Raw genomic sequence first — 115,343 nt, 5'->3', positions numbered from 1 at the left:
AGCGCCAGGATCAGGGTCAGCAGCGCTGTCGACTTGCCTGCCTGCGGGCCGCCCACGATCGCGACATTTCCCTGGCTGCCCGACAGGTCCGCGAACAGCAGGTCGTAGCGGTGATACTGCGGCTTGTCGACAATGCCTATCGCCACCGGACTCAGGCCTGGCTTTCGACCCGGTGTCGGCGACATCAGCGCCCCCACCGTCGGCGCCACGCCGAGCGGGGGCAGCCAGACCTGGTGTGTTCGCCGAACATTGGCGGGTACGGAATCGACGATCACCTCCCACAGCGGGCGATCGGCGACGTCGGCGGCTCCGTTCGCTCGATCGGCCAGCACCGCTCGCGAGCTGTGCGCGGTCATGAATCGGATCAATTCCCCGCTGGGATGGGTGCGCAGAAATCCACCGCCCGGGGCACTGGGCAGTGTGTAAGCGTCCGGCACATCCAGCAGGACCCGGGATTCGCTGGCGGAGAACGTCTTCAGGCCGATCCGGTACGACAGATGGGACTCGAGGCCGCGCAGCAACGTCTCGTCCAGACGCTGCGAGGCGAGCAACAGGTAGACCCCCAAGGTCCGGCCCAGGCGCCCCACCGCGGTCAGCACAGTGGCGAAATCCGGGACCTCGGACAACAATTCCGTGAATCCCGTGACGACGACGACTAGATCGGGACTCGGCTCGAGCGGCGCACCCGCCGCTTGCCACATGCGGCAATCCGGCAAAACCGCCCAGTACGCCGGAGCCGTCGAAGTCGACCAGCAGTAGATTCAGTTGTTCGGGAGCGTGTTCGATCGCCAGCCCGAGAACAATCGTCCGAATCAGCATCGGCAGCCCAGACCCCGTCGAGCCGATGATCAATCCGTGTGGGCCCATACCATTTTCGGCACTCTGCTTCAGGTCCAGCAGGACCGGTCCGCCGCTGTCGTCCACTCCGAACGGAATCCGCAGACGGTCGGCGCCGTACTTCGGCTGCCAGCGGCGACCGAGATCCAGATCGGTGGGATCGATTATTCCGTAGAGCGTCGCGAAGTCGTTGTCGCCACCGCTCTCGACGCGACGGGGATGGCCCTGGTCGCGCTGACTCCCGAGGGAACGGGTGATCCGGGTGACCAGATCCGCCGCGCCGTCGGTCATTTCGGGCTGCTCGACGACATCGGCAGGGATGCCCCGGATATCGGGCATCGCGATGCGGAACGGCCGCTGCCCCACCAGCGCCCAGCCCGGGGCCTCCGGCAGCCGCATCGCGCGCTCGCGATCGACGCGCGACTCGTCGGGCCGGTGCAAGCGCAGTTCCACATGTGAGGCCACCAGATCCGCGAGCCAGTCGGGGACCTCACGCCAGTCCCGGAGGGTCGCGACGACATGGACCGCGTATTCCGGCCCCACGCCGACGATCTGCTCGAGTGTGACGGCGATGTCGGGCAGCAGGTCCGCGAAATCGCCCCACCGGTCCAGCAGCAGAAACAGATCCGGAACCGGGCCGTGCGCCAGCCCCGAGCGGACCGAGCGCAGGCTCCCGGGCGAATCGATCGCTTGGTCCCGGTACAGCAGCTTGCGAACGCGTATCTCCTCGACGATCTCCCGAAGCAGCGACCGCACCTCCTCGGGCTCGTCGTCGCCGACCACGCGCGCGATATGCGGCAGCCCACGCAGCGATCCCACGCGGTTGCTCGACTCGAGCGCGAAGATCCGCACCTCGTGCGGAGAGTGCGTCAGGGCGAGCGCCCCGACGAGCGTGCGCAGGAAGGTACTCTTCCCGCTGCCGGACCGGCCGACGACGATCAGGCTGCGATCCGGACCGGCGAAATCGAGCCAGACGGTCTCGCCGTCACGGCCGTCCGGTCGGCGCTGCTGGCCGATGGGAACCACCAATCGCCCCGCACCCCACCAGTTCTCGGCCCACAGACCGCGGTCCGGAGTGGATTCGAGCCGGCCCAGCAGTCCGCCGAGGGCCACCCGGCCGCTTCCGTCGATCACCGCCGGAAGCCGGCGGCGGGTGCGCGCGATATGGACCTCTTCCTTCAACATTCCGTAGTGGCTGGGCGTCTGCGCGCTGGTCCGCCCGCGCACCTCCGCGCTGACGTAGCGCCACAGGCTGTGCGTGTTGACCAGGCCGGTACCGTCGTCGGCCAGGCCCGAGGCGATCCCCTGGACGATCGCCGCGGTGAACACCGACAGCGGCGCGGACCGATCCGGGCCGCCGTCCTCGGCGACCTGCACGGCCGTGGTGGCGGTCAGCACGCAGATGCCGTCGCCGGAGAAGTAGAACAGCACCACATCGTCCGGGCCGGCGCCGCGAAACAGCCGCTCGATGCCGCGCTCGATCTCCCCCTTGGACTCGTTGACGAGCATCTCGGCCGGGGCGAATGCGCCGATCTCGGTGTCCCGCAACAGTTCTCGCAGCGCATGCGCGTCGGCGACCGGCGCGTACAGCCGCGGGATACCGGGCGAATGGAAGGTGTCGTTGGCGACGAACAGCGCGCGGCGGCGGGCGGGCGGATCAGTCATCGTGCAAGATGTCTCGCATCTGCTCCACCAGGCCGTCGACCTGGGCATCGGAGGGTCGCTCGATGACGACCTTCTTCTCGCCGTTGCTGATGGTGATCGATTCGGCGCGGGTGCGGTCCAGGAACCGCAGCGCGACATCGCGGATCACCAGGCTGACGGCCGTCAGCGCGGACCCGGACACCGCCAGCTGCCCGATCGTTAGCACGGTGCCCGATTTCGTTCCGGTGATGCCGACGTCGGCGACCTCCGTCACGGCCACACTGCGGATATCCCGCAGATCCTCGGCCAGCTCGCCGGTCAGCCGGTCCAGCATCCGCGAATCCCCGCGTCCGCCCGCAACGGTGAATATCACTGTCGGCACTACCCACCACCCCTTCAGCGCCGCGTGTGCGGCACCGCCTCACTGTAGCCAGTGGGCGGCGGGGACGTTCACGGTTACGTTGAGCGCGAAACGAATCCGGTATGGCGGACGCATGCCGACCGGACGTTCCTGCCGAACGCTTCGCCCAGCGCACGGACCGCCGGAGAATCGGCCCAGACGCCGGGATGGCGCGGCGACCGGATGCCGCCGCGCCCCGCCCGGCAGCGGATCAGGGCAGCACCGGCGGCTCGATGCCCAACTCTTGCAGCCGGTTTCGGTACAGCTCGACGTTGGCCAGCTTGATGTCCTCGTAGCCGCGGACCATATCGGGCAGCGCCGCCACCTCGACCGCGCGGTCGTAATCGGTGGACAGGGTAGCGGCCAGGGCGTGCACCGTCTCGATGTAGTGGGCGAGCAGCGCGCGTTCGACCCGCCGCACGCGGGCCCGGCCGAACGGATCGAATGCGGTGCCGCGCAGCCGCTTTCCCTTGGCCAGCAGGCGCAGGGCCAGGTGCGAGCGGGGACCGAAACCGATCTTCTCGGTGCGTCCCAGGGCGCGCAGGACCGGCGGATGCAGGCGGTAGGTGAGATTGGCGCCGTCCGGGATCGCGGCGGCGACCTCGTCCAGGAACGCGGGATCGGTCAGGCGGCGAGCCACCTCGTACTCGTCCTTGTACGCGGTGAACTTGTATAGCCCACGCGCGACCTGTTCGCTGAATTCGGTGCGGTCGGTGACCCGCTGCTGCGCCTCCCAGATGCGCTGCATCGCGCCGACGTACTCGCGCGCCACGCGCACACCACCGAAGCCGACCAGTTCGCCCGCCCGGAGCTCGACCAGCCGGCGGGTCTCCCCCGCCGCGAACAGGCCGTCGAGCAGGTCCGCCGGAATCCGATCGGCGGGGCGTGCGGCCGAGGCTCCCGCGGTGGCGGCGGCGAACTCGGCGGGCCGCGCCACCGCGGCCCGGCCCCAGCGGAACGCGGCGATATTGGCCGCGACGGCGACGCCGTTGATCTCGATGGCCTCCTCGATCGCGGCGGCGGGCAGCCGCAGCCCGCCGACCTGGTAGGCGGCGCCTACCAGCAGGAAGTTGGCGGCGGCCGTATTGCCGAAGAGCGTTTCGGCGGCGGCCAGCGCGTCGAAGGACGACACCGTCCGGGAGACCGCGGCGAGCCGGGACAGCAGCAGCTCGGTCTCCGGGTACTGGACCGACTTGTCGTACACCATGGCGCCGGTCGGCGTCTTGCTCGTCGAGGCCACCGCGACCGTCGATTCGGCCGATCCGTACGCGAGGTTCTTCGCATCGGCCGCGGCCAGCAGGTCGAAGGCGAGAATACAGTCCGCGGTCCCGGGCGTGAGCCGGTTCGAGGGCTCCACCGTATCGGCGGCGAACCGCAGATGGGACACCACGGGACCGGCCTTCTGGCTCATGCCGATCTGGTCCAGCCCCGCGACGTCGTATCCGGCCCGCAGCGCGGCGGTCTCCAGCACCTGATTGACCGTCACGATGCCGGTGCCGCCGATCCCCGCCAGGAACACGTTCTGTGTGGCGTGCGGCGCGCCGGCCTCGACATCGGGCAGCGATGGCGGTTCCGGGCGAGTCCGCTTGCGCGGCAGGGACTTCCCCGATCCGGTGCCCGGTTCGGGCAGCTCCACCGTGACGAAGGACGGGCAATCGCCCTGCAGGCAACTGTAGTCGGTGTTGCAGGAGGTCTGATCGATGCGGGTCTTGCGACCGAATTCGGTGTCCACCGGCTGCACCGACAGGCAGTTGCTCTTTACGCCGCAGTCGCCGCAGCCCTCGCACACCGCCTCGTTGATCACCACCCGGGTACGCCGCACCGGCAGCTCGCCGCGCTTGCGCTTGCGGCGCGCGTCGGCGGCGCAATGCTGGTCATAGATGAGGACCGTCACCCCGGGAATATCGCGCAGCATCCGCTGGGCCTCGTCGAGTCGATCCCGGTGCCACAGCAGCGTTCCCGCCGCGAGGTCGCGGGTGCGGTACTTCTTCGGCTCGTCGGCGCACACGATGATCTGCCGGACCCCCTCGGTGGCCAGCTTGTGCGTCAGGCGGGGCACCGCCAGCGCGCCCTCGGCGTCCTGGGCGCCGGTCATCGCGACCACGTCGTTGTAGAGCAGCTTGTAGGTGATGTTCACCCCGGCCGCGATGCAGGCCTGCACGGCCAGCTGGCCGGAGTGGAAAAACGTTCCGTCGCCGATGTTCTGGAACAGGTGCGGTACCTCGGTGAACGGCGCCAGCCCGATCCACTGCGCGCCCTCGCCGCCCATCTGGGTCAGTCCCATGACCGCGCTGTCGCTGCGCCCGGACATGGTGACCAGTGTGTGACAACCGATTCCGCCACCGGCCAGCGAGCCCTCGGGCACCGCGGTGGACCGGTTGTGCGGGCATCCGCTGCAGAAGTAGGCCGCGCGGGCGGCGGGCAGCACCGAGAGCGACAGCGGTTGCGGCAGGGGGCGCTTCAGCTCGAGGTGGTCCCGCAGCACCCGGCGCAGCGGCGCCAGGATCCGGCCGGTCGTCAGCTCCCCGTCGCTCGGGAACAGCGGGCGGGCGTCCGCGTCGCGTTTGCCGAGAATTGCCGGAGCGCCGTCCATTCCGTAGAGGATGTCCCGAATCTGGTTCTCCAGGAAGGCCGTCTTGTCCTCGACCACGATGAGCCGGGACAGTCCGGCGGCGAATTCCCGGATCCGGTCCGGCGCGATCGGGTACGGCATCCCGATGCGCAGCAGCCGCACGCCCGCGCGCTCGAGTGCCGCGTCGTCGGCGCCGAGATCGGTGAGCGCCTGCCGCACCGCATCGAATGTGGTTCCGGTGGCCGCGATTCCGATCTCGGCACGCTCGGGATTCACCTCGATGACATCCAGCGAGTTCAGGGTGCTGTACGCCTCCACAGTCGCCCAGCGCGGGCCGTACAGGTCGGCCTCGGCGAGCACGCTGTCCGCCGGTGCGGCCATCGGGCGCTGCCGGTAGACGAACGGCCGCCCCTCCCAGGTGATTTCGGGCAGCACGATATCGATATCGCCGACCGAGCCGTCGACGGTCCAGGCCCCGTCGGCCACATCGGCGACGATCTTCAGCGCCACCGGGCAGCCAGAGATCCGCGACAGGGCCACCCCGTGCAGGCCCATGGTGATGATCTCGCGGGCATTGCGCGGAAACAGGACCGGAATGTTCATCGCCGCCAGGGACCGCTCCGACACCGCGGGCACCGTCGAGGATTTCGCCGCGGGGTCGTCACCCACCAGCAGCAGCACCCCGCCGCGCGGATTCACCCCGTACATGGTGGCGTGGCGCAGCGCGTCGGTGGCGCGGTCCAGGCCCGGGCCCTTGCCGTACCAGACTCCGACGACGCCGTCGTGGGTCATGCGCGCGCCGGCCGGATCGCCCTGGCTGCCCCACACCGAGGTGGCCGCCAGCTCCTCGTTCACACCGGGCACGAAGTGGATGTCGTGCTCGGCGAGCGTCTCGGGCATCCCGGCGAGCATCCGATCCACCCCGCCCAGCGGCGAGCCCTGATACCCGGAGACGAAGGTGCCGATACGCCGTCCCGCGCGCAGGTCGCGCACGTGCTGTTCGACCAGCTGGCGGGCGATCGCCTGCACTCCGGTCAGGACAACGGTTCCCGCGCCGACGCGGTAGCGGTCGGCGAGGTCGTACGGTGCTGGGATCAGGTCGCGGTCGGCGAGCTCCGTCATCAGTTCCACCCGTCCGGGCGGCACCGATCGGCGCCGCCCTAGATTGAGCATTCGTCGCGGCCATCCTGTCTCTGCGACGCGAAATGAACAACCGATGTAGGAAAAATTAAGCACTCTGCGCAATTCCGCAGGCGCTGGATGGGCACCGATTATGCAGGGTGCGACCTCGAATGTGACGGCAGACACGCCGATACCACGGGCTCGGAGCGTCTCGTATCGGCGCGTGGACTCCAGCGCGGCATCACCCTCGCAGCCCTCGAACGGACAATCGGATGCATCCTTGGACTACGGGCGCCGAACTACACGCGCCGAATACCCAATACGCGCGGGCGGGCCTGTCCGAGACGTCCCGGGATTGCGGGCGCCGCCCCCGATGCACCGTCTCAGGTCCAGAGATGCGGGCGCGCGCCCCAAGTCGACCGCGTCGGATCGGCGAACGGATTCACAGCCGGCGCAAAGGTTCCCAGCTCGGGCGGGGGCGTCGAGATCGTTCGGAATTGTCAGCTGCCGACCGAATGCGCCTGCGCCGGTGTCGGTGTCGGACCGCGGCGCGTGACGGACGCTTGCGCTGCCCGGTCCGCGGCCCGCAGCTGGGTACGGTGCGGCCCCGTCAGGCAGCCGCACGACATCAACATGGCTCCCGGCTCAATCGTTCCGGACCGCAGCGCCGTTGCGACCTGCCGCGGCGCGACCCCGGGCAGCGATGCGCTTCGTCGTTCCGCTCAATCCTGCTCGGCGCGCCAGCGGGCGCACAGGGCGATGTACCCCGGCAACTGGTCGGCGGCGAATACCTCGGGCAGCCAGTCCGCCTCGGAGACCACGGCCGTCCACACGAAGGACGGCACCGGCTCCTCCCGCCCGACCAGCTGGATCGAGCGGACCCCGTACTCCTCGTCCTCGAAGGCGTCGATGATCGCCCATTCCGCGGGGGTCAGCCCGCGCAGCAGCAGTCCGCCGGCCATGCGGCCCGGCTCGGCGACCAGACCGGGGTAGACACGCTGCGGCAGCACCGCCACCCGGCGGTCGCGCGCGACGGCGAACTCGGTGTCGGGCAGCCGTCCAAGTAGCGCCTCGAGGACCGGGCCGAATTGCAGAGTGCCGTAGACGAACAGCTGGTCGGCCCGCTGCGGCAGCGAACTCAGCCGCCCGGTGAATACGGGCACGGCGGCATCCGGGCGCGCTCCGGAGGAGCGGCGCGCGGTGCCACCTGTCACGCGAGCCCTCGTTCGACCCGCCCGTCGGGCAGGACGCGGTAGACGGCCCGGAAGTGCGTGCCGGTCGTGGGTTCGCCGAAAGTTTGCGGTGTGGACTCTCCGAGCGTGGCCAAGGCCGCGACGATCCGTTCGATCTGGTCGGGGCGCGCGACCGGCACGGCGGAATCGAGCTGGGGCGCATTACGTGTCATGTAACCATGGTGCCCTATGACGGCCCGGATGGCCGGAAATTGGTGACCGTGAAGTGACTCACGCTCCGGATTCGCCGCCCCTCAACCGGCCGGACGCACCGTCGAACCCGCTAATTGCTTGAAAGCACGCGCATCGTGGGAGGCGAAAATCGTGATGTCCTTGCCGTGTTCACGATTCAACTCCAGCAGCCGCCGCCGGTTCTCGCGGTAGGGCATCCCGGCGATCGATCCCAGCTCGTACAGGCGCCAGATGAACGGGGTATGCGGTTGTACCGGGTCGATTTCGGTGCCGGTGTAGAACGCGTCCCCGGCGTGCAGCAGCCACCCCTTCCCGGTGTCCACCGCCACCCCGGCATGCCCGCGGGTGTGGCCGTGCAGCGGCACCACAAGGATTTCCGGCGGGAGGCCGGGCAGGTCGCGGACCGCGCGGAAGCCGAACCACTCCTCGCCGCCGTCGATTTCGTTCACCATCCAGCGCGGGCCGTGTGCCCACTGCTGGGCCCGGTAGCGCATCCGCTCCGACATGGTGCGCCCGGCCGTGGCCGCGCGGAATTCGGGGCCGTGCACGTGCACGGTCGCGTCCGGGAAATCCGAGAGTCCGCCCGCATGATCGAGATCGAGGTGCGTCAGCACGATGTGGCGCACATCCGCCGGGTCGAATCCCAGGCCCTGGATCTGGCGCAGGGCCGTTTCGTGCTCAGCGAGCTCTGCGCCCAGCATGAACCGGCTGGGCCCGACGAGCCTGCGGGGGTCGCGCACGCACCCCAGGCCGAACCCCGTGTCCACCAGGACCAATCCCGCACCGGTCTCGACGAGCAGGCAGTGAGCGACCGTCCCCCGTGCCATGCTGCCGCAATTGAGATGATGAATCCGCACGCCGTGAGCGTCCCAGACGCATTCGAACCGGTCAATTGCGCACGTCGGAGGCGCAACTGATCACAGGTGGCGGCGCGGCGCGCCCCTCATCCGTCAGACGGGCCGCTGCGCGCGAATGACATCGGCCAGGTGCTCGTAATCCTCGGTGCGGGCGGTCGACGCCCGGAAGGCCAGCCCCAGCGTCCGTCCCGGGGCCGGTGCGGCGAACCGGGCGATCTCCAGTGTGCCTCGCGAGGTTTCGGCCGCCACCGCCATCTGCGGTATCAGCGTCACACCCAGCCCGCCCGCGACGCACTGCACCACGGTCGCGAGAGAGGCCGCACGGGTGTCGCCGGCCGGGCCGGGCCGCACCTCCTGGGCACGGCATACGTCCAGGCTCTGGTCGCGCAGGCAGTGTCCCTCGTCGAGCAGCAGCAGGGGCAGCGCCTCCAGCGCGGCCGGAGAAAGGTCGGTCCGTCCGGCCAATTCGTGCCCGGGCGGCGTTACCAAAACGAATTCCTCACTGTAAAGGGGGATTTCGATCAGCCCCGTGGTCTCGGTGGGCAGCGCGAGCAGCGCGACGTCAACGAGGCCGTTGCGCAGCCCGTCCAGCAGGCGCGCGGTCTGGTCCTCGATCACATGCGGCACCATGGCCGGAAATCGCCGCCGCAGCTCGGGCAGCAGCGTCGGCAGCACATACGGAGCAACCGTCGGGATGATGCCCAGACGCAGCGAACCGCCGAGCCCGTCACCGACCGCGCTGGCCATGAAGCGGTCGGCCGCCTCGAGCGTCGCCATCGCCTGAGGGAGCAGCCGCTTGCCCGCCGCGGTAACGAGCACACGGCGCGTGCTGCGCTCGATCAGCTGCAGCCCGAGTCCATTTTCCAGCGATGCCAGCGCCTGCGATAACGTGGGTTGGCTCACGTTCAATCGCGCGGCCGCACTGCCGAAATGGCGGTACTCCGCGATCGCCGCGAACGCACGCAGCTGTGACAGGGTGGGCTGATAAGTCTGATCAGTCACGCCTATCAGTATAGGTGCACTGATCAGTTTTACCTTTCACCGATTTCCGGGCACCATCTCAGCGAACACTTCGAACGGCAATCCCGACAACGAAGCAAGAAGGAGACCCCATGGCTCTGCTGACCATCGGCGACCAGTTCCCGGCGTACAACCTCACCGCGGTGATCGGCGGTGACCTCTCCCAGGTCGACGCGAAGCAGCCCGACGACTACTTCACCCAGGTCAGCAGCGACGACTACGTGGGCAAGTGGCGGATCGTGTTCTTCTGGCCCAAGGACTTCACATTCGTGTGCCCGACCGAGATCGCCGCGTTCGGCAAGCTGAACGACGAATTCGCCGACCGCGACGCGCAGGTGCTCGGCGCCTCGGTCGACAACGAGTTCGTGCACTTCCAGTGGCGCGCCCAGCACGAGGACCTGAAAACCCTTCCCTTCCCGATGCTCTCGGACCTCAAACGCGAACTGGCCACGGCCACGGGTGTTCTCAACGCCGACGGCGTCGCGGACCGCGCCACCTTCATCGTGGATCCGAACAACGAGATCCAATTCGTCTCCGTCACCGCGGGTTCGGTGGGCCGCAACGTGGACGAGGTGCTGCGCGTGCTCGACGCGCTGCAGTCCGACGAGCTGTGCGCGTGCAACTGGAAGAAGGGCGACCCCACCATCAAGGCGGGCGAGCTCATGACCGCCGGCGTCTGACCCTGTAAGGAATTGTGAAGTGACCGAGCGAAGCGAGGGAAGTCGTGACCGTTGAGAATCTGAAGAACTCGCTCCCCGAATACGCCAAGGACCTCAAGCTCAACCTGTCGTCCGTGGCGCGTTCGACGGTGCTGACACCGCAGCAGCTGTGGGGCACCCTGCTGGCGTCCGCCGCGGCCACCCGATCCGCGACCACCCTGCGCGAGATCGCCGGCGAGGCCGCCGGCGTGCTGTCCGCGGAGGCATACGATGCGGCCCTGGGCGCCGCCTCGATCATGGGCATGAACAACGTGTTCTATCGGGGCAAGGCGTTTCTCGGCGGCCGCTACGACGATCTGCGCGCCGGGCTGCGGATGAACATCATCGGCAATCCGGGGGTGGACAAGGCCGATTTCGAGCTGTGGTCGTTCGCGGTGTCCTCGATCAACGGCTGCCAGCACTGCCTCGAAGCGCATGAGCACACGCTGCGCGAGGCGGGCGTCTCACGCGAGGTGATCTTCGAGGCGCTGCGCGCGGCGGCCATCGTCGCGGGCGTCGGCCAGGCGGTGCAGTCCACCGAGGCGCTCGCCGCTGTCGACGCCTGACAGGCATTCTCGCCGAGCCAAACGACATGCGGCCGTGCCCTCGAGCTATTCGGGGCACGGCCGCACTGCTGTTCAAGCGGCGGCGCCGCACCGCGGATCTCGGTGGCCGCCGGATCAGGAACCAGTAATGACGGCAGCACCTGAAGACGGTCGCCGCTAGCCCGTTGCCGCGGCGACGAGCATGTAGGCCGTCCCGAGATCCATCACGACGTGCGGGATCACCGTCGTCCGCCCGTACGCATGCCCGAGGGCGTGGCGCAGCAGCGATGTCGGTCCGGGCACGAACATCAGGGCCGCGTCGGCGACGAACAGGGCCGCCAGCAGCGCCATCGGGATCGAATGTCCACCGCGCGACATCTCCATGCCCGGCCCATGTGTCGCCCACAGCATCGCCCCGGCCGCCGCCAGGTGATACCCGAACGCGACCACCCGGCCCGACCGGACCGCCCGATCCCCGTGACGGAACTCGTGCAGCCGGGCCGCCAGCACCGCCGAGTACGCCACCAGCATCGCCACCAGCACGCCTCGCAGCGCCTGTGGGGCGGCGGCCATCGGGAAGATCAGCATCGCCAGCATGACCAGGCACATCAGTAGGTGCGCGGCGTCCGATTCGGGGTCGGCATCCGCCCGGCCGCGCGCGATCGCCACTCCCCGGGCCCCCTGGGTGACCGGAGCGAAGCGCGCGACCACGATCAGGGCGGTGAGCACGAACCCGGCGACGACACCCCAGCGCAGCACCGCGTATTCCTGCACGAATCCGCCCACACCCCACCACCTTCCGCCGCGTTCCTCGGCCCTTCCATGATCGCATCGCAGGAGGGGCAGGGCACCGATTCACCCGGTTCGAGGCAGTGAAAGGGCTACAGAACGGCCGTTCCGGACGACACCGGAGACAACCGCGGCGTTGGTCCGCCCGAGGTTCAGCGTCGGGCGACCGGACAACGAGGCAGGGTGCGGCGTTCAGCCCAGGGCGCGTCCGATGGCGGCGGCCAGCTCGGCCACCTGCTGTTCGGTGATGACGAACGTCGGGGAGATCTGTAGTGCGCCCTGACCGGCCGCGCGGCCCGAAACACCCTGCGCGCGCAGCGCCTTCACCATCGCCGGGCCCTCGGACGGATCGGCCAGCTGCACCGCCGCGACGGCGCCCAGCCCGCTGCGTACCTCGGACACCCGTGGATGCGAGGCCAACGGCGAGAGATGCTCGTGCAGTAGGGATTCCAGGTTCTTGCTGGCGTCGATCAGGTTCTCGCGCTCGATGATGTCGAGGTTGGCCATCGCCGCCGCGGCCGCGCCCGCATGACCGCCGTAGGTGTAACCATGCCGGAACCAGACGCCGCCGGAGAAGAACGGCTCGGCCACCCGGGGCGCCGCGAACACCGCGCCCATCGGCACGTATCCGGAGGTCAGGCCCTTCGCGGTGGTCATGAGATCGGGTTCGAGGCCGAATCGGGTGGAGGCGAACCAGGATCCCCCGATGCGCCCGAACCCGGTGACGACCTCGTCGGCGACGAAGAGAATGTCGTGCTCACGGCAGATGCGCCGCACCTCGGCCAGGTAGCCCTCCGGCGGCAGGTACACCCCGCCCGCACCGATGATCGGCTCGCAGAAGAACGCCGCGATCCGCTCCGCGCCGACCTCCTCGATCAGTGCCGTGAGCGTCTTGGCCTCGTCCCATTCGATCGTGCGGGCGTCGGGCACCAGTTCCCCGTAACCTTCCCGGTTCGGCGCTAGACCACCCAGTGCCGTTCCGGCGAAATGCATTCCGTGATACGCCAGCCGCCGCCCCACGATGAGGGTCTTACCGGGCTTGCCCATCTCGTGCCAGTACCGGCGGGCCAGCTTGGCGGCGGTGTCGACCGAATCCGAGCCGCCGGAGGTGAACAGGATCTTGCTGCCCGGCACCGGCGCGATATCGGCCAGCCGCTGCGCGAGATCCTGCGTCACGGGCGCGGCCAGATCGCCGAAGTTGGAATAGTGCGCCAGTGTGGACAGCTGCGTGGCCACCGCATCGGCAATCTCACGGCGACCATGACCGACATTGGTGAACCACAGCCCGGCCGTGGCATCGAGGTACCGGGTGCCCTCCCGATCCCAAATGTAGGCGCCCTCACCGCGTGCGACCGCGAACGCGCCATCGCGCTCCACGGCGCCCATATCGGCGAAACCATGCCACAGCGATCCCATAATCGGGGCTCCTCTCCACTACGCTCGGCGCGCCGCCAGCCTACCTGCGAGTAGAACGGCCGCCGCGAGCAGTGCGAAGACCACCGCGAGGATCACCAGGCTGTACACCCCGAACACCGCAACACCACCACACCGAGGATGTTCGACTCGATCGTGAAGTAGCTCAGATAGTTGGCGAGCGAGGAGGCCGCACCGTTGCTCCGGAACGGAATCCATACCAGCGCAACGAGTCCCAGCACCCCGAAGCCGAACCGCGCGATACGTGCCAGATGGGCGTCCCTGCCTCGCCGACCATGATCCGACCATGGCCCGGCGGTCCGTCGCCAACGGCCCACCACACGGAAGGCAACGCATGGCTACCTCGGACGGCACCCGCGATGCCCGGTCGGGGGCCCGGCTTCGCTAGGATTGTCGGCGCAATGACCAGGACCGCCACCACAGCTCGTGAGCTTCGCACACGCCTGGCCGAACTCTCGATCCGCGACGAATACCGGTTACGTCGGCGGCTGGACAAGGCCCGCGGCGGCGATCTGGGCAACCTCGAAACCGAGATCGCCGCGGCCGAACGCCGCATCGCCGCGCGCCGGGCCGCCGTGCCCGCGATCGTCTATCCCGAGCAGCTGCCGGTCTCCGCGCGCAGGGAGGATATCGCCGCGGCCATCGCTGCCAACCAGGTCGTCGTCATCGCCGGTGAGACCGGGTCGGGCAAGACCACGCAGATCCCGAAGATCTGCCTGGAGCTCGGTCGCGGCATCCGCGGCACGATCGGCCACACCCAGCCGCGGCGCCTCGCGGCCCGCACCGTCGCCGAGCGCATCGCCGAGGAGCTGGGGACCGAGCTGGGCGATGTGGTCGGGTACACCGTCCGCTTCACCGATCAGGCCTCGGACCGGACGCTGATCAAGCTGATGACCGACGGCATTCTGCTCGCCGAGATCCAGCGCGACCGGATGCTGCGCCGCTACGACACGATCATCATCGACGAGGCGCACGAGCGCAGCCTCAATATCGACTTCCTGCTGGGATACCTCAAGCAGCTGCTGCCCCGGCGGCCGGACCTCAAGGTGATCATCACCTCCGCGACCATCGATCCGGAGCTGTTCGCGCGGCACTTCGGGAGCACGCCGGACACCGCCCCGGCACCAAGCGGTTCCGGGCGCTCCGAAACCGGCGTCGGCGAGAACGCCTCCCCACGAAGCGAATCGGCTCTCCGGCCGGAGTCGGACGATAAGGGTGCCGAACCCGGAACCGCCGCGGGCGAGTCCGATGGGACGCAGACCGAGCCGAGGTCGGACGCGGGCAATGCGGCGCCCATCGTGGAGGTCTCGGGCCGGTCGTATCCGGTCGAGGTGCGGTATCGCCCACTGTCGCTGGAGATTCCGGTGACCTCCCAGGATCCGGACGACGAGGACACCGAGATCGTCGACCGCGATCCGACCGATGCGATCGGCGACGCGGTACGCGAGCTGCTCGCCGAGGGGGACGGCGACATCCTGGTCTTCCTGTCCGGCGAGCGCGAGATCCGCGACACCGCCGACTCCCTGCGCGATATGCGGTTGCCGCGCACCGAGATTCTGCCGCTCTACGCGAGACTGTCTGCGGCCGAACAGCATCGGGTATTCGAGCCACACACCGGCAGGCGCGTCGTACTGGCGACCAACGTCGCCGAGACCTCGCTCACGGTGCCCGGCATCCGCTATGTGATCGACCCCGGCACGGCTCGTATTTCGCGCTATTCCATGCGCACGAAGGTGCAGCGGCTGCCGATCGAGCCGATCTCCCAGGCCTCCGCGCGGCAGCGGTCCGGGCGCTGCGGGCGCGTCGCGGACGGCATCGCCATCCGGCTGTACAGCGAGGACGACTTCGACGCCCGGCCTCAGTTCACCGAGCCGGAGATCCTGCGCACCAACCTGGCCGCGGTCATCCTGCAGATGACAGCTCTCGGGCTGGGCGATATCGAGGGCTTCCCATTCGTGGAGCCGCCCGACGGCCGCGCCATCCGCGACGGCATCGCGCTGCTCGAGGAGCTGGGAGCGCTGGCCCGGCGCGACGATGCCCCGCGGCGCGGAGCGGAGCCCGGGGATCTGATGCTGACCCCGATCGGCCGGGAAATGGCGCAGATCCCGGTCGATCCCCGGATGGCCCGCATGCTGGTCGAGGCCCAGCGCGGCGGCTGCCTGCCCGAGGTGCTGGTCGTCGTCGCGGCCCTGTCGATTCAGGATGTACGCGAGCGCCCGGTCGAGCATCAGCAGGCCGCGGACACCAAGCACGCCCGGTTCACCGTCGAGGGCTCGGACTTCCTGGCCTACCTGCGCCTCTGGGACTACCTGCGCGAGCAGCGAAGGTCCCTGTCCTCCAACCAGTTCCGGCGCATGTGCCGCGACGAGTTCCTGCACTACCTGCGCATCCGCGAATGGCAGGACCTGCACGGCCAGCTCCGCACCATCACCCGGGGTCTGGGCTGGCATCCGGATGGGGACCGCGAGGAGTCCGGCGATGCGGCAGTGACTTCCGAGGCCCAGGCCGAGCGCGGTGGAAATCGCGGCGGCAGTGACGGGCGGGGAAGCCCTGCGGGATCCCGGCGCAACCGCGGATCGGCGCACGGCAACGGCGAATCCGATCGCGGTAGCGGAGAGCCGGTGCGCAGCGGCCGAGCCGGGCGCGACACCGGAAATTCTCGCGGCGGCGGCGAAACCGACCGTGCCGAGCGCGAATCCGGACGTACCGGTTCCCGAGCCGGGAACCACGTGAATTCCGGAAGCAACAGGAGAACTTCCGAGCGGAACATCGAATCCGACCGCCGGGCCGGCGAATCCGGGCGAAACAGCGCCGGACATGGCGACCAGGATTCGGGACGATACATCGACGCTGGACGCACCGGCGGAGGATCCGCCCGGGCGGGCGATCCGAAGCGGACCGGGCGTGCAGCCATTCTCGCGGTGGATTCCGAGTCCGATTCGCTCCCTTGGGATGTCACGTCCATTCATCAGGCACTGCTGGCCGGGATGCTGTCGCACATCGGCGTGCGGGAGGCCGAGACGCGGGAATTCCTGGGGGCGCGCAACGCCAAGTTCATGATCTTCCCCGGGTCCTCGCTGGCGAAGAAGCCGCCGCGCTGGGTCATGGCGGCGGAGTTGGTCGAGACCTCGCGGCTGTGGGGGCGCACCGCGGCGCGGATCGAGCCGGAATGGGCCGAGCGGCTGGCCGGGGATCTGGTCAAACGCACGTATTCCGAACCGCATTGGTCGATCAAGCGGGGCGCGGCCGCGGCCTACGAGCGGGTCACGCTGTACGGGATTCCGCTCGTCACCCAGCGGCGCGTCGACTTCGGGCGGATCGATCCCGAGCTCTCGCGAGAACTGTTCATCCGGCACGCGCTGGTGCAGGGCGAATGGCAGACGCGGCACGATTTCTTCGCGCGCAACCGCGAATTGCTGGAGGACGTGGCCGATCTGGAACACCGGGCCCGGCGTCGCGACATTCTGGTCGACGACGAGGTGCTGTTCGAGTTCTACGACCGGCGTATTCCCGCCGACATCGTCTCGGTCCGGCATTTCGACAGCTGGTGGCGCAAGGCGCAGCGCACCGATCCGAGTCTGCTGGACTTCACCGCCTCGACGGTGGTGAACGAGGATGCGGCCGTGCTGGATCCGGCCGCGTACCCGGACAGCTGGCGCCAGGGTGAGCTGAGTTTCCCGCTCACCTACCAATTCGAGCCCGGGCAGGCCGATGACGGTGTCACCGCGCATATTCCGGTCGCCCAGCTGGCCCACGTGCGGGCGGTCGGCTTCGACTGGCTGGTGCCGGGCATGCGGGAGGAACTGGCTGCCGCGCTGATCAAGACGCTGCCGAAACATCTTCGCCGCGTGGTGGTTCCGGCGCCGGACTACGCGCGCGCGGCGCTGGCGCGGCTGACCCCCCGCGCCGAACCCCTGCGCACCGGACTGGCCCGGGAGCTGTCCCAGCTCGGTTCGGTCGCCATCCGGCCCGCCGATCTGGATCCCGCGGCGCTGCCCGACCATCTCCGGATGACCTTCGCCGCGACGACACCCGACGGCACGATCGTCGATCGCGGCAAGGATCTTGCCGGGCTGAAATCCCGCCTGGCCGACCAGGTCTCGAAGTCGGTGTCCCGTGCGACCGCGGCCGCCGAGCGACCGCCCGCCGCGGTGTGGACCTCGGAATCGCTGGGCGCCCTGCCGGCCACGGTGCGCCGGGAGGTCGGCGGGCAGACCATCACCGGCTATCCGGCGCTGGTGCCCGAGGGCGAGGGCGTGGCCGTCCGGGTGCTGCCCTCCCCCGCCGCGCAGGCTGCCGCGATGCGCACCGGAACCCGTGTGCTGCTGCTGAATCAGCTGCCCTCCTCGGCGCGTACCGCCACCGCGGGCCTGCGGCCCGCCGATCGGCTTGCCCTGAGCCAGAATCCGTCCGGCTCGCTCGAGGCGTTGATCGAGGACTGCCGCGCCTGCGCGGCCGATGAGCTGATCGCCGAATTCGGTGGCCCGGTCCGCGATCCGGGTGAGTTCGCCGCCTTGCTGGAGCGGATTCGCCCCCGGTTCGGCGCCGCCGTGGCGGAGGTGGTGAAGCTGATCGTCCCCGTGCTGGCACAGGCACATCGGGTGCGCGCGGAGCTGACCGGCGTGGCCGACCGGGAGATTGCCGACGATGTCCGGCAACAACTCGACGAACTCGTATTCGCGGGATTCGCCACGGAATTCGGCACGGCCCGGCTGCGGGAGCTGCCCCGGTATCTGCAGGCCGCCGCGCTGCGCCTGGAGGCACTACCGGCCTCGGCGCCCCGCGATCACCAGGGCATGGCCGAGCTCGACCGCGTCCATGCCGCCTACCAGCGGCTGCTCGAGTCCCTGCCCGAGGCTCGTCGCACCGGCCGCGACATCACCGAAATCTGGTGGATGATCGAGGAACTCCGCGTCAGCCTCTTCGCCCAGCAGCTCGGCACACCGTACCCGGTGTCCGCCAAGCGAATCGAACGCACGATCACGGCGGTCCGCACGGCGCCCGCGCGCCCGTCCCGCTGAGCGCGCGATACGCGGACCTCGCCTGCGGCATCGTCGCCACGCTCGGGTCACCTCCGGTCTGAGATACCCCCGTGCGAAAATTACTGAGGCCGTGATGATTTCCCGCGTGCTGGGTCGATGCGAGCTTGGGGATCAGCCGTGGCGGGGCGGGTTGGCGAGGTGGGCGTTGACGCGGCCGAGCAGATCGAACAGCTGCGCGCGTTCGTCGCGGTCGAGCGGGGCCATGATGTGCTCGTTGACGCCGTCCAGGACACGATCGAGTTCGGCAAGGTGGCGTTCGCCCGCGGCGGTGATGGTGATGACGTTGCGTCGTTTGTCGGCCGGGTCGAGGGCCCGGCGAACCCAGCCACCGTCTTCGAGGTCGTTGAGAACCGACACGAGGTCGCTCTTGTAGATCCGGGTGCGTCCGGAAAGCACCGCCTGGCTCGCGGCGCCGAACTCGGCCAGCGCGGCGAGCGCCACAAAGTGGTCCTTGTGGGCCCCGACCGCGCGCAAGGCGTCGCCCGCCACGCGGTGCGTCTGGGCGGCAGTAAATCCGACGAGGCGAGAAAGCTGCCCCTTGAGCCGCGCGGGAGTCTGCTCACCCTCATCGAATCGCAGGTCGTCGTCGCTGGTCTCCATGACGACAGCCTACCCCGGTTGCGTTAGTGTCACTAACGATCTAGATTCGTTAGTGGCACAAACGTTAGCGCTCCGAACAGATGAAGGAAGCCCACGATGACCAGCACCGAAACCCTGATCCGCGATCTCGCCGACCGCGCCGAACTCACCGACCTGATCGCGCGTCACAGCGTGTGGATCGATGAGGGCCGGTTCGACGAGACCGACCGGATCTTCACCGAGGATGTCCTCGTCACCTCTCCCCGCGGACACGCCAGCGGCATCGAGGCCCTTCTCGGACTCGTGCGCACGGGCCGCGACACCTATGCGCGAACCCTGCACAACAAGGCCAACCTCGTCATCGACCTCGACGGTGATACCGCCACGGTGCGCGCTCACGACATCGCGGTGTTCGTCATCGACGACAAGACCGCGGCCGTCGCGGCCGGAGTCCACCACTACGGGGCGCGCCGCACCGAAAACGGCTGGCGCTTCGATCGTCTCGAGATCACCCCGGTGGCGCTGACCGAAGCCCTCGACCGAGCCTTGTAGCCGATTCCCGTTGCCGCACCGAAGAATCCGCGACACCAATCAGGAGTCGGGTTCACTGTCAACCGCTTGCGCACCACCACGCAGCCGGTCGGACAGGAGCGCCCGAAAATGCGGGCACGTCATGATGTCCTCGTGCGGGCAATCGCCCTCGAGCAGGTCGAGCGCGGCCTGGGCCCGCGCGATCCGGGCCAAGAGTCGCTCGCGATGCCGGGCCGCCACCTCGGCCCGGGCGGACGCGGACCGGGCGGTCAGCATGGTCCGGATGTCCGCTAGTGCGAAGCCGGCGTCCTTCGAGATCAGGATCGCCGCCACCCGGTGCAGGTCCGCATCGGTGTAGCGGCGGCGCTCACCCGCGCGGGCGGGTGTCAGCAGTCCTTGTGTCTCCCAATACCGCAGCACGTGTGCGGGCAGCCCGAACAGGGCCGCCGCCTCGCCGATTGACTTCATGTGCACATTAAGTCGCACACTGACGACCATGTCCACGTTGCTGTCTCTCCTCGACGCCCTCGACGACCGTCCGCAGGCCCGCGATCTGCGGCTGCGAACATACGAAGGCCTCGGCGACACCGTCGTCGACGTCGGCTGCGGCGGCGGGCGTGCCGTCGGCGAGCTCGCCGCCCGCGGGGTCCGGGCCATCGGTCTGGACCTGGATCCCGCGATGATCGAGATCGCCGCCCAACGCTGGCCCGCAGCGGAATTCCATGTCGCCGACGCCACCGCGCTGCCCCTGGACGACGGCTCGGTGACCGGGTACCGCGCCGACAAGGTTCTGCACGCCCTCAGCGAACCCGAGCGCGCGATCGCCGAGGCGCGCCGTGTGCTGGCCCGAAGCGGGCGCGCGGTGCTCACCGGGCAGGACTGGGACACCTTCGTCATCGACTCCGACGATCCCGAACTCGTCCGCGCGCTCGTTCACGCCCGTGCGGATCGCATGCCCAGCCCCAGAATCGCCCGCCGATATCGGAACCTGTTATTGGACAACGGCTTTACCGACGTCACAGTAGACGTTCATACCGTGGTGTGGACGGACGCCGCGGTCCTGCCGGTGCTCGCCAACATCGCGGAAGGCGACTGGCTCGACGAACAAGCCGCGCGGGCACGCAACGACCGGCTGTTCGTCGCGGTCCCGATCTTCCTGGCCTCCGGAACCCGCGCCGACTGAGCCGTCCGCCGTCCGTACGACGGTTCGAGCGTTCGCCAGGCCACCCGGAAATCCCTCGAACGGACCGTCGGCCGAGGAAGAGTCCGGCCGCGACCTCAGTCCTTGGCCGCGGCCACCGCGTGCTCGGAGTCCGCCCGCTCACTATCGGCGCGGCGGCGGCGCAGATCCGCGATCTCGTGTTCGAAATCGGCGGCGGAGCTGAAGGATCGGTAGACCGAGGCGAAGCGTAGGTAGGCGACCTCGTCGAGGTCGCGCAGCGGGCCCAGGATGGCCAGGCCCACCTCGTGACTGGGCACCTCGGGAGATCCGGTGGCGCGCACCGCATCCTCGACCTGTTGCGCCAGCAGCATCAAGGCATCGTCGTCGACCTCGCGGCCCTGGCAGGCGCGCCGGACGCCGCGAATCACCTTCTCCCGGCTGAACGGCTCGGTGACACCGCTGCGTTTGACCACCGACAGGATCGCGTTCTCGACGGTGGTGAATCGCCGCCCACATTGCGGGCAGGCACGACGACGCCTGATGGCCGTGCCTTCCTCGGCCTCACGCGAGTCGACCACCCTGGAGTCCGGGTGCCGACAGTACGGGCAATGCATCCGAGTTCCTTCGTCGATGCCTGCAGTCGTCCATAGCCATGCTGTATTTTCACAGCACTGTTGAGGATACCTGCCGGACTGTATGGACTCGGATGCGGCGTCGAAGCCGCCGCGGCGCACGGGGATTACCGTCCTGATACCGGCACGATCAGCGTGCTACCCGAAGCCACCTGCGCGCCCTGCAATGCGTTGAGCTGCATGATCTTGCGCACCGTATCCTGCACCGGCACCCCGGGCGCCACCCGCGCGGCCACCTCACTGAGCGGTTCCCCCTCCCGCACCTGCACCACCGTGGTCTGCGGGGCGGCGACGACGCCGGAGCGGAGCTGGCCCAGCTCGAGCAATCCACAGACGGCCGCCGCACTGAGCAGCGCGGCCAGCGCGAGGCTCGCCAATCCGAAGCGCGCCCGTTCCACCTGCACGGCCGGATGCGGCACGCGCGAGGCCCGGACCTGTGCGTGGCCGTACCGTACGCCGGCCGATGCGGGCCGCGCGGGACCCGGCCGGCGGGCGCCCACGCCGCGGGCCGCCCCGGCGGGCCGGGCCGCGGGACCCGACGGCCGGAACCCGCGCGGCGCGGCAACGCGGGCGGGATCGGTTGTGGTGACATCGAATTCGCTGATCGTGGTGCGCATCGGACAGACCTCCAGGGACGGTGAACAGGATGGATATCCGGGATTCGATCATGTGTTCGAAGAACTGGTGTTCGATTTCTACCACGCACCACTGACAAAGTCACCACCTTCGCAACATGCGTCGAACAGATGTTTGAAACCTGGCGGCGAGCGGACTACATTCGGATCACGAAACCGGACTGGCCCGGGCGAGGAGGATCAAGCACACCCATGAACGGGAGGACCACGACCGTGAGTGAGCGAAGCGGAGCGAGCGTCGGAGAGGTGCGAGCATGAGAGAGCGCACCGTAGACGGAAACGACGCCGGCGACGATCCCGTCCCCGCGGGCGACGATGTCGAATCGCCCGGCACCGGAGCCGATCTCAGCGCGCGCCAGCGCAAGGTGCTCGAAGTCATCCGCACCTCGGTGAGCGAGCGCGGCTATCCGCCGAGCATCCGCGAGATCGGCGACGCGGTCGGGCTCACCTCCACCTCCTCTGTCGCGCACCAGTTGCGCGCGCTCGAGCGCAAGGGCTACCTGCGCCGCGATCCGAATCGCCCACGCGCCGTGGATGTCCGGGGCCTGGACGAGACGGCGGTGCGGGCGGTCGCCGGGGTCACCGCCCTGCGGTCCGTGCCCGGCGAGCCGGCCGCGGCCGATCAGCCGATCCCCACCTATGTGCCGGTGCTGGGCCGGATCGCCGCCGGTGGCCCGATCCTGGCCGAGCAGGCGGTGGAGGACGTGTTCCCGCTGCCGCGCGAGCTCGTCGGCGAGGGTTCGCTGTTCCTGCTCAAGGTCGTCGGCGAGTCGATGGTCGACGCCGCGATCTGCGACGGCGACTGGGTCGTGGTGCGTCAGCAGAACGTCGCCGACAACGGCGATATCGTCGCGGCGATGATCGAGGGCGAGGCCACGGTCAAGACGTTCAAGCGCACCGGCAAGGAGGTGTGGCTGCTGCCGCACAACCCGCTGTTCGAGCCGATCCCGGGCAACGATGCGCAAATCCTGGGCAAAGTGGTCACGGTCATCCGCAAGATCTGAGCACGGCGAGAGCCCTGCGGGGCAACCCCGGTTGCCCCGCTGGGCTCACCTCCGGAAGCGTTGCCGGAATTGCGGATCGTTCTCCCACCACAGGCCGCTGGTCGCCGCGGCCTCGCCCGTCTCGGGCTCGGCCGCGCTCCGGCTGAACTTGCGCCGTGGTGCAGACGCGGGCGAGTCCGCCTCGGCCGCATCGAGTTCCGCGTCGAGCTCGGCGGCCTTGCGCCGCTCGTCCGAGGCCCATGCCCGCATCAGCGACAGCAGGTACGGCAGCCCGAGCACATCGCCCAGCACCCAGATGATGCCCGCCGAGATGGTCTGATCCATCCGCAGGTCCGGACCCCAGTGCCGCCCCACCGCGGTGTAGTAGCCGACCGCGATCAGTGGGCCCCACCACAGCACGATGCCCAGGATTCCGTCGGCCAGGGATTCGAAGATCGTGATGAGCAGCGAGAGCCCCTGCGAATACCGGTGCGGCACCGGATCGGCCTGCAGCCGGGAGTAGAAGTACACGAAACCGATGCACACCAGCACGATTCGCGTCAGCGCGTCGGCCGCGGAATTCCGCAGCACGATCTCGTACCAGGGCGACAGATACAACAGCCACGGCGCGGCCAGCATCGCCAGCGACGGGCCGAGCGGGAAGGTGACCGCGCGGGCGATCGTCGAGTCCAGCAGCCGGTCCAGGCGCGCCTGACCCACCGGGCCGAGAGCATCGCGCAGCACCGTGAGCGGCCGGCCGCTGGCCAAGCCGAACGGCACCACATACAGCAGCAGCAGCATCTGCAGCGCCCGCACCCACATCAGCGTGTCCGAGTAGACCCCGACCACGCTGATCCCGGTGAGCAGCCAGAGCGCCAGGCCCATCACTCCGAAGAGCGCCACCCGCCCGGCGGGCTGGGTCGCCGCACCGCGCCTCGCCGCCCGCGACCGAGCCACCACGTATCCCAGCGCGAGCGCCGCGGTCACCACGACCGTCGAAGTGTCCCAGCGCCAGGACTCGAACACGGACTGCATGGTCAGCGGCGTCTCGATCCATCCCACGGCTGCCAGTATCCACCCGCGGATTTTTCAGTGACCAACCACGTGGGGGTTGCGATGCGCGGGGCCGTGAGCGTCCTCACAGTGGGCGGCGATATCGGCTCCGAGCGCGATCACTTCCGGCTGCGCGTGGTCGACCTGCAGCGTGGCGTGTTCGATGTGATGGTCGTGCTCGAGCCAGTGCGCCAGATCCAGGCGCACCGCGTGGCAGTCGCGGCCGGGCTCCACCAGCACGTGCGCGGACAGCGCCGGCGAGCCGGAGGTGATCTCCCAAATGTGCAGGTCGTGCACCTCGACGACGCCGTCGCGCGCGGCCATGGCCTGGCCGATCGCGGTGGGATCCAGATCCGCGGGCGCGGCCTCGAGGAAGATCCGGCTCGATGCCCGGACCAGGCCCACCCCCGCCTTGACCATCAGCGCGACCACCACGAGGGTCGCGATCGCATCGGCGCGGACGAATCCGGTGGTCACGATCACCACACCGGCGACCGCGGTCGCGATGAAGGCGAACATGTCCGTGAGGATGTGCTGGTAGGCACCCTCGACGTTCAGGCTGGTCCGGTTGGCGCGCGAAATCATCCAGGTCGCAGCGAGATTCACCACGACCCCGACCAGCGCGGTGATCAACACCAGGGTGCCGGCGACCTCCGGCGGAAACAGCAGCCGGCGCACGGCCTCGTAGGCCAGCCACGCCGAGAGCAGCAGCAGAGTCAGGCCGTTCGCCTGCGCGGACAGGATCTCCACCCGCTTCCAGCCGAAGGTCATCCGCCCGGCGGCGGGCCGCGCGGCCAGGCGGATCGCCCACAGCGCCAGCACGATGGAGGCGGCGTCGGTCAGCATGTGAGCGGCATCGGACAGCAACGCCAGCGAACCGGCGGCAATACCGACGATCACCTCGCCGAGCATGAACGCCACGATCACCGCCAGCGCCCCGGCCAGCCAGCGACGGTCGCTGTCCGGTGTGGCATGTGCGTGCGCGTGGCCGCCGCCGTGCGCGTGGCCGTGGGCGTGTCCTGCCCCCATGGGCATGCTCCTTTCGTCACGTCTGGCTTCGTTTTCAGATAATATGCACACATCGCTATGTATGCAAGGAGACTGCTTCCGGCGAGTTCCCCTATCGAAGTGAACCTTCCGGTCGGTATGCGAAAGCGGTTGCGGGACAAAATCTTTCGCCATATGGTGCGGTCAACTTGACATCTCAGGCGAAATGGTTGACCATTTCGTGGTCAGCACCTCGCTAGGCGAGGCTCCTGTTCGAACACAGGCCACTGATCCGACGACGTCGAGAGACGCCCAGGGTTAGGACAGATCTTCCCGGATTAAGGGGTGATCCGAAGTGGCTTCCCATCCGGGATACGTCGTTCAGTGCCGAAGCTCTGACGAGAGGGGTGCCCACTCGGTCGTTCGAGGCCGGGTTTCATCTCCCCTCTCATTCGTGGTGGCGCTGACTCGAGTAACGACGTGCGCGTGCGTCCTGGCAGCAAGGAGGTGAGGGACGACCAATGTCCGGCGATAGTCCGTATCCGAGTCCGGATCGAAAACCCGTTTCGTTCCCAACTTGCTGCGACATCATCCCTGCCTGACCGCAAGCAGAAACCAGCCATCGGCACCCCCTGCGACATCCGTCGGCGGGTGGGTCGATGCCGGTTTCCGTGCGATCAGACGGGCGTGAAATCAGTTGCGGCAGTTGGCCTTCCGCAAGGAGCAAGGTCATGACCTTCAACACCTTCACCCGCCGCAACTCGATGATGGCCGCCCTCGGCGAGTCCGCTCGCCGCGTCCGGGCGCGCTACAACCTCACCCCCGAGGAGCGCCACAACCTGCGCGCCGCGCAGACCCCGCTCGCGGTGGTCACCGCATCCCTCGGCGGGCACTCCTACCACCGGTAGGAACCCCCTTCGCGAGGCAGGCCGGAAATGCCTGCGCCGCAACCCATCCCGGTACGCCGACAGTAAATTTCGCCGACGTATCCGGCGCGTCCGAAGCCCGGGCAACGATGCCCGGGCCCGACCAGCGATGAACACCTCAGCGCGGCCCCACCGGGAATTCCCGCGCCGTCAACGCGTCGGCCAGCGATTGTCACGGCGTACGAATTTTGCAGCACAGCAACATATTCGAGGAAGGAGGGAACGGCGATGGCCTTCTTCTCCAACGGCGCGACCCGCCGCGGCACCACCACCGTCACCTCACCCGCATCCGACGCGACGGCGGGCACCGCCGTGATGGACAGCGCCCACGTCGGCGACATCGTCGGCGCCCTGGGCAGCATCGGGCAGCACGACACCATCGAGGGCCGCACCCGCTGGCAGCGGTTCCGCATGCTGTTGGCCGTGATCGGCCCCGGCCTGATCGTCATGGTCGGCGACAACGACGCCGGGGGCGTCGCGACCTACGCGCAGGCCGGGCAGAACTACGGCATGGCGCTGGTGTGGACCCTCGCGCTGCTCGTCCCGGTGCTCTACGTCAACCAGGAGATGGTGGTCCGCCTCGGCGCGGTCGCCGGCGTCGGGCACGCCCGGCTGATCTTCTCCCGCTTCGGTAAGTTCTGGGGCGCGTTCAGCGTGGGCGACCTGTTCATCGTCAACGCACTGACCATCGTCACCGAATTCATCGGTGTCACCATGGCGCTCAACTACTTCGGCGTACCCCGGGCCGTCTCGATTCCGCTGGCCGCAGTGCTGCTGTTCGCGATGGTCGCGGGCGGCTCGTTCCGGCGCTGGGAGCGGTTCCTGTTCGGGCTGATCGCGATCAACATCGTGATGTTCCCGCTCGCGTTCATGGTGCACCCGAACATCGCCTCCACCGCCAAGGGCATCATCCCGTCGTTCCCCGGCGGCCTGAACTCCACGCTGCTGCTCCTGATCGTCTCCATCGTCGGTACCACCGTCGCGCCCTGGCAGCTGTTCTTCCAGCAGTCCAACATCGTCGACAAGCGGATCACCCCGCGCTGGATCAAGTTCGAGCGGATCGACCTGTGGGTCGGCATCGTCGTGGTGATGGTCGGCGCGATCGCGATCATGGCGGCGGCCGCCTTCGGCCTGGGGCCCAGCGCCATCGGCAACTTCACCGATGCCGGTGCGGTGGCGAAGGGCCTGCACGACCACCTCGGGCAGGGCGCCGGCGCGCTGTTCGCGATCCTGCTGCTGGACGCCTCGCTGATCGGCGCCAACGCGGTGGGGCTGGCGACCACCTACGCCCTCGGCGACACCATGGGCAAGCGGCACTCGCTGCACTGGAAGATCACCGAGGCGCCGCTGTTCTACATCGGCTACGCGGTTCTGCTGGGCATCGCCGCGGCGGTGGCGTTCAGCCCCGATCACGTGCTGGGGCTGCTGACCCAGGGCGTGCAGGCGCTGGCCGGGGTGCTGCTCCCCTCGGCGACGGTGTTCCTGGTGCTGCTGTGCAACGACAAGGCGGTACTCGGCCCGTGGGTGAACACCACGCGGCAGAACATCATGGCGGGCATCATCGTGTGGTCGCTCGTGCTGCTGTCGCTGGCGCTCACCACGACGACGTTCTTCCCGAACACCTCCACCCGCACGCTGGAGATCGGCTTCGGCATCGGTGTGCTGGTCGGTGTGCTCGGCGGCGTGACCGTCGCGCTCGGCAAGCGGCGCGCCGACCGCAAGGCTGCCGAGCGCACCGCGGCGGAGCTGGGCGGGCTCGACCCCGAGCAGATCGAGGAGCTCGACGACACCAAGCTCAGCCGCGCCGAGCGCAAGCAGGTGCTCGCGCAGGACCGCGACACCTGGCGCACCCCCGCGCTGGATGCCCTGGAGCGGCCGGCGTTCTCCTCGCTGCGGATGGCGGGCATGATCGCGCTGCGCGGTTACCTGCTCATCGCGGTCCTGCTGGTCGGAGTGAAGATCTTCCAGCAGATCACCGGATAACACAGGCGGGCCGATCCGCCCGGCGCACGGACTCGGGGATACCCGGATGGATCGGCCGACATACGGCCTGGTGATGTATCGCAATGGGCGGTGCATTACCAGGCTGTTTCCGTTTTCGGCCAGACTGTCCCACACATGACGCCCCTGAGCCCGGCCGTCCTGAATATGACAGCAAAACTTGCAAGTTTATCTGCTATATTTCATACTGGGCTCATGGCGGCGAACCCTGAGCACGATGCGCACCCCGGCGAGACCCGGTCCGCCGCCGAGCTCGCGGCCGCCGCCACCGAACTGCGGGTCACACTCGCCCGCATCCTGCGCCAGCTGCGCGCGGCCCACTCCACGATGGAGATCACCCCCTCCCAGAGCGTGGTGCTGGACCGCTTACTCACCGACGGCCCGGCCACCGTGGCCGCGCTCGCCCGCGCGGAAAACGTACGCCCGCAATCCATGCGGGTCACCCTGGCCGCACTCGAGGAGCGCGGCATGGTCGAGCGCAGCCCCCACCCGACCGATCAGCGGCAGGTGCTGCTGTCGGCCACCCCCGAGGTCGAGCAGCAGCTCGCCGCGGTCCGGACCGCCAAGGAGGACTGGCTGGCCCGCTCGATGGCGGAAAAGCTGAGCCGCGCCGAGCAGGATTCGCTGCTCGCGGCGATTCCGCTGCTGCGGCGACTGCTCGAACCCTGAGCCCCACCGAACAAGTAGCCCCGAGAGGACATCGGCGTCACCGGCATCGTGCTGAGCGGAATCGCGACCAGCATCGGCGTCGAATCCACCGCCCGCGCCGCACACGAGCACGGATATCACGTCACCGTCGCGACGGACGCCTGCGGCGACCGCGATGCGGATTCCCACGAGCACAGCGTCACCAAGATCTTCCCCCGGCTCGGCGAGACCGCCACCACCGCCGAGATTCTGTCCCTTGTCTCGGCGCCCCGCTGATATATCGCCCGGACGCGATGGGGACGCCCGGACCCACGGCGCCGAGCCGGTTGAACGCGCACGGCGGTGAAATGCACACTCCGGCACCGGCTCCCGCATCCCCGCGCCGAGCCCCGGCTCACGCGCCCGCCCGACGCGCACGGATCGGGCGCAACGGCCTCACCAGCACCGACAACACCGCATTCACATATCCGAATCCTCCCGCGCCGGACAATTCCAGCACCCGCCGGAATCATTAACACCCTTTCCCGAGAATCCCGGTCAGAAACGCCGAATAGCGTTGGATTCGCTGCATTCCATGACGTTGCTGTACGGTATATGCAATCCGAGTTGATCCGTGTCCGTGCGAAAGGGCTCAGTGATGGCCAAGAAGGTCACTGTCACACTCATCGACGATTACGACGGTAAGTCCAAAGCGGATGAGACCGTACAGTTCTCGATCGATGGTGTGGCCTACGAAATCGATCTGTCCACGTTGAATGCCGGCAAGCTGCGCGGCTCCCTCGAGCCGTGGACGGATAAAGCGCGCAAGGTGGGCCGGTTGAAGGCGGGAGCCTCCGCGCGCCCGAAGTCCGCCGCCGATCGCGAGCAAACCGTCGCCATCCGGGAATGGGCCAAGAAAAACGGCTACACCGTGTCGGCCCGCGGCCGAATTTCCTCCGAAGTCGTCGCCGCATATCACAAAGCCAACAAGTAGCCCCAGCAGCGTTTTCTCCCGAGCCCCGGCGGTCCCGAGACCTCCGGGGCTTCGTGGTTTCACCGGCTCCGGCGGCCGTGCGGCGGCCCGCCCCGACGCCCGAAACCCCGGTCGCCGCGAACAGTTTGGACCGACACGGTAACCTGGAATTCTGGTTCGGCAACACGTCGTTCCCGCAAGTCGCAACGTCGGATTGAGCGGGGGTGGGTTTGATACGAGATCACCGAATCGCGGAACTCGCCAGCCGGTGGCGTAGCGCGGTCGCGGATACCGGCTTCGTACCCATGTCCCAACGCGAACTCGAACAGCTGCTCTCCGATTTGATCGACAAGTTGGTCGCCACCCTGTCGGGCGAATCGTTCGACACCAACGCGGCCGCCGCGGTGGGCGCGCGGCTGGTCCACGCGAATCTCACCGATCCGCAGGTGCTCTCGCGCACGGCCCGCGCGCTGGCCCCGCTCGCGGATCTGATTGCACCGCACGGCAATCGTCTGATCCCCGCGCTGGGCGAGCTGGCCCGCGGCTATACCGAGGAACTGCTGGCCACCCGCGCCCGCCATCAGGAGATGCTGCATGCGGCGATGGCCGATGCCCGCAATGCGGCCGAGGCGCGGTTCCGGGTGGTGTTCGACAATGCCGCTATCGCCATCGGCATCGGCGACAGCCAAGGCCGAGTCGTGGACGCCAATCCGGCCCTGGCCGCAATGGTCGGGAAGCCGCTGGCGGGGCTGCGCGGACAGCCGGTCTCCGAGCTGGTGCATCCCGACGATCACGACGAGGTGCAGTCCCGCATCTTCCAGGAGCTGTTCGCCGCCGGATCCGGCACGGTGCGCCTCGAGCTGCGCTACACCCGCGCCGACGGCAGCAGTGGCTGGGCGGCCTGGGCCATCACCCTGGTCCCCGAGGCCGGCGGCCGCGCGGCCTACCTGCTGATCGTCGGCGAGGACACCACCCAGCGCCGCGCCCTGCAGGCCGAACTGCGGCGCCAGGCCCGCCACGATCCGCTGACAGGGCTGCCGAACCGCCGTCAGCTGGTCGACACGCTCGCGCAGATCATCGTCGACGCGGATCCGGACGACCGGATCGGCCTCGGCTTCATCGACCTGGACGGTTTCAAGGCCGTCAACGACACCTACGGCCACGGCGTCGGCGACCGGCTGCTGGCCGCGGTCGCGAGCCGGCTGGCCGCGGCGGCCGACGGAGCCACCCTGGCCCGGGTGGGCGGCGACGAGTTCGTGATCCTGCTCGCCCCGCCGTGCGATGCGGTGCGGGTCTCGGCGGTTGCGGAGGCGCTGCTGAGCGCGCTGGCCGATCCCATCCCGGTGGACGAGCACCGGTTGACGATCTCGGCCTGCATTGGTGCGGTGGTCACCCCGGTGTCCGGCGCCGATGCGGAGAAGCTGCTCGACGCTGCCGACGCCGGGCTGTACCGGGCCAAGGCGGCGGGCCCGAACCGCTGGGTGCTGCACAGCATCGACATCACGGCGGGGGGCAGCCTGACCGGCCTACGATGAACCCCGTGCAACCATTGCTACCGGACTGGGCCGCCGATGATATCGATCCCCATATTCCCAGCCCCGCACGGATTTACGATCACCTCCTGGGCGGTTTCGCCAACTTCGATGTGGATCGCCGAATCGCCGCGCGGATGAGCCGGATCATTCCCGAGATTCCGCGTACCGCACGGGCAAATCGGGCATTCCTGCAGCGGGCGGTGGGATTCCTTGCCGCACAGGGCATCGATCAGTATCTGGATCTGGGGTCCGGCATTCCCACGGTGGGGAATGTGCACGAGATCGCGCAGCGCGAAGTCCCCGGTGCGCGCGTGGTGTATGTCGATATTGATCCGGTGGCGGTGACGATGAGCCGGCGGCTGCTGGCCGATAACCCGAATGCCACGGCGACGCACGGGGATTTCACCCGCATCGATGCCGTACTGCAATTACCCCAGGTCACCGGGTTCCTGGACTTCGATCGCCCGATCGCGGTGCTGCTGGTGTCGGTGCTGCATTTCGTCACCGACGACACGGTGGCGCAGCACCTGTTCGACCGGCTGCGCGAGATCATGGCGCCCGGAAGCCATCTGGCGGTGTCCCATCTGACCAACGAGGGCCCGCCCGAACAGCTGGACCGGATGCTCGCGGTCACCGAGCAGGTCACCGGCCGCGGCGACCGGCTGCGCACCCACGACGAAATCACCGGTCTGCTGGGCGATCTCACGCTGGTCGACCCGGGCCTGGTGTATCTGGCGCAGTGGCGGCCGGACCCCGACGAGCCGATGCCGGAGATCCGGCCGCTGGACGGCTACGCGGGCATCGCCCGCAGAAACTGATACCGGGCCGTACTACGGAACCAGGAGCTGGCCGATAAAGGTCGAGAAGGCACTGCTGAGCTGATGGATGAAATGCGGAATCATCTATCGAAATCCTTTCGTCTCCACGGTGTTTCGCCGGTCCGGCGGGGCCGCCGACCGCACGTCACGGCGGGCCGGACATCCTGTTCAGGTATTCGGCGCGGCACGCTCGCCGGATGGGATCGGTTCGCCCACCGGATGCTCGGAGACGGTGGACGGCGTCAGATTCCCAGGGAGCGAGCGAATCCCGGCCACGCCGCGTGCAGCGACCGCTGCCAGTACGGCCAGGAGTGCTGTCCGCCGGGCACGTACTGGAAGGTTGCCGGAATGCCCAACCGGCTCATGGACGCCTGCAACCGACGGGTGCAGCCGGAAACGACCGATTCCAGCGCGCCGCCCGCGGCGGGTGTCACGCCCGTAGCGTCGCGGCCGCCGGTGCCCGCACTGATGTACAGGTTGGTCCCGCGCAACTTGGCCAGATTGGCGTCGGTCGAGGGATCGTTGGCCACCCAGCCGGGAGCGCCGTCCGGGCCCCAGATGTTCCAGGGGTTGCCACCGCCGGACAGGACGACGGCCTGCACGTACCGGCGACCGGGATCGGTGCTCGTCTGTGCGCAACCGCTGAACGAGCCGACGCTGCGGTAGAGACCGGGCGCGGCCTCGGCCAGCGCCAGGGCCGAGGTGGCCGACATCGAGACCCCCGCGATGGCGTTGCGCCCATTGGTGTCGTAGGCGGCGTCGACGACCGCGGGCAATTCCTCGGTCAGGAAAGTGGTCCACTTGTTGCGGCCCAGCACCGGATCCTCGGCCTGCCAGTCGGTGTAATAGGAGTACCGGCCGTCCAGGACGGTCACCACATTGACGTTCTTGTCGGCCGTGAAGGGGATCACGTCGGTCTCGGTCTCCCACGACGTCTCGCGACCGCCCGGCCCGATGCCGTCCTCGGCACCATCGAGCAGGTAGAGCGTCGGGCGCGGCACGCTGGTGTCGGCGGCGCGGATGACATCCAGGGCGATCACCCGGTGCATCGCGGCCGAATACACGTACACCGTGGACCGGCGGGCGTCGATCGGCACCGTGTGGTCGATGTGGGAGCCGTCGCCTGTCGTCGCGGCGGGCCGCACGTCCGCGCGCGCCAGCCCGGAAACCAGTGCCAGCCCCGCGGCCAGAATGACAGCACAACACCGCCCAATCGCCGCAATTCTGTGATCGTTCATACCGCCGCCTCACGGTTCTGCGTTCGACACTGTCCGCGGTCCGCCCGCCACGAGGGACGGGGGACCATGGTCGCAACGATCGGGCTACCGCTCGCGGTTCCGCCGCCACCCCAAACGCGACGGAGATCACTCGCGTCGGGTCCGTATCGCACCGGCCCACCACACAGGCGGCCGCGGCATCGTTGTGAACGATCACTATGGCTGTGAGGCACCACATTCCCAAACGTCACTACCGTCCGGGAAACTCGTCACGGCCGGTCTCGGAACGATTACGGTGATGGCACTGCAGTAACGGGGGAAGCGGTAACCGGGGGTTGAAGGAGTACGCAGGTGTCCATCTCCGCTCCCCTGACCATGGCCGGTCGCCCGATGTCGCTGCCGCTCAAGGATGTCTGGGCATTGTCCCGGCAGATGGTTGGCCACTTCGTCGAGAATGTCGCACCGTGCGGCACGCTGCCGGGCGATGCCATCGCCGGTGACGTAACCACTATCACGCGCACCTGCCTCGAGCTGGCCGTCAGCATGCTCGACGGCAAGGACATTCGCGCCAAGACCGAGCGGCTCGAGGATGCCGCCGGGCAGTGGGCCCGCGAGGGCGTGCCGATCAACACCATCCACCACGCCATCCACGAGGGCTTCAAGATCGGCCTGGACCTGGTCACCGGCCCGGCGCTCCGGCATGCGGTCGGCGCCGCCGAGGTGCCGGCCGGGACCGTGCTTACCCTCGGTGCCGACGATTACGAGAGCCTCGTGCACGGCGCCAAGCGCGTGGTCGAGATGCTCGACACCATGACCACCGCGGTGTCCGTCGCCTATGTGCGCGAGCTGCGGGCCGCGGTCAGCGAGCATCACACCGCGGTGCACACCCTGACCTCGGCGCTGCTGGGCGGGCACCCCACCTCCACCATGGCCCGCGAATGCGGAATCGAGATCGCCGAGCGGTACGACGTGCTGGCGGTGGCGATTCCGGCGCATCCCGAGCAGTCCAATCCGATGCTGGACGGCACCGTGGTGGCCCGCCGCAAGCTGCGGCGGGTGCAGGCCGAATTGGCGCTGCGCTGCGGCGAATCGCTGCTGTCGCTGCTCTCGGTGGACGGTGGCACCCTGCTGATCCCCTCGGGCCGGTTCGACGCGGACGCCCTGGCCGAACTCGTCGCGCGGCTCACGCGCGCCGCCCGGGTTCCGATCACCGCGGCGGTCGTCGCCAGCGCCGCCGCGGACATCCCGACCGCCGCGGACCAGGCCCATCAACTGCTGGACATGGTGCAGCGGCTGCGGTCCGAGCCCGGGCTGTACCGCTTCGACGAACTGGCCCTGGAATATCAGCTGACCCGCCCCGGGCCGGGCCGGGAATATCTCGGCGCGCTGCTCGAGCCGCTGGACGAGCACCCCGAACTGCTCGAGACGCTGCGGACCCACATCGCGCACAATCTCAATCGCCAGCGCACCGCACGGCTGCTGCATGTGCACACCAATACGGTCGACTACCGGCTCAAACGCATCGGCCAGCTCACCGGCTTCGATCCGACCCAGGCCAGCGGGCTGTGGTATCTGCGCTCGGCGCTGGTCGCCCGAACCTATGGCAGCTGAACGGAGTTCACGCCGGCCGGCCCGAATCCGGCCGGATCCGGCCCTCCTCCACCAGGGTTCGATAGGCCGCGGCCTTGCGCGGACACTCCTCGCGCAGGCAGCCGCGATGGCGCTGCATAGTCGAATGCGCCTCGGTGACGGTCAGCGGTTCCTCGGGCGCCTCGTGCGGCCAGCCCGTCGGCCACAGCGATATGTCCATATCAGTCGTCATCCAGCCCGGCCGACAGATACGCCACCGCGTCCAGCCATCTGGTACACCAGGGGGTGTGCTCGGCATGCAGTATGCGACGCGCAAGCGGATCGGACAGCTCACCGGCGAGATCTCGGCAGATTCTGCCGTCACCGAATTGGCAAGGCGCTGAGCGCAATTGCGTGGTCGCCGACATCCGACTCCCCCTCCGCCGAGGCGTATCGCGCCGATCGCCAGGGGACCGCCGTGATACCGAAAACGTGATAATCTCCAACGTGATAGATGTTAGCGTGATTATCACTTCAAGGCTACAGTTGCGCTGCAGTTGATGTGTCGTCGTCTTCAGTGAAAGTGGTTGCCGCGGAAGGAGTTTCAGGCGCGTCGACCTGCCGGCGCGTTGACGTCCATGGGTACACGATTGCGCACCGCACGAAAACTGCTGCTGGGGCGGGAAATCGAGCACATGCTCGGCTCCGCCGGTGTCAGCCAGAGCGAGGCCGCCAAGATCATCGAGACCAGCCAGAGCCGCATCGCCATGCTGGTGGTCGGCGCGGGCTCGATCACCGTGGGCGATCTCGAGCGACTGGCCACCGAACTCGGCTTCACCGAGGAGAACTACCTCGAGTCGTTGAAGGAACTGCGTCGCGACAACCACAAGCGCGGATTCTGGAACACCGGGTACCGCCGCGCCTACGTGGAGGACCTGCGCCTGCTCGTGGATCTCGAGGCGCACGCCGGAAAGCTGCGCGTGGCCGAGGCCGAGATCATGCCCGGACTCATCCAGTGCGAGTCCTATATTCGCGCACTACACGACCCCGGCCCCGCCGACGACGTCGATCCGGACGGAGTCACCGTGGAGGATTCGGTGCAGGCTCGGCTCGCACGCCAGCAGATCCTGGTGGCCGCCCATCCGCCGCAGTTCCACGCGATCCTGTCCGAGTCCTGCCTGCGCCGCGAATACGGCGGCCGCGCGGTGATGGTGGAGCAGCTCGAACATCTACTGGCGCTGTCGAAGCGGCCCAACATCCTCATCCAGGTGCTGCCGTTCACGGTCACCACCCGCGGTGCGGGCGCGGAGGACCGCTTCACCCTGATCCGCGTGCCCTCCCCCGGTGCGGCCGGGGATCTGGACATCGCGATCGTCGAAAGTCAGGGCGACATCCGCTATATCGACGACAAGCCGGCCGTCACCGCCCGCGAGGCGGTGTGGTCCCGGCTGTCCGCGGCCGCGCTCTCGGCCTCGGACACCCGCGCGTTCATCGAGCATGTCGCGCGATCGTTCCGCCGCAAATCCTTCACCGGCGCGTAGGCCGCCGGGACAACGCCGTCCGGAAGGAGTCCGCCAGTGATTGATGATGCCTTCGAATCCCGTGAGATCGATGCCACCAAGCCTTCAGCGGCCCGTCTGTACCACTACTATCTGTCCGGCGAGGCCATCTTCGATATCGACAGGGTGTTCGGGGAGCAGGTCTTCCAGGTGCTGCCCTACGCCGACGTGATCGCGCACCATATCCGGGCGTTTCTGCGGCGCAGCACGAAATTCATGGTCGCCCAGGGGATCCGGCAGTTCCTGGATATCGGCTCCGGCCTGCCGACCATCGGCAACACCCACGAGGTCGTCGGCGCGCTGGCCCCCGAGAGCCGGGTGGTCTACGTCGACAACGACCTGGAGGCCGTGACCCGGTCACACGAATTGCTGACCGATCAGGGCGAACTGCACCGCGCCGCGATCATCGAGGGTGATCTGCGGCTGCCGGATGTCGTTCTGGGCCATGCCGATACCCGCCGGCTGCTCGATTTCGACGAGCCGATCGGCCTGCTCATCGTCAGCGTGTGGCCGTTCGTCCCGGACAGCGACCGCCCGCTCGAGATCATGGCCCGCCTGCGCGATGCGCTGCCCGCCGGCAGTTACGTCGCAATGAGCCAGAGCTCGACGTCCGAGATGCCCGCCGAGGCCCAGCAGACGGCGGCGGAGGCGATCGACATCTACGATCAGACCTCGGATCCGGTGACCATGCGCAGCCGGGCGGAGTTCGCCGCCTTCTACGAGGGTTTCGAGCTCGTCGACCCCGGCATCGTCTATCTCCCCGATTGGCGACCGGAAGGCCCGGTCGACCTGGAGGATCCGGCCCGCCCGTGTAATTTCGCCGCGGTTGGCTACAAGGGATAGGTACACCCGGTAGTGCGCGGGAGACCTTCCCGCGTATCTGCATTTTTACCCCGTAGAAAGGGAACATCGATGACGCTGCTACCCACCTTCACCGTGCGCGAATTCCGCAAGGCCACGCGCAGTTCGCCCAACCAGAACTGCGTCCGCATCGCGCGCAAGCAGGGCTGGACGGCGGTCTGGGACGACAAGCGCAGCACCGCCGCGACGACTCCCGCGACGACGCTGCCGGACACCGAGCTGATCCTGCTCACCGATGCCGAATTCGACAGCTACCAAACGGCCGTGCGGGACGGGGACGCCGGCGACGCACCGCTGAGCCTGCAGCGCCGCGGGGACGGCCTGTACGTGTTCAGCCTCGCCGCGGCCCCCACGGCGACCGACACCCGCGTCGAGCTCGTCTTCGATCAGGACGAGATCGACGCCTTCTACGACGGCGTGCGCAACCACGAGTTCGATCACGCCTGATCTCACCCACCCGCCGGTTGCGTGACGTCCGGCGGTTCACCACCCGAATCGATCGCGGTCGTGCGGCATCCGCATGTCGACGACAGCCGTCGCGCGACCGCTCCGTTAAATCTCAGGCCGCCGGATCCAGGCGCACCTTCACCGTGACCCGTCCCTTGTCGTCACGGGTGGCCACGGCGTGGCCCGTTCGATCGCCACCGTGCAGGCGCAGGGTGATGGGGGCGCCCTCACCGAGGAAGTTCCGCCACCAGCTCTTCTTGTCCGGCATGGCGACACCGATGACGATGTCCTCACCGGAGCGGCGGTAGTTGACCGGTGTGCTGAACGTCTTGCCGGAGCGGCGGCCGACGTAGCTGATCTCGACGAAGGCACCGCCCATGCGGCCGCCCAGCGCCGAGGACTTCATCAGGGCCAGTATGCCGTTGTTCATCGTGCGGACCACCGATCCCGCGAATCCGTTTGCCACCGTATCCTCCTCGTCGCCAGATGATCTCGGCGCCAGCCTAATGGCCCCGACGGCCCCGCGCCGCCACCAGTGTTGTGATCACGCAGAGGCAAAGGGTGGTCGCCCGAGCACGGTTCGACGATCGTCGTACGCATGAGCCGCTTCGCATTGGGGATCGAACTCGACGGCGCCGGATACCATCCCGCCGCGTGGCGGCGGTCCGCGGACGAACCCGCGCGGCTGCTGTCCGCACAGACCCTGCAGGCCCGGGTGAGCGCCGCGGAGAACGCCGGATTCACCCTGGCCACCTTCGCCGATTCCATCCTGCCGCCCGCCGCGGGTCCCGCCGGACGGGTGGACGCGCCGACCCGCGCGTCGTTCGTCGCCGCGACGACCAGCACGCTCGGCCTGGTGCCCGCGGTGGCCACCACGTACGCCGAGCCGTTCCACACCGCCTCGGCCCTGGCAACACTGGACTATTCCTCGCGCGGGCGGGCCGGTTGGCTGGCCACCGTCGATCCGGCCGCGGCCGCGGCCTGGGGGCGCCCGCCCCGCACCACCGAACCCGAATTGCGCCGCGAGCACCGCGATTCCATCGAGGTGGCGCGGCGACTGTGGGACTCGTGGGAGGACGACGCGGTGATCCGCGACTGGACCACCGGCCGGTTCCTGGATCGAAACAAACTGCACTACATCGACTTCGAGGGTGAGAGCTTCTCGGTGAAGGGGCCGGCCATCGTGCCGCGGCCGCCGCAGGGCCAGGTCGTCGTATTCAGCGACGGTGTTTTCGGCACCGGGCAGGCCATCCCACCCGAACTCGAATCCGGCACCGGCGCACCATCATTCGGTGCGGCCGATGTAATCCTGGTCAGCGGGCCGGACCCCGAAACCGCCATCGCCGCGGCCGAACGCGCCTCCGGTGCCACACTGGTCTTCGTCGACCTCGAGGTCGCGCTGGATCTCCCCGGCCGGCCCGCGGCGGACAGGCTCGCCGAGCTGAACGCCCATCACCGCGCGGAATCCGGTGCCCGCCTGCACTTCTCGGGGGCACCCGGCGAGTTGATCGCACTGCTCACCAGGCTGTCCCGCCACGTCGACGGCGTGCGCCTGCATCCCGCGGTCATCGACGAGGATCTGCCGATCCTGGCCCGGGCCGTGCTCCCGGCGCTGTTCCGCACCGGCGTCGCCCATCGTCCCATCCCCGGCGGCACGCTGCGGGCGAATCTCGGACTGGACCGCCCGGCCAACCGCTACGCGAAGGACCACATCAGTGAGTGAGGACCGTTTCCCCGACGCGACAATCCATTTCGGCGTCTTCTTCCAGGGCGTCAACCACAGCACGATCTGGTCCGACTCGGCCAGCGGCTCGCAGATCGACTTCGAGACCTTCCGGCGCCTCATCGGTACCGCCGAGCGGGGCCTGTTCGATGCGTTCTTCCTCGGTGAGGGGCTGCGGCTGCGCGAACAGGACGGCAAGATCCTGGATCTCGACATCGCCGGGCGCCCCGACGCGATCACGCAGCTGGCGGCGCTGGCGGGGATCACCCGTCACATCGGCCTGGTCGCCACCCAGAACATCACCTACAACGAGCCCGCCGATCTAGCGCGCCGGCTGGCCGGGCTGGATCTGCTGTCCGGCGGGCGCGCGGGCTGGAACGCCGTCACCACCGACAACGCCTGGACCGGTGCGAATTTCCGCCGCGGCGGCTTCGCCGATCATGCCAAGCGCTACGAACGCGCGGGCGAATTCGTCGCCACCGCACGGGCGATCTGGGACTCCTGGTCCGACACCGCCATCGCCGGATCCCGGCACGGCCGCGACTGGCTCGAACCGAACGCGATCCGCCCCGTGGAGCGCGACACCGAACACTTCCGGGTATCGATCACCCCGACACTGCCGCGCAGCCCACAGGAGCATCCGGTGGTCTTCCAGGCAGGCGACTCCCCCGGCGGCCGCGATTTCGCCGCCGCGCACGCCGAGGTCATATTCTCCCGGCATGGCACGCATTTCGACGATGCGCTGGGATTCGCCGACGACATCCGCGCCCGGCTGCGCGCGGCCGATCGCCCCGAGGACGACATCAAGATCCTGCCCGGCACCCAGATCGTGCTGGCGGAGAAGGAATCCGAGGTGCCGGAGAAGGTGCGCTGGGTACTGGAGAATCAGGTGACCGGGCCCACCGCGCTCTCGCTGGTCGGGCAGATCTGGGGCATCGACCTGTCCGATCGCGACCCCGACGGGCCGCTGCCCACCGAAGACCCTGTGCCCCTGCCGGTTTCGGTGACCCGCGGCACCCCGCGCCACGGCGAGGACCCGGTCGCGATCGCCCGCGCGTGGCGCGAGCTGGCCGAGGCGAAGAACCTCACGCTGCGCCAGGTCGCGATCGAGACCTCACAGCGCACCGGGTTCGCCGGTACCCCCGGGCAGGTCGCCGACGAGCTGACCCGCTGGGTGCGCCGCGGCGCGAGCCACGGCTTCAACATCACGCCCTACCTGGTGCCCACCGGGCTCGACGAGATCGTCGACTGGCTGATTCCCGAACTGCAGGAACGCAATTCGTATCGGACCGAGTACACCGGCAGCACCCTGCGTGAGCATCTCGGGCTGCGGCCCCCACCGACCCGGCGCTGAGCCCCTGCCGCCCCATTCGTCGCAGGGCGCGACCGTATGAAGGCAACCGACCAGTCCTGCGAATTGGCCGATTCGGTTGGCCCCCGGCTGCTTCGCAGGGCACACTCTAGGTAGTCGATGTGCACGGCGAGCCGGATGTGGGGGCATGAGGGAGCGAGCGAATTCCGACACAGCTGGGCGCCCATCGGCGCCACCGAGCTCCCGCCGCGGCGGCAGGAGTGGATAGATGAGAATTCGACCGCGGCAACAGCTTCTGGATCTGTGGCGGGCGGTGCTCGAGTGTTGCCTGCGCGACGACACCTGGATCTGGGGCGGGCGCGACGGATCCAATTCCATCAGCGACGCCGAGCAGCTGCTGTGCCTGCTCTACCCGGCGACCTCGCTGGCCGCGTTCACCCTGGACCAGCCCGACGACATCGCCGAGGACGCGAAGAACGCGCTGTCCCCGTTCGGCAGCGAGACCCGCATCGGCAGCGTGCTGGTCAATCTGATCGAGGCGTACATCGAGCGCTACACCGACCAGGACGACGAGCCGGTCTTCGCGATGGGCAGCTATCTGCGCTCCGAGGAGCGCACGCCCACCGCGGAGGAGCAGTCGGTGGAGATCGTCGATTCGTATTCGATGTCGTTGAGCCTGTGCATCGCCGCGATGCGCTTCCTCAAGGGGTACGAGCGGTCGGTGTCCGGACTGTTGCGCGACGAGCCCAAGCGGCAGTTCACCGAGCGGATGAGCAAGCTGCAGGAGCAGGTCGGCAGCCGGCTCACGGCCGCGATGACGGGCCTGGTGCGCAGCTTCGTCATCCACACCACCGAGCCGGAATCCGAAGCGGGACTGGCGATCCTGCACATGCTCAACCAGGGCGCGGCGCCGACCCCCGAGGTCATCCGGACGCTCTCGGCACAGCTGGAACCGCTGCGGGTGCGGGCGGCCAACGAAATCCGCCTGGCCCAGGCCGAGGTGTTCGACATCGCCAACGACCGGCGGCTGTTCGAATGCGGCTGGGGCTGGGGCGTGGTGCGCACCGCCGCCCCGATCGACATCGTCGACAACCACGTCGGCTCCGCGACCGGGCACGCCGAGCCGCGCCCGTTCCTGTACTTCACGATGGTGGCCCTGGACGGCATCGTGGACCTGAACTCCCAGCGCATCCGCGAACTCGACCTGCTCGACACCACCCAGCGCCAGCTCGCCGACGCGCTGCAGCTGCGCCTGGAGCTGGCCCAAACCTACTGGTCGACCGTGGCCCGCTTCGTCACCGAGCGCTGGCCGCTCGAGGACATCCCGTGGCGCACCTCCGACGGAGAGGAATCGGACTACTTCAGCCTCGTGGTCAGCGCCATCCTGATCCAGGATCTGGTGGCCCGCAAGAGCACCGACGATCTCGAGCGCACCGTGGACGTGCTGGACCAGCTGGCCCGGCGCGGGCGCATCATCAGCCGCCCCACCGTGGACGATCAGGCCGCCCGCCTGCACTATCCGGGCGTGCGCATGCGGCTGGCGGGCAGCGAGGACATCGACGGCGGCCCGCAGTTGTCCTGGTACGTACCCGATTTCGCGACGATGATGCTCAAGCGCACGCTGCAGGCGGTGCGCGTGGTGGTCGACGTGGGCCTGCGCGACCGGCTGATGGCCCTGGCCGAGGCCACCATGGACCACATCGACGGCCGCACGCTGCGCGAGGGTGCCGCGCGCGGCCTGTGGGACGACAGCGGGGTGATGATGGGGCAGGACGGCCCGCCCGATACGGATCGCCCGTCGTGGTTCCTCACCGAACGGGTGATGGAATGCCTGGTCGTCGCCTACGAGACGTTCAGCCTGACCCCGTCCGCGCCGCCGCCCATGATCAACCGCGCGCAGGAGCTGCTGCGTGAGGCGGACGACCTGTTCAACCGGGAACGGCTCGAGGTCAGCGACGAGGACCAGTCGGCCAAGCGCGTCGAGCTGGATCGCATCGAGCAATCGCTCGATCGGGCCCGAATCCTGTTGCGCCGCAGGCCGGGTACCTCGTTCAGTCTGGCCGTGCGGGCGCTCGAGCAGCTGGACGAGTTGGCCAATGCCCGCGAAGACGCGGGGCGGTGAGGACAGCACAGTGCTCGTTTTCTCGACCTCCGACAAGGGCGGCACCGGACGCTCGGTGACCAGCTGCAATCTGGCCTACCGGCTGTGCCTGACCAATCAGTCCGTCGCCTATGTCGACTTCGACTTCGGATCCCCCACGGCCGGTGCGCTGTTCGAGGTCAGTTCCGTGGAACGCGGGGTGGCCCGCGGCGGGGTGCACTCGTATCTGCTCGGCCAGCACGGCACGGTCGCCCGCGTGGACGTGGCCGCGACCACCGACCGCGTCGCCATGCGCCGCGGCCCGCGCCTGAGCCGGTTGATCCTGCTGCCCGGGGATCAGGGCGGCGCGGAGTTCCTCAGCCGCGACGACGCGATCGTGCAGCGCTGCGTGCAGCTGCTGCTGGAGCTCGAGCAGGAGTTCAAGGTCGTCATCGTCGATCTGAGCGCGGGTCGCTCGGCGGCGTTGGAGATCGCCCTGCACGCCACCGCGATGGCGCCGCTGCGCGGCCGTACCGCGCGCTGGCTGGTGTTCCACCGCTGGACCCGCCAGCACATCCTGGCCGCCTCGGGGCTGGTGCACGGCAAGCACGGGCTGCTCGAGATGGGCGAGGCGTACGGGCACGACCGCGAGGAACTGCTCGAGTCGATCCGCTACATCCGCACCGCGGTGCCGGACGCCTCGGCCCATCCGATCGGCCAGCGTCCCGCGCAGGCCGCGTGGCTCGACGAGCAGGACAAGGCGCTGCGGCAGCTGGCCAACAGCAACGAGCTCGGCGCCACCTACATGCTCGGGGCGACCCCGATGGAACCCATTCTGCAGTGGCGCGAACAGATCATTCTCGACGCCGACGTCAACGCCCACATCGCCAACGAGGAGACCGCGCTGGCCTATGCCGAGCTGGCTCGTCGACTGGTCGACAACGCCACCTGGAGAAGGCTGTGATCACATGCTCGAGGGATACAGCGAAGCTACCGAACGACCACGGATCGCACCGGTCCCGTTGTCGCACTTGTCGATCGAGGTGGGGCACTTCACGCTGAAGTCGATCGTCGAGGATCCGGACAGCATCCGCGCGGAGTTCCGCCGCATCGTCCCGCTGGTGGCCGCGTTCACCGAATCCGCACGCATCCAGTTCGAGACCGAGCCGCGGATCAGCACCTGCTACCTGATCGACGACTACTTCCTGGACGACAGCGACACCGCGCGCAATCCGGCGAAAGTCCTTCCGCGCCTGCTGAAGGCGGCCGACGAGGCCGGATTGCGGATCGACTATCTGGCCCGGGAATCCGCGTGCGCGCAGACCTCGATCTTCGCCGACGGGGTGCCGCTGGGCGAGCCGATTCCGGTGGCCGAGATGGTGGCAGCGCGCCTGGTACCCGAACCGGCCCCGGACGACAACGGCGGACGCCCGCCCACCGCCGAATCCGGCTGGCTGTGCAACGGCCGGCGCTCCTCGCTGTCGGAGCCGACGCAGGCGATGCGGCCCCGGACCTATGTGCCACCCAAGGCATTCAGCGAATACGAGCACACCATATTCATCGATGTCGAGCTGTGGAGCCGGGCGGTGGTCGACGGCGCCGAACAGACCCGCTGGTCGTGCCCGTTCCTCGCGGCGGTGTGGCATCTGCTGCGACTGGGGATGCTGCGGCACAACGGCGAACCCGTCGTGGTGCCGCAACCGCACGCGCTGACGGAGCCCGAACCGGCGCCCGAGTGGGACGGCTCCGGCCTGAAAGATGGTGCGAACCTGCCGGATTCGGCCTGGCCGCAGCGCTGGGCCGACGTTCCCCCGGTGATTCAATTGCACAGCGACGCACAGCCGTTCGCGGCCTACCAGACCCTGTCGATGCTGCCCAAGCGCTACATCGAGATCGAGCACGCGGTCCGGGTGATCCTGGACCACCTGGACCTGGACGAGGATGTCACCGACCAGATCGTGACAGCCGGTGCGGCCGAGGGCATTCCGGTGTCCGCGAAGGTCAGCGAGCGGCAGTCGCATCTGCTGTTGGACGGGTCCTAGCGATGCCGTCGCCCGCACCCCTCGTCGTGCTCGGCGAGGTGAGTACCTGCCTGGCCCCGTCGGCGTCCGCCCTGGACCGCACCCACGCCGACGAGTTGCTGGCGCTGATGCCCGGACGCGCGGTGTCCTGGCGCGCCCGCCCGAGCACGCTGGCGGTGTCTCCGACCACCGCGATCGGCGTGGACTGCGATCTCGCGCTGCGGTTGAGTCCGCAGGACAGCGCCGCCTACCGTGCCCGCAACCGACGAGAACGGGATCGGGCGCAGATCGTCGGCACCGTCGGCACCCGGGTCGTGCTGGCCGGCGGCCGGATCCTGCAGTCCTCGGTGCACACCCAGATCGTGCGCAGCGGGGACCGGCGGCGCCAGCCGTGGTCGCACTACGTCAGCCGCAAGGCCGTCACGGAGGTCCTCGACGTCCTTCCAGCGGAACGCGGCACGGCCAGTGCGGCTTTGGCGAAAGGGTATCTGCCCGATCCGGACGACGACGCGGAACTCGGTCCCGCACCCGACACCGGGGACGGTGAGGTGCTGGATCTGGCCTCGATCAGCAGGCGACTGCTGGGGCGGATCCGCACCGATCCCCGGCTGGATCAGTCACCGCCGGTGCAGGCCGGCACCACCCGCCTGCGCTGGACCGCCCTGGTCGGTGGCGCCGCCGGGCCCACGGTGCAGATGCGGCTGGACGAGGACAACGTCCGCACCGTCCGGCTGGTCGTGCGCAAGGAGTCCGACCTCGGTGCGGCGCAACGGTTCTGCGAGGACCTCGCCGCCCACGACTGGCTGCTGACCGTGGTGGCCGACGCGCTGGACGAGGCCGACCGGTTCGGCGCCGGCCAGGACCGCCTGGAAGCCCTGGCACCCCTGGTGCAGCATTTCACCGGCCTGTGGATGCCCGGCGCCCACACCCCCGCCGCGCTGCGTGCGCTGTGGCGCGATCTGCAGTCCGATCCCGGATTCACCCGGCAGTGGACCACGCTGCGCGACCGCCTGCGCGACAACATCTCCATCGCCACGCTGTATGCCTTGCGGCACAAGGAATTCGACCAGAGCTGGTGACTGCCCTAGAGCCGGAACCACTTCCGGACCAGCAGGGCGAAGAAGACCGACATGGACACGGTGCCGGCCCAGGATTCGATCGCGAACAGCGGGCGGGCGGCCGCGTGCAGATGATCGGTGTCGCCGGGGCCCAACGGGTTCAGGAAGCAGGTGGCGGCCATGTAGATCGCCTCGGTGGCCGTGGGGGTACCGGCCAGGGCCAGGCCGAGCACGGCGAACGCGACCAATTGCACGCCCACCCAGCCCAGCAGCCGGAACGGCCGATATCCGTAGCCGCACAGCACATCCGAGAACTGGCCCAGTAGCTTGCGGCCGCCGCGCGGCAGGGACCGAGTGCGGGCTCGGGACAGTGCCAGTCCGCAGCGGTCCTGGGCGTCGTTGTCCTCGATGATCCGGTACAGCGCCGCGGCACGGCGGTAGGCGCGCGCCGCGTGCGCGGGCAGTGCCAGCGCGGACAACTGCGCGGCGAGATCCTCGAATTCCTCTGCCAGCAGGGCGTTCTGGCGGGTGTTCAGACGCAGCGGTCCCCGGAATTGGGCCTCGGCGGCCAGGAACGCCGCGAGCAGCGCGCTGGGCACCCGCCAGCCCTCTTCGTCATCCTCGGGCTTGCGCGCGGCCGAGTAGAGGTTCGCGAAGACGAGTCCCGCGGTTTGCCGGCGTTCGACGGGCGGATTGAAATGGGCCAGCACAGCCTCGACATGACCGTCGAACGTGTCCAGCAATGCCGGTTCGTCGTTGCCCGCGCCATCCACCTCGGGCGCGTATCTCCTTGCCTGCCTGATGATCCAGGTCGATGCCGAGGCAACCCACGGTTCGATATCGTCCATACGCCGAGAGTCTAAGACTGTAATACCAACGGCCGGTAGCGGATTGATCTCGGTCGATCAGGGGGCCGCGGAATCGCCCGAGCGCACCGCGGACAGCCCGGCGCCGCCCTGCAATTTGTATTCGAAGAGGTCGCGCGGCTCTCCGGGACCGAAGTACTGATCGTCGTGTTCGGTGAAGACGAATCCGGCCTGTTTGAACAGGTTCGAGGCCGGGTGGTTGTCGGGGCGCACCGTCAGGTACATCACGTCCGCGCCGATCTCGGCGCAGCTCTCGAGCGCCCGCTCGAGCAGCGCCCGGCCGTAGCCTCGGCCCTGCAGGTGCTTGGCGACCGCGAAGGTGAACAGCAGCGCCCGGCCGCCCTTCTCCAGGGTGAGCGCGTATCCGATGACCGCATTGTCCATTTCGGCGACGAGCCATTCGGATCCGTGCAAATCGAACAGCTGGCGCAGCATCAGGAACAGGTACGGCTCATTGAACACCTCGGCCTCGAGGGCCGCGATGTCGTCCAGGTCTGCGAACCGGGCCCGCCGATACACCGGCCGCGGCACACGCGCATTTTCCATGAGCTCCCTAGCGCCAGGGCGTAAGCCGTCCATTTCCAGCGTAGAACGGTTCCCACACCATGTGTACAACCATCACCAACCGCGCAAGCGTACGTCGCCGACACGCCGAGTAATACCTACACCTGGAGACTCGATCAGTACATCGTCCCACACATCCCGTCCGCTACCGGCGTGTCTTCGCATATCCCGGCGATCCGGCATGCGATCAGTTCGGCATCAATGTGACCTTCACCGACTCGGCGCCGCTCGAGACCAGATCCAGGCCCTTCTGGAACTCCGCGAGCGGGAGCTGATGGGTGCAGATCTTGTTCATCGGCAGCGCGCCGGATTCGAGCATGCGGATCGCGGCGGGCCAGCAGTACGGGCCGAGATGGGCGCCGCGGATGTCGAGCTCCTTGTCGTCGCCGATGATGCTCCAGTCGACCGTTGCGGCACTGCCGAATACGCCGTACTCGAGGTAGGTTCCCTGTTTGCGCAACAGGTTCAGGCCCTGCGGGACCGCCGATGGATGCCCGGAGGCCTCGAGGTAGACGTCCGCGCCGTAGCCATCGGTGAGATCGGCGACGACGGCCGCGGCATCCTGAGCGCGGATGTCGATCACGGTGTCCGCACCGCACTCTCGGGCCACGGCCAGTTTGTCCGGGGCCATGTCGAGCGCGATCACCCGCGCCGGATGCTTGGCCGCGGCCCCGGCGATCATGCCCAGCCCGATCGGCCCGCAGCCCGCGACCACGACGACGTCATCGAAGGTGATCCCGGCCCGTTCGACCGCGTGCAGGGAACACGACAGCGGCTCGGCGAACGCGGCGTGCGGGGCCTCGATCTCACGAGACACCTTGTGCACCAGCGCCTCCGCGGGGAAGACCATGTACTCGGCCATCGCGCCCAGGGTGCGATGCTTGAATCCGTAGACCGCGTTGCGCCGGCACATGTGGTACTGCCCACGCAGGCAGTACCGGCAGCTCCAGCACGGCACGATCTGCTCGGACACCACCCGGTCCCCCGCCGCCACGCCCCAGCGTTCGGAGCCTGCGGCGTCGACTTGCACTATCTCCCCGACGAATTCGTGTCCCGGGATCACCCCCGCCTCCACATACGCCGGACGAGTCTGGTCACCCCAGAACTTGACCGCGCCGTGATAGCACTTCAGATCGCTCGCACAGATCCCCACGGCCTCCACCCGCACCAGCGCCTCCCCCGGCCCGGGGACCGGCACCGGCACCTCCTCGAGCCGGTAATCCTCCGGCCCGCAACAGATCACCGCTTGCATCATCTCCGACATCTCCGACTCCTTCCCACACGCCCCCGATCTCCTACTCGGACAACGCTTTCACACTGCACCGTGACGATTCCGGACGGCATCACGGCAGACTCTCCTCGGTCTCGAGCGCCGCATCCTTCGCCACCGGGGACACCTCCGGGGGCGCGACCCGGAACCCGCGGGTGAGCACCACCAGGTAGACGATGCCGACGCCGAGCCAGCTCAGCCCCAGGACGATCGCGATCCGGTCCAGATTCGTCAGCAGCCACACGTCCACGCCCGCACCGATGAGCGGGGCGACCAGGCCCAGGAGCACCCCGCGTACGCTGCCCAGCGTGCGATTGCGGATCGCCATCGCGATCACGCACAGGTTGACGAAGGTGAACGCGGTGAACGCGCCGAAGTTGATGAACCCGGTCGACTCGCTGACATTCAGCCAGACCGCGATGATCCCGACGACGCCGACCGCGCCGATATTGAACACCGGCGTGTGGAATCCGCGATGCACGAACCCGAATACCCTGCGCGGCAACACGCCGTCGCGCCCCATCGCATAGAGCAGCCGAGAGGCACTGGCCTGCGCGGCGATTCCCGAGGCGAACTGTGTAACGACCAGCCCGGCAAGGAATATCGCGCCGAACAGACGCCCGCCGATCACCTTGGCGATATCGGAGGCGGCGGTGTCGGCGCTGGCGACGTGCACCCCCGGCGCGACCAATTGCGTGGCGTACGAGGCGATCACAAAGATCACCCCGCCGATCACTGTCACCAGCACGATCGCGCGCGGAATGGTCCGCCGCGCATCGGTGGTTTCCTCGGTGAGGGTGGTGATCGCATCGAATCCCAGGAACGAGTACGCCGCGACCGCGGCGCCCGCCGCCACCTTGGATACCGAGGTGCCCCCGTGCCAGAACGGATGGGCCGAGAAGATCGCCCCGAACCCGCCGGCATTGCTCATGTGCCCGAACGACAGCAGCACGAAGAAGACCAGCACCAGCACCTGCATCGCCATCAGCAGCAGATTCACATTCGCGGCCACCTTGATGCCGAGCACGTTCAGCACCGTGGTCAGCACGATGAACAGCAGAATCCACACCCACGCCGGCACGCTCGGGAACTGCCCGTTCAGGTAGGCCGCCCCGATCAGCCAGATCACCATCGGGATGAAGAAGTAGTCCAGCAGCACCGCCCACCCGACCAGGAACCCGACCCGGGAATCGATCGTGCGGCGCGTGTAGGTGTAGGCCGAGCCGGCCACCGGAAACGCCGCCGACAGCCGCCCGTAGCTGATGGCGGTGAACAACATCGCCACCAGTGCGAGCAGATACGCGGTGGGGACCACTCCGCCGGAGTCCTCGTCCAGCACCCCGAACGTGCCGAGCACGATCATCGGCGCCATATATGCCAGGCCGAACAGCACGACCGGTCCCAGCGTGAGGGTCCTGGTCAGATGCGGTGCCGAGGTGTCCATGATCTCCTCCGCAGCGTCGCGAAACGATGGATGCGCCATCCAGCATGGTCCACACCGCACCGGATTCGCGGGAAAAATCCGAATCTCGCGGCGCCGATCGCACCGAAAGATTCGCCCACCGCCCACCGCCCACCGCTCCGGCATGCCCTTCTCCGGCGCCACCTCGGGCGATGCGACGGGGGGGTCACACACCGGCCACGAATCCGGGCACACCCCGATGGGCCCATTGGTTTCTCAGTGGCGGCGGGCCCGAGCGGGGGCGACGGATTCGACGGTGTGGCTATTGTTCAAGCGTGAGAGTCGGTCGGATCGGCGAATTGCTGTATCCCATCACCCATTCCAGAGGCGAGGGCGGGATCGCGCATGATCCGAATCCACCCCGGCCGGAGACCGTGGAAGCTCTTGCGGCCGTGCTTGATCCCGTTGCACTGGGCGACTACTTCTCCAGCAACGCCTTCAAGGCGTCCAAGTCGCGCCGCACCCAGTCGCTGTCCGAGTCGAACCGCTCGTCATCCATGTCGGGCAGCCGAAACAGCGTGAACGCAATCGTCGTTCCGTCGCCGTTGCGCATGGCGCGCACCGGGATGTCCACCACGGTGCCATCCGGAAATCGGACCTGGTGATCAGCCACCCCGTACTCGTTGGGCGGGCTGAACCGAACGAATGCCGTCCCCTCGGGGGCAGCCGCGATCCACTCGCCGGGCCTGGCACCGGCGCTCTGCGAGCCTGGTTCGATGCCGGACGACAAACCAGTCGCCCATCGCGGAAAGTTCCCCGGATCGGCGAGAAAGTCCGCAACATCGTCGAACGATCGCTCTATGTCCACCGCGATAATGCGCACCGGATACATCACCGCACCAAGATACGTCGCCCGCCCGCACGCGACCGTCCTGCGCGCCGCGATTACGACCTCACCACGTCGAGGTTTCGTGCTCGGTCGTAGCGCTGCGGCGGTTCGGCGATTGCGGCCATGGAGGCGGGGAGGGCGTGGCATACGATCTGATGATTGCCCAGGAGGGAGCCCGATGGACAGCCCGATCGAGGTGGTGCGCAGGTTCTGCGCGGCGTGGTCCGACGATGCCGGGGTCGGTGACCTCGCCGCATTCTTCACGGACGACGCGGTCTACCACAACATCCCGATGGCACCGGTCATCGGGAGGGAGGCGATCGCCGACAACATCGCCTCGTTCATCCGCCCTGGCGCGCCAGGCATCATGGGCATCGACTTCCGCATCGTCAACATCGCGGCCAGTGGTCCGGTCGTGATGACCGAGCGAGTGGACGTGTTCACGCTCCCCGACAGGTCTTTCGAGCTCCCGGTCATGGGGACGTTCGAGGTCAGGGACGGCAGGATCACCGCCTGGCGCGACTATTTCGACCTGAACCAGTTCACCAGCCGGATGGGATGACTCGGACCGGCCACCCCGTCCAGGGCCATTGCCCACAGCAGTGAACCGGCGACGAAGACTCCGCCGTAGGCGGCGAGGATGCGCCCGAAGTTGGCATCGGGCTGCAGGGTGGCGACGAACCCGTACACGCCCAGCGCGATGACTCCGGCTCCGATCCAGGCCAAGCCCCGGTGCTCACGCACGCCCTGCCAGATCAGCCACGCCCCGCCGATCTCGGCGACAGCGGCCAGCGCGAAAAGCGTGATGGAACGCAATACGGTCATGACAGCGACCCTAGAAGATCTTGGTCAGCGGGCGGCAGCACAGAGGCATCTGCTCCCGGACCGGCGCTCTCGGAGGATGATCTACCGAAATTCCTTGTAGCCCAGCCTATTCGATGAGATAAATCTCGAAGGCGACACCGGTGGCCGCGCGGCCCGCGACGACGGCGAAGGCGCCCAGCGCGAGCCATCGCAGCTCGTCCGCGGCGACCTGAAAGCGGGCGTCGCCGCGGAATGTGTATTCCGAGGGGTCGACCGGCTCCCCGGCGGCCAGCCGCGCGAGCACCGCAGGCGGACCGTAACGGGTCGCGCGCATCTCCAGGGTCAGGGCGGCCCCCGCCTCGGTGCGCAGGCCGACCCGGAGGTTCCCGATGCTCGAGCCGTCCGGGTGAATCATCTGCCGGTCCCCGCTCATCCCGGGCACGACAGCCCCGGACAGCCCCGAACCGGCGAAAGTGCCCGCGACATGCGGGACGAACCGGCGACGGTTTCCGCCAGAATCCTGGCCGAGGTCGACGGGGGCGCCGAGCTCCGCCTCGATCCGCAGGACCGGCCGCAAAGCCGGGGCAGGCAATGCCGTAGTGACCATCGGAACCTCCGTGTCCAGACGGGTCGCCGGTCGGGTGCGGGGACCCCATCCACTCCCAACCTAGCCGACCAATCAACCTGCCACAGCACTCTGAACAGGCAGTATAGCGACATGACACCTCCCGGCCAGGAGGTACAGACTCCTACACCGGCTGGAATCGCCCGCGTGAAGCTGCGCCAGCTGCGGTACTTCCTCGCCGTCGCCTGCTCGTGGTGCGGTCGGCCGGGGACTGGCGTACCGCGTGGTGGGCCGCCGCGGCGCTGGCCGCGGCACTCGGGGCGGCGTCCTGTTGCGCACGATAACCGTGCCGAAGGGAACGGTCAGCGCCGCGGCATCGATGAACAGGCGACTGAATCGGGTGACGGTCGCCTCCTTCTCCGCCTCCGGGCCGACCATGAATCCCGGTGTGTCACACAGTGACACGATCGGCAGGCCGTGCAGCTGGCACAGCCGCAGAAAGGCGCCGAGCTTGTCGGCCGCGGCCGCGTCGATCGCGCCGCCGAGATGATGGAGTTGCTGTGCCGCCGCCGCTTTCGCTCGCGACGAGCGCGGTAACGCCTGCGATGCGGTCCAGCACCGCGTCCGTGCGCGACCGAACCGGCCCGACCTCTCCCGGGGAGCCGCTACGCCGCAGCCGCTTCCGTCCAGTTCCGCTGCAGGAAGATCGCGACGCGGTCCAGCGCCGCGCCGGCCTCGTCCAGGACCGCCGACATGCCCTGGAAGACGTGCGGCACCTCCGGGGTGACATCCAGTTGCACCGGGACGTTCGCCGACGCCGCGCGGGCGGCGAGGCGGGTCGAATCGTCGAGCAGGATCTCGTCGCCGCCTACCTGGATCAGCAGCGGCGCGAGCCCGGTGAGATCGCCGAACAGCGGACTGATCAGGGGATCGGTGCGGTCGGCGGCGCCCACGTAGCGCTCCGCGCAGACGGCGAGATCGGCCGGGGTCAGCGACGGGTCGATGGCCTTGCGTGAGTTCATGCTGTCAGCACTGTTGGTCATGTCGACCCAGGCCGAGAGCACGACCGCCGCCGCGGGCTGCGGCACCCCGGCCGCCTTGGCCGCCAGCAGCGTGGCCAGCACCAGATTGCCTCCGGCCGATTCGCCCGCGAACGCGATGCGGGCTGCGGGGACCCCGCTGTCCAGCAACGCCCGATAGGCGGCGAGGGCGTCGTCCACCGCGGCCGGGTACTGATGCTCGGGCGCCAGCCGGTAATCGGCCGACACCGCCCGCGCCCGCGCGTGCCGGATCAGCTCCGAGACCAAAGGGGCCGCATCGGAGGCGGATCCGGCGACATAGCCGCCACCGTGGAAGTGCAGCACCACATTCGGGCCGTCGATGCCGTCGATCGTCACCGCGATCGCGGGCACCCCGCCCAGCTCGGTCGGCGCGATCCGCACATCCTCGGGAAGCGGTCTGGAGGTTTGCAATTCGTGGAGTCTCTGCCGCGCCACCGCCAGGTCGCCGCTGAAGTCGAGCTCGTAATCCCGAACCGCCTGATGGACCGCCGCGCGCTGCGCCTTGCTCATAGTGGACTCCTCCTCGTTCCGGGCATCCCGGACTGCGATAACATTCCCAAGAACATGATTCCCGGAAACTAAATTCCTAGGAATCTATATCGAGAATTGTGAGGTAGGACACATGACGGATCGATGGGCGATGTTCGACGATCTGGTTCGCTGCCAGATCGAACTCTGGAACCTGGCCGACGCGCGCCTGCGGGCGGAGCTGGGCACACCCATCATCATCTGCTCGTCGCTGCGGGCGGTCGCGAGCACCACACCGAGCCGGGTTCAGGATGTCGCCGCCGCGCTGGTGATCACCATCGGCGGCGCGAGCAAGGCAGTGGATCGACTGGTGGCCCAGGGGCTGTGCGCGCGGCAAGCGAATCCGGACGATCGCCGGTCATCGATCGTGGCGCTCACCCCGGCGGGCCAGGACCTGCTGCAGCGATCGAATGCCGTGCTGGACAGGATGTTCGGGGAAATCTTCGGCGCCGCCCTGAGCGAGCCGGAACTTGCGCAACTGCACGAGTCGCTGCGCAGGCTGCGCGCCGTACTGCCGCCCACCGCCGCGCACTAGGCGACAGCGGTGGGCGAGTTCCGAATCCGTGCTAGCGGACGGTGACCTTCTCCGTAAACGTCTGCGCCGGAGCCGAACCCGGGCGCACCGAGGACAGCGTGATGGTCGTGGTCCCCGGGGCTGCGGCGGTGAAGGTCCACACCGAGGTCCCGGCCGCCCCGGGCATCGGGTTCGTCCCGCGGAACTGCGGCGCGCCCTCCTGATGCAGCACCCGCTGGTCGACCGGGCTCAGCGCCCAGACATATCCCGAGGACGGGGTGTCCGGCAACGCCACCGCCAGCTCCTGACCGACGGACAGCGTCTGCGACTGCCCGTTCCCATCGGTTCCGACGATGATCGGCTCCGCCACCGGCGTCGCGACCGGCGCGGCCTGCGCCGCCACATTCACGCCGCCGGCCGCCAGGGCCAGACCGACAACAACCATCCGCAAAGGTGTACGCACCACTGTCCTTCCATATGATTCGGGCGCTCACACCATACAGACGATCTTGGACAAACCGCCCGCCGAACTGTCAAACGCGTTACGCACCTGCGGATTCGAACGTCAGTGCCCCCCGTGCGAGGCACGCAGCGCCGCGAGCTCATCCGCGCGCGGGTCCACGTGCACCGCCGACGCCTGGGAGTCGAAGACCTTGACCGCGCGGCGCCCGGCTGTGAAGCGCTCCCAGCCCGGGTCGCCATGGGTGGCGAAATCCACCCAGGCCCGGTGCACCTCGTCGGCCAAGGCCTGCGGCGGGTTCGGGCCGGTCAGGGTCGGCGCGGCCGCGAGCCGGTCGAAGACGAACGGAACCTCGAGCACGTGGCAGGCGCCGAGCCCCTCGATGCCGGAGCGCCAGGCGAATTCGTAGACGTGCGCCGGCTTACCCGCCGCCGCGACGGATTCGGCGATCCGCATGGTGTCGTCGCGGAACGCCGCATCGGTGATGATCACGTTGAACACGTCGGCCGCCGAGGCATCGGGCCGATTGGCCGAATACACCGGGGCCACCGCCGGATCCACGCCGTAGCGGGTCAGCACGGCGGGCAGGTTCTCCGCTGTGATGCCCGCGGCCAGACCGGTGGGCACGGTGAAGAACCGGAACTCCTCCGCGGTGCATCCGACGAGCATCGGCACCGCGCGATCCGGTTGGGCGGCAAGCACATCGCTGGGCAGCGCCGCCACCAGCTCACCGTCGAGCACCGGGAACAGGCTCATGATGCCGAGCCCGTTGCGAATGATCGAGGCGCCCCAGCGCGCCGGATCCGGATCGGTCATCAGGTCCAGCGCCATCGCGTTCTGCGCCTCCCGCAGCCGATCCGGGCCGAGCTCGCCGAATGCGGTCGCGGTCGGGGCGATTCCGGCGTGCCGGGCCACCTCGGTGGCGACCAATTCGGCATCCCGCTCCGTCGCGACGGCAATGCCGTTGCCGCTCTGCATGATCGCGCGGCCGAACAGCCCCCGCGTCACCGCCGAGGCGACCAGCGAGACGACGCTCATACCACCCGCGGACTCCCCGAAGATCGTGACATTGCCCGGATCCCCGCCGAATGTCTCGATGTTCTCCTGCACCCACCGCAGCGCGAACACCTGATCGTGCAGCCCGCGGTTCAGCGGCGCGCCCGGCACCGCCGCGAAGCCGGAGATGCCGAGCCGGTAGTTGATCGATACGACCACGACCCCGTCGCGCGCGAACGCCGCGCCGTCGTAGATCTCCCGGGCATTCGAGCCGCGCACGAAGGCGCCGCCGTGAATCCACACCAGCACCGGCAGCCCGGAGCCCCCGGCGTCGGGGGTCCAGACGTTCACGTTCAGATATTCCTCGCCCGCGATGCCGTCGCTACCGATCAGCGCGTGGATCGGCGCGGGATACGGCGACTGCACGCACGTCGGGCCGTGCTCGAGCGCATCGCGCACCCCGTCCCACTCGGGCACCCGCGCGGGCAGCTCGAATCGCGCGGGGCCCACGGGCGCGGCCGCGTACGGAATCCCGAGAAACGTACTGATCCCGGCTTCGGTGCGACCGCGGACCTTCCCGCCGGTCACGGACACGATGGTCTCCATGGCATCTCCTTCGTCGCCAGCATTGTCCCCGAATCGCGGGTTCACCACACGTTCGAACCGAACAACCGGCACAATGCTCCGGTGTTGCTGATCTATTACCACCTGTTCCTGCTCTTCTTCGAAGCACAGCAAATGCTGAACCAACTCCTCGGCCCGTGAGCGACCGGATTACCCGGCGAGCAGCCGCTCGACCCGGGCAGCACAGAAGGCCGTCACACCGGCCCGTCGCTCCCGTCCGATCGGCCCGCGGTCTGATCTGATAGTCGCCTGAGAACACCGCATGTCGGACACTTTCGTCCGGGGCCCGGCGTTGATATGGATAAGACGCGCGACAAAGAAGGAGTTCGCCATGGCTCTCATCGGAGCAGTCATCGGATATGCGCTGAGCCTGTTCATCCTCGCGCTGCTGGCGCGCATGGTGCTCGACTGGATTCAGATGCTCAGCAGCTCGCCGAGTGCCGAATGGCTGGTGAAGGGCCGCCGCATCGCCCACGCCTGCACCGAACCGGTCATCGCGCCGGTGCGCAAGGTGCTGCCCCCGGTGCGCGCGGGCGGCATGTCCATCGACCTGGCCTTCACGCTGGTCTTCATCCTCGCGCTCATCCTGCGCTCGATCGCGTTCAGCCTCTAGGGCGCCGCTACCCCACCGAGCCGGCCGCAGCCGATCCCGAGTTCTGCTGCGGACCAGGCGAGTACCCGTGCGTACCGGTTCACCCCGCCCGATCCCCCACGGCCCCTTACCGCTCCGGGAACGACTTCACGAACGCAAAACCGATGACCACGGCGGCAACGGCGGAGATGGCCGCGATAATCCACATGAGAAGCCCCTTATTCGACTGTGCACCAAGCGGATTGAACGTACCCCTCCCCGACCCGCCCTGTCCGGAAAACGACGATCGCCGCCCTGTCCGGCTCGCCTTCCCCAGCCCGCCGTACCGCCTCGCCCCTCTAGGCATTCCCGAACTGGAATCTCCGCACCGGAATCTTCGAACTGACATGTTCCAATTCGCATATCTACCTAACAGCGTCGACTACGCCGTCTCCGGAACCCACCCATCGAGCAAACCGGCACCCCGCCCAGAACACTGGACGGGGTGCCGATTCACGACATGGGTTCGGGCACAACGCCCGGACCCGGCTACTTCTTCTTGCGGTCCCGCTTCTCCCGGACGCGGACGGAGATGCGCACCGGCGATCCGTCGAATCCGAACTCCTCACGCAGCCGGCGCTCCAGGAAGCGGCGATAGCCCGCCTCCAGGAATCCGGTGGTGAACAGCACGAACGTGGGCGGCCGAGTGGTCGCCTGGGTCGCGAACAGCACGCGCGGCAGGCGGCCGCCACGCATCGGCGGCGGGGTCGCCGCGACGACCTCCTTCAGCCAGGTGTTCAGCCTGCCGGTCGGGATGCGCTTGTCCCAGGACTCGAGCGCGGTTTCCATTGCGGGAACGAGCTTCTGGACCGCGCGACCGGTGTGGGCGGAGATATTGACCCGCTGCGCCCACGGCACCTGCACCATTTCCCGATCGATCTCGCGCTCGAGCTGATAGCGGCGATCCTCGTCGACCAGGTCCCACTTGTTGTAGGCCAGCACCAGCGCCCGCCCGGTCTCGGCGACCATACTTATCACCCGCAGATCCTGCTCGGTGATCGGCTGCGAGGCGTCGATCAGCATCACCGCGACCTCGGCCGCCTCGATGGCGGACTTGGTGCGCAGCGAGGCGTAGAACTCGGTGCCGCTGGCATTGGCCACCTTGCGGCGCAGGCCCGCGGTATCGACGAAACGCCAAGGCTTACCGCCCAATTCGACCAGCGAATCGACCGGGTCGACGGTGGTGCCCGCAACATCGTGCACCACCGAGCGCTCATCGCCCGAGAGCTTGTTGAGCAGGCTGGACTTGCCGACGTTGGGCTTGCCGACCAGCGCGACCCGGCGCGGCCCCGATCCGGGAGCGGCCACATCCTCGCGCGGCGTCTCCGGCAGCGCCTCGAGCACCGTGTCGAGCAGATCGCCCGTGCCGCGGCCGTGCGCCGCGCTAACCATCCGCGGCTCCCCCAGCCCCAGCGACCACAGCGACGCCGCCTCGGCCTCCAGCTTCTCGCCGTCGACCTTGTTGGCGACCAGAATCACGGGAGTCTTGGAGCGCCGCAACACCCTCACCGCCGCCTCGTCGGTGGCGGTCGGGCCCGTGGTCACGTCGACGACCAGCAGGATCGCATCCGCGGTGCGCATCGCCAGCTCGGCCTGCCGGGCCACCGACTGCTGCAGGCCCTTGGCATCGGGCTCCCAGCCGCCGGTGTCCTGCACCAGGAATCGCCGCCCGGACCAAGTGGCCTCGTACGAGACGCGGTCGCGGGTCACGCCCGGAACGTCCTCGACGACGGCCTCACGCCGGCCCAGAATGCGGTTCACCAGAGTCGATTTGCCGACGTTCGGGCGCCCGACCACGGCCACCGTGGGCATCGGGACGTACTCGTGTACCTGGGCATCGCCCTCGAGATCGGCGATCTCCCAATCGGCTTCGTCGCTCCAGATCCCGTCCGCGGCGTAACCGACGGCCTCGGGAAACACCTCCGTCATCGCCGACCTCCGACCATAATATGCTGCGCCACAACCCGGTACAGCTCGTCAATGGTCTGGTCCCGGGTCAGGTCGCTGGTGTCGACCATGATCGCGTCCTGCGCCGGGCGCAGCGGCGACACCGCGCGGGTGGAATCCAGATTGTCGCGACGCTGTACGTCGGCCAGCACCGCCTCGTAGTCGTCGCCGCGCCCCTCGGCGATGTTCTGCTGGTTGCGCCGGTAGGCGCGCGCCTGCGCCGAGGCGGTCAGATAGATCTTGGCGTCCGCCGCGGTCAGCACTACCGTGCCGATGTCGCGGCCCTCGACCACGATTCGCCCCGCGCCCGCGGAGATTTCGCGTTGCAACGCCACGAGCTGGTCGCGGACCTCGCCCACCGCGGACACCGCCGAGACCGCCTTGGTGACCGCATCGCCGCGGATCTCGCCCGAGACGTCCTCGCCGTCCAGCTCGATCACCTCGTGGCTGGGATCGGTGCCGATGGTCAGCGGCAGCTCCTTGACCGCCACCGCGATCGCGGCCGGATCGGCCAGATCGGCGCCGGCGCGCAGCACGCGCAGCGTCGCCACCCGGTACATCGCACCGGTGTCGAGATACCGCGCGCCCAGCCGTGCGGCCAGTCGTCGCGACACACTGGACTTGCCCGTTCCCGACGGACCGTCCATCGCGATCACCAGCGGCTCCGAATTCGTCATCAGAGCTGGAAGCTCGATCATCTCGGTACCGTTCACCAGTCCGCTGCCCCTCACAGCTCCACCGCCTCGTAGAGCTTTCCGATTTCGTCGCGACCCAGCACGCGCAGGGTGCCGGGCCGTTGGTCGCCGAGTGCGACCGGGCCGATATGGGTGCGCACCAGCGCGGTCACCGGGTGACCGACCGCGTCCAGCAGCCGCCGCACGATGTGCTTACGGCCCTCGTGCAGCACCACCTTCACCAGGGAACGCCCGGCACCGAGCTCGAGCACCTGGAAGTCGTCGACCGAGGCCGGGCCGTCGTCGAGTTCCACGCCCTTGCGCAGGCGCTTGCCGATATCGCGCTGCACCTCGCCGTCCACGGTCGCCAGATACGTCTTGGAGACCTGGAACGAGGGGTGCATCAGCCGATGCGCGAGATCGCCGTCGTTGGTGAGCAGCAGCAGGCCCTCGGTGTCGGCGTCCAGGCGCCCGACGTGGAACAGCCGCTGCCCGGCCATGACGCGCTCGGCGACGATATCGCCCACGCACGGCCGGTTGAATTCGTCGGACATGGTCGACTGGAAGCCCTTGGGCTTGTTCAGTGCCAGGTAGACCTGCTCCTCGCGCACCACGATGCGCACGCCGTCGACGCGCACGACCGCGGTTTCCGGATCGATGCGCAGGCCCTGCTCACGCACGATCGCGCCGTCGACCTCGATGCGGCCCTGCTCGATCAGCTCCTCCGCGACCCGGCGGGAGGCCACGCCGGCCTTGGCCAGCACCTTCTGCAGCCGCTCGCCCTCGCCCCACGGGAGCTTCTTCGGGCCGTCGGCCTCGTGCTCGACGTGCTGATGCTTGGCGGGCTTGGCGAAGCTCACCAGCGTGGGCTGCCGGCGCTGCGGCTGCGGCTTGGGCTTGCGGTTGGGCGCGGGCTGCGGGGTCAGCGGACGCGCGCCGCCGATGCGGCCGGAGGTGTTCCGGCCCGCGATGGAACGGCTGTCGTTACGGCCGGGCAGGGATTCGGGGGCCCGGCCGCGGGACTCGGAGCCGCCGCGACCGGCGAAACCGCGATCGCTCGAGTACCCGCCGCGACCGCCGCGGTCCTGCGAAAAGCCACCGCGCTCAGGCGAATTGCCACCGCGGCCCTGAGAGTAGCCGCCCCGGTTGGTGCCCCGGTCCTGCGAATAACCACCGCGACCGCGATCGTCCGAATACCCGCCGCGACCGCCACGGTCCTGCGAAAAGCCACCGCGCTCAGGCGAATTGCCGCCACGCCCCGCGGAATAGCCACCCCGTCCGGCGCCGCGATCCTGGGAGTAGCCGCCGCGACCGCGATCATCCGAATACCCGCCACGACCGGAGCCGCGATCCTGGGAGAACCCGCCGCGGCTTCCGCGGTCGGAGTAGCCACCGCGATTGGAGCCGCGATGATCCGAGTAACCCCCGCGACCCGAACCGCGCTCCTGCGAATAACCGCCGCGGCTCGAGCTGCGATCGTCCGAATAGCCGCCGCGACCCGAACCGCCCCGACCGGCGCCTCGGTCCTGCGAATAGCCGCCACGACCACGATCGTCGGAGTAACCCCCGCGGCCCGAACCGCGCTCCTGCGAATAACCGCCACGGCGCGACCCACGATCGTCCGCATTCCCCCCGCGAGCGGACCCACGGTCCGATCCGTACCCCCCACGACCCCGCGACGATCCGCCGCGCCCGTCGGCGTCGCGGCCGCCCTGCCCTCGACCGCCTCCGCGTGGCGGTTCATTACTGCGTTTCCTACGATCCGGTGTGCCATCTCGGCGAGCGGGTGTATCCATGTGTCCTGTCAATTCTCGGCGCCGAGGTCGATATCCGACTCGGCGGGCTTCTTCAGTCTGGTGTACCGGGGGTCGGTGTCCAGACTCTCGTTGATCTCATCGATCAGGTCGACACCCGGCAGCAGGGGCGCCAACGGCGGGAGTTCCGCCAGCGACGCGAGTCCGATCCGTTCCAGAAACAGCTCGGTGGTGACGTACAGGGTGCCGTTGGTCTCGGGATCGGTCCCGGACTCGGCGATGAGTCCGCGCGCCACCAGGGTACGGATCACACCGTCGACATTGACTCCACGCACGGCGCTGACCCGTGCTCGCGTAACCGGTTGACGATAGGCGATAACAGCCAGAGTTTCCAAAGCGGCCCGGGTGAGTTTGGACCGCGCGCCGTCCAGCAGCATGCGCTCGACATAGGGCGCGAACTCGGTGCGAGTGTAGAAACGCCACCCGTCGCCGACGAATCTGAGATCTATACCACTACCCCGGGCAGTGAGCTCCGCGGACATCTCCCGCAGCGCCCGCCCGACCCGCTGTTCGCTGTCGCCGAGCGCCGCGGCCAGCAGTTCCACGGGCGCGGGTGCATCGACGACCAGCAGCATCGCCTCGAGGGCCGAGCGAAGTTGCTCGTCATCGAGTATTTGCAGACTGAACTGCTCGGACTCATCGTCCGGACCCACCGGCTCCGAACCCGTTTCCTCCGAACCCACAGTCACCGTCACCCGTAATCCTCTTCGATCGTCACCGCCGCGGGTTGCGCGGCATCCAACTCGCCTATCCAGCTCACCGCCAGCGGCCCGAGCGGGTCCGGCTGGTCGAATTCGATCGTCTTGCCTCGATACAGCTCCAGCAGCGCCAGGAAACGGGCGACGATCTGCACCGGGACGTCACAATCGGCGCAGATCTCGTGGAACGTCGTCCAACCGCCCGCACCACGGGCTCGCAACATCTCCAGCACCAGCGCGGCCTGCTCGGCGACGGAGATCGCATGGGAGTGGAGATGGTCCAGTCCCACCTTCGGCGCCGGACGCGGCCGGAACGCCGCCGCGGCGATATCGGCAAACCCGGTGGCGTCGACACCCAGCGTAACCTCCGGCAGAAGCCGCAGGTAGCGGTCCTCCAGCGAGACCGCCCGCGGGTAGCGCCGCAGCGCCGCGGCCTCGAGCTCACCCAGCAGCTCGGCCACCTGCTTGAACGCCCGGTACTGCAGCAGCCGGGCGAACAGCAGGTCACGCGCGTCGAGCAGTTCCAGATCGTCGGCGTCGGTGACCTCGCCCGAGGGCAGCAACCGCGCCGCCTTGAGGTCCAGCAGGGTCGCCGCGACGACCAAGAAATCGGTGGTCAGATCGAGGATCTTGTCCGCGCGCAGCGTCTTGCTCTCGTTCAGGGTCGCGGTCAAGGCCTTGGTGTAGGTAATGAACTCGTCGGTGACCTTGTGCAGCGCCACCTCGGTGACATCGAGGCGGCGCTGGCTGATCAGCTGCAGCAACAGATCGAAGGGACCCTCGAAGTTCTTCAGGCGCAGGTGAAATACGTTCGCTCTGTCGGGATTGTCCGGTGCCGCACCCTCTTCGGAGGCGGGCGATCCTGGTACGTCCGAAACAGTCGGCTGGTCTTGCTCCGTCACCGGCCCGACCGGTGAATGACTTCCCGTGCCATCGCCCGATACGCTTCCGCGCCACCGGATTTCGGCGCCCAAGTGGTAATCGGCTCACCCGCCACGCTGGCGTCGGGGAAGCGCACCGTGCGGTTGATCACGGTGTCGTACACCAGATCACCGAACACCTCCACCACCCGGGCCATGACCTGCCGCGAATGCAGCAATCGCGCATCGAACATGGTGACTACGATGCCGTACAGCTCGAGCCGCTGGTTCAGCCGGTCCCGCACCTTGTCCACGGTGTCGGTGAGCAGCGCCAGGCCGCGCAGCGAAAAGTATTCACATTCCATGGGAATGACCACGCCGTCGGCGCATGCCAGCGCGTTCACCGTCAGCAGGCCCAGCGAGGGCTGGCAATCGATGAGGATGTAGTCGTACCGATCGCGCAGCGGGGCCAAGGCGCGGCCGAGGGTCTGCTCGCGGCCGACCTCGTTGACCAGCTGGATCTCCGCGGCGGACAGATCGATGTTGCTGGGCAGCAGATCCATGCCGTCGACCTTGGTGTTCATCAACACGTCGTCGACGGTCGCGCGGCCCCCGACGAGCAGGTTGTGCACCGTCATGTCCAGATCGTGATGGGCCACACCGAGACCCGCGGACAGCGCACCCTGCGGATCCAGGTCCACCAGTAGCACCCGGCGGCCGTATTCGGCCAGCGCGGCACCGAGATTGATGGTCGAGGTGGTCTTGCCGACGCCCCCCTTCTGGTTGCACATGGCAACGATCAGGGCGTCTCCGTGGCGGGACACCGGCGGCGGGTCCGGTATGTCGCGCAACGGGCGTCCGGTCGGGCCCACTTCCGTGCCGTCCGCCACGATGTCTTTCGCCTCCCATAATGTTTGGGCCGCATGCTCTATCCGCTGGCCTGATGATCGGAATGGTGATCGCGGGTCTGCCGCAGCACCCTCATGCGGTCCGCCCGCACCGGCTGTCGTCATATCCGCTGCTCCTTACAAGTCCTGCACTGCCCCGCTCAGCGCTGCGGGACCAATCCTCATCAGGTGTGCCGCGAAGAGCACGCCATAGACGCTACCGCCTTGTAGCGCAAGACTTGCGCTCGGACACGCAGGCGGAACCTAGGGCTCAACTCCAGGTTTAGAGCCCGGAGACCACGAAAAGCTTTGCCGAGCAATGCCAAACTTTTGCCAACATCTGTTGGCCAACAACTGTTGACTTCAGCTCCGCGAGAGGTCTAACGTATTGGTCAACGGCCGTTGGCCAACAGATGTTGACTCAGGAGGAAGCCATGAACGCCGCACACACCATCCCCACCAGCACCGACGTTCTGGTAGTCGGCGGCGGTCCCACCGGCCTGATGCTCGCGGGCGATCTGGCCCGCGCGGGCGTCGCGGTGACGCTGATCGAAAAGCACTCCGAGGGTTCGCAACTGGCGCGGGCCTTCGCCGTGCACGCCCGCACGCTTGAGGAGCTGGACGCGCGCGGTCTGGCCGACGGTCTCATCGAGCTCGGCGCCAAGGTGCAGGACTTCCAATTCTTCGGCGGCAGTGTGAAATTGCGCCTGGACCGCTACATCGACGGCCGGTTCCCGTACCTGCTGATCACCCCGCAGACCAACGTCGAGAAGGCGCTGCGCGCCCGCGCGCTGGAACTGGGTGCGACCATCGTCCCCGGCGCTGAGTTGCTGAGCCTTTCGCAGGATGCAGACGGGGTGGACGCCGTGGTGAAGTTCGAAGACGCCGAGCACAAGATTCGGGCCGCCTACCTGGCCGGCGCCGACGGCTACCGCAGCCGGGTGCGCGAGCAGATCGGCGTCCCCTTCCCCGGCCAGGCGGTGATCCAGTCGATCATGCTGGCCGATGTCCGGCTGGAGACAGCGCCCGCGGATGTGCTGGCGGTCAACGGGATCGGCGACTGCTTCGCCTTCGTCGCGCCGTTCGGTGACGGCTGGTACCGCATCTTCTGCTGGAACCGCACCAACCCGCAGCCCGATTCGGCGCCGGTCGATTTCGAGGAGGTTCGCGAGGTCACCCGCCGCGCGCTGGGTACCGACTTCGGCATGCACGACCCGCGCTGGATGTCCCGGTTCCACAGCGACGAGCGGCAGGCGCCGACCTACCGCGTCGGACGGGTGTTCCTGGCGGGCGACGCCGCGCACGTGCACTCCCCCGCCGGCGGCCAGGGCATGAACACCGGGATTCAGGACGCGGCGAACCTGGCCTGGAAGCTGGCCGCCGCGGTGCAGGGTTGGGGCACCGACGCACTGCTGGACAGCTACCAGGCCGAGCGGCACCCCGTCGGCAAGGCGGTACTGCGCTCGAGCGGGGCCATCGTGCGCGCCGCGCTGGTGCGGCCCGCGGCCGGCCGCATTGCCCGCAACGTCGTCGGCGGCGCCGTGCTCGGCATTCCGGCGGTGGGCGGCAAGGTCGCGCGCACCATCACCGGCGTCGGCTTCACCTACGACCGCCCGCATGGCGCGCACGAACTCGTCGGCACCCGGGTGCACGACGTGGCGCTGGCCGGCGAGCCCGCTGTGCACACCCACCCCGCCGACTCCGCAAGCTCCGTCGGCTCGCCATCCCCGAGGCTGTACGAGGCGCTGCGCGGCGGCACATTCGTCCTGGTGGTGCCGGAGGGTACGGAGATTCCGTCCACCGATCGGGTCACCGTGGTGCACGCCGCCGACCCGAAGCAGCCCGTCCTGCTGGTGCGCCCCGACGCCTACGTCGCCTGGGCCGCCGACACCGCGGACGCCACCGCCATCGTGGCGGCACTTGCGCAATGGGTCGGCGCGACGCCGATCACGAAGTAGACGGACCATCACGAGCCTGCCCCGGATTCGATTCGAGGGCAGGCTTTTCCGCATCATCCACCATGGTGGACCGCAAGGGTGCGGCCAGCATGGTCCGGCCGGTCGGACGCCGACACCGCCCAAAAGCCGAGTCTCCGAGGCTCGATACACTCTCCCGCATGGCCGACCACCCGCACCCTCCGTTCGGGAACTTCAACAGCGTGCGCAGGGCGCTGGAAGTCCGCGACGATCTCGTGGGTCCGGTGGCCGCGGCATTGAAGGGCTGGGAGGCGAAAGACGCGGCGGAATCGGTGCTGTATGTGGACACCGATCCGGATAAGGCGGACACCGCAGTGTTCTGCGAAACCTACGGTGTACCACTGGAATCGTCCGCGAACTGCGTCGTGGTCGCCGCCAAGCGCGGCGGCGAGATCACCCTGGCCGCCTGCCTGGTCCTCGCCCACACTCGCCTCGACGTGAACACGGCCGTCCGCAAACACCTCGGCGCCCGCAAGGCCTCCTTCGCCCCGATGGACGCGGCGGTCGAGGAGACCGCCATGGAATACGGCGGCATCACCCCCATCGGCCTCCCCACCGTCTGGCCCCTGCTCATCGACCAGGCCGTAGCCGCCACACCCCACATCCTCACAGGCAGCGGCCGCCGCCGCGGCAAACTCATCCTTCCCGGCTGGGCCGCCGCGAAACTCCCCGGCGCCGAGGTAATTCCGGGCCTCGCCGCGTAGCTTCGCGAGGGCCTTTCAGGCCCATTCCTCCCGGACCTCGCTCGCGCGTTCCAGGTCCAGGGTCAGCGCACTGACACCGACCGGAATTCGCCCCGCGTCGACGACAACGACCGTGACGCTGTCCCCCACTTCGAGATCATGACCCTCGACCCACCTCTGATTGCTGGTATTTTCCAAAAACCCGAGCACCCCATTTTCCAGACGCACTTCGAATCCCGAAGGCCTCCGATCCGTTATGACGGAATCGAACTCCATTCCGGCAATCGGTGTTATCTTGTCGATCAGGCGACCGAGCTCCGAGATCGCCGTACGGATCTCAGGATTCCGATCGACCCGCAGAGTGTCCAGCGACTCACCGCGATACAGGGCCACCGCATAGAGCTCCTCCAGCGTTGACCAGTGCTTTTCCAGCTCGGATCGCCAGGCGGATTTGCCCCCCGCCAGCAGGGCCGTCAACTCGTTGATCAGTGTCAATATCGAATATCTACCCTCGGAATATCTAGCCAGAGATCGGGACAGCAGTCGGCACTCTATAAGTTGTGACATGGCTGTAGGGATCGGAATCTCCAAGCATTTTTCGGCTTGTCGCAGGGTTTACAGTCTGACCATCTTTTGTTCATATACACCACTCCAACCGTGATCTTGAACCCAATCATTCTGGTCGTTCGTCAGGCACCAGGCCGCCGTTGACTTCGTCACCGTGTTTACATGTTCCCTGAGTCAGATTCACCAAAACGGCATTACAGCCTGGCGATCTCATTTCCATGTCGGTCGAGGACTAGAGACTCCACGGTATGGTCCACCCAAACCTGCAGCCCTCCTGGGCCGAGCAAAACTTCCATCGATTCCAGTGTATGACGCGGCGTACGGAGAATCACATAGTCGCCATCTGATAGCTCGAAGGTAGTTGCGAACGGCTCGAACCATATGCAGATCTCGGGCCCACCGGAGATCGATCCATACTTAAGGTCGATCGTCTGAGGTTTCGCTGTATTGTTATTTTCCACTATCGTTCCCATCATTTATCATCATATGCTTGGATAATCTCATCCAGGATTGCTACACGATCTTTGGCTGCCTCTGATCCTTTACCGTTCTCGGCAGCCCAATTGTAGAAATCACGCATAGCCTTCGCGTCTGATTCACTGGCCAGGCTCCTTAGCTGCGCCGGATCCTTTGGATCAATCCCTTCTTTGAGTGTGGAGTGCGTTGCACCATCCTTTCCTTTGGCGTTGTCCCATACCTTATTACTGACCTGCGGGAGAGTTCCGCCCTCCAGGTGCGGTGCGGCCGGGCGTCCCGGAGATGCCGCATCCGGGTCCGCCGCCTTGTCCGGTGCTTGTGCGGTATTCGGTTTGCTGGTGGCTGGTGGGTCGTTCTTGTGGTCGTTCGCTTTCTCGATAGCGTAGATCCCCGCACCGAGTACGACCGCTGGGATGACGATCTCGGGGGCGAGTACCGCTCCGAGTGCCTCACCTACCTCCGGAACGAGGGGAGCGATCACCGCCAGGGGATTCTTGCCGGTGAGGTCGATGTTGTTGATCGGGTCGGCGTTGACGTAGTCGTAGTCGTTGGACGAGCCGCCAGAGACCGGATCGGTCTGCAGGAACCGACCGAGCATGGGCAGGTAGGTGCGTGCACCGATTTCGACGGCCTGCTGGCTGGCGAGGTGCTCGATCGGGAGCGTGTTCTGCCCCAGCCAGCCGTAGTCCATACCGCCGGTCATCGTCGCGGGGATCGGAATGTCCGCGAACGCGCCCGTGCCCGGATCGATGTCCTGGCCGTACGGGTCGTAGAGATGCATGGCACCGGTGCGGGCGCCGCCGCCATCGGCGGTGAACAGGATGCTGCCGTGCACGTCCGGGTAGGACCAGTTCGTGGTTGCCGTGGGCCCATAGGTTTTGGTCAGCACCGCACCACCGGACAACTTCAGCACCCGCTGCAGCAGGTTCCCGTTGGCATCGAGCACCAATTCGGGGTTGCCCGCTTGCGGTGCGGTGTAGCCGTAGCGGGTCGTCCCGTTCGCGGTCGTGGTGGGCGCGCCCTGCACGGTCCGGGCGGTCAGCCGGTCGTTCGCATCCCGGGTGTAGGCGACGTTCGTCCCCGAGGCGGTCGCGGTGGAGACGTGCCGGCGAGTTGAGTCGTAACCCAGTGTGTCGGTCCCGACCTTGGTCGTATTGCCGTACACGTCGTAGGCGAACGACAGCGCGTTCGTGCCGTTGGTCGACAGCAGCCGATCGGTGTTGTCGTAGCAGTAGGCCGTGGTTACCGCCGCGGCACCGTCTTTGACGTCGGTCAACCCGGTGCGGTTGGTGTCCATGCCCGCCGCGGTATTCGGGCCACACCCGCCGGTGGGGTCGAAGTGGTAGGTCAGCTGATGATGCGGGACCGTCGCCGCGGCCAAGCGCCCGACTCCGTCATAGGTGTAGGAATCTGTGAAGGTGGCGGTGGGATTGGCCGTGTCGGTGAGGTTCTCGTCGGTGATGCGCCCGTGTGAGGATCTGGTCACTGAATCGACGACGGTCGAACTGGCGGTCTTCCACGTCAATCCCGTTGTCGCGCCGGCCGCATTACGCGCTATCGAATCGAGCCGAGATCCATTGCCGTACGCGACGTTGGCTACCTGCCCACCATTGTCGTAGCCGGTGGTCGCGACCGTTGTTCCATCCAGTCCGACCGTGAGTAGCCGGGATGCGTTGTCCCAGGTGTAGTTCAGCGTGCTGGTAACACCCTTGACCGTCGATGTTGTACTGGTCACCCTACTGGCGGGGTCGTAACCGGTGGTCGTGACCACACCGTTGGCATCGGTATACGAGACGGGCCGTCCGAGAAGGTCGACTACCGTGGTGACGGTGCCGCTCGAGTCGCTGGCGGCCGTGGTTCTCGGATCCCCGTTGACGGCATAGTTGTACGTGACCGTGCGGGCGGGTTGGTTGCCCTGAGCCGGGAATGCCTGCTGTGTCGTCCGGCCGCGGGCGTCGTAGCTGGTGCATGTCCATGGTTCGGAGTTGACCCGGGATGCCACGACCCGTCCCGCGCCGTCGTAGACCGATTCAGCTGTATTCGACTGACCTGCCGCATTTTTCGCGGCGGTCACGATCTTCGGCAGTCCGGCTTGATTCACCGCCGATGCCCCGGAAACGCACGGGTTCGCCCGTGTTTCGGCGTCGCCGTAATAGGTGGTGGTGCTGCGCTTGTCCGGATTCGTGATATCACCGGACGGGAGCGCGCTAGCGGTCTTGCGGAGATACCCGGTACCCGGGGTCTCGTAGGTATTACGGCGTACCAGCGAAAGTCCGCCGGGGTCCGAGGTTTTGGCGACCACCAAGCCGTATACCGCATCGATCCCGTTCGCCGGATCGGAGTAGCTGGTGGCGGTTTTGGTCGTACCCGCCCGTTCCGTCGCGCCGCCCGAGCTGTCGTAGTCGGTCTGACTTGTCTGCCGTCCGTAACGCGGCTGCAGGAACTGCCCCGGCACGGTGACCGGCGATCCCGTACCGGGTGGGGTCCAGGTGAGGTTCAACGCACCGGTGGTGCCGCTGCGGTTGTAGTACTCCACGCGGATGCGATGCCAGCTCCCGGCGACGGTGTTGGTGTAGCTGCCGGCGGTCGCGGTGCTGGCCTTGTCGGACCAGCTGTCCACCAACCGGACATCGTCGATCCACAACCGCACGCCGTCCACGGCGGTGAAGCCGACTCCGTAGGCGCCTGCCGCGGGGAATTGGATCTCCCCGGTGAACCTGGCGGACCAGCCACCGGTGTTGGCGACGGGCGGTGAGCTGCCCCAGGTTTGGGCCAGCGACCCGTCGGCGGTGCCGACACCGGTCTGCCACACCGCCGGGATACCTGACAGCACCGGATTGCTGTACAGCGCCGCAGACAGACCGGTCAGTGCCTCGTCGTAGCCGACATGGGTGGTCGGCATCGTGCCCGCGCACTGCGCGGTCGGGGTCTGGCCATTGAAACACGAGGCGGGAGCGGGACCATACGAGTCGGTCGGCCGGTCAGCATGGTCGTATACGACGGTCGAGCGGCGGCCCGCACCATCGACGGTCGCCGATACCTTGTCCTTGGGTGTCCATTCCGCCGAGGTGACCAGCCCGTCGGGGTCGGTATAATTCAGGCTCCGCCCGGCCGAGTCGTATGTGGAGGTGGAGCTGGCGTACGTCTTGTCCAGACCCTGGTAGATCTTTACCGTCGCGGAGTTGTGGGTGGGGTCGTACAGGTACAGGTGCCCCGGCTGGATGTTGGTGGTCACCCCATCGGGTGCGGGGCTGGTGATATTCGTGGGCGCGGCGGTCGGTAGATCGGGGGCGCGCTGGAATTGGTCGTATTGGATCGTGGTGCGGTCAGCGGTCCCCGAGTATGAGGTTTGGGTGGCCTCCCAGTCGGTGGCCAGCGGGTCGCGCAGCTGATACAGCGGTCCGACGGAGGCAATATAGTTCTCCACCGTAACGGGGTCGGAGTTGCTTCCGATCGCCGAGACGTAGCTCGCCTCGTCGGTGTAGGTGAGGTCCCGAATCTCACCGCCCGGGTTCTCGATCCGGTCCAGGGTGCGCACCGTGGAGTACCACAGGCGGGTTTCGGTGCCGTCCCAATATTTGATGCGGCACAACATTTGTTCGGGTGCTTGCGCGGCACCCGAGGGTGCACTCGCGCCGCCGTAGCAGCTGTTGCTGTTGTCGGTGTTGTAGTACAGGGTGTGCGACAACCCCGAAACAGGGTCCTTGATCGAGGTCAACCGGGACGGTGAACCGCTGTAAATGTATTGCAGCGCCGCGGGTTTCTTACTGTCCTCGACCGTGGTGACCGTGTGCAATGTGCCGTCGGGGTTGAATACCGATGCCACCCCGCCCTCGGTTTCGGTGATGAGGCCGTTGGCATCGAACGCCAACACCCCGTCCTCACCGACCGGGGGAATATAGCCGCCCTCCGACGTCCGCGCCCAGGTATGCACCGCACCGGTGTCCTCGGTGAGAACCACCGATCCGTCCATCTGAGTGGCGGACATGTATTTCGCGCCGGGTACCGCCAAGCTCCAGCCGCCCGGTAGCGGTGCGGAGTCCCGCGCATACAGCAGGTTCGCAGGCACGATCTGCGGGTTCATCGTGAACGTGCGCGCGGTATCCGGGCCCGTCGCCGCCCGCCCCCACAACACCATCTTCGGTTGGGTGCCCGAAGTATGATGTACCAGTTCGACTTTCAACGGAATCCGCTGACCCGCGGTCAGGGTGATGTCCTGCGAGGTTTTCGGGCCGACGGTGGTGAAATTGCTGGACGGACGTGTCCCCTGCGGGTCGTTGATCAGCAGAGAGTTGTTGACCCACAACCGCATACCATCGACATAGGAGCCGTCGAACCGGTAGTCCCCGGCGACCGGCGCCTGAAAATATCCTTCGTAACGCACGACGTACCACGACGGATCCAGCGCCGGCGCCAACGTCAACCCCGGTATCGTGTACCCGTTTTCCGCGGTCGATTCGAACCCGAAAACATCCAGGTCGACCTGCGGTTCGGTGCGCACCATCACCGGAACCGCCGCGGGTGTGCCCGTATGGGTGGGATCGTTGAAATACGACGTTGTCACTCCCCGGGGCGCCCCGGCCAGCGAGTTGTAGGCAAGTTTGATCCCCGAATCCCCGCCGACGGAATGGAAGGTGGGGCCGCCGCCTTCGGCATAGACATTGCCGTTGTACAGGTTCACCGTCACCGGACCTATCCGGTCCGTGGGTGAAATCTTGCCGTCCCCGAGGCGCTCATCGACTTTGAAGTGATTCACCCACGGCGGCGTTGTCGTGGTCACACCACCGGACAGCGCGGTGAGCACGGTCCAGGTGTAGGTCGCGCCGTCGTGCAGCACATAGTTCGGCACCGTCCACGTCGGTGTGGTCAGGCACCCCGAATCCACCGTCTCACCCGACAGCCCGTCGGCCCCGGTGGACACCTTGAAGCAATACAAGGTCGCATCACCGGACGGGTTAGTGACCGCGTTCACCGACAGCGTCGGCGTCCGAGTCCCCACCACCGCCTGATCGACCGGCCCGACCGCAGTCGCCGCCGGAGGTGCGGTGCCGTAATCGACGATCAACTGAGCCTGCAGGGTTTGCAGGGTCGCAGCGCCTGCGGTTTCCGCGCCGGTCAGCAGGAACCACGCGTTATTATCCTGCGCGGCAACACGTCCGGCGATATAGGTGGTCAAGTTCGGGGACCACATCGAACCGGCGTTACCTACCTGCGCGGACGCCAACTGCGGACCGAGCGAACCATAGCCCAGCGGACTTGTGGCCTGGTACAGGTTCGCTGTCGCCGCAGTCGTGGCGGCTGTTCCGGTCGTCTGGAAATCCATCCGGGCACCGACCACCGCCTTGCCGTACAGCGGGGAAAAGTCGAACCGGAACCCCGAGCGCCAGTACAAGTTCTGCCCCGAGGGCAGCGAATTCCCGACCTCGATCCCGCACGTATTCTGGCATGTCGTCACACCGTCGGACGAAAACGCCGTCGTCGCAGCGGTATTGCCGAAGCCATAGGTGTAGGTCGGGTCGACCACGATCGGGAACACCCGAGACTTGTCGGTCAACCAGCTCTTGTCCACCGTCACCGTCAGCGACCAGGAATCACCCTCGCGCTCGAGTTCATACTTTCCGCTCGTACGGGCGACCCTTTTCTTCTTGTTGTTCTCGCCTTCGCCGGCGGAGTCTCGCACCTGGATCGGCGGCAGCGCCGCAATCTCTTTGCCGTCGGGGTCGGTGATGACGACCTCGTCGTCATGAAGCTGCGGCGTCGAACCTGCACCCAACTTCATCGCGTACACCCACCGGCCATCACCGACCGCGGTCCGCGACTTCAGGATCACCGATTCCTGGACCGCGCCCGGCCGGACCTCGTACTTCAGATCCTGGCCCGGCAGCACATCGGCGTAGGTGACCGTCGACCCCGACACCGACCGCGCAACCTTGTGAGCACCCTCGAGCGCGAACGTCACCGGTGCACCACTGTCATTGACCCGCACCAGGGCTTGGTCGTCGGCGAACTGCGCGAACTCTGTGTGCGCGCCGTCACGGGCCGCCGCAGCCTTCGCCGATGACTTGTCTCCCACGACTCGGGTGTCCATCGACACCCAATGGCCTTGCCCGTCAGCCACACTCATCGGTGCCTGCGACAACACCAATGAATGCGACCCGTCCTTGTTGACGTATTCGACAGCCTTCTCCGACCGCGACACCTCCTTGGAGGTCTGCTGGTCGTAGCCACTATGCGTGCCCGACCGCGACAACTTCGCACTCAACGGTGCGAAATCGGCCTCCGGAGGCTGCGGGGGCCGCTTATCGGGTGCGGGGAGCTTCGCCGACCTGGCCGCGGGCGCCATCAGGGGCAAGTGCCGCGCCGCGTCGATCCCGTGTTTGCCCGCCACTCTCGGGGTCACGATGACGTGCACGGCTTGCGCTGTCAGGGCCACCGCCAGCACCGCAACAGCGATCCCCAGCCATATCCGCGTACGCGGGTTGGACCACACGCGACGCCACAATCGAGAATTCATTTCACTACACCAACTGTCACACCCCGCAATGGGGCGAATAGATAGAAGGACCTAGGCCGATCACTCGGCGGTATCGAGGCAAATACAGTGCACGCCTTCATAACCCGCTCCAGTCGCGGGAGCGCTCGCGTCACGTCGGGGGCTTGATCGAAGCGGGAGGTGTCAGCAACGGCAGATCATGATGATGCGGCGGGCTCGGCTTCGCCATGGGCGGGGTACAACAACGCCACCAGCGCCATCGATGCGCCGAGACCATCACGGCAACCCGAACATCAACCGGCGCAACCTCACCCGACTACGAGGGTGAGTGCGGCTTCCCGCGGCACGCACTGTCGAGTCACTCCAGCCCGTCGACAACGCGATACACGTCGTGCGCAGTGATGACCAACGACCGGGACCTGAATTCATAACTCCCCCAAAAGCTCCGGCCCCACCAGCCGTCCAAGATCACTTCAGGGAAGTGAAGCACGAAATCAGCCGACTACACCCCTTTGAAACATTCAAGTGATACAAATCACACAGATTTCCACAGGTCTGGAACCTACGGATCAACCACCGGCCGTCGAACAGCGGACCGGGATCACACTCGACCGCATCCAAGCCATCGCCGAACGGATGCTCCACGCCGGCCAGCCCTCTGAATAGCGGTCACGATGAACCCATTCCGTCCCAGGCCCCCATGGGTCAGCAAACGCATGCCTGACGAGGACTTCGGGGTCGCTGCTGGACTACAAGGCGGCGCCCGGAGTCAGCGCGCGCGAGGGTGGGCGGTGGCCCAGACTTCGTGCAAGGTGTTCACGGTGACCAGGGTATAGATCTGCGTCGTGGTGACAGAGGCGTGGCCCAGGAGCTCCTGCACCACACGCACATCCGCACCGCCGTCCAGCAGGTGCGTGGCGAAGGAGTGCCGGAGGGTGTGCGGGGACACCGTTGCCGAGATCCCGGCGCGGTCGGCGGCGGACTGCAGGACCTGCCAGGCGCTCTGGCGCGAGAGCCTGCCCCCGCGCGCGTTGCAGAACAGCGCGGGATTTCCCTTGCCGCGCACCACGAGTGCGGGGCGGCCGCGCACCAGGTAGGCGTCCAGCGCATCCAGCGCGGGGCGGCCGATCGGCACCATGCGCTGTTTGCCGCCCTTGCCGTGCAGCACGACCGCACGCTCGTCGGCGTCGATATCGTCGACATCCAGGTCGATGATCTCGGAAATCCTTGCGCCGGTGGAATACAGCAGCTCGAGCATCGCGCGATCGCGCAGCCCGCGCGGGCCCCCGTCCGCGGCACCGGAACCGCCCGCGGCCTCGAGCAGGCGCGAAATCTGATCGTACGGAAGCGCTTTGGGCAGCCGCCGGGCCGGAGTCGGCGGCTTGACCGCGTGCGCGACATCCCCGGCCGTGATTCCCTCGGCCGCGGCGAACCGATGCAGCCCCCGCACCGCGACCAGCCCCCGCGCCGCGGAACTGGCCGCCAGCGGCGGATACCCGTGCCACCCGGCCCGCAGCGACACCGTGAAATCCCCGATATCGCCCTCGGTTACGCCCTCGAGCCCCGCGATACCGCGCTGCTCCAGGAACTCCCGATACCGCCCGAGATCCCGCCGGTACGCGCTGAGCGTATTGCGCGCGGCCCCGCGCTCGACCGCCAGGTGGTCGAGGTACGCGTCGATCTCGGGCTGCAACACGGCCCCATCATGACAGCCGCCACCGACAATCCCGGACCGAAACGCCTGCGCGCCATTCCGCTCCCACTCGGTTCGGATAGGTTGCCGGGGTGATTGATACGGACCCGATAGTCCCGGTCCTCACCGGACTGGTCGTCGACGTCGTGCGATTCCTCGCCGAATGCGGGGACGAGGAGGTGGACCCCGACACCGCGGTCAAGATGCTGGAGAGCGTGGCCGACGTGCTGCAACGGCTACCCGACGACCAGCTCGACCGGTTCCTGACCGTGCTGACGGAGCTGGCCGAGGCCGAATCGGACCCCGGGCGACGGGAATTCCTGCAGTCGTTTCCCGTCGCCTGCGGTCTGATCGAGCACCCCGACGACTGAACCCGGAGTCACGGGGTGTGCGGCCGGCCCGCCTTGCGGTCGAGGAAGGCGGTGGGCATGCCGGGCCAGGGGGCATCGGCCGGACGCAGCTCGACATCGCCCCCGCGGGCGGTGGACAACGCCAGCACGCCCGCCACGGCGGTCGCGTTGACGATCTCGCCCGACAGCGCCGCGCGGACCGCCTCGGCGACCGGCATCCGGACGATCTGCAGGTCCGCCTCCTCCAATTCCGGCTCGGGGCGGTCGGTTTCGTAGAGGTCGGTGGCCAGATACACGCGCAGCGCCTCGTCGGTGAAGCCCGGCGACAGCGCGACGTCGACCAGCACCGACCAGCTGTGCGCGGCCAGACCGGTCTCCTCGGCCAGTTCACGCCGGGCCGCGTCGAGCGGATCCTCGCCCGGCTCGTCCAGGAGCCCCGCGGGCAGTTCCAGCAGGCGGCGCCCGAGCGGGTGCCGGTACTGGTTGATCAGCACCACATTGCCATCGGCGTCCACCGCGGTGACCGCGACGGCGCCGTGATGCTCGATCACCTCGCGTTCGGCGATCCGCCCGCCCGGCATCTCGACCTGATCCAGCCGCAACGCCACGATCGCGCCCGAATAGACGATGCGGCTGGATATCGTCCGGAATTCATGCGTTCCGGGCTCACTCATGTCGTTCCCACCGTTCACTCGGCCGCTTCGTCGGCACGCTCGGCCCACAACAGTACCGGTCATCCGCGACTCAGGGCGCGACGCGCTCGTCCTCGTCCAGCTCGACGTCGCCGTCCACGTCCATCGGAAGCCGTTCCGCCGCCTTGTATTTCAGCGCGGCCTGAATCAGCGCCGCGAACAGCGGATGCGGGCGGGTGGGTCGGCTCTTGAGTTCCGGATGCGCCTGGGTCGCCACGAAGAACGGGTGCTTGTCCGCGGGCAGCTCGACGAATTCGACCAGGTGCCCGTCGGGCGAGGTGCCGCTGAATTTCAGCCCGCTCTCGGCGATCTTGGCGCGGTAGGCGTTGTTCACCTCGTAGCGGTGCCGGTGCCGCTCGGACACCTCGGTGGCGCCGTACGCGTGCGCGACGACCGAACCCTGTTCCAGCAGCGCCGGATACGCGCCCAGCCGCATGGTGCCGCCGAGGTCGGCCTCGCCGGCCACGGCCTGCTCCTGATCAGCCATCGTGGAGATGACGGGATGCCGTGTGTCCGGCTCGAATTCGGCCGAATTGGCGTCCTCGAGCCCGACCGAACGCGCCGCCTCGATGACCACGCACTGCAGGCCCAGACACAGGCCCAGCAGCGGGATGCCGCGGGTGCGGGCGTAGCGGATCGCGCCGACCTTGCCCTCGATGCCGCGGATGCCGAAACCACCCGGAATGAGCACCGCGTCCACATCGGTCAGGTGCGCCTGCGCGCCCGCGGCGCTCTCGCACTCGTCGGACTGCACCCAGCGGATGTTCACCTTGGCCTTGGCGGCGAATCCGCCCGCGCGCAGCGCCTCGGTCACCGACAGATAGGCGTCGGGCAGATCCACGTACTTGCCCACCAGCGCGACGGTCACCTGCTCACGCGGGTTGTGCACCCGATCGAGCAGATCACCCCACACCGTCCAGTCCACGTCGCGGAACGGCAGCCCGAGCCGGCGCACCACGTAGGCGTCCAGGCCCTCGCGGTGCAGCACCCGCGGGATGTCGTAGATCGACGGCGCGTCGGGGGTGGAGATGCAGGCGTCCACCTCGACGTCACACATCAGAGCGATCTTGTTCTTCAGCGGCTGCGGCACGTCCCGGTCGCAGCGCAGGATCAGCGCGTCGGGCTGGATGCCGATATTGCGCAGTGCCGCAACCGAATGCTGGGTCGGCTTGGTCTTCAGCTCGCCCGACGGCGCCAGGTACGGGACCAGCGTCACGTGCAGGAAGAAGCAGTGGTCGCGGCCCACCTCGTGCCGGATCTGCCGCGCGGCCTCCAGGAACGGCTGCGATTCGATATCGCCCACGGTGCCGCCGATCTCGGTGATCACCACGTCGGGGGCGTTGCCGTCGCGGTCGGGCGCCGCCATCGCCAGGATGCGCGACTTGATCTCGTCGGTGATGTGCGGGATCACCTGGACGGTGTCGCCGAGGTATTCCCCGCGCCGCTCCTTGGCGATCACCGACGAATAGACCTGTCCGGTGGTGACATTCGCGTCCTGGGACAGTTCGCGGTCCAGGAACCGCTCGTAGTGGCCGACGTCGAGATCGGTCTCGGCGCCGTCCTCGGTCACGAACACCTCGCCGTGCTGGAACGGGTTCATGGTGCCGGGATCGACATTCAGATAGGGATCGAGTTTCTGCATCGTCACGCGCAGACCGCGCGCGGTGAGCAACTGACCGAGGCTGGAGGCCGTCAGGCCCTTACCCAGAGAGGAGGCGACGCCACCACTGACGAAGATGTGCTTGGTAGCCGTTCGCGCCGGAATCCGTGATTGACCCACGGGTCTTCACGTTAACACGGAAATCGGCACCGAATCGAACGGCACGCGCGGTTGCGGAGCGATCGCTGAACACATATGTCACATCAACCCCATCGGTTGCTGTGACACCACCAGCCCCTCGGGCAATCATTCAGCATTCGCTCGGCCACGTTCGTCCCAGCAGCTCCCTCGCGTCCGCCAGCGGAACCGGCTGCGAAAACAGGAAGCCCTGCCCGAACCGGCACCCCGCGTCGGCGAGCACGGCACGATCGGCCGCGGTCTCGATTCCCTCCGCGATCACCGTCAGCCCGAGCGAGTCGGCAATCGCGACGATGGCGCGCACCAGGCCCATCCGCCGCGGATCGCCGTCGATCGCGGTAACAAAGGACCTGTCGATCTTCAGGGCCTGGAACGGCAGGCCGAGCAGGTAGCTCAGCGCGGAATGCCCGGTGCCGAAGTCATCGATCGCGAGCATGATGCCCAGGGCGCGCAATTCCCGCAGTACCGCGACATCGCCGTCGTGGTCGAGCACCGAGTTCTCCACCACCTCGAGGCCCAGCGCGCCGGGCGGCAGCCCCGTCGTGCGCAGGCTGGCGGACACCTCGTCCACGAACCGCGGATCGGCCAGCTGCTGCGCGGAGATGTTGACCGACACGTGAATTCGATCCCCGCCGGGCAGGAAGCGCAGCCCCGCGGTATCGCGGACCGCACGGCGCAGAATCCAGTTGCCCAGCGGGCCGATCAGCCCGGTGTCCTCTGCCAGCGGGATGAAATCCCCGGGCATGAGCGAACCGCGCTCGGGGTGCTCCCAGCGAGCCAGGGCCTCGAAGCCGACGACCCGGCCGGTGTGCAGATCGACGAACGGCTGATAGTGCACGCTCAGCCTGTCCTCGGCGATCGCAGCGGCCAGGTCCCGGCGCAGTTCGTCGTGCTCACGCACCGCCGCGAGCATCGCGGGATCGTATGCGCGCCAACGGCGGTGGCGATCCTGGCGCGCCTCGGCCTCGGCGAGCCCGGCATGTTCCAGGGCCTCGTCCGCGTCCAGGACCCCCACGGTGGTGGCGGCACCGACGTTCACCGTCACCGAGATCCGCGTACTGTCCAAATCCAGTGGGCCGGACAGGGTTTCGTGCAGCAGCCGCGCCTCGGCATCCGCATCCCAGTCCGGTATGCCGGGGGCATCGTCGTCGTCATCGGGCGTGCGCGGGTCGACCAGCAGCGCGAACCGGCCCCCGCTCACCCGCGCCGCATATCCGCGCACCCGGGCCAGGCGCTCGGCGACCGCCACCAGCACCCGGTCTCCGGCCGCGCGCCCGTGCAGCTGGTTGAGTTCGGTGAATCCGTCGATGTCGACGGCCAGCACCAGCGGCGCGGCAGCGGGGCCCGTGGCGGCGTCGGCATACCGCTGCGCGAAACCGGCCCGGGTGCCCAGGCCCGTCAGGTCGTCGTGGAAGGCCAGGCGGTGCAGTTCGCGGTACAGGCGGGCCTGGGAGGTGACATCGCGCATGGTCACCACCAGCGCACCCACCCGCGGGTCCGCCCGCAGATCGGCGATCCGGACGTCGGCCTCCAGCGTGGCCTGCCCGACCGCCAGGTGCCAATGCAACGGAGCGCCGGTGCCCCCGTGGCCCGCCTCGGTGCGCAACAGCTCCCGGACCTCGCGCGCATTGCCCGGCCCCAGCGCCTGAACCAGATCGACCGAGCCCGCCTCGCTTCCGGCGGTCAGGATGTGGGCGCCGGGGCTGACATAGCCGATCCCGCCGTCCGCATCGACGGTCAGGATCATGTCGGAGGCATTGGCGACCAATGTCCGGAAGTACTCCTCGCCGGCCCGGCGGGTCAGCTCGTCGGTCACCGCCACCCGCTGCACGGCCTGACCGGCCTGCGCGACCAGCAGCTCCAGCAGGCCCCGTGCGCGTGGCGGCGCCCCGTCCTCCCCGGCCACGCCGAGCACAACCGGCGCGGCCTCACCGGGCGCCACCGGCGCATACACCATGGTGTGGCCGGTGTCGCCGAAGACGAGAGCGATCGCCTCGGCGGGCCGCATTCCGTCCGGCCCGCCGGCGCGGTGCTCGTCGGCGGGATCGCTGGACACCATCCGCAGTCCGCCGGGCCCGTCCGCGCAGAGCACGATGCGATCGAGCCGGTCGCCGCAGCGGACCGCCGCGGTCAGGGTGACCGACAGAATGTCCGGCACGTCCGGCGCTGCCGCCAGGGCCGCCGCCGCGTGGCGGATCGTGCGTTCGTTGTCGATCCGCTGGCGGGTCTCGGTCAGCAGCAGGCCGACGACCACGACCAGCAGCAGGGTGACCACATTCGTGAACCCTGGATCCACCAGCTCGAGGGCCGGACCAACCAGCAGGATGACGATCACCGTGCCGGTGGGCCGGTGGATCCGGCGTTGCGCCGGGTCAGCGGTGAGCGCGGCGGGGGCCGGCACCAGCGCGGCCGCCGCGACCAGCACCAGCCCCGCCAGCCACGCGGCGTGCAGCGGGCGCAGCGGAATGTGGTAGCCGCGCACGTCGGTGGCGCCGATGCCGACCGCGGCGACCATCAGCAGCATCACCCCGCCGAACACCAGGTTCCCCTGGGCGCCCAGCCGGTCGCGGTCCCGCCGCAGATGCATGCCGAGGATCGCGACGATCAGCACGTCGAACACCACATACGTGATCAGCACCGCGGTCTCGGCGGGCGACTGGTGCCGTGGCGTGGACAGCAGCAGCGCCAGCGTCCCGACGACGATGAAAAGGGTGAGAAACAGGATCAGCGGATCCAGGTCGCCGAACCACGCCCCGCGCCCGGCCCGGCCCGGCAGCAGCATCAGCGCGATCGCCACCGCGCAGAGATAGGGCACCGCATCCAGCAGCGCGAATCCGATCGGGTTCGGCGGATGCGCCTGCGTGTCGACCATGCGATACAGCGCCACCGCCACCACCCCGATGGCGCTGAGCTGCGCGGCGCGCCCCCACAGCCGCGGCCGCGGCGACCCGCGCAGCCAGGGGCCGAGCCCGATCACGACCACGCTCACCGTCGCCAGCACGAGCCAGCAGCTCACCCCGCCGTCACCGCGCCAGAACGCGGCGGCTGGCAATAGCACCGCTACGAGCAGTCCGTAGCCGATCGCGACAGCGCGCACGGACTGCGGAATACCGGACATCCCGGCCGAACCTCCTAGTCAGGACCGGCGGGGAGAGGGTTCGGACCGAACCGTTCCCACCGCCGGGCCGATGGGCGGCCGGACAGGGTAACCGCGGGCCCAGACAGATTTCAGCAACTGATTCGCAACGAAATGTATCTGGTACCTAAAGTTACGTCAACGCCGTCAGGCGGCCATCCGGTTGTTTGTGGTGGCGATCACGCAGCCCGCGCCGCACTAGCTGGGCATCGCGGCCACGGTCAGCGAGTTCGCCTTCGCGCCCGTGCCGTATCGGCCGGTCACACCCTTCAACTGCTCACTCAGCCCGAGAGCCGTTGTCACCCTGCCGATTTCATGATCGACATTATCGACGGTGGTGACCGCGGCGTTCAACTTGTCGTCCGAGCGCACGGCCGCGATCGGACCGGCACCCTCCGCGGATCCGGCCCTGCCCGCCAGCACCGTGCCCACGCCGCGTCCCCGCAGCCCGGCTGCGAACCGGGCGATGATCGAGCCCTGATCGTTCTCCGCGGCCTCGGCTCCCTCGCCGGTCACCACGACCGCCAGCTGCGCCGGACGCACCTGGGTGTAGTTCAGGAAACCACCGCTGCGCAGCGTGTCCAGGATCAGCCCGCGCTCCTGGGGCGTGGCGCGCTCGTGGCCGTCGCCCGGATCGGTGAGCAGCGCCACACCCAGCAGGTCCCCGGACATGCTGCCCTGATCGAGCGACTCGGTCTGTAGCTGCGCCCCGGCGGGGATCATGTTCGTCACCGCCGTGCGCAGCCGGTCGCCCTGGCCGGAATCCACGAACGGGTTCGCCAGGGCTATCACGCCGTTCACCGTCGCACCCGCGGCCGTGAGCGCCTTGCTCACCGCGTCGACATCCGCACCGTCGGCGTCCGGGGTACTGAACACCAGCACACTGTGGCCGGCCAGGGCACCGCCCAGCAGCCGCGCCTCCGCGCCGGACAGAAATGCGTCGGACGCGGCCAGCTGACCGGTCAGCCGGGCGTTCTGCGCGGTCAGGGCATCCACCCTCGGCTGCATATCGCGATGCCCCGGACGCAACGAACCCAGCACACCCGAATGCGCGCCGAGCACCAGTCCGATGGCCAGAGCGAGGAAGATCCCGGCGACCGAAACGGCATGCTGGCGTAGCGAAATCAATTGTCCCCCTTTATTGTTGCCTGTTCAGCAGCTGATGCACCCAGCCCTTGGCGTGGTGCCAGGCGACGAATGCCCAATCCAGCGCCGCGCCACCGGAATGCGTGGCGAGCACCGCGACGCTCAGTGCGACGAGGGCGGCCAGCACCACCAGCGCCACGGCCCACCCGGAGGACCGGTGCCCGTACAGCGTCGCGACCGCCGTGGCATCCATCAGCTTGGGCGCGGTCTTGAGCCGGGTGAGGAAGGTGGCCGCATTGGACTCGCGGCGGCCGCGATCGAAGAAGTCGTCCAGCGACGCCGCCGCACCGCAGGTGATGATCAGCGCCGCGCCGTGGTGATCGGCCAGCAGCAGGGCCAGATCGGCCGCGGACCCCGAGGACGGGAATGTCGTCGCGCCGATGCCCAGATCCTGAATGCGCTCGAGGCCCTTGGCGTGTCCGTCGGTGTCCGCGGGCAGGATCACCTCGGCGCCGGACTTGAGGGTGGTCGCGGTGATCTCCTCCGGATCCCCGACGATCAGATCGGGCCGGTACCCGCGCCTGGTCAGCGTGTCCGCGCCGCGCCCGACCCCGATCAGGATCGGCGCGTACTCCTTGATGAACGGCTTGAGCCCCCGTAGCCCGTCGTCGTGCTCGGGCCCATCGGCCACCACGACGACATGCCGGTTGCGCATGGTCAATTCCAGCTCCGGCACCCCGAAACCATCTATGAGCAGCGCACTTTCGGTGCGGATGAATTCGACCGTATTGCCCGCGAAGGCCTCCAGATGATCGGAGAGTCCCTTTCTGGCCGCGATCATGCGTTCGGCGATGGTCGCCTCGGTGAGCTCGATGCCCTCCACCAGGACCTCGGGCTCCTTCTTGGTGAGCCGGTCGGCATAGACGACGCCCGCGCAGACGCGGACCTTGGCACCGTCCTTGATCTTGGCGAAGGCATCGTTGGACACGGCGTCCAGCAGCAGGATTCCGTTGGCCACCAGCACCTCCGGCCCGAGGTTGGGATAGCGCCCGGAGATCGACGGGGAGACGTTGACCACCGCCGCCACGCCCGCCGCGACGAGCCGGTCGGCGGTGAGCCGATCCAGGTCCATCTCGTCGAGTAGCACAATATCGCCGGGGCCCACGCGCTTGAGGAGGCGCCGGGTGTTGCGATCGACCCGGGCCATGCCCGTCAGCCCCGGCAGCGTTTCGTTGGTCCTCGACAACAGCGCCAGCATCCTCATGGCATCCGATGGTTAACCCGAACTCTCAACCTTTGCTGGAGGCGCGCCGCATGATCTGTCACATTCCTTACGGTCGGCAGGGTGACGGTTCGCACATCGGACAGAACAGGCGCCGACGGCCTACCGCTATGCTGTGCCGACGGCACATTGATGCGACTACCAGTCACAGGAACTTGTTCTCGCTCGGCCCGCCCAGAAGGAGACTCGACCATGGCCAGCACCACCATCGACACGGTGATTTCCGCGCCCCGTGACGTCGTCTACAAGCTCTTCACCGAACGCGACAGCCTCAACGCCTACCTGCCGATCAACTTCACCCTGCGCAAGCCCGGCGACACCGAGCGTTCGGGCGTGGGCGCGCGCTACCTGGTCGGCCTCGGCGGCGTCGGGATCACCGAGGAGACCACCGAACTGGTGCCCGGTGAGCGCATGGCATACAAGATCGTGGCCGGCGCCCCGGTGAAGCGCCACATCGGCGTCATCACCTTCGCCGACGCCGACGGCGGCACCCTGGTCTCCTACCGCATGGACTCCGAGCCCAAGATCCCGGTCCCGGACCGGCTCACCGAGCTGGCCCTGCGCGGTCTGATCAACCCGTTCCTGGCCGCGGCCCGCAAGGCTGTGAAATAACCACGCTTCAGCCAGCCGCCGGGGCGACCGCCTCCTTCTCGGAGCGAGCGGTCGCCAGCAACTCCTCCGCATGAGCGCGGCCGGTCTCGGTGTCGTCGAGACCGGCCAGCATGCGGGCCAGCTCCACGACCCGCTCCTCGGTGGTCAGGGTGCGCACGCCGCTGTTGACGCCCTTGCCGTCGTCGACCTTGTCGACCACCAGATGTGTATCCGCGAACGCGGCCACCTGCGGCAGGTGGGTCACCACGATCACCTGATGGGTGCGCGCGAGCTGCGCGAGGCGCCGCCCGATCTCCACCGCGGCCCGCCCGCCGACACCGGCGTCGACCTCGTCGAACACCATGGTGCTGCCGTGCTCGGAGCTGGCGAGCACGACCTCGAGGGCCAGCATCACCCGCGACAGCTCACCGCCCGAGGCGCTGCGGCTCAGCGGCAGCGACTGCGCGCCCGAATGCGCCGAGAGCCGGAACTCCGCCTCGTCGACGCCGCTGGATCCGGCGTGTAACTCGCTGCCGCCCAGCATGATCGGCGCCGAATCCTGCGCGCTCGCGGGCACCGGCCGCACCTGCACCTCGAGCTTCGCCCGGCCCATCGCCAGCCCGCCCAATTCCGAACTCACCGCCGCCGCCAACTTCTTGGCGGCCTTGGTGCGCGCGGTGGTGAGCTTGCGCGCCGCCTCGCGCACCTGTTCCGCGGCCGATTCGACCTCGGCGGACAGTGCGGCCAAGGCATCCTCGGAGACATCGAGCGAATCCAGGCGCCCGCGCGCGTCGTGCGCCCAGGCCAGCACGCCGTCGATGTCGGGCGCGTATTTCCTTGTCAGCGTCTTCAATTCGGCCTGCCGGTTGAGCAGCGAATCCAGCGCGCCCGGATCCGACGGCAGATCCGACAGGTAAGTGCTGAGCTCGGTGGTCAGATCGACCACCACCGACACCGCATCGCCCAGCCGCGGCGCAAGCTCGGACAGCACCCGGTCCTCGGACGACTCCAGCCGCGCCCGCGCCACGCCCAGCAGATCCAGCGCGCCCGAGCCCTCACCGGGCGCATCGGCGGGACCGGCCAGCGCATCGTGCGCGGCGGTCGCGGCCTCGCGCAGCGAATCCAGATCCGAGAGCCTGCGCACCTCCTCGACGATTCGCTCGTCCTCGCCGGGCTCCGGTGCGAGGGAATCGATCTCGTCCAGGGAGTGCTTCAGCCGATCGGCCTCGAGCGCCAGTTCCCGGCTGCGCGCGGTGCGCTCGAGCAGCTCGTTGCGGGCATCGAGCCAGGTGCGCCGCGCCAGCCGGTACTTGCGCAGCAGCGCCGCGGTCGACTCGCCCGCGAACTGATCCAGCGCCGCGAGCTGCTGATCGGGGCGCTGCAGCCGCAACTGATCGTTCTGGCCGTGCACGGTCAGCAGCGGCGCGGTGAAATCCGACAGCACCGCCGCGGGCACGCCGCGCCCGCCCAGGTGCGCGCGGGAGCGGCCGTCGCTGCCGACGGTGCGCACGGCGATGATGCTGCCGTCGTCGTCGCGTTGCGCCCCAGCCGATTCCAGCACCTTCTCGACCTCGTCGCGGGCGCCGGCGTGCACCTCCTCGACGGTGAACCGGCCCTCCACCACCGCCCGGGCGGCGCCGCGGCGCACCCGTCCGGCGTCCGCGCGGGCGCCGCTGAGCAGGTGCAGGCTGGTCACCACCATCGTCTTGCCGGCGCCCGTCTCACCGGTCAGACAGGTCAGCCCCGCATGGAATTGCGCTGTGGCGGTGGATATAACGCCAAGACCGTCAATCCTGATCTCTGTCAGCACTCGAGCTCTCCGTTCGGCTGTCCTCAATGCCGCCTGACCCGGGCTGCGCCGCGTCGTCGCAGGGCGCCTCCTGCGTGCCCGTCCGCTCGGACGGCCCGCGCCAGCCTGTCACGGGTAACTGAAACTTGCGCACCATCCGGTCGGTGAACGGCGCGGAATCCAGCCGCACCCAGCGCACCGGCTCGGCGCCGCGGACCGCCTCGAACCGGGCGCCCCGCGGCAACGCCAGGGTACGACGGCCGTCCAGGAACACCACCGCATCATGCCCGCTCGCAACGGTTTCCACCGCGATCCGCGAATCCGGGCTGGTCACCAGCGGCCGCGCGAACAGGGCGTGCGCGTTGCTCGGGATCACCAGCAACGCCTCGAGCTCCGGCCACACCACCGGGCCGCCGGCGGAGAAGGCGTAGGCGGTGGAACCGGTCGGGGTGGCGATCAGCACTCCGTCGCAGCCGAACTGCGACACCGGGCGGCCGTCGACCTCGAGTACCAACTCCAGCACGCCCATGCGGACGGCATTCTCGATGCTCGCCTCGTTCAGTGCCCAGCCGCGTTCCACCACCACATCATCGACCCGGACACTGACATCTATCGTCATCCGCTGCTCGAGGCGGTAATCGCCGTGCACGACCTGCGCGAGCGCCTCGTCCAGGTGGTCGGCCTCGGCCTCGGTGAGGAATCCGATGCGGCCCAGGTTGATTCCCAGTACCGGCACCCGCGCGGGGCGGGCCATCTCGGCCGCGCGCAGGAAGGTGCCGTCGCCACCGAGCGCGAGCACCATTTCGCAGCCGACCGCGGCGCCCGGGGCGTGGGCGACCGCGCGCACGGGGTAGCCGTCCGGCTCGCCGGTCTCGTCGCAGTCGAGCCGGGTGCTGTCCGCCTCGTCCGCCAGCACCCGCAGGCCGATGCCCGCGTCGTCGAAGATCTTCGCCATCCTGTGCGCGGTCTCGGTGAGTTCGGGGCGGCCGGGATGGGCCACCAGCAGGATCTCCCGGTTCCTCGGGAATGCGTGGTGGGCGGTCACTGTGGGCCCTCCTGCACCGCGCGCTCCACCAATGCGCTCACATCCACCTCTGCCCCACTGCTCCGTTTACTCAGCCACAGAAAGTATTCGACATTGCCCGACGGCCCGGGCAGCGGGCTCGCCACGACACCTCGGGTGCGCAGCCCCAGCTCCGCGGCCGCGGCCGCCACCCCGCGCACCGATTCGGCCCGCAACGCCGGATCCCGCACCACACCGCCGGAGCCTACCCGCTCCTTGCCGACCTCGAATTGCGGTTTCACCATCGGCAGCAGGTCCGCGCCGGCCGCACAGCAGCGGGCCAGCGCGGGCAGTACCAGCCCCAGGGAGATGAACGACAGATCCGCCACGACCAGCTCGACCTCGCCGCCGATGGCCTCGGGCTCCAGCGCCCGGACGTTCGTGCGGTCGAAGACACGCACCCGCTCGTCGTTCTGCAGCCGCCAGATCAGCTGGCCGTAACCGACATCCACCGCTACTACCTCGCGCGCGCCGCGGGTCAGCAGCACATCGGTGAATCCGCCGGTCGAGGCCCCCGCATCCAGGCAGCGCCGGCCGGACACCGTCAACCCCTGTGGTTCGAACGCCTCGAGCGCACCCAGCAGCTTGTGCGCACCGCGCGAGGCCCACTGCACCTCGTCGGGCTCCTCGCGCACGACGAGCGGGGTACCCGTCTCGACGGCCGTGGCCGGTTTCGAGGCGACCGTACCGTTGATGAGGACACGGCCCGCACCGATCAGCTCGACCGCATGCTCACGCGAGCGTGCCAATCCGCGGCGAACCAGTTCCGCGTCCACCCGAGCGCGCCTGGCCACCTCAGATCTTGTCCACCGTCGTCAGGGCCTGAACCAGGACCTCGTGCGCCTGCTCCAGGATGTGGGCGCGGCGGGTGATCTCGACGCCGGCGCCCGGCGAACTCACCCCAAGATCCTGCGCCTGCTCCCCCGGAACGCGCGGTCCCGCAGTCAATTCCGCCAGCAACGCCTCGACCTCCGCGCGCACCGTCGCCGGATCGGCGAATTCCGCCGGATCGGCGCCCCCGAGGTGCTGCCCGGGCAACGGAACTCCCGGCCGGGGCCCGGGGCCCGGCTGCTGCGGATGCGACGTCGACGTAGTCATGGTGCCGACAACGCTACCGGAGTTCGAATTCGAACACACGTACCAGGCGGATTCCGAGCCGAGTCCACCCGATCGCGGTCGGTCACAAAGGTAACCCCGCTTCCGGCTACGTGTTTACTTCGTTCCCAGGATTCGCTCCAGCACGACGACCGGGCGGCGCTATCGAGGCTCTGCCGTGTTCGCCTCGCGCCAGCGACCGGGTGGTAGGCCGTGGTGTCGTCGGAAGGTTGCCGCGAAGGCGTTGGGTGAGGTGTATCCGGTCTTACGAGCGATCTGGTCGAGGGTGAGTTCTCCGGCCAGGAGGTAGTCGCGTGCAAGGGTGAGGCGCCAGTCGGTGAGGTATTGCATCGGGGTCTGGCCGAGCGCGCGCTCGAAATTGCGGGCGAACGTTGCACGTGACATCGCGGTGAGTTGCGCGAGTTGCGGGACGGTCCAGCCGCGGTCCGGCCGTTCGTGCATCGCCCGGAGGGCTCGGCCGAGTCGGGGATCTTCGGCGGCGCGGTACCAGCGTGGCGCGGTGGAGCTCTGGTCGTAGGACGCGCGCAGGACGAGCACGAGAAGGACGTCCAGGAGCCTGTCGAGAACGGTTTGGCTACCCGGCGCCGACTGCTGGAGTTCCCGCGAGATCAGGGATACGACGTCGTGCACCTGGTCGTGTGCGGATGGCCGGATGACCAGCAGGGGCGGGAGCGCCTGGATCAGGCTCCGGCCGACATCGCCGGAGAGCCGGTAGGCGCCACACAAGAAGACCGACGCTTCGGGATCGGTGGCGTCGGATATCGATGCCCGTGCCCAGAACTGTTCGTGGGACACGCAGCTCGCCGGATTCGGCTCGTCGGCGATGTGATGGTCGCGCCCGCCGACAGCGATGGCGAGGTCGCCCGGGAACAGGCGATGGGCTTCGGTGATGTCGTCGAGCCACAGCCACGCATGGCCGCGCAGTACCGTGTGCAGCGAGAGCTGAATCGAGCCGGGCAAGGTCAGCCCCCAGGGTGGCAACGCCACCGAGCGCGCGAACACCGCGCCCGACGCCCGAGCCCGCACCAAATAGTCCTGCAGTAGGTCCACAGGATGAGCGTATCGCGTTGCAATCGGATCGGATCACGCATTGATACACACATACAGGCGGTACAGGCTGGAGACATGAATGGAAACCTGCCCACCATCCTCGTCCTCGGGGCGACCGGCAAGACCGGCTCCCGCGTCGTTTCCCACCTCGCACAGCGCGCCGTCGCCGTCCGCACCGCCGCGAGGTCCGGCGCCGACATCGACTTCGACTGGAGCGACCGCGAAACCTACGCCGCGGCAGTGGAATCCGTCGACCGCATCTATCTGATGGCACCTGTCCTGCGCACCGACTTCGCCCCGGATGTCGCGGTGTTCCTCGATGCCGCCGAGGCGGCCGGGGTCCAGCACGTGACCTTCCTGAGCGCCTACGGAATGGAACACGCGCCCGAGCAAGTCGCCACCCGGGCAGTCGAACTCGACCTGATCGATCGCCGACGGCTCGGCCACACGATTCTGCGTCCGGCGTGGTTCATGCAGAACTTCAGCGAAACATTCCTGCGGCCGATCGACGGTGCCGTCGTCGTACCCACCGGCAACGGCAGCGAGGCGTTCATCGACGTCGAAGACATCGCAGCCGTCGCCGCGGACACGCTCGCCGATCCAGGTGCGCACGCCGCTGCGGAGTACAGCCTGACCGGCCCGCAAGCCCTCACCGTCGCCGATGCCGCCGCCATCATCGGCCGAGCCGCCGGCCGGTCATTCGTTCACCAGGACCCGGACCGCGACACCTGGGTCGCTGGTGTCCTGGCAACCGGGATCCCGGCCGAGTACGGCGCTGTCCTGCGGCAGCTGACCGCAACGATCGCAGCGGGCAACGGTTCCCGGCCCAACGACACCGTCGAGAAGATCACCGGCCACCCCGCACGAACCTTCGACGAGTTCACCCGGGCCAACGCCTCCGCATGGAAGGACGCAGAATGATCGACCACGTCTACATCTCCGTCACCGATATCGACACCGCACTCGCGTTCTATCTCGGAGCCCTCGCCCCCGTGGGCTGGCGTGCGTTCGGAAACTACAGCGCCTCCTCCGGGCCGGACACCGTACCCGACCTGTTCGGCATCGGCGACGCCGACTACATCTCGGGCAAGCGGGTCGGGTCGAGCATCTGGCTGCGACGGCGCACACCCGGCGAGACGGGCCTCTACCTCGGAATCGTCTGCGACAGCAACGAGATGGTCGACGCCGCATATGCCGCAGCCATCACCGCAGGCGGAATCGACGAAGGCGAACCGGCCGATCGAACCTACTTCGCACCCGGCTACTACGCCGCCAACGTGCGCGACGCCGACGGCAACCGCCTCGAGTTCGTCCACAAGGCATGGAACACAACACGGTAGATGTTTCGGCAAGCCTGACCGGGCGTCCAGCGCCCGAGGGGCGCCTGAGAATTGCGGCCCCGGTGGGCATTACGACGAGCGGTTGTATCCGTCGCCGAGGGCGTGGAGGGTCCCGGCGGGCCGGGGCTCGACGTCGACGATGGCATGGCCGAGGTCGGGGTCGCCGCAGCACACGAACTCATCACCGGCGGTCAGCGGGACGCCGAGGTCATGGTGCGGGTCGGGCGTCGGTGGCGGCCGGACCGGATAGAGTTCGTCCAGGTCGGTGGCGAGCCCGCCCTCAGATCCACGTGGTCACCTCCAGGACGGCCGCCTCGTCTCCCTGACGACCACACACGCGAGGGAGGACGCTTCATGAAAGGCATCACCGTTCGGGATCGTGACGCCGGAGTCGCGGGAATGACCCTGACATCCGATCTGCCGTATCCGCGTGCGGCCGAGAACGATGTGATCGTGCGAGTGCACGCCGCGGGCTTCACGCCCGGCGAGCTGACGTGGCCCGGCACCTGGACCGACCGCGCCGGTCGGGATCGCACACCCAGCGTGCCCGGGCACGAACTGTCCGGCGAGGTGGCCGAATTGGGTTATGGCACTACGGGTTTGACCATCGGGCAGCGAGTGTTCGGCCTCGCCGACTGGACTCGCGACGGCACCCTGGCCGAGTACGTCGCCGTGGAGGCCCGCAATCTCGCGCCGCTGCCGGCCGACATCGACCACACCGCTGCCGCCGCACTGCCGATCTCCGGGCTGACCGCCTGGCAGGCCCTGTTCGATCATGCCCGCCTGCACCCCGGCCAGATCGTCCTGATCCACGGCGCGGCGGGTGGGGTCGGGTCGATCGCGACGCGACTGGCCCGCGAGATCGGCGCCCGCGTCATCGGCACCGGCCGGGCCCGCGACCGCGGCCGCGCGCTCGAACTCGGCGCACACGCCTTCCTGGACCTGGAGACCGAGCCGCTCACCGACGCCGGCGAGGTCGACGTGGTATTCGACGTCATCGGCGGCGACATCCTGGACCGCTCGGCCGCCCTCGTCCGGGCCGGCGGGACGCTGGTAACGATCGCCGCACCGCCCCGGGTGCAACCGACCAACGGGCGCGCGATCTTCTTCGTCGTCGAATCCGACCGCGCCCAGCTCACCGAGCTCGCGGCCCGCGTGCGCGACGGCCGCATCACCCCGGGCGTCGGCGCCGTCCACCCACTGGCCGAGGCGCCCGCGGTGTTCGCCTCGAAGAACCGCACACCCGGCAAGACGATCATCCGCGTGATCGAAAACTGAGATCGTGACGCATCCGGCACCGCACAGGCGAAACTGGATGTATGACAGGGGATCAGAGAGCACGAATCATCGGCGGCGCGTTCGGACTCGCGTTCGTCGAGGCGAACGCCGGTGCGCTGCCGTTGATCGTCGATGTTTCGCTGCGAGGACTCGCGATCGCGGTGTTCCTCGGCCTGCTCGTCACCCTGCTGCGCGGTCCGACTCCCGCGCCGCCGGATGCCTTGCCGGGCACGAATTTCGGCCGCAGCTACTGGATTGTGGTGGCTGGCGAGGTAGTCGCCGGGGTGGCGGGGATCATCGTCATCGCGGGGTTGCTGCATCGCCGTCGCGCCACCGAGCATTCAGCGCCATGAGGTGTGCCCGAATTCAGCCGTCCAGACCGGACAGGAAGCCGCGTGCGGGGGCGAAGAAACTCACCCCTGTGACGGCCGTCGAGTAGTCCAGGATGCGGTCGTGCAGGGGCGGTGGATCGCCGAGGAACATGCGCTCCAGCATTTTCTCGATCACCCAGAGCCGGCGCGAATACCCGATGAAGTAGGTGCCGTACACATTTCGGCCGGGAACCGCGAACGGCATGTTGTCCCTGAGGATGTCGTACTCGCCGATGTCGTCGGTGATGGTGCACAGGGTCTTGTGCGCCTTCTGGCCCGCGGTGGCGTCGGGGAGCTCCACATTGTCGAATTTGGTGCGCCCGATGATCCGCTGCTGGGTTTCGGTCGTCTCGCGTTCCCAGGCGGCCAGGTCGTGCAGATATTTCTGCACGACCACATAGCTTCCGCCCGCGTGATCGGGATCCTCGTCGCCCACGACGATGTCCTCCAGCAGCGCGGCGCCGTTCGGATTGGCTGTGCCGTCGGCGAATTGGAGCAGATCGCGACCGTCGAAGTAGCGAAATCCCGTCACCTCGTCCACCACGGTCACCGCATCCCCGAACCGGGACAGCAGGATCTTCTCGAACTCGACGATCAGATCCGTCGAGTCCGATCGGACGTGGTAGAGCAGGTCGCCGGGCGTCGACACCGCCGCGTGCGCCGCGCCGCGAAACTCCTTGAACGGGTGCAGTTCCCGAGGCGCGGCGGTGTGCGTGAGCGGCTCCCACAGCCGGTGCGAGATCCCGGCCGTGCATCCGAAGGTGGTTTCACCGGCCCGGACGAGTATGTCCCCGACGAGGTCATCGGTGGCGGCCAGGACCGCCCGGGCCCGCGCGAGCGCCGCCGGATCGGCGCCGACCTCGAGCACCAGGAACAGCGCGGACGCCGTCGCGGGTGGCGCGATGTGCTGAGATTCGGCCGGCGCCTTGGTCATACACCGACCGCCTGCCGCTCCTCGGCGGGCTCCGGATTGGCCACGCGCGTCACCAGCCGGTCGTCGTCGGTGTCCAGGGTGATCACCGCGCCGTCGTGGATGTCGCCGGTGAGCAGGGCGCGGCCGATGCTGGTCTCGACCTCGTGAGAGATGAAGCGCCGCAACGGCCGCGCCCCGTAGACGGGGTCGTAGCCCTCGCGCGCGATGAGCTCGCGCGCGGCCGGGGTCAGCTCCAGGCTCAGCCGGCGATCGGCCATCCGCCGGCGGAGGTCGGCGACCTGTAGATCCACGATCTGCTCGATCTCCGACAGCGACAGCGGCTTGAACAGGATGATGTCGTCGATCCGGTTCAGGAACTCCGGGCGGAAGTGGGCACGCAGTTCGCTCATCACCAATTCCCGTGCGCTCTCGGTGATTTCGCCGTCCTCGCCGATGCCGTCGAGCAGATGCATCGAGCCGATGTTCGCGGTCATGATGATCACGGTGTTGCGGAAATCGACTGTCCGCCCTTGCGAATCGGTGAGCCGGCCGTCGTCGAGGATCTGCAGCAGCGTGTTGAACACGTCGGGGTGCGCCTTCTCGATCTCGTCGAACAGCACCACGGAATACGGCTTGCGGCGGACCTGCTCGGTCAGCTGCCCGCCCTCCTCGAAACCGACGTAGCCGGGCGGCGCCCCGACCAGCCGGCTGACGGTATGGCGCTCTTGATATTCGCTCATGTCCAGTCGGACGATGTTCTCCTCGGCGTCGAACAGCGTCGCCGCGACGGCCCGGGCGAGTTCGGTCTTGCCGACGCCGGTCGGCCCGAGGAACAGGAACGACCCGATGGGCCGGCGGGGATCCTTGATCCCGGAGCGGGCGCGCACGACCGCATCGGTGACCAGCCGGACGGCCTCGTCCTGCCCGACGACCCGTTCGTGCAGGACGCTGTCCAGCCGGAGCACCTTCTGCCGCTCGCCCTCCACCAGCCGCGTGACGGGAATGCCCGTCCAGCGGGCGACGATCTCGGCGATCTCGTCGGCGGTGACCTCTTCGCGCAGCAGCCGGTCTCCGCCCTGCTTCTGCTCGAGCCGTTCCTCCTCGCCGTGCAGCCGGCGTTCCAGCTCGGGCAGCGTGCCGTGCCGCAGTTCGGCCGCGCGATTGAGGTCGTAGCCCTGCTCGGCCTCCTCGATCTGGTGCCGGACCTGTTCGATCTCCGACCGCAGGGTCTGGAGTTTGCGGATGGCGCTGCGCTCGGACTCCCACTGCGCGGTCATCGCGTCGGCCTGCGCACGCTGATCGGCGAGTTCCTTGCGCAGATCCCGCAGCCGCTCCTGGGAGGCTGCATCGGTCTCCTTGTCCAGGGCGGCCTCCTCGATCTCGAGCTGCATCACCCGCCGGGTGATCTGGTCGAGTTCGGCGGGCATGGAGTCGATTTCGGTGCGGATCACCGCGCACGCCTCGTCGACCAGGTCGATCGCCTTGTCCGGCAGGAAACGATCGGTGATGTAACGGTGCGACAGGACCGCGGCCGCGACCAGCGCCGCGTCCTGGATCCGCACGCCGTGGTGGACCTCGAACCGCTCGCGCAGGCCGCGCAGGATGGAGATCGTGTCCTCGACGGTGGGTTCGTCCACCATGACGGTCTGGAAGCGCCGCTCGAGCGCCGCGTCCTTCTCGATGTAGCGGCGGTACTCGTTCAGTGTCGTCGCGCCGATGCAGTGCAGTTCGCCGCGCGCGAGCATCGGCTTGAGCATGTTGCCCGCGTCCATGGACCCCTCGGCCGCGCCCGCGCCGACCACAGTGTGCAGCTCGTCGATGAACAGCAGGATCCGCCCGTCCGCCGACTTCACTTCGTGCAGAACGGCTTTGAGGCGTTCCTCGAACTCGCCCCGGTATTTGGCGCCGGCCACCAGCGCGCCCATGTCGAGCGCGAAGATCGTCTTGTCGCGCAGGCCCTCGGGGACGTCGCCGCGCACGATTCGCTGCGCGAGCCCCTCCACGACGGCGGTCTTGCCGACGCCCGGCTCGCCGATGAGCACCGGATTGTTCTTGGTCTTGCGCGAGAGGATCTGGATGACCCGGCGGATCTCCGCGTCGCGGCCGATCACCGGGTCCAGGGCGCCGCTGCGGGCCGTGGCGACCAGGTCCCGGCCGTATTTGTCGAGCGCCTCGTACGAGCTCTCGGGATTGTCGCTGGTGACCCGCTGACTGCCGCGGACCTGGGCGAGCGTCTCGAGCACCCGGGCGCGGGTGACCCCGAGCTCGCCGAGCAGCCGCCCGGCCGGATTGCGGCTACCGCTGTCGCACATCGCCAGGAGCAGATGTTCGACCGAAATGTATTCGTCCTTCAGCCGTTCCGCCTCGCGCCCCGCGGCGACCAGGACCTCGTTCAGCGCCCGCGAGGTGTGCACCGGCGCGGACCCGCCGGTACCGGACACCTTCGGCTGCCGCGCGATCGCCTCGGCCACCCGGCGCCGCAGGGTGGCGACGTCGACATCGGCCCGGTCGAGCAGCCGGCCCACCAGGCCGTCGGGCTGGTCGAGCAGTGCCAGCAGCAGATGATCGGCACCGACCTCGGTGTTGTGGTTCTCCAGCGCCAGCGACTGCGCGTCGCGCAGGGCCTCCTGCGACTTCTCGGTCAAATTGGTGGGCGCCATCAGGTGTTCCTCTCCGATCCCGCATGCCGGTGAGCGAGTAGGTGTTCCAGCGCGTCGATGCGCGCGATCAGGTCAGCCGCGAGCAGGGCCCCGGCGTAGTTCAGGCCCAGATCGATCCGGAGCCGTTGGATCCGCGCGAGCCGGGCGGCGGAATCGCGGCGGAACAGTGGCCGTTCGGGACTCCCGCTGGGCTCGAGCGCGCCGAGGGCGACGAGCCGGCGCACGAGTTCGGGATGTAGACCCGACTCCACCGCTACGACGTCCAGGGTCACCAGCGGGGTGCCGTCGGCGTCGAGGCGCTGCACGGCGACCAGTGCCCGGGTCCGGGGTGCTGTCATGCCGATTCCTCCCGCGGATCGAAGTGCGTGGCCGCGAGCTTCTGGTACAGCTCGCGCTGCTCGTCGTCGAGATGCTTGGGCACGGCGATCTGGATGTGAGCGAACAGGTTTCCGGATTCGCCGCGGGTGTTCGGCATGCCCTGGCCGCGCAGGCGCAGCGTCCGCCCGCTCGACGAGCCGGCCGGGACCCGGACCTTCACCGTCCCGGTCAGCGTGGGCACCGGCACGCTCGCGCCCAGCGCCGCCTCCGACGGCGAGACCAGCACATCCACGTGCAGGTCGTCGCCCTCGCGGCGCAGCCGGGGATGCGGTGCGATGCGGGCCCGCAGGAACAGGTCACCGGCCGGGCCGCCGTCGTGGCCCGGCCCGCCCTCACCGGCCAGCCGGATGCGCTGGCCGTCCCGGACGCCCGGGGGTATCCGGACGTCGTAGTCGCGCCCGTCCGCGAAACTCAGGTGTTTGTGTCCGCCGGCGGCGGCCTCCGCGAGCGTGAGGTCGAGATCGGCCTCATGGTCCGCGCCGCGCATCGGATAACTCGCCGAGCCCTGCGGGCCGCGCGCCCGCGCGCCGGCCCGACCGGCCCCGAACAGCTGCTCGAAGAAATCGCTGAAGTCGGCGCCGCCGCCGAAGTGGACGTCCCCGGCGTATCCCCCGCCGAAGCCGGGATCACTGGAAACATCCTGTCCCGCACGCCAATCGGCGCCGAGCCGGTCGTATTGCGCTCGCTTGTCCGGATCGCGCAGTACTTCGTACGCCTCCGAGATCCGCTTGAACCGGTCCTCCGCTTCGGGATCCTTGTTCACGTCCGGGTGGTGCTTGCGCGCCAGGCTGCGGTACGCGCGGCGGATGTCGTCCTCGGTGGCGTCCCGGGCGACGCCGAGCGTCTCGTAATAGTCCTGATAGCCGACGGGCATCAGCCACCGTCCGTCTTCCGCCTGCCGACGACCACCTGCGCCGGCCGGATGATCTCGCCGTCCCGGTTCGTGTAGCCCGAGCGCGCGACCTGCGCGATCAGCTGGTCGGCGGCATCATCGACCGGGACCACCGCGATCGCCTCGTGCCGTTGCGGATCGAACCGGGTGCCGGCGGCATCGATGCGGGCGACGCCGTTGCGAGCGAGGATGGCGTTCATCTGCTCGAGCACCGCGCTCAGTCCGGGATCGCCCGGCTCCATCTGCAGGGCGCGCTCGACGCTGTCGACCGCGTCGAGCCATTCGTGCAGCATCCGGTTCCGGGCGGCGGCCGCCTGCCGCTCGGCCTCGCGTTCGGTGCGCTTGCGGTAGTTGTCCAGGTCGGCGAGGGCGCGCCGGTAGCGGTCCTGGGTCGTGGCCAGCTCGTCCCGCAGCGCCGCGATCTCGTCGGCCGGCGGGGCAGCCTCGGCGTGCTCACCCGTGTCGGTCGACTCGGCGGCGGTCTCCTCGGCGTTCATTCGCGGGTGAAGTCGGCGTCGACGACGTCGTCGTCGCTACCCTGCGTACCGCCCGCCGACGGCCCGCTCCCCGCGCCCGCCGCCGCCGACTGCGCCGCGGCGGCCGTGGCCGGCAGCGTGTGCACGATCTGCTGCAGATCGGCGATCAGCGGACGCACCCGGTCGAGCCCCGCCTTGTCGTCCACGGCCGACTTCGCGTCCGCGACCAGCTGCTCGGCACGGGCCTTCTCGTTCACCGGCACCGAATCCCGATACTGCGTCAGCAGCTGTTCCACCTGATAGGCCATGCCGTCGAGCTGGTTGCGCGCGTCGACTTCGTCCCGGCGCGTCTTGTCCTCCGCCGCGTGTTCCTTCGCCTCGGCGACCATCCGATCGATGTCCTCGGCTATCAGATTCGCCGACTCGGTGATCTCGACCTTCTGCTCGAGGCCCGTGTCCTTGTCCTTGGCGGAGACATTGAGAATGCCGTTGGCGTCGGTGTCGAAGGTGACCTCGATGTGCGGCGCGCCGCGCGGAGCCGGGCGGATGCCCTCGAGGCGGAACCGCGCCAGCTGGCGATTGTCGGCCGCCAGCTCGCGCTCGCCCTGCAGGACCACCACGTCGACACTGGTCTGGTTGTCCTCGGCGGTGGAGAACACCTCGCTGCGGCGAGCCGGGATGGTGGTGTTGCGCTCGATGACCTTCGTCATCACCCCGCCCATCGTCTCGAGGCCCAGGGACAGCGGCGTCACGTCGAGCAGGACGACATTCTCCACGTCACCCTTGAGCACACCGGCCTGCAGGGCGGCGCCGATCGCGACCACCTCGTCCGGGTTGACCGACATGTTCGGTTCCTTGCCGTCGGTGAGCCGGCGCACCAGCTCCTGGACGGCCGGAATGCGGGTCGAACCGCCGACCAGGATCACCTCGTCGATGTCGTGAGCGGTCAGCTTGGCATCGGCCAGGGCCTGCTGGACGGGCTTGCGGGTGCGCTCGACCAGCGACTCCGTCAACTGGTCGAACTTCACCCGCGAGAGGGTCAGGTTCAGGTGCTTGGGACCGGATGCGTCGGCGGTGATGAAGGGGAGATTGATCGTCGTGGTGGTGGTCGTGGACAGTTCCACCTTGGCCTTCTCCGCGGCCTCGTACAGGCGTTGCAGGGCCTGCGCGTCCTTGCGCAGGTCGATCCCCTGGTCCTTCTGGAACTCCTCGGCGGCCCAGTCGACGACGCGCTTGTCGAAATCGTCGCCGCCCAGGTGACCGTCGCCGCTGGTCGAGCGGACCTCCACGACGCCGTCGCCGACATCGAGAATCGAGACATCGAAGGTGCCGCCGCCGAGGTCGTAGACCAGCACGGTCTCCGCGCCCTTCTTCTCCAGGCCGTAGGCGAGTGCGGCCGCGGTGGGCTCGTTGACCACCCGTAGTACCTCGAGCCCGGCGATCTTCCCGGCGTCCTTGGTCGCGTGCCGCTGTGCGTCGTTGAAGTAGGCCGGGACGGTGATGACCGCCTCGGTGATCTTCTCGCCGAGCACCTTGCTCGCGTCCTCCACGAGCTTGCGCAGCACCTGCGCAGAAATCTCCTCGGGTGCGTACTGGCGCCCACGGACGTCGAACCGGACCGCGTCGTTGGGTCCCTTGTCGACCTTGTAGGACACGATCTTCGACTCGTCGTCGACCTCGTCCCATTTGCGACCGATGAATCGTTTCGCGGAATAGATCGTCGCGTCCGGATTCATGATCGCCTGACGCCGGGCCACCTGACCGACCAGGCGCTGACCGTCATCGGTGAAGGCGACCACGGACGGCGTGGTGCGCCCGCCCTCGGCATTCGCGAGGATCTCCACGCGCCCGCCTTCCATAGTCGCTGCGACCGCCGAGTTGGTGGTGCCCAGATCGATGCCGACTGCTTTAGCCATTCGATTCCTCAATCCGCCGATCGAAGGGGAACCGCCGTCCGTGGGCGGACAACGGTGCGCGGAGCACGAGCAACGCTACGCACGTGGGAAACGTCCCGGGGCGGTCCGGAAATGGTCTTGTTCGCGTGGTCAACGACTTCGGTAGGCGCGGACAAATAGCGCGCGGGTCACAGTGTTTCGACGCGGCGGGATAATGCGATATCCGTATTCGGATCGGAGTTGTTGAGCCGCAACGCGTACATCGCGGCCATGAGTTCAGCCGCGTCGCACGGGTCCGAGAGGTGCCGGCCGGTCAGATCCTGCAACCGCCGCAGCCGGTACCGCACGGTGTTGGCGTGGCAGTACAGCAACTGGGCAGCGTTCTCCGCGGACCCCAGGTTGCTCAGGTAGACCCACAGCGTCTCGATCAGCATCGCGCGATCCTCGGCGGGCAGCGCCAGGACCGGGCCGAGCACCCGGCTCGCCAGGCGCAGGCCCTCCCCCGGCGCGCAGACCACCAACGCCGCCAGGGGACTTGAACTGAAGACGTGCACCCCCGGTTCCCTCGCCGGGATCGTCTGCAGCGCCGCCTGTGCCAGCAGTAACGCGCGCGGCGTCTCGGACAGGTTGTCGAACAGCGGGCTGATCCCGGCCCGGGCTCCCGTCGTCGACGTCACGACCCGCACGACGGTGTCGACCGCATCGTCCCGCAGCGCGACCAACCCCAGTTGCTGCGCCGGCGTCAGCCGCCAGGCCGAGACGATCCCCGCGGCCGCGAGCTTCTCCTCCACGTCGGGCAGGCTCTCCTCGGCCACGCGCGGGGTGTCCGCGACCACGACGACGTGGTGTGCCCCGCGGGGAAACCCCAGCAACGCCGCGGCCTCCCACGGCCCCGCCTCGGGCGTGGGGTGACCGGTCAGCAGCGCCTCGAGCAGCGCGGAGCGGCGCCGCTGCGGGGAGACGCGGACCCCGGCGCCGGCCTCCCGGTACGCCTCGGTCATGGCGTCGGCGTGACGATCGGCGAACTGCAGGATCGTCGTCGCGGCGGCCAGCAGCTTCTCGCAGGTCTGCACCGAACGCGAACGTTCACGGTCCAGAATGGCTCGCCACAGCGCCACGAACGCGGCCCGGTACACCTTCAGGACCTCGGGCAGCGGAGCCCCCTCCCGGGCACAGCGCGCCGCGGTCCGCCGCGCGTCCTCGAGGTCGATCCCGCGCCCCAGCCGATCGTCGATCGCCGCGACCGCCAGCTGCAGGCTGTGTTCCACCGAGGCACGCAGCTCGCCCGGCAAGACGGTCCCGGCAACCGGATAGCAGCCGATCTCCTCGATAACCTCGTGCACCACACCGTCGGCCGCCGCCATCGGATTCGGCGCGGTCCGCGCATCGTGGCCGGAATATTCCTCGAGAGTCAACCCGCTTTCTCCGTCCATTGCCATCGCCTGGCACCGCGAATATCGACTCTGCTTCGAATGGGTCGTGACCCGGCCCCCTGTACGCGCTGTGCGGAATTACGCCGGCGCCACTGCCGACGCCGGGGTACCGGCTTCGGATTCTTCGATACCAGTATTCGGCGATACCGCGCCGCTGTCCAAGACCTGTCGGCTACCACCTGATAGGCGCGACCGATCGGGCGATATTCGCCGTGGTGAGCACCGAATTCGCCGCGCCACCTGTACCCGGCCGGCGACGGGCCACGATCGGACCTACCTCTCACCCTTCGGGTTCTCCTATGATCAAGGGCGCGGCACGCGACGCCGATCAATGGCATGCTCGACCCGTATCACCCGATCCGCACCCCGCTGGGCCCTGCGATTCACATGCCGCCCCAGCCACACAGTCCGCCGGCGCGTATCAGCCGGCCACCGCAGGACAATTGTGGAAAGGCCATCGCACCCATGATGCATTGGCACCGACACGAACACACCGAACCCGCCGCCGAACAGGCTCCGGAACGGGACAGCGCGCAAATCGAGATCCTGCGGGTGTTCGCCGGGGAAGACGGGCAGGGCGGCATCCCGATCGGCCTGATCCGCCGCCGCGACGTGACGCAGACCGATCCCACGGCCCTGGTCGCACGCTGCGGGGTCGACTGCCTGGTGATCTTCGACGATCCACTGGACGGTTCGGCAACGGCGGAGTTGTTCGCCGCCGACGGACCGCTCGACCGCAGCTCCGCCGGTTGCCTGGCCCTGGGATGGTGGCTCACGACGTCGCACACCCCGGTCACCGCGGTCCTGGTCGCGGGCACGGAATTCACCGTCGCACAGTCCGCGCACTTCGGCTGGGTGAGCACGGATCCCGCCGCGGGCCGCGACCCCGTACTCCATCGGATCGACGACGTCGAGCTGATCGAGAAGGTGACCGCGGACGAGCTACCGGAGCGGACCGAGTGCGTATGGGCGTACTGCTCCGAAAAGTCGGACACGCTCCTGGAAATCAAGCGAATGACACCGGAATCGGATTTGATCGCGGCCGCCTCGACCGCGCTGACCGCACGGCTCGGGCACGGGACGACCCTCGTGGACACGGCCGGTATCCACGTCGTCACCAGCATGGACGCGCAAGGACGAATACTGCTCGGCGGCCGGGTGAGTGAGGATCGCGTCGTCGTTCTCTGACACCGACCTCCCGCGCCGCGGCGCACGATCCGAGCACCCGATCGGCCGGTACGAGAAAGGAATCGACGATGCCGAATCTGATCACCTCCATCGAGGGACTCGACGTGCTGGACCGGGTCGGCGGCCCGATCGCGGCGGCGGTGCGCAAGGCCGTGCGCTCCGACGCGGCGCAGAGTGCGCTGGCGGGCACCTGGCTCGGACACAAGTTGCACCCGGTGTTAACCGATGTGCCGATCGGCGCCTGGTCGATGGCATGCCTGCTCGATGCCTCCGCCGGTCCGGCCGGCGCGCGCGAGGCCCGCAGACTGGTCGGCATCGGCATTCTCGCCGCGGTGCCCACGGCGATGACGGGGGCCAACGACTGGTCGCTCGGCTACGGCCCAGAGCAGCGGCTCGGGCTCGTGCACGGCCTCGCCAACGCGGCCGGCACCACCTGCCAGGCGATGTCGTGGATCGCGCGGCGGCGCGGGCGGCGCGGGCGCGGGATCGCGCTCAGCGCGCTCGGGGTGGGGTTCACGCTCGGCGCGGCCTATCTAGGCGGGCACCTCACCCTCGTCCGCGGAGTCGGCGTCGACCACACCGCGTTCGAGCCGACGGTATCCGAATGGACCGACGTCGCCGCGGAATCCGATGTCCGAGAAGGTGATCCGCTGCGGGTGAGCGCCGCCGGCATCCCGGTCATGCTCGTGCGACGCGGCCCGGACATCCACGGATTGTCGGCGACCTGCGTGCACGCGGGCGGCCCGCTCGACCAGGGCAAGCTGGTCGGCGACGACTGCATTGCCTGCCCGTGGCACGGGAGCGTCTTCCGGCTCGCCGACGGCCACGCCGTGCGCGGTCCCGCCGCCGAAGCGCAGCCACGGTGGGCGGTGCGGGTGGACGCGGGACGGGTGCTCGTTCGCTCGGGCAGCGCCCGCTAGCGCGGCGACCATGCTGATCATGTTTCCACCGCTGCAAGCACTTCCTGTCCTCGCACTTCGTCGAAAGGAACTGTGATGGCCATCGATTTCACCAACCGGTCGGGTGCGGATGCCGGGCCCGGCGGCGCGAAGGATGGGCGGGCGGTGCCGAGTTTCCACCCGTACGACCATCCCGCGGCCGGGTGGGGCGCGGCCAAGTCGGTCACCGAGTTCATGATCCGCCAGGAGAAAGAGCCGATCCTCGGTCCACTGGCCATCGTGAAGATGAATCACGAGAACGACGGGTTCGACTGCCCCGGGTGCGCCTGGCCCGACTCGATCAAGGGCATCCATCTGGACATCTGCGAGAACGGGATCAAGCACGTCACCTGGGAGATGACCCACAAGCGCGTCGGCGCCGAGTTCTTCGCCGCGCACACCGTCACCGAGCTGTCGGGCTGGAGCGATCATGATCTCGAGGACCAGGGCCGGCTCACCGAGCCGATGACCTACGACCCGGACACCGACACCTACGTGCCGATCAGCTGGTCCACGGCATTCGAGCTCGTCGGGCGGGCGCTGCGCGAGCTCGACGACCCGAACCGGGCGGCGTTCTACACCTCGGGCCGGCTCGGCAACGAGGCCACCTTTCTGTACCAGCTGCTCGCCCGCGAACTGGGCACCAACAATCTGCCCGACTGCTCCAACATGTGTCACGAGGCCAGCGGCCGCGCGCTGCAGGCCGCGATCGGCAGCGGCAAGGGCACGTGCGACCTCGAGGATTGGGAGAGCACGGACGCGCTGTTCATCATGGGCGTCAACGCCGCCTCCAACGCCCCGCGCATGCTGACCGCATTGGCCGAGGCCGACCGGCGGGGCGCGCAGATAGTGCACATCAACCCGCTGATCGAGGCGGGTTCGCGCCGCACCATCATCCCGCACGAATTCGCCCGGATGGCGACCTTCCGATCCACGCCAGTCGGCACTCTGAACCTGCAGACCCGCATCGGCGGCGACCTCGCGGTCCTGCGCGGCATCGCCAAGGCCGTGCTCGAGGAGTCCAGCACCGACCCCAAGGCGCTGGACCACGCGTTCATCGAGCGCTACACCACCGGCTTCGAGGCCTACCGCGCGAAGGTCGAGGCCACGCCGTGGGCGCAGATCGAGCAGCAGTCCGCGCTGAGCGAGGCACAGCTGCGCAAGGCGGCGCGCATCTACTGCGACGCCGACCGATCGATCATCAGCTGGTGCCTGGGCATCACCCAGCACGAGCACGGCGTCGACACCGTCCGCGAGATCGTGAATCTGCTGCTGTTGCGCGGCAATCTGGGCCGCGAGGGCGCCGGGCCGTCCCCAGTGCGCGGGCACAGCAACGTCCAGGGCAACCGCACCTGCGGCATCGACCACCGCCCGACCGCGGCCTTCCTGGACCGGCTCGCCGCGGTGTGCGGGATCGATCCGCCCCGCGCGCACGGGCTCGACACCGTGGCCACCATCGAGGCCATGCACGCCGGCGACGTGCGGATCTTCGTCGGCATGGGCGGCAACTTTGCCCTCGCGGCCCCCGACACCGCCTACACCTTCGACGCACTGCGGCGGTGCGAACTGACCGTCCAGGTCAGCACCAAACTCAACCGCAGCCACCTGGTGCACGGCGCCCGCGCGCTGATCCTGCCCTGCCTGGGCCGCACCGAGCGCGACGAGCAGCGCGGCGGCCTGCAGCAAACCTCGGTCGAGGATTCGATGGCGATGGTGCACCTGTCCAAGGGCATGAAATCCCCTGCCTCACACCACCTTCGGTCCGAGCCGTCCATCGTCGCCGGTATTGCCAAAGCCGCTCTGCCGCAAAGCAATACACCCTGGGACCATTACGTCGAGGACTACGATCGGATCCGCGACACCATGGCCGAAGTCCTCGACGGCTTCGAGGATTTCAACCGCCGCGTGCGCCTGCCGCTCGGCTTCCGGATCAAACAGCCCGCCCGCGAACTGATCTTCCTCACCCCGTCCGGCAGGGCCGAATTCTCCGACGCCGACCTGCCGGATCTCACCACCGCACCGGGCACGCTGACCCTGGCCACCATGCGCTCCCACGACCAGTGGAACACCACCATCTATTCCGACAACGACCGCTACCGCGGCGTGAAAAACCTTCGCACCCTGGTGTTCATGAACGAGCACGACATGCGCGAGCGCGGCTTGGAGCTGTTCGACGAGGTCGACATCACCAGCATCGCCCGCGACGGCAGCCGCCGATCGGTGCAGCGCTACAAGGCAATTCCCTACGACATCCCGCGCGGCTGCGCCGCCGGGTACATGCCCGAACTCAATGTGCTCTGCGCGATCGGCGATTACAGCACCCAGAGCGACCAGCCGATCATGAAGAACCTGAAAGTCACCATCGAGCGCTCCCACTGACACCGCCGCCCACTTTCCCGCTCGAGGAGCGACATGAACGAAACCATTACCGCGAAAACGATCGGAAACCCACGAGGAATCGACGACAACCCTTGGGCGTCCGGGCATCCCGCCGACGGCGAACGCGTCGCGATCTTCGCCTTCGAGGTGACGGGCGTCGACAACACCTCCGCCGATCTCCGCACCTACCACGTGACCCCGCCCGACCGGGCGTCCGAGGGCACGATCGTCCCGCAGCACCGCACCCCCGAGGGCGTCACCGTCACCTGGCTCGGCTGCGGCACCGGCACGGTGATCCGCGCGGCCACGCATCTCGATATCGAAGCGGCCATGATGGATCCGGACAACTCCGCGCAGACGATGTTCCAATGCCGGGTCCGGCCGGACAATCCCCAACTCACCCACTGAGCGCGCACCACCGGCCCGACCGCGAATCCTCGGAGGGCCGACCGATCCTTGGCACAATGGGCCAGGTGCGAACCCAGACAGGTGGTGCAAACCTCTGGCGTGCGGCGGTCACGGCGGTGGTCTCGGTGTCGGTCCTGATCGGCGCGTCCGAATGGCTGCATTGGCGGGCGTCGCGGCGGTTTCCGTGCCCGATCCCCGACCCGTTGCCCCCCGGCGGCACGCATGCCGTTGTCGTGCTGGGGTATCCGGCCAAGGCCGACGGCAGTCCGCATCCCTTGCAGACGTGGCGCTGCCGGATCGCGGAACGGTCGATGTCCCCCGGCACATCGGTGATCTTCACCGGCGGCCCGGTGAGTAACCAATGGGCCGAGGCCGAGGTGATGGCCGCTTACGCGCGGGATGTACTCGGCATACCCGCCGCGGCCATCCGAACCGAAACCGAGGCCGAAAGCACCTGGCAGAACATCGAATTCACGATCCCGATGATCGAACACGCGGACCGTATATCGATCGTGTCCTCCCCCATGCACGCCGCCCGCGCCCGCCGCTACCTCTACCTGCAGCGCCCCGACCTGGCTGCGCGGTTGTCCCCGGCCGACGACTATCGCTTTCTCGATGCGTGGTGGTTGAAACTGCCTACGGCCGCATACGAAACCAGCGCGATCGTGCGGCGGAGGGTGGGCCACACGGTGGTGCGGATCCTGGGCCGGTAGCGCCGCACCGGTCTTCGCCGGGCCCGGCCCTGCACTCGTTGCGCGACAAGAGAGTTGGCCCCGATTTCAAGGGTCGCCATGATCGTGGGCAGTGCAATCTAGGTCTGTCGCTCGTCGCGGCCGCCGCGCGAGCATGAGATCACAGTGCCGAGCCCCCGGCGTCGACCGGTGCAGGGGCGCGGCACACAGACTGTGTCCCACTGCGGGGAGTGATTGCAATGAATAAGCATGAGCCCTGGTTCGGAGATCCGTCCGTGTCGCGGAAGGTCACGATGAACCTCGATGATGCGGTCGCCTGCGCGCAACTCTGTGCCGACGCGATCGGGCGTGTCTACGGAATCATCGAACATTTTTACCACGTACCGCCGCTTCAGAAATTCGGACCGCTGCCGTCGGGGTGGTATCTGGCCAATGACTTCGACACTGCCGGACATACGGCGAACGACTCGCTTCGGAAGCATATCGAGGTACTGACCCAGCTGGCGAACGCTTTCAAGAACACCCATCAGGTCATGAGCGCCGCCGACCGCGACAGTGCACTGCAGATCGGCCCTTACGATAATTCGCCATCTCAGCAATGGAACAACTTCCGGATACCCACCAACGGAAATGGCACTCATTACGCCGAGCATCCGCCATCCCCGGTTGGAAGCGGTGACGGCACACAGTGGAATTATAGGGACCCTAATTTCGACCCCGGCTATACCCAATCTCGAGAGAAAGTAGACGGAAAGTCGAGGAATATTCACTACATTCCCAATTCGTACGACAACAAAATGGGTGCAACCGCGAACCCCTGGGGCAATACCGACGGCATCGGCGACAAGGGAATAAGGCCCGATGAAACCAAACTCGAACTCCCCTGGGACCAGGATCCGACAATTCGGCCGGATCATCGAGACGGCCGTGGCGTGCACCCCGACGAGGCCGCCGACAGTTACGACTGGGAGATCTTGCAGAAACTCGGGGAGCAGATTCCGTCCTGCACCGCCCCCATCGAGAATACCGCACGCGCTTGGCACTGGGCCGCCAATGAGCTGAACGTCATCACGGGCTATACCACAGCCAAGATACTCGGCATGATGAGCGACGGCTGGCAAGGGAAAACGAAGCAGACGGTGACCGCGGCGATGAACCAGTATCGTACCGAGTCACAGCAGCTCGTCGCGGATATGGGAAACGTCGCCGACAATCTGCGGAACAACGTGAAAGTAACGCTCCAGAACACCCACTATTGGATGCCCCCCTACGACATGGCGAAACCCAGCGACTCGGCGACGTACCAGCGGGACCTGAAGATCCTGAACGGCGCGCGCTGGGCGATGGGTGCGATCTACAACCCAGGCTTCGTCGACGCCGCGAACGCCATGCCACGGCTGGCCCCACCGAAGGGACTCGCCAACCCCGCACACAACCCACCTCCTCCACCTCCTCCACCGCCCCCGCCGGCCAACCCCACTCCGGCTCCGGCGACGCCGGGGGCGAATACCCCCACACCGGGCACCAAATCACCGAACGGCCCCGGAGCCTCGAAGCGCTCGTTGCAGGACAGAGCCCCGCATCCGAATGTGCCACCACCAGGGCAGAATTCCGGACAGGACGGCCTGCAACAGGCCGCACAGGCACTCCAGCAGGCGGCCGGTGCAGGGCAGCAGGCGCTCGGTAGTGCGCAGCAGCAGGCCCAGCAGAATACCGCCGAGGATGCCGCCAAGGCTGCGGCCGCCGACGCCGCTCTCGCCTCGGGACTGCCCGGACTCGCCGGGATGGGCGGGGCTGGCAGCCTGGGCGGAACCGCAGGAGCCCTGGGCAAGGCGGCCCAGCTCGAATCGGACGCTCTCCAGGCATCCAGGCTGTTTCCCCGAGCCGGCGCTGCCGCCGCGGAAGAGGCTGCCGCGGAGGAGAGTTCACTTGCTCGCGCCGGTCTGGCGCAGAACTCCGGTGTGGGATCGCCCGGTGCGGCGGGCGCGCGCGGCAACCAGGACAGGGAGAAGGAACGCAAGTCGGCGGTGTATCTCGAGTCGACGAAGCATCTCGCCGAGGCTCTCGGCCAGCCCGTCATCGGATCGGTGCCGGTGATCAAAGAATGAGCGCTCACTGGACTCTGACCGATCAGGAATTCGTCGCGCTGTGGCGCGAGTCCAACGACGACACGCTGCCCGTTCCGCTGGTCTACACCAGCAGGACGATGTTCGAGCACGACCATCGGCGCGAACTCCGGTCGGCACGCGACCGGATACGGTCCACGCACAGCTCGGCGATGGGCGTGATATTCGAGACGATCAACCAGCCGGACCTGCGCATCGCCGCATACGGCTGCGTGAACGCCCCGGCGGACGACCCCGAGAACTGGCTGCGGCTGCTGGGCGTGCGGCGCGGCGACAACGGGTATCTCATCAGCCAGATGCCGGGCGAAACACTCTGACACAGTGGCGGTTTCACTATCACACCGTGTGAGGCGGTGCGACTGGCCGATGTCGTCGCCGCCGAACTGCCCGAATGTCCGAGGGGCGGCCGCGGTAACCTCGAACTCCCTACGCCCACACCGGATCACGCGACAGAACCCGATATGGACTACTCCTACGGACGCTCTCGGATCGACTTCAATCAGCTGGAGGACTCCCCCACCCGCCGCGCGCAGGAATTCCTCGCCGCGCCGGCACATTCGACGGGGATCATCGAAATCGAGCAGGGCGCATCGGCTTTCGGTCCGCAGGGCATCACGCGCCGTCGGCTGGAGTGGCGGGACCTCGACGACGACGGCCGCTACATCATCGACGGGCGACACCCCCCGATCGCCACCGCCGCGGACGCCACCCGCGTCAAGGACCTGATCAACGTCGAGATCGCCGTGGTGATCCACGCGATCAGGGACGAACGCGGCCGGCGGGGCTAGACGATCGCGATGGCGCGTCCCGGATGGCGGCGAAGCCGCTCGGCCACCTGATCGGCGACGTCACCGTCGCTCAACCGCGCCGGATCCTCCTGCACCACAGGATGATTCAAAGCATCGAGACTGTCGGACACATAGTCCGGCAGCCGGTCCTCGGGCTGCTTGGCCAGGTCGGCCAGGGTGCTGACACCGGTCAGCACCAGCAGCGATTCCAGCCCGACGCAGCAGGCGCCGTCGATATCGGTGTCGAGGCGGTCGCCGACGACCAGAGCCGAGCGGGTCCCCGCCCGGGTCAGCGCATCCTCGAGCAGCGGCGCGTATGGCTTACCAGCGACGATCGGCTCGATATCGGTGGCAGCGCGCACAGCGGCGACCATCGACCCGTTGCCGGGGGCCAGCCCACGCTCGGTGGGCAACGTCGCGTCGGTGTTGGCGGCGACCCACAGCGCACCGGCGCGGATCGCGTAGGCGGCCTCGGCCAGATCCGGCCAGGCGGTCTGCGGCGAATGGCCCTGCACCACCGCGGCGGGCACGGCCGTTTCCCAGCGGCGTACCGGAACCAGCCCGGCCCGCTCGATCTCCGCGGCCAGATCATCGGTGCCGACGACCAGCACCGTCGCCCCCGGGGTCAGCCGATCAGCGAGGACATGGGCCGCGGCCTGCGCACTGGTCACCACCTCGTCCTCGGCCGCGGCGAACCCCATGTCGGCCAGGTGCGCGGCCACCGCGGCCGCCGACCGGCTCGCATTGTTGGTCACATATCGCAGCGCCTGCGCACCCTCGCCCGCCGACAAGGCCTGGGGCGCACCGGAAATCACCGCATTTCCGCGGTACAGGGTGCCGTCCAGATCCAGCAGCAATGCCTCGAACCGATCCCGTAGCCTCGTCACAGCACCCGCACCACCTTCTGCCTCCACCGGGCGATGCCGCCCGGACAGGCCGAGCCTACTGGGTGCGGAGCCGAGGCCCGACACCTGTAACCGCCGTTCGCGGCCGCTGGGCCGTGGAATATTCGAAGTCGGCGCCGGGTTCCGGATCATATGAAGATTGGCATAAACACCTTTCTGACCGACGAGGGAATTTCCGCACCCGTACTGGGCCGCGCGCTCGAGGAACGCGGATTCGAATCGCTGTTCGTCGCCGAGCATTCGCACATTCCCACGAGCCGCCGCACGCCGTACCCCGGTGGCGGCGACCTCCCCCGCATGTACTACCGCGCGTATGACCCGTTCGTCGCCCTCGCCGCGATCGCGTCGGTCACCGACCGGCTGATCCTCGGGACGGGCGTCACCCTGCTGATCCAGCGCGACGTGATCCACACCGCCAACGAGGTCGCCACTCTGGATCAGCTGTCCGGCGGCCGCGTCGTCTTCGGCGTCGGCGTCGGCTGGAACCGCGAGGAGATGGAGAATCACGGCACCGATCCCCGCACCCGCGGCGCACTGGTCGACGAGCAGCTGACGGCCCTGCGCACGATCTGGACCGAGGACGAGGCAGAATTCCACGGCAGATTCATCGATTTCGATCCGATCTTCGCCTGGCCCAAGCCGGTCCAGCGGCCACATCCGCCGATCTTCCTCGGCGGCGGCCCGGCCGCGGCCGAGCGCGCGATCAAGCACGGGATCGGCTGGATCCCCCTGAGCATGGGCGATCCGTCCGCGATCGCGGACCAGCTCGCCGGATTCCGCGATTCCGGGCTCCCCGTCGCCATCATCGGCGGCGCGCCGAACCCCGCGGTTCTGGACGCCTACGCCGAGGCGGGCGTGGAACGCGTAACCCTCACCCTGGACACGATCCCCGAGGCCGAAAGCCTCCGGGAATTGGACACACTGGCGACCTTCGTCGAGAAGTACGCGGCCTGATCCGCCCGCCCGGCTCGCAACTTCTCCTCGCCCGGCAGGTTCTCACACCACCTCTCAGCAGTGGCCCGCACCGGGCAGCCTGCCGGGCGCCAAGGCGGCGCGATGCTGCCGATCCGCACTAGTCGGCACGTAGTAGGGCGCTTCCTATCCGCCGACCGCACGGAGCCGGCAGTAGGTGACGATCAAGTCCCCGTATTCGGGATTGCCACACGCTGCGGCGGACGCCTGGGCCCGATCGCACGCATCGTCCAGCTGCGGGCCAGGTCCTTCAGCCGACAGCAGCACGGCGATCGTCTCCCACCGGCCCGGGCTTTCTCCCGGCTGGGCCAGCAGCTCTTCCAGATACCGACCTGGCTGCAGCAGTCGTAGCGCGCGGCGCGCGTAGGCGTGCACCCGCGAGGGCAGCTCGGCGCGGACAACATCGATATCGGCCTGCAACGCATGCCGCTCCGGCTGCAGCGCCGGATCCACCCCAATGGACCACGGCCTCATGACCTGATCCGGCAGGCCTTGATGATCCACCAGCCGCGGGCCCTCGGCCCGCTCGAGCGGGGTCGGTGGCCTACCGAATCCGGCATCCCGCCAGTTCGAGAACTCCCACCACTCGATCGGTGTGACGCTCAACGCCAAGCCGAACCCGACCGACTGCTGACCGCCACTCCAGGTGCTGATCGCCCGGCTACGGCCGACCGAGGCGACACCCGACGACTCGACCCGCACCCAGGAATTCCCGGAGCCACCGAATCCATACTGCCGCAGCAGCTTCCCTATCTCTCGCTCCACACGGCGCACCGCCGACTCCGGACTGACCATGCGGTCAGAGTAGCGAGACACCCCGACAGAACACCTCGATGCGCTTCCCTCAGCCCCGGTGCTACCGGCCCGGGGCGGGCGATCGGCAATCGCCTCCAGCACCTCGATCACTCCCGCTGTTCGACGGTATGCAGCCGGTGGTCTTCAACCTCGCGCGGGCACAGATCGTCACCGGGTTTCGATCGGCACTCTCAGGCCGTGCCGGGCCAGGGCCGTCTTGCGCGGCAGCGAATATGGCCGTACAGGTCCTGGTTGTGGCGCCGTCGAGACAGTCGGGCAACAGCCCGAGCGCCTACTCGCCATCGAGCCATCAGCCAGTCGGGATATCGGCCAGCAGCCCCTGGTGGTACTCGCCCCAGAGACATCGGGCCAACAGCCCCCGGCGCTACTCGCCCTCGGGGCAATCCGCGAACAGCCCCTCAGCACTAGCCACCCTCGAGCCATTCAGCCAACAGCCCTCAGCGCTACCCGCCCTCGAGGCAATCGGCCAGTCGGGATGTCGGCCAGCTGCCCGTGGTGCTACTCGCCCTCGGACTCGTGCGGCTCGGCAGTGGTCTCCGAGGCGGCGTCAGCGTCGGTTTCCTCGCGGCCGACGCCACCGGGGATCGGCTCGTCGTCTCGGCCTACACCACCCGGGACGATCTCGCCCTCGTCGAGGTCATCGCTGTATTCTCCGGCGGCCAGCTCGTCGGCGCGCTCCTCGGCGTCGGTGTCGCCGTCGACGTCGGCCGCGGCCGCGTTGAGGAACCACGTCAGGGCCTCGTCGGCGCGGTCGGCGGCCAGCAGTGCCTCCGCATAGGCGTAGAACAGGCGCGCGGAGGCGGGGCCGACTCGCGCCGGATCCAGCTCCGGAGTCTGCAGGGTCACGACCGCCTGATCGTATTGGCCCAGATCCATCCGAGCGCCCGCGACGACGATGCGCAGCTCGGTGGCCTCGTCGCCACTGAGCTGGCGTGCCTCGTCGCTACGGCCCAGTTCGATCGCGCGCTCGGGCCGGCCGAGGCCGCGTTCGCAGTCGGCCATCACCGCGAGCAGGCCGTGCCCGCCGGACATCCGGCGCGCGGTACGCAACTCCGAGAGCGCCTCCGCCCACTCCCCCGCGTGATAAGCGATGACGCCCGCGGTCTCGCGAACCACCGCGATCCGGCCGGCCCGCTGCCGCGCCGCGCGGGCGTGCTCGAGCGCCAGCTCGGGATCCTCGTCCAGCAGACGCGCCGCCATCACCAGATGGCGTGCAACGGTTTCGGCGTTGCCCTTGTCCAGGCTGAGCAGGTCGCGCCGTACGCTCGGTTCCAAATCGGTCGGCTGCACGTCGTCCGGAAGCGCCGGCTCCTCGGGACGCGGCGGCCGGCGATCGCCACCCCGGGTTCCACCGGCAGATTGTGCGCCCTCGCCGCCGCGGCGGCGGTCCGGGGCAAAGCCCTCGCGGCCCTCGCCCCCGGGGCCCCTGCCCTCTGACCGGCGATCGGCGTCATCGCGACGAAAACCACGGTCGCGATCGCCTCGGTCGCGATCGCCACGATCCCGGTCGCCGTAGGGGCGGTCGCCGCGGTCCCGATCGCCATAGGGACGGTCGCCACGATCCCGGTTGCCATGAGGACGGTCGCCACGATCCCGATCCCCATAAGGACGGTCGCCGCGATCGCGATCGCCGTAAGGTCGGCCGCGACGGTCCCGGTCACCGCTGTAGGGGCGATCGGAACCGCGACCGGACTCCGCACGCCCGCGGTCGTCACCATAGGGACGCTCGGTACCGCGGCGATCGCCGCGCCCCTGCGCTCGGTCATAATTCGGGCGATCACCTTGACGGGGCGAGTCCCGTCGACTGTCGTCACGCCGGAAACCGCCCGGACGATCCGAGCGCCTCGAATCATCGCGCCCGGCACCGCGGTCGCCCGTTCCGCGCCGGTCGTCACCGCGACCGAAGCCACCGCGGTCATCGCCGCCGGTACGATCCGGATCGCGGCGGAAACCACCACGATCGTCACCGCCCGGCCGACCCTGATCGCGCCGGTCATCACGCCGGAACCCACCTCGGTCGCCCTGCCCCGGGCGGTCCGGTCCGCGCCGGAAACCACCGCCGCGATCATCCCGTTCGGAGCCGCCGCGCCGGACACCACCGCGATCGTCACCGCTGGCGCCGCGCCGGAACCCTCCGTCGCGGTCCCCGGATTCACGGCGGTCCTGGCCGCCCCCACGATACGAATCGGTGCGGTCCGAGTTGCCGCGATCAGCGCCCGGTCGATCGGGGTTGGAGCGCCGGAATCCGCCGGATCGGCGTTCCCCACCGCCCTCCGCGTCGCCGCGCGGGCGATCGCGCCCCTCGCGGGGAGGATACGACCGGCCCTCGTTCGGGCGATCGCCGCCGGACCGGTCGTGCGACGACTTGCCGAAGCCGCCCGCACCCTGGCCGGGCCCGCTGCGGCGGAAGGGCTTGCGACCGTCGTTGTGCTCCGACACGGTGGTCCCTCTCTCTGTCCCTGGCTCATACCCGGCCGCGGCGCACGCACCCGCGTGTGGCCTGCGGGCTCTCGCACCCGCCTACCTTCAGATTCAATCACGTGTGGACAATGCGCCGTCCACGAGGCACAGGCTTGTCAAGCCCTGTTAACGCAGAGAAGGGGACCCACGAATGGGTCCCCTTCTCGCAAAGGATGTTCCGGCGGTGTCCTACTCTCCCACACCCTGGCGAGTGCAGTACCATCGGCGCAGGTGGCCTTAGCTTCCGGGTTCGGAATGGGACCGGGCGTTTCCCCACCGCTATAGCCGCCGTAACTCTATGAAACTAGACACAGAGAGCCAGACCTGTCATCCCCGAAAAAATCCGGGAACTCACATCTGTCTTCTTCTCTGGTATCTGTGTGTTGTTTCAGATACCGCACAGTGGACGCGTAGCAGCTTTGTTGGTAAGTCCTCGGCCTATTAGTACCAGTCACCTACACCCCTT

The 115,343-nt window shown here is 68.3% G+C and carries 98 protein-coding genes, 1 rRNA gene, 8 pseudogenes and 1 riboswitch (1 of these 108 running past the window's edge); of the genes and pseudogenes, 45 read left to right on the top strand and 62 right to left on the bottom strand.

Annotation, left to right across the window (positions count from 1 at the left end; translation table 11 throughout):
* Positions 1-701, bottom strand: the start of a protein-coding gene (locus KO481_RS30445; protein ID WP_245401697.1) for an FtsK/SpoIIIE domain-containing protein. 739 nt of this gene lie to the left of the window's left edge; only the first 701 of its 1,440 coding nucleotides appear in the window; it begins with the start codon at positions 699-701; its stop codon lies beyond the left edge, outside the window.
* 49 nt (positions 702-750) lie between these two features.
* Positions 751-2,064 (bottom strand): annotated as a pseudogene (locus tag KO481_RS44905) (FtsK/SpoIIIE domain-containing protein); the annotation flags it as partial.
* Between the two features lie 34 nt (positions 2,065-2,098).
* On the opposite strand from KO481_RS44905, the gene KO481_RS43455 reads away from it, so the two are divergent.
* A complete protein-coding gene (locus tag KO481_RS43455) occupies positions 2,099-2,260 on the top strand; it encodes a hypothetical protein (protein ID WP_245401696.1) in 162 nt (53 codons plus the stop codon).
* Between the two features lie 38 nt (positions 2,261-2,298).
* Here KO481_RS43455 and KO481_RS44900 read toward each other — a convergent pair.
* The 7 genes and pseudogenes from KO481_RS44900 to KO481_RS30405 all read right to left on the bottom strand — a co-directional run.
* Positions 2,299-2,502, bottom strand: a pseudogene (locus KO481_RS44900) (hypothetical protein); the annotation flags it as partial.
* A complete protein-coding gene (locus KO481_RS30430) occupies positions 2,495-2,863 on the bottom strand; it encodes a hypothetical protein (RefSeq protein ID WP_308166817.1) in 369 nt (122 codons plus the stop codon). The pseudogene KO481_RS44900 and the gene KO481_RS30430, both read right to left, overlap by 8 nt.
* A 229-nt stretch (positions 2,864-3,092) precedes the next feature.
* Positions 3,093-6,575, bottom strand: coding sequence for an indolepyruvate ferredoxin oxidoreductase family protein (locus KO481_RS30425; RefSeq protein WP_215921873.1), 3,483 nt, complete (start codon positions 6,573-6,575; stop codon positions 3,093-3,095).
* Positions 6,576-7,297: 722 nt separating this feature from the next.
* Positions 7,298-7,789, bottom strand: a complete 492-nt coding sequence (locus KO481_RS30420) for a gamma-glutamylcyclotransferase family protein (RefSeq protein WP_215921871.1) — start codon at positions 7,787-7,789, stop codon at positions 7,298-7,300.
* On the bottom strand, positions 7,786-7,980 hold the full coding sequence (locus tag KO481_RS30415; protein ID WP_215921869.1) for a hypothetical protein: 195 nt from the start codon (positions 7,978-7,980) through the stop codon (positions 7,786-7,788). Before KO481_RS30415 ends, KO481_RS30420 begins: the two co-directional genes overlap by 4 nt.
* A gap of 81 nt (positions 7,981-8,061) precedes the next feature.
* Positions 8,062-8,826 (bottom strand): MBL fold metallo-hydrolase, encoded by a 765-nt coding sequence (locus KO481_RS30410; RefSeq protein ID WP_245401695.1) that lies wholly within the window; start codon positions 8,824-8,826, stop codon positions 8,062-8,064.
* Between the two features lie 123 nt (positions 8,827-8,949).
* Positions 8,950-9,858, bottom strand: coding sequence for a hydrogen peroxide-inducible genes activator (locus KO481_RS30405; RefSeq protein ID WP_215921865.1), 909 nt, complete (start codon positions 9,856-9,858; stop codon positions 8,950-8,952).
* A 110-nt stretch (positions 9,859-9,968) separates the two neighbouring features.
* Here KO481_RS30405 and KO481_RS30400 point away from each other — a divergent pair, with 110 nt between their 5' ends.
* Together KO481_RS30400 and ahpD are read left to right on the top strand one after the other, a co-directional pair.
* A complete protein-coding gene (locus KO481_RS30400; protein WP_215921863.1) occupies positions 9,969-10,556 on the top strand; it encodes a peroxiredoxin in 588 nt (195 codons plus the stop codon).
* A gap of 44 nt (positions 10,557-10,600) precedes the next feature.
* Entirely contained in the window at positions 10,601-11,140 is a 540-nt protein-coding gene (ahpD, locus tag KO481_RS30395) for an alkylhydroperoxidase, AhpD family (protein ID WP_215921862.1), read from the top strand.
* Positions 11,141-11,296: 156 nt separating this feature from the next.
* Here ahpD and KO481_RS30390 read toward each other — a convergent pair whose 3' ends face one another.
* From KO481_RS30390 to KO481_RS30380, 3 genes and pseudogenes are all read right to left on the bottom strand, one after another.
* Positions 11,297-11,905, bottom strand: a complete 609-nt coding sequence (locus KO481_RS30390; RefSeq protein ID WP_215921861.1) for a DUF5134 domain-containing protein — start codon at positions 11,903-11,905, stop codon at positions 11,297-11,299.
* Positions 11,906-12,100: 195 nt separating this feature from the next.
* Positions 12,101-13,324, bottom strand: coding sequence for an aminotransferase family protein (locus KO481_RS30385; protein ID WP_215921860.1), 1,224 nt, complete (start codon positions 13,322-13,324; stop codon positions 12,101-12,103).
* Positions 13,325-13,443: 119 nt separating this feature from the next.
* Positions 13,444-13,593: pseudogene (locus tag KO481_RS30380) on the bottom strand (Pr6Pr family membrane protein); the annotation flags it as partial.
* Between the two features lie 150 nt (positions 13,594-13,743).
* Between KO481_RS30380 and KO481_RS44895 the strand changes: the two are divergent.
* Together KO481_RS44895 and hrpA are read left to right on the top strand one after the other, a co-directional pair.
* Positions 13,744-15,789: pseudogene (locus KO481_RS44895) on the top strand (helicase-related protein); the annotation flags it as partial.
* A 489-nt stretch (positions 15,790-16,278) separates the two neighbouring features.
* Positions 16,279-18,363 (top strand): annotated as a pseudogene (gene hrpA, locus KO481_RS44890) (ATP-dependent RNA helicase HrpA); the annotation flags it as partial.
* 132 nt (positions 18,364-18,495) lie between these two features.
* Here the strand turns inward: hrpA and KO481_RS30365 are convergent.
* Positions 18,496-18,984, bottom strand: a complete 489-nt coding sequence (locus KO481_RS30365; RefSeq protein WP_215921859.1) for a MarR family winged helix-turn-helix transcriptional regulator — start codon at positions 18,982-18,984, stop codon at positions 18,496-18,498.
* 96 nt (positions 18,985-19,080) lie between these two features.
* On the opposite strand from KO481_RS30365, the gene KO481_RS30360 reads away from it, so the two are divergent.
* Complete coding sequence (locus tag KO481_RS30360; protein WP_215921858.1) at positions 19,081-19,515, top strand: nuclear transport factor 2 family protein; 435 nt, start codon at positions 19,081-19,083, stop codon at positions 19,513-19,515.
* 39 nt (positions 19,516-19,554) lie between these two features.
* On the opposite strand, the gene KO481_RS30355 is transcribed toward KO481_RS30360, so the two are convergent.
* Positions 19,555-19,962, bottom strand: coding sequence for a helix-turn-helix domain-containing protein (locus tag KO481_RS30355; RefSeq protein ID WP_215921857.1), 408 nt, complete (start codon positions 19,960-19,962; stop codon positions 19,555-19,557).
* 28 nt (positions 19,963-19,990) lie between these two features.
* Here KO481_RS30355 and KO481_RS30350 point away from each other — a divergent pair, with 28 nt between their 5' ends.
* The gene (locus KO481_RS30350; protein ID WP_215921856.1) at positions 19,991-20,677 is read left to right on the top strand and encodes a methyltransferase domain-containing protein; all 687 of its coding nucleotides are present in this window, start codon (positions 19,991-19,993) and stop codon (positions 20,675-20,677) included.
* 95 nt (positions 20,678-20,772) lie between these two features.
* Here KO481_RS30350 and nrdR read toward each other — a convergent pair whose 3' ends face one another.
* Together nrdR and KO481_RS30340 are read right to left on the bottom strand one after the other, a co-directional pair.
* Positions 20,773-21,270: a transcriptional regulator NrdR gene (gene nrdR, locus KO481_RS30345; RefSeq protein ID WP_215921854.1), complete on the bottom strand. Its 498-nt coding sequence runs from the start codon at positions 21,268-21,270 to the stop codon at positions 20,773-20,775.
* Between the two features lie 125 nt (positions 21,271-21,395).
* Entirely contained in the window at positions 21,396-21,905 is a 510-nt protein-coding gene (locus KO481_RS30340) for a LysM peptidoglycan-binding domain-containing protein (protein ID WP_215921852.1), read from the bottom strand.
* A 272-nt stretch (positions 21,906-22,177) separates the two neighbouring features.
* Here KO481_RS30340 and lexA point away from each other — a divergent pair, with 272 nt between their 5' ends.
* Entirely contained in the window at positions 22,178-22,927 is a 750-nt protein-coding gene (lexA, locus tag KO481_RS30335) for a transcriptional repressor LexA (protein WP_215921851.1), read from the top strand.
* Between the two features lie 45 nt (positions 22,928-22,972).
* Here lexA and KO481_RS30330 read toward each other — a convergent pair whose 3' ends face one another.
* Positions 22,973-23,941, bottom strand: coding sequence for a cytochrome c oxidase assembly protein (locus KO481_RS30330; protein ID WP_215922076.1), 969 nt, complete (start codon positions 23,939-23,941; stop codon positions 22,973-22,975).
* A gap of 54 nt (positions 23,942-23,995) precedes the next feature.
* Positions 23,996-24,988, bottom strand: coding sequence for a cation diffusion facilitator family transporter (locus KO481_RS30325; RefSeq protein ID WP_215921849.1), 993 nt, complete (start codon positions 24,986-24,988; stop codon positions 23,996-23,998).
* Positions 24,989-25,191: 203 nt separating this feature from the next.
* Positions 25,192-25,360: riboswitch (M-box (ykoK) riboswitch) on the top strand.
* Between the two features lie 317 nt (positions 25,361-25,677).
* On the opposite strand from KO481_RS30325, the gene KO481_RS30320 reads away from it, so the two are divergent.
* The 7 genes from KO481_RS30320 to KO481_RS30290 all read left to right on the top strand — a co-directional run bounded on the left by KO481_RS30320 (position 25,678) and on the right by KO481_RS30290 (position 31,826).
* Positions 25,678-25,854 carry a hypothetical protein gene (locus tag KO481_RS30320; protein WP_215922105.1) on the top strand — a complete coding sequence of 59 codons (177 nt, stop codon included), beginning with the start codon at positions 25,678-25,680 and terminating at the stop codon, positions 25,852-25,854.
* A 246-nt stretch (positions 25,855-26,100) separates the two neighbouring features.
* Positions 26,101-27,855 (top strand): NRAMP family divalent metal transporter, encoded by a 1,755-nt coding sequence (locus KO481_RS30315; protein WP_215921847.1) that lies wholly within the window; start codon positions 26,101-26,103, stop codon positions 27,853-27,855.
* Between the two features lie 213 nt (positions 27,856-28,068).
* A complete protein-coding gene (locus KO481_RS30310) occupies positions 28,069-28,542 on the top strand; it encodes a MarR family winged helix-turn-helix transcriptional regulator (protein WP_215921845.1) in 474 nt (157 codons plus the stop codon).
* A gap of 30 nt (positions 28,543-28,572) precedes the next feature.
* Positions 28,573-28,797: an isochorismatase family protein gene (locus KO481_RS30305; protein ID WP_215922075.1), complete on the top strand. Its 225-nt coding sequence runs from the start codon at positions 28,573-28,575 to the stop codon at positions 28,795-28,797.
* A 361-nt stretch (positions 28,798-29,158) separates the two neighbouring features.
* Entirely contained in the window at positions 29,159-29,494 is a 336-nt protein-coding gene (locus tag KO481_RS30300) for a histone-like nucleoid-structuring protein Lsr2 (RefSeq protein ID WP_215921843.1), read from the top strand.
* 284 nt (positions 29,495-29,778) lie between these two features.
* On the top strand, positions 29,779-31,008 hold the full coding sequence (locus tag KO481_RS30295) for a diguanylate cyclase domain-containing protein (RefSeq protein WP_215921841.1): 1,230 nt from the start codon (positions 29,779-29,781) through the stop codon (positions 31,006-31,008).
* Positions 31,009-31,013: 5 nt separating this feature from the next.
* Positions 31,014-31,826 (top strand): SAM-dependent methyltransferase, encoded by an 813-nt coding sequence (locus tag KO481_RS30290; RefSeq protein WP_215921827.1) that lies wholly within the window; start codon positions 31,014-31,016, stop codon positions 31,824-31,826.
* A gap of 242 nt (positions 31,827-32,068) precedes the next feature.
* On the opposite strand, the gene KO481_RS30285 is transcribed toward KO481_RS30290, so the two are convergent.
* Positions 32,069-33,064, bottom strand: a complete 996-nt coding sequence (locus KO481_RS30285) for an alpha/beta hydrolase (RefSeq protein WP_215921825.1) — start codon at positions 33,062-33,064, stop codon at positions 32,069-32,071.
* Positions 33,065-33,433: 369 nt separating this feature from the next.
* On the opposite strand from KO481_RS30285, the gene KO481_RS30280 reads away from it, so the two are divergent.
* Complete coding sequence (locus KO481_RS30280) at positions 33,434-34,654, top strand: PucR family transcriptional regulator (RefSeq protein ID WP_215922074.1); 1,221 nt, start codon at positions 33,434-33,436, stop codon at positions 34,652-34,654.
* Positions 34,655-34,661: 7 nt separating this feature from the next.
* Here KO481_RS30280 and KO481_RS30275 read toward each other — a convergent pair whose 3' ends face one another.
* The gene (locus KO481_RS30275) at positions 34,662-34,865 is read right to left on the bottom strand and encodes a hypothetical protein (RefSeq protein ID WP_215921823.1); all 204 of its coding nucleotides are present in this window, start codon (positions 34,863-34,865) and stop codon (positions 34,662-34,664) included.
* Positions 34,866-35,250: 385 nt separating this feature from the next.
* On the opposite strand from KO481_RS30275, the gene KO481_RS30270 reads away from it, so the two are divergent.
* The 3 genes from KO481_RS30270 (at position 35,251) to KO481_RS30260 (ending at position 37,479) form a co-directional block, all read left to right on the top strand.
* Complete coding sequence (locus KO481_RS30270) at positions 35,251-36,153, top strand: helix-turn-helix domain-containing protein (protein WP_215921822.1); 903 nt, start codon at positions 35,251-35,253, stop codon at positions 36,151-36,153.
* A gap of 36 nt (positions 36,154-36,189) precedes the next feature.
* Positions 36,190-37,014, top strand: coding sequence for an SAM-dependent methyltransferase (locus tag KO481_RS30265; RefSeq protein ID WP_308166816.1), 825 nt, complete (start codon positions 36,190-36,192; stop codon positions 37,012-37,014).
* A gap of 69 nt (positions 37,015-37,083) precedes the next feature.
* The gene (locus KO481_RS30260) at positions 37,084-37,479 is read left to right on the top strand and encodes a hypothetical protein (protein ID WP_215921821.1); all 396 of its coding nucleotides are present in this window, start codon (positions 37,084-37,086) and stop codon (positions 37,477-37,479) included.
* A 112-nt stretch (positions 37,480-37,591) separates the two neighbouring features.
* Here the strand turns inward: KO481_RS30260 and KO481_RS30255 are convergent, their stop codons facing one another.
* On the bottom strand, positions 37,592-37,945 hold the full coding sequence (locus tag KO481_RS30255; RefSeq protein WP_215921820.1) for a hypothetical protein: 354 nt from the start codon (positions 37,943-37,945) through the stop codon (positions 37,592-37,594).
* Between the two features lie 132 nt (positions 37,946-38,077).
* Here KO481_RS30255 and KO481_RS30250 point away from each other — a divergent pair, with 132 nt between their 5' ends.
* The 6 genes from KO481_RS30250 (at position 38,078) to KO481_RS30225 (ending at position 45,694) form a co-directional block, all read left to right on the top strand.
* A complete protein-coding gene (locus tag KO481_RS30250; protein ID WP_215921819.1) occupies positions 38,078-39,202 on the top strand; it encodes an LLM class flavin-dependent oxidoreductase in 1,125 nt (374 codons plus the stop codon).
* Positions 39,195-40,556, top strand: coding sequence for an NtaA/DmoA family FMN-dependent monooxygenase (locus tag KO481_RS30245; protein WP_215921818.1), 1,362 nt, complete (start codon positions 39,195-39,197; stop codon positions 40,554-40,556). Before KO481_RS30250 ends, KO481_RS30245 begins: the two co-directional genes overlap by 8 nt.
* A 226-nt stretch (positions 40,557-40,782) precedes the next feature.
* Positions 40,783-42,636, top strand: coding sequence for an SCO2524 family protein (locus KO481_RS30240; RefSeq protein ID WP_215921817.1), 1,854 nt, complete (start codon positions 40,783-40,785; stop codon positions 42,634-42,636).
* Positions 42,611-43,558 (top strand): SCO2523 family variant P-loop protein, encoded by a 948-nt coding sequence (locus tag KO481_RS30235; RefSeq protein WP_245401693.1) that lies wholly within the window; start codon positions 42,611-42,613, stop codon positions 43,556-43,558. Before KO481_RS30240 ends, KO481_RS30235 begins: the two co-directional genes overlap by 26 nt.
* 4 nt (positions 43,559-43,562) lie before the next feature.
* The gene (locus KO481_RS30230) at positions 43,563-44,636 is read left to right on the top strand and encodes an SCO2522 family protein (RefSeq protein WP_215921816.1); all 1,074 of its coding nucleotides are present in this window, start codon (positions 43,563-43,565) and stop codon (positions 44,634-44,636) included.
* A 2-nt stretch (positions 44,637-44,638) separates the two neighbouring features.
* Entirely contained in the window at positions 44,639-45,694 is a 1,056-nt protein-coding gene (locus tag KO481_RS30225) for an SCO2521 family protein (RefSeq protein ID WP_215921814.1), read from the top strand.
* A gap of 5 nt (positions 45,695-45,699) precedes the next feature.
* On the opposite strand, the gene KO481_RS30220 is transcribed toward KO481_RS30225, so the two are convergent.
* From KO481_RS30220 to KO481_RS30200, 5 genes are all read right to left on the bottom strand, one after another.
* Positions 45,700-46,521, bottom strand: coding sequence for a hypothetical protein (locus tag KO481_RS30220; protein WP_215921812.1), 822 nt, complete (start codon positions 46,519-46,521; stop codon positions 45,700-45,702).
* Positions 46,522-46,578: 57 nt separating this feature from the next.
* Positions 46,579-47,085, bottom strand: coding sequence for a GNAT family N-acetyltransferase (locus tag KO481_RS30215; protein WP_215921810.1), 507 nt, complete (start codon positions 47,083-47,085; stop codon positions 46,579-46,581).
* Between the two features lie 205 nt (positions 47,086-47,290).
* On the bottom strand, positions 47,291-48,367 hold the full coding sequence (locus tag KO481_RS30210; protein ID WP_245401692.1) for an alcohol dehydrogenase catalytic domain-containing protein: 1,077 nt from the start codon (positions 48,365-48,367) through the stop codon (positions 47,291-47,293).
* A 79-nt stretch (positions 48,368-48,446) separates the two neighbouring features.
* Positions 48,447-49,817 (bottom strand): APC family permease, encoded by a 1,371-nt coding sequence (locus KO481_RS30205; RefSeq protein ID WP_215921808.1) that lies wholly within the window; start codon positions 49,815-49,817, stop codon positions 48,447-48,449.
* 436 nt (positions 49,818-50,253) lie between these two features.
* Positions 50,254-50,667, bottom strand: a complete 414-nt coding sequence (locus KO481_RS30200; protein ID WP_215922070.1) for an SRPBCC family protein — start codon at positions 50,665-50,667, stop codon at positions 50,254-50,256.
* Positions 50,668-50,842: 175 nt separating this feature from the next.
* On the opposite strand from KO481_RS30200, the gene KO481_RS30195 reads away from it, so the two are divergent.
* Positions 50,843-51,226, top strand: a complete 384-nt coding sequence (locus tag KO481_RS30195) for a limonene-1,2-epoxide hydrolase family protein (protein ID WP_215921806.1) — start codon at positions 50,843-50,845, stop codon at positions 51,224-51,226.
* A 14-nt stretch (positions 51,227-51,240) separates the two neighbouring features.
* Here KO481_RS30195 and KO481_RS30190 read toward each other — a convergent pair.
* The 4 genes and pseudogenes from KO481_RS30190 to KO481_RS30175 form a co-directional block, all read right to left on the bottom strand.
* A pseudogene (locus tag KO481_RS30190) lies at positions 51,241-51,489 on the bottom strand (YnfA family protein); the annotation flags it as partial.
* A gap of 106 nt (positions 51,490-51,595) precedes the next feature.
* Positions 51,596-52,075: a DUF3237 family protein gene (locus tag KO481_RS30185; RefSeq protein ID WP_215921804.1), complete on the bottom strand. Its 480-nt coding sequence runs from the start codon at positions 52,073-52,075 to the stop codon at positions 51,596-51,598.
* Between the two features lie 291 nt (positions 52,076-52,366).
* Positions 52,367-52,597, bottom strand: a pseudogene (locus tag KO481_RS30180) (carboxyl transferase domain-containing protein); the annotation flags it as partial.
* Positions 52,598-52,698: 101 nt separating this feature from the next.
* Positions 52,699-53,604, bottom strand: a complete 906-nt coding sequence (locus KO481_RS30175) for an alpha/beta hydrolase (RefSeq protein WP_215921803.1) — start codon at positions 53,602-53,604, stop codon at positions 52,699-52,701.
* Between the two features lie 112 nt (positions 53,605-53,716).
* On the opposite strand from KO481_RS30175, the gene KO481_RS30170 reads away from it, so the two are divergent.
* On the top strand, positions 53,717-54,157 hold the full coding sequence (locus KO481_RS30170; protein WP_215921802.1) for a MarR family winged helix-turn-helix transcriptional regulator: 441 nt from the start codon (positions 53,717-53,719) through the stop codon (positions 54,155-54,157).
* Positions 54,158-54,188: 31 nt separating this feature from the next.
* Here KO481_RS30170 and KO481_RS44100 read toward each other — a convergent pair whose 3' ends face one another.
* Both KO481_RS44100 and KO481_RS30160 read right to left on the bottom strand, forming a co-directional pair.
* Positions 54,189-54,581: a protease inhibitor I42 family protein gene (locus KO481_RS44100; protein ID WP_215921801.1), complete on the bottom strand. Its 393-nt coding sequence runs from the start codon at positions 54,579-54,581 to the stop codon at positions 54,189-54,191.
* A 120-nt stretch (positions 54,582-54,701) separates the two neighbouring features.
* The gene (locus KO481_RS30160; protein WP_215921800.1) at positions 54,702-56,198 is read right to left on the bottom strand and encodes a carboxylesterase/lipase family protein; all 1,497 of its coding nucleotides are present in this window, start codon (positions 56,196-56,198) and stop codon (positions 54,702-54,704) included.
* Positions 56,199-56,547: 349 nt separating this feature from the next.
* On the opposite strand from KO481_RS30160, the gene KO481_RS30155 reads away from it, so the two are divergent.
* Entirely contained in the window at positions 56,548-56,829 is a 282-nt protein-coding gene (locus tag KO481_RS30155; RefSeq protein WP_215921798.1) for a YggT family protein, read from the top strand.
* 507 nt (positions 56,830-57,336) lie between these two features.
* Here KO481_RS30155 and der read toward each other — a convergent pair.
* The 6 genes from der to KO481_RS30125 all read right to left on the bottom strand — a co-directional run bounded on the left by der (position 57,337) and on the right by KO481_RS30125 (position 63,853).
* Positions 57,337-58,776 carry a ribosome biogenesis GTPase Der gene (gene der / locus KO481_RS30150; RefSeq protein WP_215921796.1) on the bottom strand — a complete coding sequence of 480 codons (1,440 nt, stop codon included), beginning with the start codon at positions 58,774-58,776 and terminating at the stop codon, positions 57,337-57,339.
* On the bottom strand, positions 58,773-59,471 hold the full coding sequence (gene cmk, locus KO481_RS30145; protein ID WP_215922069.1) for a (d)CMP kinase: 699 nt from the start codon (positions 59,469-59,471) through the stop codon (positions 58,773-58,775). The genes der and cmk overlap by 4 nt, the downstream gene beginning before the upstream one ends.
* A gap of 50 nt (positions 59,472-59,521) precedes the next feature.
* Positions 59,522-60,328, bottom strand: a complete 807-nt coding sequence (locus KO481_RS43445; protein ID WP_372452150.1) for a pseudouridine synthase — start codon at positions 60,326-60,328, stop codon at positions 59,522-59,524.
* Between the two features lie 944 nt (positions 60,329-61,272).
* Positions 61,273-61,935, bottom strand: coding sequence for an SMC-Scp complex subunit ScpB (gene scpB, locus KO481_RS30135; protein WP_308166835.1), 663 nt, complete (start codon positions 61,933-61,935; stop codon positions 61,273-61,275).
* 38 nt (positions 61,936-61,973) lie between these two features.
* On the bottom strand, positions 61,974-62,882 hold the full coding sequence (locus KO481_RS30130; protein WP_372452149.1) for a segregation and condensation protein A: 909 nt from the start codon (positions 62,880-62,882) through the stop codon (positions 61,974-61,976).
* Positions 62,879-63,853 carry a ParA family protein gene (locus tag KO481_RS30125; protein WP_215921790.1) on the bottom strand — a complete coding sequence of 325 codons (975 nt, stop codon included), beginning with the start codon at positions 63,851-63,853 and terminating at the stop codon, positions 62,879-62,881. The genes KO481_RS30130 and KO481_RS30125 overlap by 4 nt, the downstream gene beginning before the upstream one ends.
* A 308-nt stretch (positions 63,854-64,161) precedes the next feature.
* On the opposite strand from KO481_RS30125, the gene KO481_RS30120 reads away from it, so the two are divergent.
* Together KO481_RS30120 and KO481_RS30115 are read left to right on the top strand one after the other, a co-directional pair.
* Entirely contained in the window at positions 64,162-65,685 is a 1,524-nt protein-coding gene (locus KO481_RS30120) for an FAD-dependent monooxygenase (RefSeq protein ID WP_215921789.1), read from the top strand.
* 158 nt (positions 65,686-65,843) lie between these two features.
* On the top strand, positions 65,844-66,407 hold the full coding sequence (locus KO481_RS30115) for a YbaK/EbsC family protein (protein WP_215921787.1): 564 nt from the start codon (positions 65,844-65,846) through the stop codon (positions 66,405-66,407).
* 15 nt (positions 66,408-66,422) lie between these two features.
* On the opposite strand, the gene KO481_RS30110 is transcribed toward KO481_RS30115, so the two are convergent.
* From KO481_RS30110 to xerD, 3 genes are all read right to left on the bottom strand, one after another.
* Entirely contained in the window at positions 66,423-66,881 is a 459-nt protein-coding gene (locus tag KO481_RS30110; RefSeq protein ID WP_215921785.1) for a hypothetical protein, read from the bottom strand.
* 544 nt (positions 66,882-67,425) lie between these two features.
* Complete coding sequence (locus KO481_RS30105; RefSeq protein WP_215921783.1) at positions 67,426-73,944, bottom strand: PA14 domain-containing protein; 6,519 nt, start codon at positions 73,942-73,944, stop codon at positions 67,426-67,428.
* A gap of 748 nt (positions 73,945-74,692) precedes the next feature.
* On the bottom strand, positions 74,693-75,619 hold the full coding sequence (xerD, locus tag KO481_RS30100; protein WP_215921781.1) for a site-specific tyrosine recombinase XerD: 927 nt from the start codon (positions 75,617-75,619) through the stop codon (positions 74,693-74,695).
* 89 nt (positions 75,620-75,708) lie between these two features.
* Here xerD and KO481_RS30095 point away from each other — a divergent pair, with 89 nt between their 5' ends.
* Positions 75,709-75,987 (top strand): hypothetical protein, encoded by a 279-nt coding sequence (locus KO481_RS30095; protein ID WP_215921780.1) that lies wholly within the window; start codon positions 75,709-75,711, stop codon positions 75,985-75,987.
* Positions 75,988-75,995: 8 nt separating this feature from the next.
* On the opposite strand, the gene KO481_RS30090 is transcribed toward KO481_RS30095, so the two are convergent.
* The 5 genes from KO481_RS30090 to steA all read right to left on the bottom strand — a co-directional run bounded on the left by KO481_RS30090 (position 75,996) and on the right by steA (position 83,942).
* Entirely contained in the window at positions 75,996-76,640 is a 645-nt protein-coding gene (locus KO481_RS30090; protein WP_215921778.1) for an NUDIX domain-containing protein, read from the bottom strand.
* 70 nt (positions 76,641-76,710) lie between these two features.
* Positions 76,711-78,438, bottom strand: a complete 1,728-nt coding sequence (gene pyrG / locus KO481_RS30085) for a CTP synthase (RefSeq protein ID WP_215921776.1) — start codon at positions 78,436-78,438, stop codon at positions 76,711-76,713.
* A gap of 130 nt (positions 78,439-78,568) precedes the next feature.
* The gene (locus tag KO481_RS30080) at positions 78,569-81,574 is read right to left on the bottom strand and encodes a putative bifunctional diguanylate cyclase/phosphodiesterase (protein WP_215921774.1); all 3,006 of its coding nucleotides are present in this window, start codon (positions 81,572-81,574) and stop codon (positions 78,569-78,571) included.
* Positions 81,575-81,790: 216 nt separating this feature from the next.
* On the bottom strand, positions 81,791-82,720 hold the full coding sequence (locus KO481_RS30075) for a copper transporter (RefSeq protein WP_215921773.1): 930 nt from the start codon (positions 82,718-82,720) through the stop codon (positions 81,791-81,793).
* A gap of 10 nt (positions 82,721-82,730) precedes the next feature.
* Entirely contained in the window at positions 82,731-83,942 is a 1,212-nt protein-coding gene (gene steA / locus KO481_RS30070) for a putative cytokinetic ring protein SteA (RefSeq protein WP_215921772.1), read from the bottom strand.
* A 210-nt stretch (positions 83,943-84,152) separates the two neighbouring features.
* Between steA and KO481_RS30065 the strand changes: the two genes are divergently transcribed.
* Entirely contained in the window at positions 84,153-84,572 is a 420-nt protein-coding gene (locus KO481_RS30065; protein WP_215921771.1) for an SRPBCC family protein, read from the top strand.
* A gap of 7 nt (positions 84,573-84,579) precedes the next feature.
* Here the strand turns inward: KO481_RS30065 and recN are convergent, their stop codons facing one another.
* The 5 genes from recN to KO481_RS30040 form a co-directional block, all read right to left on the bottom strand.
* Positions 84,580-86,361, bottom strand: coding sequence for a DNA repair protein RecN (gene recN, locus KO481_RS30060; RefSeq protein ID WP_215921770.1), 1,782 nt, complete (start codon positions 86,359-86,361; stop codon positions 84,580-84,582).
* A complete protein-coding gene (locus KO481_RS30055) occupies positions 86,339-87,385 on the bottom strand; it encodes an NAD kinase (protein WP_215921769.1) in 1,047 nt (348 codons plus the stop codon). The genes recN and KO481_RS30055 overlap by 23 nt, the downstream gene beginning before the upstream one ends.
* Positions 87,382-88,197 carry a TlyA family RNA methyltransferase gene (locus tag KO481_RS30050; protein ID WP_215921768.1) on the bottom strand — a complete coding sequence of 272 codons (816 nt, stop codon included), beginning with the start codon at positions 88,195-88,197 and terminating at the stop codon, positions 87,382-87,384. Before KO481_RS30050 ends, KO481_RS30055 begins: the two co-directional genes overlap by 4 nt.
* Position 88,198: 1 nt before the next feature.
* Entirely contained in the window at positions 88,199-88,501 is a 303-nt protein-coding gene (locus KO481_RS30045) for a hypothetical protein (protein WP_215921766.1), read from the bottom strand.
* Positions 88,502-88,660: 159 nt separating this feature from the next.
* Positions 88,661-89,569 carry an AraC family transcriptional regulator gene (locus tag KO481_RS30040; RefSeq protein ID WP_215921764.1) on the bottom strand — a complete coding sequence of 303 codons (909 nt, stop codon included), beginning with the start codon at positions 89,567-89,569 and terminating at the stop codon, positions 88,661-88,663.
* Between the two features lie 75 nt (positions 89,570-89,644).
* Between KO481_RS30040 and KO481_RS30035 the strand changes: the two genes are divergently transcribed.
* The 4 genes from KO481_RS30035 to KO481_RS30020 all read left to right on the top strand — a co-directional run bounded on the left by KO481_RS30035 (position 89,645) and on the right by KO481_RS30020 (position 92,540).
* Complete coding sequence (locus tag KO481_RS30035; protein WP_215921762.1) at positions 89,645-90,490, top strand: NmrA family NAD(P)-binding protein; 846 nt, start codon at positions 89,645-89,647, stop codon at positions 90,488-90,490.
* Entirely contained in the window at positions 90,487-90,909 is a 423-nt protein-coding gene (locus KO481_RS30030; RefSeq protein WP_215921760.1) for a VOC family protein, read from the top strand. The genes KO481_RS30035 and KO481_RS30030 overlap by 4 nt, the downstream gene beginning before the upstream one ends.
* 354 nt (positions 90,910-91,263) lie before the next feature.
* Positions 91,264-92,187: an NADP-dependent oxidoreductase gene (locus KO481_RS30025; protein WP_215921758.1), complete on the top strand. Its 924-nt coding sequence runs from the start codon at positions 91,264-91,266 to the stop codon at positions 92,185-92,187.
* Between the two features lie 41 nt (positions 92,188-92,228).
* Complete coding sequence (locus KO481_RS30020; protein WP_215921756.1) at positions 92,229-92,540, top strand: hypothetical protein; 312 nt, start codon at positions 92,229-92,231, stop codon at positions 92,538-92,540.
* A 13-nt stretch (positions 92,541-92,553) separates the two neighbouring features.
* Here the strand turns inward: KO481_RS30020 and KO481_RS30015 are convergent, their stop codons facing one another.
* The 7 genes from KO481_RS30015 to KO481_RS43440 form a co-directional block, all read right to left on the bottom strand.
* Positions 92,554-93,492 (bottom strand): Dyp-type peroxidase, encoded by a 939-nt coding sequence (locus KO481_RS30015; protein ID WP_215921754.1) that lies wholly within the window; start codon positions 93,490-93,492, stop codon positions 92,554-92,556.
* A complete protein-coding gene (gene clpB / locus KO481_RS30010; RefSeq protein ID WP_215921752.1) occupies positions 93,489-96,131 on the bottom strand; it encodes an ATP-dependent chaperone ClpB in 2,643 nt (880 codons plus the stop codon). Before clpB ends, KO481_RS30015 begins: the two co-directional genes overlap by 4 nt.
* Complete coding sequence (locus KO481_RS30005; protein ID WP_245401691.1) at positions 96,131-96,469, bottom strand: chaperone modulator CbpM; 339 nt, start codon at positions 96,467-96,469, stop codon at positions 96,131-96,133. The genes clpB and KO481_RS30005 overlap by 1 nt, the downstream gene beginning before the upstream one ends.
* Positions 96,466-97,383: a DnaJ C-terminal domain-containing protein gene (locus KO481_RS30000; protein ID WP_215921750.1), complete on the bottom strand. Its 918-nt coding sequence runs from the start codon at positions 97,381-97,383 to the stop codon at positions 96,466-96,468. Before KO481_RS30000 ends, KO481_RS30005 begins: the two co-directional genes overlap by 4 nt.
* Positions 97,383-97,898 (bottom strand): nucleotide exchange factor GrpE, encoded by a 516-nt coding sequence (locus KO481_RS29995; RefSeq protein WP_215921749.1) that lies wholly within the window; start codon positions 97,896-97,898, stop codon positions 97,383-97,385. Before KO481_RS29995 ends, KO481_RS30000 begins: the two co-directional genes overlap by 1 nt.
* Positions 97,895-99,793 (bottom strand): molecular chaperone DnaK, encoded by a 1,899-nt coding sequence (dnaK, locus tag KO481_RS29990; protein ID WP_215921748.1) that lies wholly within the window; start codon positions 99,791-99,793, stop codon positions 97,895-97,897. Before dnaK ends, KO481_RS29995 begins: the two co-directional genes overlap by 4 nt.
* Before the next feature lie 167 nt (positions 99,794-99,960).
* The gene (locus tag KO481_RS43440) at positions 99,961-101,205 is read right to left on the bottom strand and encodes a PucR family transcriptional regulator (RefSeq protein ID WP_245401690.1); all 1,245 of its coding nucleotides are present in this window, start codon (positions 101,203-101,205) and stop codon (positions 99,961-99,963) included.
* Between the two features lie 465 nt (positions 101,206-101,670).
* Here KO481_RS43440 and KO481_RS29980 point away from each other — a divergent pair, with 465 nt between their 5' ends.
* The 8 genes from KO481_RS29980 (at position 101,671) to KO481_RS29945 (ending at position 109,724) form a co-directional block, all read left to right on the top strand.
* Positions 101,671-102,393, top strand: coding sequence for a hypothetical protein (locus tag KO481_RS29980; protein ID WP_215921747.1), 723 nt, complete (start codon positions 101,671-101,673; stop codon positions 102,391-102,393).
* Between the two features lie 68 nt (positions 102,394-102,461).
* Positions 102,462-103,313, top strand: coding sequence for a Rieske (2Fe-2S) protein (locus KO481_RS29975; RefSeq protein ID WP_215921746.1), 852 nt, complete (start codon positions 102,462-102,464; stop codon positions 103,311-103,313).
* 75 nt (positions 103,314-103,388) lie between these two features.
* Positions 103,389-105,710, top strand: a complete 2,322-nt coding sequence (locus KO481_RS29970; RefSeq protein ID WP_215921745.1) for an FdhF/YdeP family oxidoreductase — start codon at positions 103,389-103,391, stop codon at positions 105,708-105,710.
* Positions 105,711-105,743: 33 nt separating this feature from the next.
* On the top strand, positions 105,744-106,118 hold the full coding sequence (locus KO481_RS29965; protein ID WP_215921744.1) for a hypothetical protein: 375 nt from the start codon (positions 105,744-105,746) through the stop codon (positions 106,116-106,118).
* Between the two features lie 65 nt (positions 106,119-106,183).
* Positions 106,184-106,831, top strand: a complete 648-nt coding sequence (locus KO481_RS29960; RefSeq protein WP_215921743.1) for a YdcF family protein — start codon at positions 106,184-106,186, stop codon at positions 106,829-106,831.
* A 218-nt stretch (positions 106,832-107,049) separates the two neighbouring features.
* Entirely contained in the window at positions 107,050-108,918 is a 1,869-nt protein-coding gene (locus KO481_RS29955; protein ID WP_215921741.1) for a hypothetical protein, read from the top strand.
* Positions 108,915-109,253: a hypothetical protein gene (locus tag KO481_RS29950; protein WP_215921739.1), complete on the top strand. Its 339-nt coding sequence runs from the start codon at positions 108,915-108,917 to the stop codon at positions 109,251-109,253. Before KO481_RS29955 ends, KO481_RS29950 begins: the two co-directional genes overlap by 4 nt.
* An 18-nt stretch (positions 109,254-109,271) precedes the next feature.
* Entirely contained in the window at positions 109,272-109,724 is a 453-nt protein-coding gene (locus KO481_RS29945) for an ESX secretion-associated protein EspG (protein WP_308166834.1), read from the top strand.
* Here the strand turns inward: KO481_RS29945 and KO481_RS29940 are convergent.
* Entirely contained in the window at positions 109,721-110,611 is an 891-nt protein-coding gene (locus KO481_RS29940; protein ID WP_215921736.1) for an HAD-IIA family hydrolase, read from the bottom strand. The genes KO481_RS29945 and KO481_RS29940 overlap by 4 nt on opposite strands.
* A 150-nt stretch (positions 110,612-110,761) precedes the next feature.
* Here KO481_RS29940 and KO481_RS29935 point away from each other — a divergent pair, with 150 nt between their 5' ends.
* Positions 110,762-111,583 (top strand): LLM class F420-dependent oxidoreductase, encoded by an 822-nt coding sequence (locus KO481_RS29935; protein WP_215921735.1) that lies wholly within the window; start codon positions 110,762-110,764, stop codon positions 111,581-111,583.
* A 144-nt stretch (positions 111,584-111,727) separates the two neighbouring features.
* Here KO481_RS29935 and KO481_RS29930 read toward each other — a convergent pair whose 3' ends face one another.
* From KO481_RS29930 to rrf, 3 genes and pseudogenes are all read right to left on the bottom strand, one after another.
* Complete coding sequence (locus tag KO481_RS29930; RefSeq protein WP_215921734.1) at positions 111,728-112,396, bottom strand: hypothetical protein; 669 nt, start codon at positions 112,394-112,396, stop codon at positions 111,728-111,730.
* A 669-nt stretch (positions 112,397-113,065) separates the two neighbouring features.
* Positions 113,066-113,929 (bottom strand): annotated as a pseudogene (locus KO481_RS29925) (hypothetical protein); the annotation flags it as partial.
* Positions 113,930-115,053: 1,124 nt separating this feature from the next.
* A 5S ribosomal RNA gene (gene rrf / locus KO481_RS29920) occupies positions 115,054-115,170 on the bottom strand.
* Between the last annotated feature and the right edge of the window lie 173 nt (positions 115,171-115,343).

It is taken from the genome of Nocardia albiluteola (assembly GCF_018860155.1).
GTDB classification, from domain to species: Bacteria; Actinomycetota; Actinomycetes; order Mycobacteriales; family Mycobacteriaceae; genus Nocardia; species Nocardia albiluteola.
Note: the sequence above shows the minus strand (reverse complement) of the source record. Positions and strands in the feature narration are given on the sequence as shown.

What these genes read in the sequence shown, in the direction of transcription:
- KO481_RS30425 (WP_215921873.1), bottom strand. Translation starts at nt 6,575, where the DNA reads ATGACGGAGCTCGCCGACCGCGACCTGATCCCAGCACCGTACGACCTC.
- KO481_RS30415 (WP_215921869.1), bottom strand. Translation starts at nt 7,980, where the DNA reads ATGACACGTAATGCGCCCCAGCTCGATTCCGCCGTGCCGGTCGCGCGC.
- KO481_RS30410 (WP_245401695.1), bottom strand. Translation starts at nt 8,826, where the DNA reads ATGGCACGGGGGACGGTCGCTCACTGCCTGCTCGTCGAGACCGGTGCG.
- KO481_RS30400 (WP_215921863.1), top strand. Translation starts at nt 9,969, where the DNA reads ATGGCTCTGCTGACCATCGGCGACCAGTTCCCGGCGTACAACCTCACC.
- KO481_RS30385 (WP_215921860.1), bottom strand. Translation starts at nt 13,324, where the DNA reads ATGGGATCGCTGTGGCATGGTTTCGCCGATATGGGCGCCGTGGAGCGC.
- KO481_RS30365 (WP_215921859.1), bottom strand. Translation starts at nt 18,984, where the DNA reads ATGGAGACCAGCGACGACGACCTGCGATTCGATGAGGGTGAGCAGACT.
- KO481_RS30360 (WP_215921858.1), top strand. Translation starts at nt 19,081, where the DNA reads ATGACCAGCACCGAAACCCTGATCCGCGATCTCGCCGACCGCGCCGAA.
- KO481_RS30355 (WP_215921857.1), bottom strand. Translation starts at nt 19,962, where the DNA reads ATGAAGTCAATCGGCGAGGCGGCGGCCCTGTTCGGGCTGCCCGCACAC.
- KO481_RS30350 (WP_215921856.1), top strand. Translation starts at nt 19,991, where the DNA reads ATGTCCACGTTGCTGTCTCTCCTCGACGCCCTCGACGACCGTCCGCAG.
- nrdR (WP_215921854.1), bottom strand. Translation starts at nt 21,270, where the DNA reads ATGCATTGCCCGTACTGTCGGCACCCGGACTCCAGGGTGGTCGACTCG.
- KO481_RS30340 (WP_215921852.1), bottom strand. Translation starts at nt 21,905, where the DNA reads ATGCGCACCACGATCAGCGAATTCGATGTCACCACAACCGATCCCGCC.
- lexA (WP_215921851.1), top strand. Translation starts at nt 22,178, where the DNA reads ATGAGAGAGCGCACCGTAGACGGAAACGACGCCGGCGACGATCCCGTC.
- KO481_RS30330 (WP_215922076.1), bottom strand. Translation starts at nt 23,941, where the DNA reads ATGCAGTCCGTGTTCGAGTCCTGGCGCTGGGACACTTCGACGGTCGTG.
- KO481_RS30325 (WP_215921849.1), bottom strand. Translation starts at nt 24,988, where the DNA reads ATGGGGGCAGGACACGCCCACGGCCACGCGCACGGCGGCGGCCACGCG.
- KO481_RS30320 (WP_215922105.1), top strand. Translation starts at nt 25,678, where the DNA reads ATGACCTTCAACACCTTCACCCGCCGCAACTCGATGATGGCCGCCCTC.
- KO481_RS30315 (WP_215921847.1), top strand. Translation starts at nt 26,101, where the DNA reads ATGGCCTTCTTCTCCAACGGCGCGACCCGCCGCGGCACCACCACCGTC.
- KO481_RS30310 (WP_215921845.1), top strand. Translation starts at nt 28,069, where the DNA reads ATGGCGGCGAACCCTGAGCACGATGCGCACCCCGGCGAGACCCGGTCC.
- KO481_RS30300 (WP_215921843.1), top strand. Translation starts at nt 29,159, where the DNA reads ATGGCCAAGAAGGTCACTGTCACACTCATCGACGATTACGACGGTAAG.
- KO481_RS30295 (WP_215921841.1), top strand. Translation starts at nt 29,779, where the DNA reads ATGTCCCAACGCGAACTCGAACAGCTGCTCTCCGATTTGATCGACAAG.
- KO481_RS30285 (WP_215921825.1), bottom strand. Translation starts at nt 33,064, where the DNA reads ATGAACGATCACAGAATTGCGGCGATTGGGCGGTGTTGTGCTGTCATT.
- KO481_RS30280 (WP_215922074.1), top strand. Translation starts at nt 33,434, where the DNA reads ATGTCGCTGCCGCTCAAGGATGTCTGGGCATTGTCCCGGCAGATGGTT.
- KO481_RS30275 (WP_215921823.1), bottom strand. Translation starts at nt 34,865, where the DNA reads ATGACGACTGATATGGACATATCGCTGTGGCCGACGGGCTGGCCGCAC.
- KO481_RS30270 (WP_215921822.1), top strand. Translation starts at nt 35,251, where the DNA reads ATGGGTACACGATTGCGCACCGCACGAAAACTGCTGCTGGGGCGGGAA.
- KO481_RS30260 (WP_215921821.1), top strand. Translation starts at nt 37,084, where the DNA reads ATGACGCTGCTACCCACCTTCACCGTGCGCGAATTCCGCAAGGCCACG.
- KO481_RS30250 (WP_215921819.1), top strand. Translation starts at nt 38,078, where the DNA reads ATGAGCCGCTTCGCATTGGGGATCGAACTCGACGGCGCCGGATACCAT.
- KO481_RS30240 (WP_215921817.1), top strand. Translation starts at nt 40,783, where the DNA reads ATGAGAATTCGACCGCGGCAACAGCTTCTGGATCTGTGGCGGGCGGTG.
- KO481_RS30235 (WP_245401693.1), top strand. Translation starts at nt 42,611, where the DNA reads ATGCCCGCGAAGACGCGGGGCGGTGAGGACAGCACAGTGCTCGTTTTC.
- KO481_RS30230 (WP_215921816.1), top strand. Translation starts at nt 43,563, where the DNA reads ATGCTCGAGGGATACAGCGAAGCTACCGAACGACCACGGATCGCACCG.
- KO481_RS30225 (WP_215921814.1), top strand. Translation starts at nt 44,639, where the DNA reads ATGCCGTCGCCCGCACCCCTCGTCGTGCTCGGCGAGGTGAGTACCTGC.
- KO481_RS30220 (WP_215921812.1), bottom strand. Translation starts at nt 46,521, where the DNA reads ATGGACGATATCGAACCGTGGGTTGCCTCGGCATCGACCTGGATCATC.
- KO481_RS30215 (WP_215921810.1), bottom strand. Translation starts at nt 47,085, where the DNA reads ATGGAAAATGCGCGTGTGCCGCGGCCGGTGTATCGGCGGGCCCGGTTC.
- KO481_RS30210 (WP_245401692.1), bottom strand. Translation starts at nt 48,367, where the DNA reads ATGTCGGAGATGATGCAAGCGGTGATCTGTTGCGGGCCGGAGGATTAC.
- KO481_RS30205 (WP_215921808.1), bottom strand. Translation starts at nt 49,817, where the DNA reads ATGGACACCTCGGCACCGCATCTGACCAGGACCCTCACGCTGGGACCG.
- KO481_RS30200 (WP_215922070.1), bottom strand. Translation starts at nt 50,667, where the DNA reads ATGTATCCGGTGCGCATTATCGCGGTGGACATAGAGCGATCGTTCGAC.
- KO481_RS30195 (WP_215921806.1), top strand. Translation starts at nt 50,843, where the DNA reads ATGGACAGCCCGATCGAGGTGGTGCGCAGGTTCTGCGCGGCGTGGTCC.
- KO481_RS30185 (WP_215921804.1), bottom strand. Translation starts at nt 52,075, where the DNA reads ATGGTCACTACGGCATTGCCTGCCCCGGCTTTGCGGCCGGTCCTGCGG.
- KO481_RS30175 (WP_215921803.1), bottom strand. Translation starts at nt 53,604, where the DNA reads ATGAGCAAGGCGCAGCGCGCGGCGGTCCATCAGGCGGTTCGGGATTAC.
- KO481_RS30170 (WP_215921802.1), top strand. Translation starts at nt 53,717, where the DNA reads ATGACGGATCGATGGGCGATGTTCGACGATCTGGTTCGCTGCCAGATC.
- KO481_RS44100 (WP_215921801.1), bottom strand. Translation starts at nt 54,581, where the DNA reads ATGGTTGTTGTCGGTCTGGCCCTGGCGGCCGGCGGCGTGAATGTGGCG.
- KO481_RS30160 (WP_215921800.1), bottom strand. Translation starts at nt 56,198, where the DNA reads ATGGAGACCATCGTGTCCGTGACCGGCGGGAAGGTCCGCGGTCGCACC.
- KO481_RS30155 (WP_215921798.1), top strand. Translation starts at nt 56,548, where the DNA reads ATGGCTCTCATCGGAGCAGTCATCGGATATGCGCTGAGCCTGTTCATC.
- der (WP_215921796.1), bottom strand. Translation starts at nt 58,776, where the DNA reads ATGACGGAGGTGTTTCCCGAGGCCGTCGGTTACGCCGCGGACGGGATC.
- cmk (WP_215922069.1), bottom strand. Translation starts at nt 59,471, where the DNA reads ATGACGAATTCGGAGCCGCTGGTGATCGCGATGGACGGTCCGTCGGGA.
- KO481_RS30125 (WP_215921790.1), bottom strand. Translation starts at nt 63,853, where the DNA reads ATGACGACAGCCGGTGCGGGCGGACCGCATGAGGGTGCTGCGGCAGAC.
- KO481_RS30120 (WP_215921789.1), top strand. Translation starts at nt 64,162, where the DNA reads ATGAACGCCGCACACACCATCCCCACCAGCACCGACGTTCTGGTAGTC.
- KO481_RS30115 (WP_215921787.1), top strand. Translation starts at nt 65,844, where the DNA reads ATGGCCGACCACCCGCACCCTCCGTTCGGGAACTTCAACAGCGTGCGC.
- KO481_RS30105 (WP_215921783.1), bottom strand. Translation starts at nt 73,944, where the DNA reads ATGAATTCTCGATTGTGGCGTCGCGTGTGGTCCAACCCGCGTACGCGG.
- KO481_RS30090 (WP_215921778.1), bottom strand. Translation starts at nt 76,640, where the DNA reads ATGAGTGAGCCCGGAACGCATGAATTCCGGACGATATCCAGCCGCATC.
- KO481_RS30080 (WP_215921774.1), bottom strand. Translation starts at nt 81,574, where the DNA reads ATGTCCGGTATTCCGCAGTCCGTGCGCGCTGTCGCGATCGGCTACGGA.
- steA (WP_215921772.1), bottom strand. Translation starts at nt 83,942, where the DNA reads ATGAGGATGCTGGCGCTGTTGTCGAGGACCAACGAAACGCTGCCGGGG.
- KO481_RS30065 (WP_215921771.1), top strand. Translation starts at nt 84,153, where the DNA reads ATGGCCAGCACCACCATCGACACGGTGATTTCCGCGCCCCGTGACGTC.
- KO481_RS30045 (WP_215921766.1), bottom strand. Translation starts at nt 88,501, where the DNA reads ATGACTACGTCGACGTCGCATCCGCAGCAGCCGGGCCCCGGGCCCCGG.
- KO481_RS30035 (WP_215921762.1), top strand. Translation starts at nt 89,645, where the DNA reads ATGAATGGAAACCTGCCCACCATCCTCGTCCTCGGGGCGACCGGCAAG.
- KO481_RS30030 (WP_215921760.1), top strand. Translation starts at nt 90,487, where the DNA reads ATGATCGACCACGTCTACATCTCCGTCACCGATATCGACACCGCACTC.
- KO481_RS30025 (WP_215921758.1), top strand. Translation starts at nt 91,264, where the DNA reads ATGAAAGGCATCACCGTTCGGGATCGTGACGCCGGAGTCGCGGGAATG.
- KO481_RS30020 (WP_215921756.1), top strand. Translation starts at nt 92,229, where the DNA reads ATGACAGGGGATCAGAGAGCACGAATCATCGGCGGCGCGTTCGGACTC.
- KO481_RS30015 (WP_215921754.1), bottom strand. Translation starts at nt 93,492, where the DNA reads ATGACCAAGGCGCCGGCCGAATCTCAGCACATCGCGCCACCCGCGACG.
- clpB (WP_215921752.1), bottom strand. Translation starts at nt 96,131, where the DNA reads ATGGCGCCCACCAATTTGACCGAGAAGTCGCAGGAGGCCCTGCGCGAC.
- KO481_RS30005 (WP_245401691.1), bottom strand. Translation starts at nt 96,469, where the DNA reads ATGACAGCACCCCGGACCCGGGCACTGGTCGCCGTGCAGCGCCTCGAC.
- KO481_RS30000 (WP_215921750.1), bottom strand. Translation starts at nt 97,383, where the DNA reads ATGCCCGTCGGCTATCAGGACTATTACGAGACGCTCGGCGTCGCCCGG.
- KO481_RS29995 (WP_215921749.1), bottom strand. Translation starts at nt 97,898, where the DNA reads ATGAACGCCGAGGAGACCGCCGCCGAGTCGACCGACACGGGTGAGCAC.
- dnaK (WP_215921748.1), bottom strand. Translation starts at nt 99,793, where the DNA reads ATGGCTAAAGCAGTCGGCATCGATCTGGGCACCACCAACTCGGCGGTC.
- KO481_RS43440 (WP_245401690.1), bottom strand. Translation starts at nt 101,205, where the DNA reads ATGGACGGAGAAAGCGGGTTGACTCTCGAGGAATATTCCGGCCACGAT.
- KO481_RS29980 (WP_215921747.1), top strand. Translation starts at nt 101,671, where the DNA reads ATGATGCATTGGCACCGACACGAACACACCGAACCCGCCGCCGAACAG.
- KO481_RS29975 (WP_215921746.1), top strand. Translation starts at nt 102,462, where the DNA reads ATGCCGAATCTGATCACCTCCATCGAGGGACTCGACGTGCTGGACCGG.
- KO481_RS29970 (WP_215921745.1), top strand. Translation starts at nt 103,389, where the DNA reads ATGGCCATCGATTTCACCAACCGGTCGGGTGCGGATGCCGGGCCCGGC.
- KO481_RS29965 (WP_215921744.1), top strand. Translation starts at nt 105,744, where the DNA reads ATGAACGAAACCATTACCGCGAAAACGATCGGAAACCCACGAGGAATC.
- KO481_RS29955 (WP_215921741.1), top strand. Translation starts at nt 107,050, where the DNA reads ATGAATAAGCATGAGCCCTGGTTCGGAGATCCGTCCGTGTCGCGGAAG.
- KO481_RS29950 (WP_215921739.1), top strand. Translation starts at nt 108,915, where the DNA reads ATGAGCGCTCACTGGACTCTGACCGATCAGGAATTCGTCGCGCTGTGG.
- KO481_RS29935 (WP_215921735.1), top strand. Translation starts at nt 110,762, where the DNA reads ATGAAGATTGGCATAAACACCTTTCTGACCGACGAGGGAATTTCCGCA.
- KO481_RS29930 (WP_215921734.1), bottom strand. Translation starts at nt 112,396, where the DNA reads ATGGTCAGTCCGGAGTCGGCGGTGCGCCGTGTGGAGCGAGAGATAGGG.